The organism is Siphonobacter sp. SORGH_AS_1065 (assembly GCF_030818595.1).
GTDB lineage: Bacteria > Bacteroidota > Bacteroidia > Cytophagales > Spirosomataceae > Siphonobacter.
The window spans coordinates 3182131-3297473 of record NZ_JAUTAM010000004.1; the positions used below are offsets into that span (position 1 = coordinate 3182131).

Below are 115343 nucleotides of genomic sequence, written 5' to 3' on the forward strand. Positions count from 1 at the left end.
TACGTTTTCGTCAATATAAAGTCCTTCCACCTGATGGAAAAAGCAGTGAGCACGGGCTGAAATCGCTTCATTACGGTACACTCGACCGGGCATGATGCTTCGCAGCGGAGGTTTCTGGTTCTGCATCAGACGAATTTGTACATTAGACGTGTGCGTACGCAACAAAATATCCTTACCGTGGCCTTTCTTCTCAATGAAAAACGTATCCTGCATTTCGCGGGCCGGGTGGTTTTCGGGGAAATTCAGAGCGGTGAAGTTGTACCAGTCTTCTTCAATTTCGGGTCCATCCGAAACATTAAAGCCCAGGCGAGCAAAAATTTCGACGATACGCTGACGAATTAAACTCAGCGGATGCTGACTGCCGGTTTCGTTCGGAATCGTAGGTAAGGTTAAATCAACATCAGGAGCAACCTGCTGGCTTTGCGAATTTTCGAGCTGATCCTGAGCAGTTTGAAATTTATCCTGAGCTAGATTTTTCAATCCATTCAATTCCTGTCCCATGGCTTTACGCTCTTCCACCGGAACATTTTTCAGTAACTCGAACAGTCCGGCCACGGCACCTTTACGGCCTACATAGGCAATCCGGAATTCTTCTAGCTGTTCTTTCGTGGTAATGGTATAGTCAGCAATCTGCTGACGAACTTCATTGACTTGCTCTATCATGACACAAAAATAATGCAATTGCTCGGGCGAACGGATGTGATCTTTTGTTTTTCGCCGTGATTACGTAAAAATACGTGTTTGAACAAATTTGAAGGAGAATTGTTTGGATCGAATTGCTCATTTTTTCATATTTGTCTTAAGTAATTTTATACTTCAACCTTCAATCGATTATGTACAGTAACCCTGCATTAGGTGCAGCCCCACAAAAATGGGCTGTTCCCGACGGTACTATTCCCGTCTTTGATCGTCGTATTCAGTATGTACCTGTTGATGAAATCATCATGATTGAGGGCGACGGTAACTACACCAACTTTTCCTGCACCAACGGTCGGCGTATTATGGTTTCCAAAACCCTCCGCGACTATGAAAAACTATTAGGTGAGAATTCCCCATTTTTCCGAATACATAAATCCTATCTAATTAATAGGCGGTTTGTGCAGCGATATGATGTACGCGGAGAAGATTGCGTATGGCTCAAAACAGGACATATTCTGTCTATTGCCCGTCGCCGTAAACATGAATTCGATCAGTTCATGCGTCAGCATGCACGTAGAAATTAAGTCTTACTTTTTTATTGATTAGGTGCATTCCCATAGCGGCGAACGCCTGATTTGCCGTTATCCTACCCAAAGAAAAAGCCGTCGGATTTCCCCGACGGCTTTTTCTTTGGGTAGGCAATGACTTGGTTGACTCTAAAAGACCTTGATTCCCAGCGTTACCTGCCAGTTTTTAGATTTTTGCTTGAATGGGTCGCTACCGTTTGGCGTTTCAATGTTCACAAAGCGTACGTTTGAAATGCTGTCTTCATAACGAACATCCAGCGAGAAATTACCAATGTCAACTCCACCGCCCAGCTGATAACCCCAGGCTGCCTGTTTGAAGGTGTCGTTAATACTGCCGCTGGTGTATTTGGTAATGGCATCCTTGATGCTTTCGTTGGATCCAATCATGAATGAGGCTACCGGACCCGCATTTACCCGCAATGGTCCTAGGCGTAACCCTACCAGTAAGGGAACGTCGATGTTTTCCGTTTTTACCTTCACCTCCATTGGTGTACCCGTGGGGTTACCATTCGCATCGATTACCTGAACCATGTACGAACCACCTTTGCCCGAGTAAAGAGCTTCCGGCTGAATGTACAGGGTACGTCCAAAACGCATCCACACGCCACCTACGAACCCGGTACGGGTATTCAGGCTTTCTTTCAGATTTTCACGAAGCGTAGAACCCTGGTATCGTCCATTTGCTATAAAGTTACCCGTTTTGAGTTGGGAAAGGTTAGCTCCAGCCTTGATTCCTAGCTGAAACCAGGGCCTGTCGTTTTGAGCAAAGGTTGAAGCTGACGACAGGACTAGGAAGCAGCAGAGTAAAAAGTACTTTTTCATGGTTATAATAAGGAATAAGTTGAAGAACTTTTATAAAACGCTATTCCAGTGGTATTTTGTTATGCATGAACTCTTGAAACAAAAAGTATTTTTTGATATATACGTATTGTTGAGTAAATTACTTGGTAGCAGCCTCTGAAACGGCTGTTTGTATTGTTTTATGGCAAAAGTTAAAACTTCATATTTCTGTCAAAATTGTGGGTATCAGGCGGCTAAATGGCTGGGACGTTGCCCGGCCTGTGGCGAGTGGAATACCATGGTGGAGGAGATCGTTCAGAAAGCTGAACCCGAGAAAGGCCGCTGGCGACCCGCTTCTTCAGGACCCGTTATTGCGTCTAAACCGAAGGCAATTTCCGAAATTAATTACAGCGAACAACCCCGTTTGCTAACGCCCGATGCGGAATTAAATCGCGTACTCGGGGGTGGAATTGTGCCGGGGTCATTGGTATTGATTGGTGGAGAGCCGGGTATTGGTAAATCCACGTTGATGTTACAGATTGCCCTGAACCTGCCTGGTATCCGCGTATTGTACGTATCGGGTGAAGAGTCGGATCAGCAGATCAAGATGCGGGCCGAACGACTGGGGAATAATTCTAACGATTGCTTCATTTTAACGGAAACCTCAACGCAGAATATCTTCAAACAGATTGAAAACTTCGAGCCGGATATTCTAGTGATCGATTCCATCCAGACCCTACAATCCAATCTGGTTGAATCGGGAGCGGGGAGTGTTTCGCAAGTGCGGGAATGTACGGCTGAGTTAATGAAATTCGCCAAAGAATCGGGCACGCCGGTATTCATGATTGGTCATATTACCAAGGACGGAAATCTGGCCGGACCGAAAGTGCTGGAACACATGGTGGATACCGTCCTCCAGTTTGAAGGCGACCGCCACCTGGCCTATCGAATTTTACGAACAACGAAAAACCGTTTTGGAAGTACCTCAGAATTAGGGATCTACGAAATGCAGGGGACCGGTTTGCGAGAAGTAAGCAATCCTTCCGAAATTCTGATTTCACAGCGGGAAGATGCCTTAAGCGGTATTACCATTGGTACGATGCTGGAAGGTAATCGCACCTTACTGATTGAGATTCAGTCCCTCGTATCCATTGCTACTTACGGAACGCCGCAACGGAGCAGCACGGGTTTTGATGCCAAACGGCTTAATATGTTACTGGCTGTGCTGGAGAAAAGGGGTGGGTTCCGCCTCGGTGCCCAGGATGTGTTCCTGAACATTGCGGGTGGTCTGAAAGTAGAAGATCCGGCGATTGACCTGGCCGTATGTGCCTCGCTGGTTTCATCTTACGAAGATATATCCATTCCACCTTCGGTTTGTTTTGCGGCGGAAGTCGGCCTGGGGGGAGAAGTTAGAGCGGTTAATCGCATTGAAAACCGTATTGCAGAAGCTCAAAAGTTAGGCTTCAAAGAAATCTGGATTTCCCGATATAATGCGAAAGGATTGGATCTGGATCAATATAAAATCAAGGTTCGGACCGCTTCCAAGCTCGATGAAGTTTTCATTTCATTATTGCGTTGAGTAAAACATTACCCGTTTTCAGAATAGCACGTTTTTTGAAGCTAACCTAGTATCGTAACAAAGCGAATAGACAAAGGCTTCATCTAAATCTGCACACGTATGAAAACGATAATATGCCTGTTTCTCAATACAATAGCCTGGTCTGGTTTTGCTCAGGACCTGGTGGCTGATACGGTTAGGCAAACCCTGAAAGCCAGAGTGGTAGAAGAATACGTAAGCGTAGATAACGCGGCAACAGCAACTGTCATTGAACGGCGGGTACGCCTGGTTAATAAAACGAGTCCGAAGGTAGAAACCAGAGGAAATGTAATTAATAAAAACGAACGAATCCCTGATTCACTTCGCATCCTGAAGCCTAATCCCAAAGCCCAGTCCAGGCCTGTAGATACTTTCATGCGATACAAACAGGATTGGACGGATCAGATTTCGATGCAGGTTGACGAATTAAATCAGGAAATTCAGATGTTGCAGAATGCGGGAAGTAATCGTTCAGGAAGACTCCAGCAATTAACCCAGCTTCGAACGAAATCGCTAGAAGTGCAGGCTGTTCTGGAAAAAGCCAATACTGAATTACAGTTGCAGAAGGCTATCGAAAAAGCAAAACCCGTCATCAGCCAGGGTAGACGATTTTTATCGGCGGGCTAGGTATAATGAATGGGAGAGTTTTTCGTTCTTTACTGGCTCAAAGTACAAGGAGTCCGCTTAACTATTGTAAACTCCTTTAAACCCAAAAAGAGCGATAAATTCGCGAACGTCGTTATTTTTGAACAAGCATAACGCACGTTTAACTAATTCTTGACCATGTCTAAATTTCGCATGTTCGCTGCTGCGGCAGCCGTTGTTTTTACCATCAACGCTCAAGCTCAGAGTATTGATGAGATCGTAAACAAGCACATTGAAGCCCGGGGTGGAGCTGAAAAACTGAAAGGCATCAAGACGTTGGTCATTGAAAACTCAATGACGATGCAGGGAATGGAAATCCCAATGAAGCAGATGATCGCAACGGGTCGTGGCTTGCGGATGGAAATTTCTGTGATGGGTAACGAAATGATTACGGCCATCGACGGTACCAAAGGCTGGGCTATTCGTCCGGCTATGATGGGTGGAACGGGAGAGCCCGAAGACCTGCCAGCCGATCAGATCAAAAGCTCAACCAGCCAGCTTGATCCCGCCGGACCGCTGTTTAATTATAAAGAAAAAGGCACCAAAGTAGAACTGGTAGGTAAAGAACCCGTTGATAAGAAGGAAAATTACCACCTGAAAGTAACGACTAAAGAAGGAACGCTGGTAGATTACTTCCTTGATGCGAATACTTTCCTGTTGACCAAGCAAGTGGCCAGCCTCAATATGCAGGGTCAGGACGTACGTCAGGAAATGAATTTTTCTGATTACAAGGAAGTATCGGGAATCAAATTCCCTCATACGATGGAAACAGCTTCGCCCATGGGTGGAGATATGACAGTTACCACTAACAAGATTACTGTCAATGGCCCAATCGATGAGAAAATCTTCGTGAAGCCTACTAAATAAGAAATTTAGTATAAGGAAAACTCCCACAGCCCTGTGGGAGTTTTTTTTTGCCCATCCGTGAGCAATAGGCTGGCATTCTTTTCTAGGGATATATCAAGGATCTTTGCTTTTGCGTTACTTACGTTCAAAACCTTCCCTGTTTATGAAAAAATATTGGTGGTCAATCTTCCTGGCAGGCCTGCCGTTGGCCAGCTTTGCTCAAAATTTCAATGGCTTTGCCCACAGTACTTCTGCTGGTATTCATAATGTATACACGAATCCGGCCTTAATTGCCGGGTCTAAGTATAAGCTTCATATCAATTTGTTTGCAGGAAATGCAAACGTCTATAATAACTACGCCGAGTGGGTAGGTCCTTATAAACTTAATCGCCTCATTTTTGGAGGAATTCCTCAGCAATACCTTCGCTCGGATGGCCGTCCAGCTTTGCAACCTGAATATTTTCGGGAAAACCTGGACGGAAAACCTAAAAACGGAACGGGTACCGCCGAAATTCGCGGGCCGGGCTTATTAGTTGCTCTCGGGCCTAAACACAGCATTGCCCTCACCACTCGGGCCCGAGCTTCTGCCCAGGCGTTTGGGGTATCCGAAAACTTGCTTTCCCTCGTTCGGCAGGGTTTCGATTTTGCTACACTCTGGAATATCGCCAACGTTGATAACAAATTTTCCATCAATGGAAATATCTATGGCGAAGTAGCCTTGACTTACGGGGCAACCATGATCGAAGCGGGACCTCATACCCTGAAGGGGGGGATCACCGCCAAAAAAATTGTAGGGTTTTATTCCGCTCACGTTCGAAACCGGGATTTGAGGTACCGAGTCATAGAAGATCCCGAACGGCCCGGAAAAGGACTTTTCGTCATGGATAACTTCGACGCTGATTTTGGATATACTTTACAGGAACCGATTAATGACGGCGTAGGCTTACGGAAGTTTCTAGGTCAGAAAATGCCTGGTTCGGGCTGGGGTTTCGATCTGGGTTTTGCTTATGAGTATAATGCAGAGGAAGACGAGTCGGGCCGGTATAACTTACGACTTTCGGCGTCTGTCATGGATGTTGGAACCGTTCGCTACGAAGACCCATCCCAGATCAGGGGATATACTATTCTAAGATCTAATAAGACGATACGTCAGGAGGATTTTGATAATGTCAAAGGAAGCGATGAGCTGGTTCGGTTGATTGAGTCGAAAATGGAATTGCAACCCAGTGAAGCTAAAACCAGTTTTGTGACGGGATTACCCATGGCTCTGAATACCAATGCTGATTTGCGACTGAGCGAAGAGATTTTCGTGAATGTTTCTTATATTAAAGACCTGCGTTCGGTGAATGCATTATCCGCCCGTCAGCCTACTGTTTTTTCGGTAACGCCACGCTGGGAATCAGCTTCGGGCCTGGAAATTGCCGTACCTTTGAACTGGATGTTTAACACGTTCTCTCCGGGCATAGCCATGCGATTAGGGCCTATTTTTGCCGGAACAGATAACATGGTTTGCTTATTCAGCAATAGCCGCAGAATTGCCCCCCGGGGAATGGATGTCTACGCCGGATTAAGTGTGCCCTTATTTAAAAGAAAACCCAGATATTAAGCTATTTACTGATGAAAGTTGGAATCGTATTTTCGGGGGGAGCAGTGAGGGGATTTGCTCATTTGGGCATTATGAAAGCGTTACATGAAATGGGGATTTTCCCCGAACATATTTCTGGCGTTAGTGCTGGTTCGATTGTGGGAGCCTTTGCTGCCTGCAAAGTAGATGCCGAAGAAGCCTATGACCTGATTGAGCGAAGCAATTATAAAAGTTACCTGAAGCTGGCCTTTAGCCGCATGGGATTTCTGAAATTGGATAAAGTCGAGGATTTACTTCAGCAACATTTGCCCAAAACCTTCGAAGAGTTAGCCTTGCCTTTGACGGTGAATGCCACAGATCTGACGACAGGAGAGGAGGTTTTCTTTGGTTCAGGTCCGCTGATTCGACCGATTACGGCCTCCTGCTGCTTGCCGGGTTTATTCGAACCAGTAACGATTAATCAGCGACAGTTGATTGATGGCGGTGTGTTGAACCACATGCCCTACGAGCCCCTGGAAAGTCATTGCGATGTACTGATCGGATGCCATTGCAATCCCGTTGGGTATCTGGATACGCCGATTACTTCCATGAAATCCGTATTAATGCGGAGCTTGTATCTGGCAACGGCGAAAGCCAGCCATCTGAAAGCTCAGCGATTTGATGTCTTCATCGAGCCCCCACAATTACAGAATTTCAATGTATTCGACACCAAAAAATCCCGCGATATTTTCAGGATTGGCTATGAATACACGCTACAAATGGCCCCGCAGCTAGAGAAGCTGCGAGAGCAGATTAGCTGTTGATTCAATTATAATATACCCGTTCATGTTTAAACTATAAAGACCTTTGCAGCTATACTGAATCATCTTTAATAGTTTTTATTAAATAGAAAAAGGCCCCTAAGCTTTAAAACTTAGGGGCCTTTTCGATGAACTAAATTAATACCCTGGATTTTGAACCAATAACGTATTAGTATCTATCTCTCTCTGAGGAATGGGTAGTACAAGCCGGGCGTCATTGTAAAGGATCGAAGAACTAATGTTACGGCGAGTTCTGCGAAGGTCGTGTAAGTATTCTCCTTCAAAAATAAGCTCCAGCTTACGTTCTTTCAGGATATCACTGCGAGTAATACTGGTTAACGCTGCTAAACCTGCTCTGCTACGAATTCGGTTGATATCCTCAAGTGGAGTAGCACCTACCTGCGTATTGAGCATGAAGTTTGCCTCTGCTCTGGTCAGATACATTTCAGCTAATCTAACCTGCGTAACGTTGGCGTATTGATCCTGATATTTTGCTGTGAAAATCCGACCGATGCCATCCTGAATAAAGAAATTGCCCCGCACTTTATCACCATAAGCGGCATACTCATTCAGTAATTTAGCCTGAATACGTACATCATTACGTCCTCCGTTAGCACTGGAGCCATAATAAGTTAACAGGCTGTTAGTTCCGTCCTGAATGGTAATGAGCGTTGAAAAGATAGACTCAGAACTGGGAACTCCTCTACGATTTTTGTAATCATTGAAGACTTTCGAATAATCAGCTTCTAAAGAATACAGGCCCGAAGCAATAACACGGTTAGCTGCATCACGAGCGGCTGCATAGTTACCTTGCATCAGATAAACTCTCGAAAGAATAGCAGCGGCAGCAGCGGCATTGGCACCGTTGGCAGTAACGGGGCCATTCTTTAAATCAGCTTCTGCTTTAGTTAAGTCAGCAATGATCTGCGTATATACGGCAGAAACAGAATTCCGAGGCACAGAGTTAGCTTCTGTAATGGGGGCTTTCGTTGCCGTTAATACTAAGGGTACACCAGGGTTAACCGTATTATCGCCATCACCCCAAGCCTTAGCAAACAACCGTACAAGGTTAAAGTAAGAAAGCCCACGAATGAAGAGAACTTCTCCTTCGGCTGCGGCACGTTGAGCGTCTGTATCCAGTTTGCCCAGATTTTCCAGAACGTTGTTCGTTCGATTAATGGTGCTATAACCGTTTCTCCAGGTTAGACTGATTTGCGAGTTAGTAGCAATCATTGTCTTCCGCCAGAATTGCTGATGAGTGGCAAAGGTTCCGGCAAAACGAACGTCGCCGTCATCGGCTAACAAATCAGCGATATACTGAACGGCTCCAGAGCCAAATTCAGTACTTCCATATCCATCATAGCATCCTACCACCGCACCAATGACGTCACTGGAGGTTTGTAATGCTTTCGCTTCATCTACCGACTGAACAGGATCAACATTGAGTCGGTCACCGCATCCCCAGACCATAAATCCGGTGAGCATAGCCGCTGTTAATTGTAAAAAACTATGTCTTTTCATAAGAATGTCTTAGAATAAAAAGTTGGATGTACGGTTGTGGATCAGAACTTGATGTTAATACCGCCTAAGAAAGTTTTTGCTTGAGGAGGGGTGTAGAAGTCATAACCCTGAGCAACACTGCTAACGATATCATCGGCATTAACTTCTGGATCCCATCCGGTGTATTTGGTCCAGGTAAGTAAGTTTTGACCTGTCAGGTATACGCGAATGCCTTTTAATTTAAGACGATTGACTACCGTCTGAGGTAAGTTATAACCTAAAGTGACGGTCCGTAACCGTAAGTAAGAACCATCCTGAATGTAACGACTAGAAGGGTTATTACCATTGGAATAGAACAGACGGGCCTCAGGAACTTTGGTGTTCGTATTGGTTGAAGTCCAGGCATTCATCTGGTCGGCAGTCTGATTATCTTCATAAATACCGTTTGCGGATGAATACTGCCCTACACCATAGAAGTTGATTTTGTTACCGGCAACGCCGTTTAAGAACACGCTTAGGTCAATTCCTTTGTAGGAGAAGGTATTATTTAAACCACCCGTTAGTTTAGGAATAGCATTACCAACCACCACGCGTTGAGCCTGCGAATAAACATTTGTCGTCGAGCGATCAATAGTACCGTCAGCGTTTGTCGCATTTTTGTAATACAGGGCATCGCCATTGGTAGGATCAACTCCGGCGTATTCAACCGTAAAGAAGGTACCGATAGGCTGTCCTTCTACGGCACGGCTCATAGAAGATATACCTGCTTCTACAATCTGCTTCTGAATGTTGGTGATTTTGTTTCGGTTGGTTGCAAGATTCAGACTGGTAGACCATTGGAAGGCACCTACAAAGTTTTGCGAGTTAATAACCAGCTCAAAACCTTTATTTTCCAGACTACCTACGTTGCGAGTTTGAGTATAAAATCCCGTAGTTCCCGGAACGTTTACGTTTAATAAAAGGTCGGAAGTCTTTTTGACGTAATAGTCAATTTCACCGTTGATCCGGTTATTCAGGAAACCAAAATCCAACCCAAAATCAGCCTGCGTAGTTGTTTCCCATTTCAAATTAGGGTTAGCCAACTGAGTGGGAGCTTGCCCTCCTGTTCCTGCATAGTTTGCGGAGCTGTAAAGACCCAAAGAAGGGAAGTTTCCAATCTCGGCATTCCCCGTCAAACCGTAGCTACCACGGAGTTTCAGGAAGCTGATAGCTGTATTCGTATTGGACTTGAGGAATGATTCTTCAGAAATTACCCAACCCGCAGAGACCGCTGGGAAAAATCCATACTTCGAATTTTTACCGAAACGAGAAGAACCATCAATCCGGCCACTGGCAGAAAGTAAATAGCGATCATTGAACTTATAGTTCGCCCGTAAGAAATAAGACAAGAATCGGAAATTAGTAGTAGAAGAGCTACCGCCTGAGATCGTACCCGCATTTTCAATGGAACGGTAGGCATCACTAGGGAAGTTAATTGCAGAAACCGAATTCGCTTTTGTTGCTGAGTTTTGATACGACATACCTACTGTTGCACTAAGCGTATGCAGATCAAAAGACTTATCAAAATTGAAATAGTTGTTGGTGTTGTAATTGATAATCCCCGTGTAAAGGTTATCACCAGTACCATTCTGCTGTCCTGTCAAACGGATGGTTTTGGAATTAAAATAACGCTCTTCTTGCTGAGATAAGACGTCAATACCTAGCTCAGACCGGAATTTTAAAAATGGTAAGATATTAATCTGACCATAGACGTTCGAAAGGTTTCTGATAACCTCCTGGTTCTGGATGATGTTTCCTAAGTTGATTAAGGGGTTATAATAGTTAGGCACATCTGTATTACCCGGAGGAGTACCCGTAGGTAACCCTGTGGTGGGATCATAAGCGGGAGACAAGGGCGTAAGAGCTGCCGCCTGGATGGGGTTATTGAATTGACGGTCACCAGACAAACGCTTGTTTAAGGTATGAGCCAAACTCATGTTCATCCCGATACTAAGAATATTTGATACCTTATGATCCAGATTAATGCGACCAGTAATACGCTCAAAATTGTTTCCAATGATAATACCTGTTTGATTCAGATATTGACCAGAAATATAGAACGAAGTCTTTTCATTACCGCCACTAAAGGTCAGGTCAGCTTGCTGAGAACCAGCATTTTTCCGGAAGGCTTCATCCTGCCAGTTGGTGCCCGTGGCTAAGTCGCTTGATTGGACAAAACGAGTATAGTCTGCTCCTGAATTAAGAGCCTCATTAACCCCTTTGTTATAGCGGCCTAATGAATAGGATTCAAAGAATGATTCCATGTAGGCAGTAGAAGAACCTGGGTCCGAGGGATCTATTCCATCTAAACGATCCGCATTCCCCGCCGCCATTCGATAAAAGTCTACGTACTGCTTGGGATTCAAGAAGGGTACTTTACGCGTTGGATTACTAACGCCAAACTGATAGTTAAAAGAGATGTTGGTTTTGCCCACATTCCCTCTTTTGGTCGTGATCAGAACTACGCCGTTTGCCGCCCGCGAACCGTAAATAGCCGCCGCCGATGCATCTTTTAATACTTCTACAGATTCGACGTCGTTGAAGTTAATATCAGCTAAAGGGTTCGTTGCTCCACCAAAGCTGCTTTGGTCAGTGGAGGTAACCGGAATTCCGTCAATTACGTATAAAGGTTGACTGCTGGCACTAAGCGAAGAAGCCCCACGTACTCTTACCTGAATTCCCTGGCCTAACTTGCCACTGCCCTGGTTGATAACAACCCCAGCAGCCCGGCCCTGTAAGGCAGATTCAATACTTACAGCAGGAATGTTAGTAATATCACTGCCTTTGATTTTGGCAATATTACCCGTCACATCCCGTTTAATCTGCGAACCAAAACCCGTTACCACGACTTCAGAAAGTTGCTGATTGTCGGTACCTAACTCTACGTTAATAACGGTCTGGTTACCCACCACTACTTCTTTGCGGCTCATGCCCACAAAACTGAAGACCAGGGTAGCATTGGGGGATACTGAAATACGGTATTCACCGTCGGCATTGGAGTTTACTCCCTGACTGGAGCCTTTGACCTGAACGCTTACGCCAACTAATGCTGTACCGTCTTCGGAAGAAGTTACTTTTCCGGTCACAACATGATCCTGAGCAATTGTACTATAACCGCTCAGTAATATGCCTAAAAAGGCACATAGAAGTAACAGTTTTCTCATGTGATATAAATTGATTTTAGTAAGGGCACATAAAAGTACTAATAAAATCGGAAATGGAATAGAGTGGACTTTTGTCTAGGTAGGGAATATAAATATATAACTCATGAAGAAGTTATTTATAATATTTTAAGAAAATAAGATATTATGCTAAATAATTTGGTGGGGGTACTCTAAGAAAAAGTGTCTTTTATATTTGAAAATTAATATTTCAATAAAAACAAGAGCAGATATGGTCTAGCTTCACAGACATCCTGCCGCTCGTTGAATTATTTCAAGAAATACTGTGTTATTGAAAATGTTATATTTATCCAATAAAATGTGATTGAAAAGTAAAACTCTCCAAGTCTTTTTCTGAGCAAACTTTTTAATGATTCTACGTAAACTCCTGTACATTATATCAAACTTCTGACGGCAGATTTGTACTTTTGATATTCATTCGGGGCGGTGCGAAGGGCCGTCCGTTTCTTTCTTATGCTTTCCATCACGAATCTAAGTTTCTATTTTGGCAGTCGGGCATTATACGACGAGGCCTCTCTTCATATTAAACCCAAAGATCGGATCGGCCTGATTGGGGCGAACGGAACGGGAAAATCCACGCTTCTGCGACTAATCGTAGGAGAGTATACGCCCGACGGAGGAACTATCTCCAAGTCTGGGGATTGTACGATTGGTTTCTTAAATCAGGATTTGTTGAGTTATGAATCCAAGGAATCCATCCTGATCGTAGCCATGCAGGCGTTTGAGCGGGAAATGGTTCTGCAAAAGAAAATCGACGAGGTTCTTCACGAAATGGAAACGAACTATCGCGATGAGCTGATTGACAAACTAGCCAACTACCAGGAAGAATTCGAAGCGTTGGATGGCTACACCATTCAGTCGAAAGCCGAAGAAATTCTTGAAGGGCTGGGCTTTAAAACCGAAGACCTCAATACTCCTCTGGAACGCTTCTCCGGGGGTTGGCGAATGCGGGTGATGCTGGCGAAATTGCTCCTGCAAAAACCAAGCTTGTTGCTTTTAGATGAGCCTACCAACCACTTGGACTTACCGAGTATTGAGTGGGTAGAAAACTACGTTCGTAACTACGAAGGAGCGGTAATGATCGTTTCTCACGACCGGTTCTTTCTGGATAACTGCGTAAACGCTATCGTGGAAGTAACGGGCGGTAAATTGAATTTTTACCCCGGCAACTATTCGTTCTTCATTGAAGAAAAGGCTTTACGAAACGAAATCCAGAAGGGAGCTTACGAAAACCAGCAGGCGAAAATTCGCCAGACCGAGCGTTTTATTGAACGTTTCAAAGCCAAAGCTAGTAAGGCTCGTCAGGTGCAAAGCCGCGTGAAGTCCCTTGAGAAAATGGATTTCGTGGATGACGTGATTGACGAAACGGCTCGGGTAAACTTCAAGTTTACGCTGGCGACTCAGCCCGGGAAGAATATTTTCGAGTTACAGGATGTATCAAAAGCGTACGGCGAAAAACGGATTCTGACGGATACGAATAGTTTCATTTCGCGTGGAGATAAAATCGCTCTGATTGGAGCCAACGGAAAGGGTAAGTCCACGTTACTGCGAATCATTGCTGGAACGGAACCCATCGAGGGCAAACGGCAATTGGGGCACAACGTGGCCTTTGCGTTTTACGCTCAGCACCAGTTGGAGTCGCTGAACATTGATAATACGCTGATTGAAGAACTTCGGGAAATGGGGACGGATAAGACGGAAGCTCAGTTACGAAGCATTCTGGGTTGTTTCCTGTTTTCGAACGACGATGTGTTCAAGAAGATTAAAGTACTTTCCGGGGGCGAAAAATCGCGGGTAGCTCTGGCGAAAATGTTACTTTCGGAAGCCAACTTCCTGTTATTAGATGAGCCCACCAACCACCTGGACATGATCTCGGTGAACATTCTGATTCAGGCTCTGCAACAATATGAAGGAACGTATGTCATTGTTTCTCACGACCGTTTCTTCGTTTCGGAAGTAGCGACTAAAATCTGGTACATCGAAGATGAACAGATCAAGGAATACCCCGGTACGTATGATGAGTATGTAAACTGGCAGGAAGAACGCGAAGCAAATCGTAAGGAATCAGCTCCGGTGAAAACGGAGAAACCAGCGGAAGTGAAGCCTGCCAAGCCTCAAACCTCTGCTTCGGATGCCGAGCGAAAGCAGTGGCAGCAGAAACTGAAAAAGGTGCAACAGCAGGTAGAAGAACTGGAAAAGAAAGTAAGTACGCTGGAAGCTAAAAAGGCCGATGCGGAAGCTCAACTGGCCGATCCTAAGATTTACAGCGACACTCAACAGTTTACAAAAATTCAGCAGTCTTACGAAGACATCAAGAAGCAACTGTCTCAGGCGAACGATGCCTGGGAAGAGGCGATGATGGAAGTAGAAAGTCTGGAAAAAATGATTTAGAGTCGAATCATTAGTTATAGAATGCCTGGTTAGGTTGTAAAATATTGACTATCAATTGATCAACTACTTATCCTTGAAAACGCTGATGAAACTTTTGCCTGACATTGGTTTCGTCAGCGTTTTTTATTCACCCTATAAAGCCTGTTATGAAAGTGCTAACCCCGTTCATACTTGCCATTGGCCTTATTTTTCTGGTTAATCAGCTCATTGCTCAGGTAATCGAAACGCGTCGCCAGAGCGGTACGATTTCGTATGAAGATTTCATCTACGATGAATCCATTAAAACGCCGCTGGTGTACCCTACGGGTGGCGTAAGTAGTAATGATATTTTACAACCGCCCGTGCTGGACCTGAATCAGGGTGGAACGATGCGGCTGGAATTCGACTGGCTCGGCAAGGAGCAGCCTCAATTCCGGGCTAAAATTCTGCATTGTAATGCCGACTGGAAGCCGTCCGCTCTGAACGACGTAGAGTTTTTGCCGGATTTCAATGAATTCCCGATTTATGACGTCAAAATTGCTCAGGGAACCAAGGTGGGCTATGCTCATTACTGGCTGGAGTTACCGAGGGTGAAAGTCAGTGGTAACTTCGTAGTAGTGGTCTATAAAGGCCGTCGGGAGTCGGATGTTGTATTTACCCGTCGGTTTATGGCCTTTAACCAGCAAATCATAGCGGCTGGGAGAATCAGTTTTGCTCAGGATATTCCCCTCCGCAATAGTCATCAGCAACTCGATTTTTCCGTGAAATATGGCAATTACCCGGTCCTCAACCCCAAGCAGGATTTATACGTAGTGTTGCGGCAGAATTATCGCTGGGACCGCACCATCGCTGGTTTGAAGCCTTATATGGTGCAGGAATTTGACCGGATGCTGGAATATCGGTTTTTTAACAATGAAAATGTCTTTCCGGGAAGTAACGAGTTTCGGGTTTTTGATATTCGCAGCCGCCAGATCAAAGGCATCGGCGTATCCAAGCTGGATTTTACGCCTAATTACAATGCTGTTTATTTGTTCCCGGACGATTTGCAGGCGGGTAAAAGTTACCTGCAACAAAACGATCTGGACGGGCAATTCGCCATTTCCACCCGTGATGATTTCGGCGATCCGGATTATTTCCCGGTAACCTTTACGCTGCGTTCCGAACCCTGGGAGGGTGGGAAAACACCTTATGTGGTGGGTGGGTTTAATTTCTTTGAGTTAAGGAAAGAAAATCAGATGCACTATGAGCAGGCCGCCGCAGGGTATCAGGCCACCATCCTGTGCAAACAGGGCGTGTATAACTACATGTACGCTTTGCCCAGTGCAGATGGCAAAAAGGCGGATGAACAGCCCATTGAAGGCTCGTATTCCGTAACTCAAAATACGTACGAAATCTTTATCTATCATCGGGCTCCCGGTAGTCGGGCTGATCAACTGGTAGGCTATCAGGTGATTCATAATTAAATGGAGTGATCTCTTCAAACACTACGAAAAAGAGCGACCTGATCGGGTCGCTCTTTTTCGTTATGAACCTAACTTAGAGATGCTGCTTATACGTTGAAACGGAAGTGCATGATGTCACCATCCTGAACCACGTATTCTTTGCCTTCAACCGCCATTTTACCCGCTTCTTTGATGGCAGGCTCCGTTTTATACTGATTGTAATCGCTCAGTTTGATTACCTCAGCCCGGATGAAACCACGCTCGAAGTCCGAGTGAATAACCCCGGCAGCCTGAGGAGCTTTCCAGCCCCGTTGGATGGTCCAGGCCCGTACTTCTTTTACGCCAGCGGTGAAGTAAGTAATCAGGTTCAATAAGCTATAAGAAGCCTTGATTAACTGACTCAGACCAGACTCCTGCAAACCGTATTCTTCCAGGAACATCTGGCGTTCTTCCAGATCTTCAATTTCGGCAATTTGGGCTTCAATGGCCGCACAGATCACGATAACCTCTGCTTTTTCTTCGGCAACGGCGGCTTTTAGTTGTTCCACAAATTCGTTGGAACCTTTCGTCAGGCTCGTTTCATCGACGTTGGCAACGTAGATAACGGGCTTAATCGTTAATAAGTGCAGATCTGCAACGGCACCTTTCTCTTCTTCTGAAACTTCAACCGTACGAGCTGATTTGCCCTGCTCCAGCGTTTTCTTGAAACGGTATAATACCTCAACTTCCGCTTTGGCTTTGGCATCACCACCCGTGCGAGCGGCTTTCTCAATGCGTTGCAGCTTCCGATCTACGGCTTCCAAATCTTTTAGTTGCAGCTCATAATCGATGATTTCTTTATCAGAAATGGGGTTAACCCGGCCTTCTACGTGAACGATGTTATCATCTTCAAAGCAACGAACCACGTGAATGATGGCATCTACTTCCCGAATGTTCGCCAGGAATTTATTACCCAGACCTGCACCCTGACTAGCTCCTTTGACCAGCCCGGCAATGTCCACAAACTCAATGATCGTTGGGATTACTTTCTGGGGATTAACCAGTTTTTCCAGATCTTTCAAACGTTCGTCGGGCACTTCTACCACCCCAACGTTAGGTTCAATCGTACAGAAAGGATAATTAGCCGCTTCGGCTTTGGCACTTGATATAGCACTAAATAACGTTGACTTTCCGACGTTCGGCAAGCCCACGATTCCACATTGCAAACCCATGGTTGGCGAAAGATATTGATTTAAAAATCAGTGATAATCAGTTCGACTGACTCGATTGAAAACAAAACTAGTTTGAATAGCGTACGAATCAGAACCGCAAAGGTACAACTATAAACCAACAAAAAAGCCTTCGCCACGGCAAAGGCTTTCTCAAGATCTTCACAATCAGATAAAACTGTTAGGGGTATCAGTTAATCATAAGGGAACGATTGTGGTTAATCCCATTTCAGATCGCTACGATATTCATCATCTTCTTCACGAGCAGCGAATTGAGAGAAATCGAATTCAGGCATCAGTTCCGTCTTCACATGGTCCACGGCATTTTTGAGAGCATCAACAAACTTGTCAAAATCTTCCTTGTACAGGAACATCTTGTGTTTCTCGTAAGCAAAACCATCTCCCTGAGGGTAACGACGACTTTCAGTAATAGTAATGTAGTAATCGTTGGCACGGGTGGATTTCACGTCGAAGAAGTAAGTCCGCTTGCCAGCCTTTACACGTTTCGAGTAGAGTTCTTCTCGTTCTTTTTCAGCCACAATTTTGGAAGTTTATGGTTTGATCGCTCGTAAAAATAGAAAGAAAGCCTTTGGACGCAAAAAAAACGTAGAAAATAAGGGACTGTTTTCTAAAAACGATAGAATATGTAAGTATGAGTATTAAAATGAAAAGGACAGCTTGAGTAAAATATGTATCTAACGAATAAATTTAAAACCTTTTTCTTATTCAAAAGTTAATTTTAGTGCACAGGCATTGAACAGAAGAATTATTGGCTAAATCCTTCACGCCCAATATACTATTAAAGCAAGCAAATGTCAATCGTCAACCTCTTAGAAACGTATAACTTTTTGAACAATCTTTTGTGTAAAAATGAGAAAATTATTTCCGTTTTAAAAATAGGTGTTACCTTTGTGCATGAACTCTACTCAGTTCATGGCAATTCGCCCGAAGTGCTCCCGCCGCTGCTGAAGCATAACGTTAGTTCTTTGAACCACAAAACGAACTGCCTATGAATAGCTGGACACGTAGAGCAGTAACAGCATTGTTACTGAACCTAAGTATTTTACCCTGTATTGCTCAGGCTCATTATTCGGTATATTACACTAAATATCCCCCAGTAAAAAAACCGCTGGGAAAAGAATATAAAGGGCGAGCTACTTACTACGGCAAACAATACTTTGGTAGAGTCACTGCCAGTGGAGAACGATTAAAAAATGGTACCTGTGCTCATAAGACACTACCATACGGCTCCATGATCGAAGTGACAAATCTCAAAAATGGCCGCAAAACCATTGTCAGAGTAATTGACCGTGGGCCATTTGGAAAGAATCGCGATATTGATCTTTCCTATGATGCCGCCCGAAAATTGGGCATGACCCAAGATGGCATCGTTAAAGTAAACCTTAGGGTCGTTGGTACAAACGGAGTAGTTTTATTACGACCCAAACACTATCTTCTCGAAGATAACTCCACGATTACCGCCAGAGCGGACATGGCAGCACGAGAGTAGATTAATTACAAGGGAGGTACAGAAAGTGTACCAATTTAATGTTTCAGCGGCAGCTTTTTTTTAACCGCAATTTTCGTTAGTGAATAGAGATAAAAGGTTCAGTCTCTTGAAACTTCCCGAAAATTGCGGTTTCTTTTTTGACCTTTCCGAAAGAATTTTCCTGCCTTGGCTCAAAACTTTCCCGCGTTTTTCCGTTATTAAATATTGGAAATGCATTCGTTTTCAAATTTCGAACGACTCTAAACCCACCGCATGGCTCTGGACCTGACAAAAGCTCGCGAATACGGTAATATCGAATTTCTGGCCCGACAAATGGTTGAAGGATTTATCACTGGTTTGCATAAATCTCCTTTCCACGGTTTTTCAGTGGAGTTCGCCGAGCACCGCCTGTACAATACCGGCGAGAGCACGCGTCACGTGGACTGGAAAGTGTTTGGGAAGACGGATCGACTCTATACGAAACGCTACGAAGAAGAGACGAACCTGCGTTGTCATTTACTGATTGATACGTCGTCTTCAATGTATTACCCGGAGCCTTCGCATGGGAAAATTACCTTCAGTATTCTGGCAGCGGCGGCTTTATCTTACTTACTGCAAAAGCAACGCGACGCGGTATCACTGACGACTTTCTCAGATGCCGTAGAATTACAGTTGCCCACCCGATCTACCGCTTCGCACATTCATAAGATTTTTGTGAGTCTGCAACAGCTACTACAGCAGCCGAAACCGAACCGAAAATCGGCTGTTGCGGAAGTGATTCACCAGATTGCCGAACAGGTGCATCGTCGTTCGCTGGTTATTATTTTCAGCGATATGTTCGATGATATTGAAAACGCAGATAAAATCTTTGCGGCGTTACAACACCTCAAGCATAACCGCCACGAGGTTCTTCTCTTCCACGTAACCGATCGGAAAACGGAGGAGGAGTTTGATTTTGAGGAGCGTCCGTATGAGTTTATTGATTTGGAAAGTGGCGAGAAAGTTCGGGTGCAGCCCGGACAGGTGAAAGACTATTACCGGACGGCCATTCAGAAATTTTATTACGAACTGCGGATGAAATGTAACCAGTATAAAATCGACTTCATCGAAGCAGATATTTCGCAGGGTTTTGACCCCATTCTTTCGTCTTATTTAGTAAAGCGGTCAAAAATGCGTTAACCGCGTGTGTGATACACCGCTCCTGATTCGTAATTCGTCTGAACCATGATCAAAAAATTAGTACCCCTTTTCCTGCTGGCGTCCCTGTCGAGTTACGCTCAAAAGCCTTCTTCTCCGCAGAAACCAGGCATGGTATCGTATACCTATCGGCACAGTTTTGCAAAAGACGTTGCTGCTACGCTGGATACGATCAAGGCTTTTGGCATTACAGACATGGAATTCTCGAACCTCTTTGGTCGTAAGGCCCAGGATATCCGCCAGTTACTGGATGAACGAAAAATGCAATGCTCTTCCTTTGGGGTGAGCTACGACGATTTTCTGAACAAAACCGATGAAGTAGCCCAGAATGCGAAAGCTCTGGGAGCTAAATACGTGCGGGTAGCCTGGATTCCTCATAATGGTCCCTTTACGCTGGCAATGGCGGAAGAAACCGTTGCGAATTTTAATCGGGTAGGGAAGTTGTTGAAAGAAAACCACGGCCTGACCTTCTGTTACCACAATCACGGCTTTGAATTTGAACCTTACGAAAACGGTACACTCTTCGATTACATCGTTCAGAAAACGGACCCCAAGTACGTAAGTTTCGAGATGGATATTCTCTGGACGTTTTTTCCCGGACATGATCCCGTGGCTATTCTGGAAAAATACGGCAAACGTTTCAAGCTTATGCACCTGAAAGATTTGAAAAAGGGTGTGAAGGGTAACTTATCCGGTGGAACGCCCGTGGAAAATGATGTGGCCTTAGGAACGGGCCAATTGAATTTACCCGCCATTATGAAAGCAGCCAAGAAATCATCGGCCATTGAACATTATTACATCGAAGACGAAAGTCCGAATGTAAATAAGCAGGTACCTCAGACCATCGCTTACTTGAAGAAACTATAAGCAAAGCACGAAAATGAGAAAAGGCTGGCCGATTTTTCGGCCAGCCTTTTCTTTTCTGTCTAAAAATGACATTTAAAATAATAGCTAATCTCTGATGCAAGATTCCATCTCGTTCCTACGATAAGGCAGGTTCCACCTGCCATGATCCCCCCGCAGTCGCTCGGCTCTAGCCGAGTCACTACCTAGCTCTAGGCCTCTGGCCGGTAGGATACAAAAGCTTTTCAAGTTAGGCAAGCTCTTTGTTTCGTAGCATATTTCTTTGCTTCAGACGGCCAGAGGCCTAGAGCCAGGTAGGATACAAAAGCATTTCAAGCTAAGCGAGCTCTTTGTTTCGTAGTATATTTCTTTGCTTCAGACGGCCAGAGGCCTACTGCTAATGGGTCACTCGGCAGAGCCGAGCGACTGCGGTAGATTATAAATCTTAAACGGCCTTTATAATACAAAAGAAAAAATATAAACAACTAACAACCGCAGCCGCTAACAACCTACTTCTTACCCGGCTGACTAAGCAAAAACTCAAAGTATTTATCCAGTTCATCGACGGGGAAACGACGGGCTAATATCTTCTTGTCTTTATCCAGCACGTAAATGGTTGGCGTAGCTTGGGCATCGAACGTATTAAGATAATCCGTGTAATGAACGGTTTTGCCCTGGGCGTCTTTATGGACGTCGATTACGTTAATAAAATCCTGAGTTTTAAACTCGTGAATGAACTTCTTCCATTCATTCACATCGCGTCGTAAATCTGTAGCGTAAATTTTTACACCTTTGCTTTTATACTTCTCATAAAACTTTTTCAGATTCGGCGTTGATTCCCGGCAGTGACTACAATCGTCTGCGTAAATCACCAGAATCGTATAATTTGCTTTTACGTCATACAGATTCAGGGGCTTACCCAGGGTGTCGGTTTGATACATGTTCGGGATTTTGTTACCAGTCAGCAAAGGTTTAAGAATCTTGATTCGATTTTTAAAATTACTTACCGTGCTGGAGTCCCAAAGTACTGGTTCACCGACGTAATACTTCTCGCCCATGTGCACGAAAAGAGCTTCGGTGCCTAACACCCGTGATTGCTCGTACTTGCTGGTAATGCGATACGCCACATAACGACGCATTTCGTTCCCCTTCGCCCGTGACATTAAGAAATCGGCCTCTTTAATGAGTGAATCGGGAAGCTGATGCACGAGGTTATCAAAGTAATAATCTAGTTTTTGCTGGAGGAATGGCGTGCGTAACAAACGTTCGTCGGTTAAATCAACCCCGTCGAAGTAATGTTTTTTGTAATAACGATAGGCAAAAGTAGAGTCAGTTTTCCCGTTAGGTAACTTGGGAGCCGTAGGGACTTCAGGTTCTCCGGCGGCTTTGAATAACTGAGCAGTAAACGAACCCGCATGTTCACGGATGAATTTTTTACGATAATCCAGCAATTCTTTTTGAATAGCCTTTACCTGCTCTGCCGCCTTCGGATCGGTCTGAGCCTGGGGGCGTAACTGTTGCAGGGCTGCCATCCGGGCTTTCATCTGGTTATTCATCTCGTAGAAAAGCGTGTTTTCCATCGAGCTCGTTACCTTCATGTTCTTGGGCGGATTTCCTTCGGCCACACTTTCCTTATCGGTGAACAACTCAAATTGCTGATCGGCGTCAACAATGACATCAAACAGCCGCCATTGACTGATGGAAATCACGTAGAGGCCTTCGGGTAATTTTTTGGTTCCGGTGAACGTAATGGTTCCCTCAGCATCGGCTTTGGCCGTATCCTGAACGAAAAACTGCCCGTTCCCCAGGCCTGTGTAATAGGCCAGATAACAGGTGCTGTCCTGTAACCCTTTGATGTGTGCGGTAATCTTGTAGCCTGACTGGGCCGAGAGCGTATAACTGAAGAAAGTCAGCAGGATGAGGGAGAAAACGTAACGCATAGAGTAAAAGAAATGGATAGCCAAAGGTAAGGGTTAATCGAATAAAGTTGCGGACCTTTGCTAAGGAAGCCCTTTTTCCTACAACGAAAACCTTCATAATCTATGTTCTTTATACTCTCTAAAATTTTCTTTTACCTATTAATGCCCATCAGCTTTCTGTTCTACGGACTGGTGATGGCTGTGTCAACTCAATCACCCCGACGCAGAAAACGGGCGGTGATTGCTACCCTGATTGGCTTGTACGTGATGAGTAATGGCTTTTTTGTAAATCAGGTTTTACGTATGTGGGAGTACGCTCCAAGAACGATGGGGCCTCAGGAAAAATACGATTTGGCGGTAGTACTAACGGGAGGCATTGCCGACAAGAAAGGTGACCAGATGTTTTTTGGAAATTCCGCCGATCGGATTCTTCAGCCTCTGTTTTTATACAAAGAAGGGAAGGTCAAAAAAATCCTCATTTCTGGTGGTTCGGGCTCAGTCTCCGCTCAGGCGGATTCGGCTTCGGAAGGTAGGGCTGCCGCGTACTTACTGGAAGTGGCAGGTGTGCCGAAAGCAGATATTATGCTAGAAGGAACCTCACGTAACACGCGGGAAAACGCCGTTAATACTGCGAAGTTATTACGGGGGAAGGAGCAGAAAATCGTTTTAGTCACCTCTGCCTATCACATGCGGAGGGCCGTAGGCTGCTTCGAAAAAGTTAATCTCAAGATAAGCCCTTACCCAACGGATTTTTACGCAAGTGACAAGTTATATACGCTGGATCAATTACTGGTTCCGAAAGAGTATAACCTGTATTGCCTCTATCGGGTTGTGCACGAAATGCTGGGCTATGTCGTGTATTCGGTGTTGGGTTATGCGTAATGCAGTTCCAAGAAAGATCAAAAAGAGCTGGTAGGAAACCCTGCCAGCTCTTTTTGATCTTAAGAAAGAATGTGAACCATTCGGAGCAGATCGTCAGAGATGGGCTTATCCTTGGTAATACATTCAATGAAAGGCGTATAAACCAGACGGTTATTGACTACGCCTGTCATTACGTTTTTCTGTCCACGTAGTAAGCCTTCAATGGCTCCCAGACCTAAACGGCTGGCCAGGATACGATCCTGAGCCGAAGGAACACCACCCCGCTGAATGTGACCCAGCGTAGTTACGCGAATGTCTACTTCAACGTCGATGCTTTTCTTGATTTTTTCGGCGATTTCGGTCGCACGACCTTCCTTCTCACCTTCAGCTACCACAACGATAGAAGAAGATTTTTTCTTTACAAAACCTTGTTTCAGCGTTTTAATAACTGCAGAAACGGGTTCAGAATGATCTTCGGGAACCACTACAAACTCGGCTCCGCCGCCAATACCTGACTGAATCGCAATATAACCCGAGTCACGACCCATTACTTCGATGAAGAAAACGCGATCATGAGAATCAGCCGTATCACGAATTTTATCGATGGCATCGAGGGAGGTATTTACCGCTGTATCGTAACCAATGGTATAATCCGTTCCGTATAAATCATTATCGATGGTACCAGGAGCACCTACCGTAGGGATTTTGAATTCGTTAAAGAAAATCTCTGCTCCGGTGAAGGTTCCATTGCCACCAATGGCTACTAAACCTTCAATACCCAGTGCTTTAAGATTATTATAAGCCTCCTGACGGCCTTCTGGCGTCATAAAGCGACGAGAGCGTGCCGATTTCAGAATAGTACCGCCTCGTTGAATTATATTAGAGACATCGCGGGATGTCATAGGGTAGATATCGCCTTCGATCATGCCGCTGTACCCCCGACGAATACCAAAAACTTCTACTTTATGGTACATCGCTCCCCGGACTACCGCCCGGATACAGGCGTTCATGCCTGGAGCATCTCCTCCGGAGGTAAACACTGCAATACGCTTCATATTTGTGGTCAAGCCCGTGTTTAATTATTGGTTGTAAATGGGATTTTGGAAAATTTTCACTAGGTTCCCTCTAAACTTTCTGCAAATTTACAGCTTCTTTCAGTCTATTGGTTTAGTGAAGTTTAAAAAACCGGGAGTTCATGGTAATTTAATAAGAAACAAACTTTTTTTGCTGAATTCTAAGTACCTATAAACAAGTTTATCAGGTCTTTTCAACAAATCCACCTAAATGATCGTTCTTAAATAAATCCAATAAAATCTTTTGCCTTTTACCCGAAGCTCAAGCCAAAGTGATAGGGTCTGTGCGTATGAAACGAGTCCTTCCCATTATTTTAATACTTTTCAGTATCACCTCAGGTGAACGGGTACAAGCCCAGTTTTTACTCGGTCAGAGTAGCAGTAATTACGCCGGCGTGCATGGTGTTTACCTTAATCCGGCTACGGCTGCTGACTCTCGTTATAAGGTTCAGATTCACCTGGCGGGTTTCGAAACTTACTTCTATAATAATTATCTGGTATGGCAGGCTCCTTATTCGCCCTTTCAGATGATGACCAATACCGTACCTTCTAAATACCGGGGGCCAAATAACGGCATTATTTTCAGGGATCAGGAATATTTGAGGGAGAAGTTGAACGGAAGAGACAAGCACGTTCGGGCTGGGGCCGAAATTCGGGGCCCTGGTGTGCTATTTACGATTAACAACAAAAATGCAATCTCCATCAACTCTCGCCTGAGGGTAGGGGCTGCTGCCACGAACGTTTCCGAATCCGTAGCAAGGCTTTTGAAAAACGGAACGGTCGTCAGTGGTCGAATTGAACCTGAGGATTTTGGAGCTCATTTACATGCCAATACCAATGCTCTGGTTGAACTTTCGGGAACCTACGCCCGGGTGCTGCTGGATGAGGAGGAAGAGTTTATCAAAGTAGGCATTACGGCCAAACGTCTGATCAGTTTACAGCAATCCCACATTCATGGCCAGAATATTAACTATGAGTACATCACCGATCCCAGCGTACCTAATGGAGCCTACGTTCGGCTGAACAATCTCTCGGCTCAGTATGGAATGACGAACGAAGGAGCCTATAGTAATGCCAGTTTTAGTCCCGCCTGGTTATTAGGAAATGCCTCGGCGGGCAGTGGCTGGGGAGCAGATCTGGGTTTCGTATATGAATACCGTCCGGATGTTCGAAAGTATTCCTACCGTGAAAAAGGGCAAATGCTGAAGGATAATAGCAAAAATAAATATCTGTATCGGGTGAGTGTTTCCCTGCTGGACATTGGCCGGGTTTCGTATAAAAACCCCAACTACGTAGAAGCCTATAATTTACAAAGGTCAGGGCTGATTCTGAATGAAAGCAACTTTCGCCAGTCGCCGGGTTTACCAGGAGTTATGGATGGGTTAAATCAAACTTTGAGGTCATCGCCTGAGGATCAGGTTTCGGTTTACCGAACGCTGCTACCAACCCGTTTGCAGGCCAGCGTGGATTATCTGGTAAAGGATAAGGTTTATGTAAATGCAATGGTTATCCAGGGATTTGTTTCGAACAGGAATGTAAACTTTACGATGCCATCCCTGCTGGCGGTTACGCCTCGATATGAAGCCAAATGGTTTGAAGTAGCCGTACCGTTTTCATTAACCGACAACTACAGCCGGGTAGCAATGGGGATCGGGGCGAGAGCCGGAATTTTGTATGTGGGTTCTGATAACATCCTTCCTACGTTCAATATTGGTAACCCCAAAGGCATGGAATTTCACTTCGGCCTACAGATTCCGATTTACCGGAAACCGCCAGAATCACAATTGAAGTGTTACCCTGAGACCGAGAAGAGAGGAATTTTTGGTTTTATGAAGAAGAAAAGAAGATAAACAAAAGAGCCGACTGATTTCTCAGCCGGCTCTTTTGTTAGGTGATGCATGTAATTAACCCTTCACCATGCCAATGCCCGTTAGGAGTAAGCCTGAGCCGAGTAACATAAAAAAGGCCGGAGCCAGCCAGGTTGCCAAAGGAGCATCCACCCGAGCCTGACCCGGATTTTGAAGCGAATACCGAATGGGTAAACTGCGGCCTTTGATATTGGTGCTGGTTACCCGAAGAGCATAGCTTTTTCCATCCACTTCATAGACAATTCGGTCTTCTTCAACCAGCCCTAATACGCGGGCAGTGTTTTTCATCCAGTCCCGACGTTTATTCAAAATCGTCCAGCCAATCATGAAGGCCATGCCTCCGAGAATAATAATGATAACTCCAAAAACAACCATGGTCGGGTAAAAAAGGAGAGGGGTGCTCTCCTTTTGATTTAAAGAATATATTGACTCAAATCGCGGTTTTGCACCAGTCCGGCCAGCCGTTGATCGACCAGTTCTTTCGTAACTACTACCTGAGCATTGGGACCAATCTGGTCGGGAATGTCAAATAACACATCATTCAGCAACTGACTGACCACGGTCTGTAATCGGCGGGCACCGATGTTTTCTACTTCGGTATTAAGCTGGAAGGCGACTTCCGCCAGAGCCTGAAGTGATTCGTCATTGAAGGTCAATCCTACGCCTTCGGCCCGAAGCATGGCTTCATACTGACGGGTTAAGGCATTGCGAGGTTCCTGTAAAATCCGAACAAAATCGGCTTGCGTTAAGGGCTGTAATTCTACGCGGATCGGGAAACGACCCTGAAGCTCAGGAATAAGATCGCTGGGCTTGGAAACGTGGAAGGCACCGGCGGCAATAAACAGGATGTGATCCGTGTGAATAACCCCGTACTTCGTATTGACAGTAGAGCCTTCTACGATGGGTAATAAATCCCGTTGCACCCCTTCGCGGGAAACGTCCGGGCCGGAGCCGCCGCTTTTGGCCGCTACTTTATCAATTTCATCAATGAAAATAATTCCCAGATTTTCTGCTTTGCGAATGGCTTCGTCCTTCACTTCATCCATGTCGATGAGTTTGGCGGCTTCTTCGTCCAGCAGAATTCGCTTGGCTTCGCCAATGGTTACCTTGCGTTTCTTCCGCTGCTTGGGCATCATGCCGGAAATCATCTCCTGAATGTTCATCATGGAGTTATCGTCAATCGGGCCGCCCATGACGCCAATATTCGGCGAAGCACTTTGCTGTACGTCGATGTCGATCTTGCGTTCATCAATCTCGCCGGATCTGATTTTTTCCCGAAAACGTTCCCGCGTCCGTTCGTTCAGTTCTGCGTCTGACGCATTTTCAATGTTTTCGGAAGTAATAGAAGCCGAATGTGGATGAAAACCCGCGGGTTGTTTCACCGAAGGAATGAGGGCATCCAGAATCACTTCTTCCACAGCCTGAGCCGCCCGCTCTTTCACGGATTCTTTCTTGGCTGCCCGAACCATATGAATGGCCTGCTCTACGAGGTCGCGAACCATGCTTTCAACATCGCGGCCTACATACCCTACTTCGGTAAATTTGGACGCTTCCACTTTCGTGAAAGGAGCATCAGCCAGTTGAGCCAGACGGCGGGCAATTTCGGTCTTACCGCAACCCGTAGGTCCAATCATCAGAATATTGTTCGGCATGATCTCCCGTTGCATTTCTGCCGGAGCGTTCATGCGTCTCCAGCGATTTCGCAGGGCAATGGCTACGTTCTTTTTCGCTTCGTGTTGTCCAATAATGTATTTATCCAATTCCGCTACAATCTGGCGGGGCGTAAGAGCTTCGAGATTTTTTGACATTCCAATGCTGTTTTCTTTCCATGAGTCCAGTGCAAAGCCTGACTCTTTCACATACTCACTTTTACTTACAAATATTATTCTAGCAACCTGGATACCTCACTATTTTTGTTTAAATGGTCAAAATTTTGAGGATTTACTTGATGAAGATTTATTGGTAAACAACTGAATAATAGTTTGTTATGGTTGTTTGATGGCCTCTTTCAATAACTTTTCTAAAGTAAGTAAATTCAAACTGTAAATCGGAAAATTTGTCAGGAAAAGCCTGGAGAACCGTTACTCTCAAGTAGAAAAGCACGGGCGAGCGAAACGCGTATGAGGAATAACTCTGAAATAACGGAAGTACCTTCTTCGTTAGAGCTTAGATCGGCTTTTGGGTGTTCAAATTAAATTTTATAAAGTTTGAACTTTCCACTTGCCAAATCCTTTAAAAACTACAAATTTTGTAAAGGAAATTGACTGATTCCGAGAATTTTTCGGGGAAATATGCAAGAAGTTAAAAGAGGAATCATACAAGGGGTAGTAGTGCTGGTGGCCCTTGTATATCTGGCGAAGTTATTTTACTTACAAGTGGTGGACGAGGGGTACTCGGAAGCTGCCGTGAATAATGCAATTGAGAAGGTAGTACAGATCCCGTATCGTGGTCAAATCTATGATCGTAAGGGTAATCTGATTGTGTATAACACCCCTACCTATGATTTATACATCACACCTAAGAAAGCCCGTATACCAGATACGCTTCGGTTATGTAATCTGCTGGGTGTTACGAAAATGCAGTTTGATAGCATGTATTCGGTGGCTCGGACGTATTCCAAGTTCAAGCCGTCTTTATTCATGCGTCAATTATCGGTAGAAGACTTTGCCCGCATTCAGGATGCGATGGTAGACTACCCCGGCTTTACCTTTGAAACCAGTGCTTTCCGAACGTATAATACTTCCACTATGGCTAATGCCCTGGGATATGTAGCGGAGGTAAGTCCTAAATTACTGGAAGACCAGGAAGAAAAAGGTGAGAGTTACTACCGTCAGGGGGATTACATCGGTCAGAGTGGACTGGAGCGTTATTACGAAGAAACCCTGCGGGGGCAACGCGGCATGAAGTACATCATGAAGGATGTACACGGTGTTGTGAAAGGGCCCTGGAAGGGGGGAAGTGCGGATATTTCGCCCATCGCCGGAAAAAACCTCTATACTTCCATCGACCTGGATTTACAGCAATACGCGGATAGTTTATTTCAGAATAAATCAGGAAGTCTGGTAGCGATTGAGCCCAATACGGGAGAGATTCTGGCTATGGTTTCCTCGCCTTCGTACGACCCTAAATTGTTGTCAGGACGTAACTATTCGAAGAATTACGCCAAGTTGGCTTTGAATCCCTTTAATCCCTTATTAAACCGGGCTTTACAGGGAACGTATCGTCCGGGGTCAACTTTTAAGACCATTGAAACACTGGTCGGATTACAGGATGGGGCCATTAGCCCCAGTACGGTATTAGGTCACTCCGGCATTCGCATGAACTGCCACTGTGGAGCAAGTTCGAGTAACTTGCACCGGGCCATTCAGCTTTCCTGTAACCCCTATTTTTATCACGTATTTCGTCGGATTATCTACAACAACGACGAAAAAGACGTTTACAAAAAATCGAAAGTGGGCTTAACCCGCTGGCATGATCGGGTTGCAAAATTTGGAATCGGTCAGAAGCTGGGGGTAGATTTACCTTACGAAAAAACGGGCTTATTACCCGACGTTGATTATTACAACAAGCGAAACAAAGGGGAGAATAACTGGAAATTTTCCAATATTTATTCCGTAGGGATTGGGGAAGGTGAGTTGCTGGTTACCCCCACTAAACTGGCCAATGTAGCGGCTATTATTGCCAATCGAGGCTGGTATATTACCCCGCACCTGGTGCGGGCCGTTGGTTCTCCGAAAAACGATCCACTCCCGCAATACCGGGAAAAACATTCAGTGGACATCGACACCCGGCACTTCGAGACGCTGATTGCAGGCATGTCAGACGCGGTGCGGAACGGTACGGTGATGCGGGCGGCAGTGATTCCTGATCTTGAAATCTGTGGAAAGACGGGTACTTCTCAAAATCGCCCCGGTCAGGATGATAACTCGGTTTTTATTTGTTTTGCCCCTCGCAATAACCCCAAGATTGCTATCGCGGCCATCGTCGATTATGGTCGGTGGGGGGGAACAACTTCTGCTCCCATTGCCATGATGGTAGCCGAGAAGTATATCAAAGGCACGGTAACGCATAAAGGCCTGGAACGGGAAATGATGAACAAGTATTTGTTACGTTTACCCGAACCGTCAAAAAAGAAAAAGTTGCTGGCAAAGCCTGAAGCAGGGAAGCAAACGCTCATCGTGCAAAACGGTAAAGTAATTGCCATTCCGGCAACCCCCAAGGCACTACCGAATTTCTCAGTTAACGATTTCCTGTCCGATTTATATTGATCGCCGCAGGTACTTCACTGATTCTAATACCCTACGAAATTGGCTTCTCGCGAGAATAGCATTTTAAATCGAATTGACTGGGTTACGATAGCCCTGTACTTGGCTTGTGTGGTCATCGGCTGGCTGAATATCTATGCCGCCGTATATAACCCCGAGCAACCCATAAGTATCTTTAATTTTGAGACAAACTCAGGTAAGCAATTGGTCTTTGCGGGTTTTTCGGTATTGCTTATTATCGCCATTCTGGTGATTGACTACCGATTCTGGGAGACGTTTGCTTTTTATATCTACGGCTTTATTCTCTTATTACTCGTTGGCGTTCTGGTTCTGGGGGCTGATATTAAAGGTTCGCACTCGTGGTTTAGAATCGGGCCGGTTGGCTTTCAGCCGGCGGAGGTTGCCAAGATGGCTACTGCCCTGGCCATTGCCAAGTATCTGAGCACGCCGGGAACGAATTTAGCCAAGTTTAAGGATCAGTTTACGGTAGCGATTTTCATGTTAATTCCCATTCTACTGATTCTTTTATCGAGAGAAACGGGACAAACGCTGGTGATTGTTGGGCTGGTATTGATGCTGTATCGGGAAGGGTTACCGGGCATTTACCCCTCCATTATTATCGTTTCAGCGACCTTACTGATTCTGGCTCTTACAGTCGATACCCTGACTATCGCCATTGTTCTTGCTGTCATTGCTGGTGTGGTCTTATTCTTTATGCCCCGGTATGAGCGAACTCGGAAAACGTATGTTACTATAGGACTTATTTATGTGGGTTGTCTGGTTGTGGTCTGGGCTACCGACTTCTTCATCCATAATGTTCTCGCTCCGCACCAGCGTTCACGCATAGAAGTATTAATTGATCCCAACAGCCATAAACGGGGGGCGGGCTGGAACGTCATTCAGTCAAAAATTGCGATTGGTTCGGGGGGCGTTTTCGGTAAAGGCTTCCTGCAAGGCACACAAACGAAGTTTGATTTCGTGCCCGAACAAAGTACGGACTTTATCTTCTGTACGGTAGGCGAAGAACACGGATTTTTCGGGAGCCTCGTGGTCATTGGCTTGTTAATAGCTTTAATTCTTCGTTTAATATTTCTCGCTGAACGACAGCGAATTAAGTTCGCCCGCGTGTATGGGTATGGGGTAGTATCCATCTTCTTCTTTCACTTTCTGGTTAACATAGGCATGACGATTGGACTCATGCCTGTGATCGGTATTCCGCTGCCCTTTTTTAGTTATGGAGGTTCGGGGTTATGGTCGTTTACTATTCTACTTTTCATCTTTTTGAAACTCGACTCCCAGCGTTCACTGATTATGTCTCGGGTTTAGAGGCTTGCCGTCAGAACTTTTATGGAGCCTTTCAGCCCAAAGGAATATTCAGCTACAGGGGATCTTTGTATAATGGCATGTAGAATCCGTTATACCTATGGTAATCCTTCAAACCCAACAACTTGAATTTTATTTTCGAAAAGATCAGCCCATCGTCCGGAGTATTGATCTCCAGGTGCCGCAAGGATCCATATTTGGATTTTTAGGACCCAATGGAGCCGGTAAAACCACCTCCATCCGGCTGATATTAGGACTATTGCAGGCAAAATCTGGTACGGTTGAAATCTTCGGGCAGGAGTTGGAATCCAATCGAAGTGCCTTATTTCAGAAAATAGGTTCCCTCATCGAATCGCCTTCCCTTTACCTGCACCTGACGGGTAAACAAAATCTTGAAATCGCCCGACACTATACGCAGAAGCCTGCGTCCAGAATTACCGAAGTACTGGCAATGGTGGGGCTGGAGCACGCGGCTACTAAAAAAGCCGGGGCTTATTCGCTCGGAATGAAACAGCGGCTGGGGCTGGCCATGGCCTTGCTTCATCAGCCTGAGTTAGTGATTCTGGATGAACCTACCAATGGCCTCGACCCGGGTGGAATCATTGAAATGCGGGAGCTGATTAAACAGTTGAATCGGGATTTTGGAATTACCTTCTTCGTGTCAAGTCACCTGCTGGCGGAGGTCGAGCGGATGTGCACGCACGTAGGAATTATTCATCAGGGTAACCTGCTTTTTCAGGGTAGTATTCAGGAGCTTCAAACGGCTCAGGCACAGCAGCGAATGATTTATATTGATACCAATAATCACGAACAGGCTCAGTCAATTTTGTCGGAACTGAAACCTCAGCTAGTGGCAGGTAAGTTAACCGTTCCTTTTGAAAGTAAAGCTCAGGTCGCGGCTCTTAATCATTCGCTAGTAACGGCTGGAATCGATGTGTACGAACTAAACATTCAGGGAGCCGATCTGGAAGAAATGTTCCTGAATATTACCCGCTGATTATCAACCTTTCACCTTCACAAAACGATGTTATTAAGTTATATACCTGCTTCCTTTCGGATTGAAATTCTGAAAACGCGAAATACTTCGGCCCTATGGCTAACCTTTATTGGATCACTTTTTGCTCCAAGTATCCTCTTTATCGGGTACTTGTCCAAACCTGAAATTGGTTACGCTGGGGCGAAAATAAATGCCTGGGATTTATTCATCGGGCGTTGCTGGCAGGCTGAAATTGCGGTGTTTATCCCTTTTTACGCGGTACTCATTAACAGCTTGATTGTCAATATCGAGCATCGTTCCAACACCTGGAAGTATGTATTCACGCAACCATTCCCGAAAAGTTCCGTCTGGGTTGGGAAGATACTCCTCATCCAAAGCTTGATTCTCCTGCATTTTCTGGTTTTTAATAGCTTAACGCTGGTAGCCGGAGGGATTTTAGCTCTCATAGATCCTAACTATGGTTTTGCGAATCATATACCCAGCTTTGATATCATTTTGAAATTTATTGTTAAAACCTTTATTGCCACCCTGGGCGTTTCAGGCATTCATTACTGGCTGGCTACCCGTATCAAAAATATCATTGTGCCGATTGGTATTGCCCTGATGGGCATCGTATTATCCAGTGTCTTAATAATGCAGCAATGGAAATACGTGGACTGGTTTCCATATGCATTTCCCTTGTTATCCTCTATGAGAAAGTCCAACGATTTTCTGGTTCTTCACGAATGGGTCAGTCTGGGATATTTCGTCGTTTTAAATGTATTGGGCTACCTGGATATTTCCCGACGTAATATGGGGTAATACTCAGGTTTGATAAAGCTCGCCGTGATTAGTGATCAAACTAGTCACGGCGATTTTTATTTACTACTCAAATGGATTAGAGACGGAAGGAAGTGTATCCAGGAATCAGTATTGACCAAATAAAAAGTAGGACTTAAGAGTGAATAAAAAAGAATATCGGTTTGGATAATACTTTACAGATCATGTAATTTTAGCGGCTATTTTAACATCCCCCTTCTTAAAGTATGTCTAGTTCCAGCTCTCTGACGACGAGCACCACCCGTTCCGCATATACCATCATTCTGGTGGCGGCCCTGGGGTATTTTGTCGATGTATATGACCTGATTCTGTTTGGAGTCATCCGTAACCCCAGTTTATTAGATTTAGGAGTTCCTGAAAATCAGTTACTTGCTCAGGGCACTACGCTCTTTAACTGGCAGATGGCTGGTATGCTGCTGGGCGGAATTTTTTGGGGTGTTATTGGAGACAAGAAAGGCCGAAAGTCGGTTCTGTTTGGCTCTATTTTAATGTATTCGCTGGCCAATGCGATCAATGGATTAATCAGCGATCTTACCATTTATGCCGTCTTACGCTTTATTGCCGGGGTTGGGCTAGCCGGTGAACTGGGAGCAGGAATCACCCTGATTAATGAAACCATGCCGAAAGAAAAACGGGGGTATGGTACGCTGATTGTGGCGGGTTTTGGAGCTTCAGGAGCCGTTTTTGCCGCTTTATTACCCGAATTTATTCCCAACTGGCGAATCCTCTATTTCATTGGCGGTGGCTTGGGACTGGCTCTATTAACCCTGCGAATTGGAACCTACGAATCCGGTTTATTCGAAAAAGCGGAGCACAGTAACGTCAAGAAAGGCGATTTTCTGAGTTTGTTTACCGATCAGAAACGCTTTAAAAAGTACCTGGCCTGTATCTTCATCGGTATTCCAATCTGGTATGTTATTTCGGTATTAGTCCTTTCTGCACCAGAATTGGTAAAGGCTTTAGGTATTCAGCACATTCGTCCCAACCTGACCATTGCGTATCTCTACGCCGGACTTTCCATCGGTGATCTGGTTGTAGGGTTAATCAGTCAGCAGATTCGGAGTCGTAAAAAAGCCATTTACCTTTACCTGTCTTCGCTGACGGTGTTGGTAGTGTATTATATGTATTCGCAAGGACTTTCCTCGCAGGAGTTTTACTGGCTCTGCTTCGTGTTGGGCTTTTTTGCCGGGTACTGGGCCATGTTCGTGACGATGTCTTCGGAGCAATTTGGCACTAACCTTCGGGCAACGGTAACCACTACGATCCCCAACTTCGTTCGCGGAGCCGTTATTCCTATTAGTTTGTTATTCAAGAGCTTTATTCCTTCGTTGGGCCTGATTGGTTCGGCTTTGACGGTTGGTCTGGTTTGCCTGGGACTGGCCTTCCTTTCCAACTGGAGCGTTGAAGAGACGTTTGGCAAAGAGCTGGATTACCTGGAATAAATGAGTTGCGAAACGAATTCAACCGACCGACGATCTGCCCAACACAGGCCGTCGGTCGTTTTTTCATAAAAACCACAATGACCGCCCATCTGAGGCGTTTCCAGCCAGAGGTAATCCGATTTTCGGGCTAAGGCTTCTGGCGAACAACTTGGCGAAAGAATGGGGTCATTCTGAGCATTTAATAACAACGTTGGAACCTGAATGTGTTCGACAAAAGGCAGGGCAGAGGTGGCTTCCGCGTAATTTTTCCAGCCTAACAAAGGAGAAACGTATTCGTTCGTGAAGTCGTCGAGCGTACGGTACCGGGCAAATTCTGCGTATTGCGTTGGGGATATTAGATGTTGTCGGGTAGCCATGAATTTTCGAAGCTTCCGCATGAAATACCATTCATAAAACGTTCCGCGACACGCCGCCATGCTACCCGCCATATCGGTTGGGGTAGAAATGGCCACCATCGCCTGAATGGCCTTGGGGAGAGCAGCCCCCAGTTCGCCAGCGTATTTCAAAATCTGATTACCCCCTTTACTATAGCCCACCAGAATCAGGGAGGTGTAACCTCGCGATAAAGCATAGCTTATGATTTCCTTTAATTCATCCGTGCTGCCGTGAGTAGTTATCTTTTCCAGTCGGTTGCAGGTGCCCCCCAAGCCCCGATGATTCCAGGCCAAAGTGTCATAACCTGCCAGATTAAAGGACTTAACACCGCCCAGCACATAGTGACGGGTACTATTTCCGAGGTAACCGTGTGAAATAATTGCCAGTGGTCTTTTAGTGCTGGAAATCAGCGGATTATCAAGGTGGTCTCCAGTAGCATAACTCCAGTCTAAATCAAGAAAATCACCATCTGTTAATTCTAAACGTTCACGTACATACGTTACCCCCTGCACCCGTCTGAACGTGCTGGGATAAATCGTCGACAAATGTGGATTTCTGAACCCCTTGGGGGCTTTATAGGAAGAATGAGTAATCAAAGGCATTGAGTAAAGATACGGCAACCGAAAAGCTTACCTGTGCATTGTTTTCAAAAAAAGTAAGATAAAATTTTTCTCTTGTCGGAATGAAGTATAGGTTTAAAGTGTAGTTTAGATGAACCAAATAATAATTAAGTGTTGGCATAGTCCTTTCACCTATTCCCTATCAGAAACTTTTGTAGTAGTTTCGTTTCACTATTGAATATTTGCCTGCCAACATGACAGGTCTTTGCTATATGAATAAAAAGAAGCCCAGTTCACTCACCAACCTACAACTAGTCGAAATGTCTGAATTTGACAGCATGGAGATGATTCCTCTGTCAGCTGGCGATTTTGATGAAAATGATGATCCTGCGGATTATGCCGAACAGTTACCCATATTGCCCATTCGCAATATTGTGCTGTTTCCAGGGATGGTGATTCCGGTAACGGTCGGGCGTCAGAAGTCTATCCGTCTGGTAAAGAAGCAATACAAAGCTAAAAATAAGGTAGTGGGCGTGGTTGCTATGGCTAACCCGCAAAAGGAAGAACCTACACCGGAAGATCTTTACCGCGTAGGAACGCTCGCCCAGATTCTGAAAATGATTGTGTTGCCCGATGGGAACGTTACGATCATTGTGCAGGGGAAAAAACGCTTCCAGATTCAGGAATTCCTGAAAGAAGAGCCTCATTTTCTGGCTCAGGTAAATTACATCGACGACAATTTTCCAGCAAAACCGAATCGGGAAGCCAAAGCTCTCATTCAGTCGTTGCGGGATGCCGCTCATAAGTCGCTGAACCTCAACCCTGAAATTCCAAGAGAAGCTCAGATCGCTCTGGACAACATTGAGTCGAATAACTTCCTCATTCATTTCCTTTCTGCCAATACCAACGCCGATCAGCCTGAAAAACAGGGGCTGCTGGAAACGTTTGATTCCGTAGAGCAGGCCACAAAATTGCTGGCCGTAATGCTGAAGGATATTCAGTTACTGGAAATGAAGCGGGAAATTCAGACCAAAGCCAGCAGCGAAATTGATCAGCAACAGCGGGATTATTACATCCGTCAGCAAATCAAGGTACTTCAGGAAGAGTTGGGTATTGATTCGCCCGAGCAGGAAATTGATGCCCTCCAGGCTAAAGCGGCTCAGAAAAAATGGAGTAAAGAGGTAAATGACCAATTCCAGAAAGAAATCAGTAAGCTACGCCGGACGAACCCCATGTCGCCGGAGTATCCGATTGGGATGAACTATCTGGAATTGATGGTTGATTTACCCTGGAATGATTATACCAAAGATTTCTTTGATCTGAAAAAAGCCCAGAAAATCCTCGATCAGGATCACTTCGGGCTGGAGAAAATCAAGGAACGGATTATTGAATACCTGGCCGTACTGAAAATGAAGGGGAATATGAAAGCCCCGATTTTGTGTCTCTACGGTCCTCCGGGGGTAGGTAAAACATCCTTGGGCCGTTCCATTGCGAAAGCTCTGGGACGCAAGTATGTTCGAATGGCTCTGGGTGGCGTGCATGACGAATCGGAAATTCGGGGTCACCGGAAAACCTACATTGGTGCGATGCCCGGTAAGGTGATTCAGAACATTCGTAAATCAAAATCTTCCAATCCTGTATTTATTCTGGATGAGATAGATAAGGTATCGAGCGATTTCCGGGGTGATCCGTCTTCGGCATTGCTGGAAGTACTTGATCCTGAACAAAACGGTAGCTTTCAGGATAATTACCTGGAAGTAGAGTACGATCTATCGAAAGTACTTTTCATTGCCACGGCGAACTCGCTGGAACCCATTCAGCCCGCCCTTCGGGATCGGATGGAGATCATAGAGTTGACGGGGTACACGATGGAAGAGAAAGTACAGATTGCTAAAAAATACCTGGTTCCTAAACAGAAACAGGAGCACGGTCTGGAAGGAAAGATGCTGAATTTCACGGATGCGGCCATTCAGAAAGTAATCGAAGGCTATACGCGTGAATCGGGCGTTCGTTCGCTGGAACAGAAGATTGGTTCCATCGTTCGGAAGATTACCAAAGCCATTGCTCTGGAAGAGGAGTATCCCAAGACACTGCGTACGGAAGACGTGGTAAAGTTATTGGGAGCCGAATTTTTTGATAAAGACGAGTACGATAATAACGATACCGCCGGAGTGGTAACGGGTCTGGCCTGGACTAGCGTAGGGGGTGAAATCCTCTTCGTGGAATCTAGCCTGAACCGGGGCCGTGGTACGCTTACCCTGTCAGGACAATTGGGTGATGTAATGAAAGAGTCTGCTATCACTGCTCTGAGTTACATCAAGGCCCACGCCGACGAGTTGAATATTGACCACCGTTTATTCGAACACTACAACCTGCACGTACACGTACCTGCCGGGGCGGTGCCGAAAGATGGACCTTCTGCCGGGGTTACGATGATTACCTCGATGGTTTCAGTCTTTACGCAACGGAAAGTCAAGTCTAACCTGGCCATGACGGGAGAGGTTACACTTCGGGGTAAAGTATTGCCCGTAGGCGGTATCAAGGAGAAGATTCTGGCGGCGAAGCGAGCAGGTATTAAGGAGATTATTCTTTGCAAGAAAAATCGCAAAGACATCGAAGAGATTAACCCTTCGTACGTTCAGGATCTGGTTTTCCATTATGTAGACCGCGTAGAAGAAGTACTGGAGGCGGCCTTACTGGAAGAAAAAGTGGATCGTCCGATCAAGTTCGTTTTTCCCGATGAGAAAGAAAAACCAGCCGATACGGCCACTCCTGAAGTTGTCGTGTTGAATTAATAAAAGCTCAGTAAAACAAAAGCGATGGATTCCGGAGAGTCCATCGCTTTTGTTTTACTAAATACGTGTGGTATGGGTTATAAAACAGAAGTTCGTTTCTTCATAAAACTCTTTACCGCAGTGTCTTTGTCGCGGATGAGTAGCTTTCCAAAAGTTGCTTTCTTCGTAATCGACGAAGAAAGACTAGCCACCCCTGCCGCCTGACGGCCTCCTGTACTGGTACCGTATAAGGCTGCATTCAGTAAAGTTTCCTGCGTATTTCCTAAGGCGTACAGATTAAAAGGCTCTGAAAGGGAGGTATTAGGCGTAAAACCAGCCGTATAATCGGATGCCCCGAGACTATTATATACCTTCACGATAATGGGCTGTAATGCGAATGAATATTTACCTGTATCGTCGGTTAAAGTGGTAGAGCCTACGTTTTTCCCATAAGTGGTTTCTCCAATCAGATTAACCGTCATGTAGGGTTTTAGTCCATTGATAACCAGCTCACTGGCAGAGGCCGTCCACTCCGAAGTTAAAATCGTAACCTTACTAATCTGATTGCCAACATTATTGGATTCATTCGTAAAATAGGCGTTGAAAGCGTCGCTGCCGTATTGTTGCTGGAGGTACTGATTCATCTGGCTGTTATACTCTTCTTTATAGAAAATCTGCGTAGCTCCGCTGTACTTCACAATCAGACTCGCCAAAGTAGTAGCCGTCGCACCTGAACCGCCGGGATTATACCGCAAGTCCAGAATTAATTCCTGAACGCCCGCCGATTTAAAATCTCCGAAAATCTGACGCAGGTGATTGTCGTAGGCATTGCTGGAAGAGTTATTCGGGCTGGAAACAAACTGGTTATAGACCAAATACCCCACCTTCTTTCCATTAACCGTATAGGTCGAATCCAAAAACACCGGATCTTCCTGAAAAGTCGTGGCGGTTACGGCCAGTGTCGTGCTGGTATCCTCGATGGTGTTACTGGTACTGACGGTTCCCAGGGTAAACGAATAAGAAGTGGTTGAACCGTACAGTAACGACTCATAGTTGGTAGTGGTAAGGGTGGTGCCGTTAACTTTCGTGAAAACGTCGCCGCGTTTGAAGCCCGCCGCCGCTGCCGGAGAACCTTTCAGCACATATAATACCTGTCCAACGATATTTACCCGAGCATTATCGCGATAGAACAATCGAAACTGCATGCCCGTGGTGAGGCTTTCGCCATTCAAAGCCGCTTCCAGCGTTGCTGCGTCCGGGGAGAAATAAGAGAAGCGATCTCCATCAGGATTGGAGGTGGCGTTGTAAGTGTTTAGTAAAGAGGTGAAATACGATTCTGGCTCCAGCGTCTGGTCAGTATTAGCTTCGCTGGGGAGCTTGTCGGTCCAGAAATAGTAACTCGCCATTTGTTCATAAATCCACTGATTACCGGCTACATGCTCCTTTGAGTTAGTGTCGGGAGTGGCATCTTCGGTATTTTTTTTACAGGCAAAAAGGCCCATTCCGAGGCACAGAGCTAATAATAGGGGAGCAGTTCTTCTTTTCACGGTTTTCGTTGGAATGATTTAACAGCCCATACGCCGATTCACGCGAAGGCGTTGAGGTCGCCTACGGCTTAGGGATTGAAAGGAAACTTTTGGCGATGGGAACCCTAAAATTCGCTACGTACTCAAGCCGATGGACTGGTACGTTTCTTTCGCTGAAAGAGTGAAAGCATAAGAGGGAGCCATACCAGTACCTTATCTTTTTCTACCATTTAAAATGTAATACAATGGATTTAAAATTGACTGAAAAAGTAGCTTTGGTGACGGGCTCAACGGCGGGCATTGGGTTGGCAATTGCTCAGGGATTAGCTCGGGAAGGAGCAACCGTGTATGTAAATGGCCGAACGCAGGAGCGGGTCGAAGAAGCGATCGCAAACATCAAAGCCACTATTCCAGACGCGAAACTGAAAGGCGTTACCGCTGATTTTTCAAAAGTAGAGGAAGTGAATGCTCTGCTGGAAGAAGTCCCGGAAGTAGATATCCTGATTAATAATGTCGGCATATTCGGACAAAAACCGTTCGCAGAAATTACCGATGAAGAATGGATGAACTATTACGAAGTCAATGTGCTGAGTGGTGTTCGACTGTCCCGGTATTATTTCCCTAAAATGCTGGCTCAGAATTGGGGCCGCATTATATTTCTTTCCAGCGAATCGGCCATTCAAATACCGGAAGACATGATTCAGTACGGCATGACAAAAACAGCTATGCTGGCGATTAGCCGAGGTTTGGCGGAGTTAACCAAGGGAACGGAGGTGACCGTTAATGCCGTTTTGCCCGGACCGACCTGGTCGGAAGGCAATGAAAAGGGAGTCAAACAAACCGCGGAGAAAGAGAACATTACCGTTGAGGAAGCTCAGCAGGAATTTTTTAAAAAAGACCGTCCTACGTCATTGTTACAACGCTTCGCAACGACCGAAGAAGTGGCCAATCTAGTTACGTATGTGTCGAGTCCTTTGTCATCGGCAACCAATGGGGCGGCTTTGCGGGTAGATGGCGGAGTCGTTAAATCTGCTTTTTAAAAAGATGCTTATGGAACCAGAATTGCTGTATTTCAAAGACGACGGCGTGATTCCTAATAACAAGCTCCCCGTAGTTATTTATCGAAAAGTAACCGAAGAAACCGGGAATAGAGCCGCTCAATGGCTCGAAGATCGTTTTGCCAGTCATGATTGGACCAACTCGTGGAGGAATGGCGTGTATCCCTTTCATCATTACCATAGCACTTCGCACGAAGTTCTGGGTATTTATTCAGGCCAGGCTCAACTGCAATTGGGGGGCGAAAAAGGCCAGGTATTAAGCGTACAAGCGGGAGATGTGCTGATTCTTCCGGCGGGAACGGGCCATAAAAAGATAGAAGCCAGTACCGATTTCGGAGTGGTAGGAGCGTATCCGCAAGGGAAAGACTGGGATTTACTGAAGGGAGAAAAAGGCGAACGACCTCAAGCAGATCAAAACATAGCTGCACTTGAGTTACCCGCCAAAGACCCTGTTTACGGAGACTGGCGTATTACTTCCTGGCAAAAATGAATAAAAAGGAGCTTTTACCCTGGGTTGGATGAGTAAAAGCTCCTTATAGTCTTAATAAAATTGAAGGTTGAATAGTTTCTATTAATTAGATTTCCGCCGGTTAATCGTTAACGTGAGTTGGTAGACGGAGCCGAGTTTCAAATCTATTTTCAGAATAGGCAGAATGTATGGAAAATAGATTTGAAAAACGCAGGACTCATATGCATGCAATGATGAGTTGGCACTAGTTACTACGTATTAAGATTGAAGGTGACCAATAGACCGTATTCGGGACTTCTGTTGTGAATCGTTTTACAAATGTATAAGGGGATAATAATTGAGTGATTATGCTTAGATAAATGGTAAGTTTATTACTCTAAAAGGTTTGTATTGCTCTATGATCTGTAACAAATACTGTATAATAATATGATATTTATATACATTTAATGTTTGTACATGTATGGTATGGCTAGTTATAATACTACTACTCACAAAAAAAGGCAAGCAGAAGCTTGCCTTTTTTTGTGAGTAGCTGGAATAGGTTAGGGTTTACCTCCCACGGATGATCCGCCCGTACCTTCCATCGTATTGGTAAGGGTAGCCAACTTCGTACTTAAACTTTGAATGGCTTTGATGTGACGGGCTTCTAGCTCAGGCAAATTAGCCGTTGATTTAAGGGAAGCTTCGTAAAGCAGAGCGGGTAACATCCAGGAAGCATAGCCGCTGTACGGATCCGAAGAAGCGTATAAGGAGCGGTACCAAGGACCAAAAGCCATGCCTTTTTTATCAATGAAGGATTGTTCTAATTGCTGCATGACCTTGTTAAGTTCAGCAACTTTATCCTTACGTCCGGCTGCCAGGTAATGTTGCCGAGCTGCCTCCGCCGCTTCAGCATTTTTTTTCAATTCAGTCACGGCAGAAAGAATAGGATCAATCGTATAAGTTGGCGAATAAGCTTTAATGGCTTTTTCAGCAGCTTTCAGGTGCGTGGTTAAATCACTGGCGTATCGAACGAGGTCATAGGGTAATACATCCGAATTGGCCAGTCGTAAGGCCATGGTCCCTACTACCTGCTCCACCATTGGGCCCATTTTGTAAGTCGAGTCCACGAACTTATGATAGAAGAATAAATCATCATAAGAAGAGTGGTAAAGCGTTGGACCGCCCACGCCCGCACTCAGCGAAGGCACCCCTACGTGCATGTAAGGGCCAATGTGGTCGGAGCCACCACCCAGATTACCAATGATGGGTTCGTTGGCTGCCAATGCCGGAGCCGAAGAGGCAATGCCTACCGTGCTGCCGCCTTTGGGCGTGCCCTGAGCCATCCAGTGCTGATATACTGTTTTATTAGAGTCCGGGTAATCGACGGATTTGGCAGCTTCGATTACCAGCTTTTTAAGAGAAGGCGAAGCACTTGCTCCAAAAACCTTACCCGATACTGCTGCATCGAAGTTCATGTAAGCGACGGCTTTCTGCGTCAGTTCATCCCGGAATTGTTCCGCCCATTCCGCCGAACCTATGACTCCAAATTCTTCAGCATCCCAGTGAGCCACCTTGATGGTTCGGCGGGGTTTTTGTCCATTTTTCGCCAGCTTTCCTAAAGATTCTGTCAGGCCCAAAAGCATCGCTGTTCCGCTATTGGGATCCGTAGAACCGTAAGCCCAGGCATCGTAATGGCAACCCGCAATGATCCATTCGTCGGGATAATCGGTGCCCGTGAGCGTTCCTACCACTTCGTAAATTCGGGTAATGGCAATATCCTGTTTTACTTTCAAACGCACTTTCAAATCCGCTCCACCTTCCAGTCGATACGTAAAAGGTAAGCCGCCCTGCCAGCCGCCGGGAACGGCTTTGGCTCCCTTCATTTGCTTCATGATTTCCAGAGCCGAAGCATAAGGAATGGGAGTGACGGGTATTTTATGCAGATCAACATCTTTAGGGTCCAGGCGTTTAACCTTTACTTTCCCATCTATCGGTAAGGCTGGTTCGAAGGGAGTGAGGGGATCACCGGTGTAGTTCACCGTTAGTAACGAACCCCGTTGAATCACGCTTTCACTGGGCTGAGGGCCTTCGGGGAAGGTTAATCCTTTCATGTAGCCATTATCGGCGGGGTCCGTGTAAATGATGACTCCGGCTGCACCGTGGAGTTGGGCAAACTGAGCTTTATAGCCCCGGAAATTTCCGCCGTAACGAGCCAGAACAATCTTGCCTTTGACGGAAATGCCGAGATCTTTGAGCTTCTCAAAATCTTCTTTCCGACCATAATTGGCGTATACTACTTCCGCAGTAACATCACCCGAACCGGAGTAGGCATTCCAGCCGGGCATTAGTCGCGGATCGGCGGCGTATTTATCTTCGGGGAAAAGATATTCTCTGATATTCAGTGGCTGACGAATCGGAGTCACTACTTCTACTGCTACGTCTCCCGGACCTTTTGGTAAGTAAATATCATGCGGATAAATGTCTACCTGCCAGCCTGCTTTCCGCATGGTTTCGGCGATGTAATCCCGAACTTTTTCGTTCTCGGGTGTTCCGGCCACGTGCGGAGTGCTAGTCAGCATTTCCAGGTGTTTGCGATAGGCAGCTGAAGACTGTAGCTTTTTGAACTCCGCTTCCATTTTAAGTTCGGTGGCTTCGCGGGCGGGGGTAAATCCCGTTAAGGTCTGAGCCTGAACCAGCCCCGTAACACCAAAGGCCAGGAGAGGTAATAGTAGATTTTTCATTGGAAAGAGAGATCAGGAGATCAAGGGAATAGTAAAATAACTAATCAGTCAGATGAATAATTATCCGTATAAAATTAGGTGTATGAATTGGAATCTGAAAGAAAAGTTTGGCAATGTGCGAATGGATGGAATATAGAATGGCAACTGGTAATGAACTTTTGCCAGAGAAGCTAAGGCATTTCATTTACTGAGGAGCCAGCCAGTTGAAGGGAGCCATAGGAATATTGCGAAGAATCCAGAAAAGACAAACCAGCGTCAGTAAACCTGCAATGACCTTGGGGTTTCGGTACGCTTGGGGTAAGGTTTCAAATCCTAAACCGAGGAGGTGCGTTCGGATACTCAGTACGAATCCAAGGCTGAGGTAAGGGATCATCAGTAGCAGCAAAGCATTAAATCGGAATGCCTCCCGAAAGTTACCGTGTAGTAATTGATGCAACGCTCGCTGAGCTCCGCATCCGGGACAGTGAAGACCTGTATATTTATAGAAGAGGCAGGGCGGAAAGAATGCGTGCTCTACCGGGTTAAATTCATAATAGAGAAAAATGACGGCTACCAGAATAGCCGCCATTATCCAGTAAATAAAAAGTCGTAAAGTAGAAACCATGGATTAGTAAGTGCTGGGAACGCCACCACTCTTGAGGGTACTTGATATAAGTGCTCCGTAGAAAATCACGAAACCTAGCCATAACACCACGCCAACGGCCAGCGGAACGAGCGTCCAGAGTTTTGCCTGACGGGCATCACTGTCAGCACCTGCATAATCACCCAGATTATACTTGGTTTCAACCCGGGCTGCATAAACTACCCCTACAACGCCCAGGTAATTGCAGCAGAAAAGAGTAACCAAAATTGCCGGAACCAGCCAGTTATAGGGCTTGGGTGGTGTGTTGAAAGAGGAATCGGTTGGGAAAGGTGGTACAGTACTCATAGAAGGTTAGGAGATTTAGGTTGAGACACGGTTTATTAGTGAAAAATGAACCGCTTGATTTGGGGAATTAACTTGTGCAATATGTAATAAAGTTTTGAAAACTAAGCGGATAGGTGAATTAATTAATGGTTCGCAATAAAAAATTGAGGTATTATACAACAACCCCGAAAAGACAACCCCGAAGGGGTTGAATAGAAGTTGAGGTAAAAATCGAAACCGTTTATTTTGATGTAATTCCTATATTAATCCTCGGATTATCATCCGGGGTTACTCGTATTCAACCCCTCTGGGGTTATTGTCATACTGAGTAAAAACTGAAAACAGACCACCGAAAACAGTAAATGAAAAAAAAACCGCTCTGAAAACAGAGCGGTTCAGACATATAGAGCAGAGGTTGATTAAGCAAGAGTATCGAACGCTTCTCCAAACGCCTTCATTTCGTCGAGCGTACCCATGGAGACGCGGCACCAGTGTTGGCCGGCGAATTCCCAGTTTCGAATGGCAACCCCTTTCTGAGCCATTTTTTCAACGAACGATTTACCGTCCGATTTGAGTGGGAAAAGCACGAAGTTGGAAGACGAAGGTAGGTATTCATACCCTTTGTCTTTAAGAACTTTATACAGATATTCTTTCGATTCTTTGCACTTGGCTTTGGAGTAAGTAATAAAATCCTCATCCAGGTAGCTGGCGATGGCTCCCTTCATGGACGTAGCTGAAATGCTGCCGCCGCCCGTGCAATATTTATTAATTTCTCTCAACGTTTCGGGCTGCCCAATAAGATAACCAATGCGTAGTCCTGCAAAACCATGAACTTTTGAGAAAGTGCGGGCGATGAGGACATTATGGCCTTTGCGAACCAGTTCCATCATGCTGCTGGCTTTGGGGTCAGCGGCGTAGTCCATGTAAGCTTCGTCGATGAAGAGGGGTTTTTTCTTAGCCATATCTTCACAAAAAGCCGACATTTTAGAAGCATCTTCCAGCACACCCGTCGGGTTATTCGGATTGCAGAGATAAACCAGTGAAGTTTTACTGTCCACAGCCGCCGCCATGCCGTTGAAATCGTAAGTGAAGTCTTTGGTAACAGGGACTTTCTTGAACGTATTACCCAGATCAGAAGCGGCCCTCAGTAATTGCATATACGTTGGGTCGCCGCCGACGATATTGGTGCCCGAACCGCCTTTGATCGTGTAATAAATCCCCGAAGCCATCAGTAACTCACCCGAGCCAGCCCCAAGCATGACGTGTGCTTCCGTAACGCCGTTTTCCTTGGCAATCATTTTACGGAAGGCCATCGCCGCTTCGTGCTGGTACATCCAGCCGCTGGAAACGGCATCGGCAATAGCTTTCTGAGCTTTTTGAGAAGGACCGTAAGGGTTTTCGTTTTTATTCAGACGAGCCTTCACAGCCATGCCTGCCAGGTGAGGCAAGCCGACTTCCGCTGCTTCGGCGGGTCGCCAGAAATCAGGTACGGTGGCTCCGGCAATAGCTAAAGCCCCGGATTTAAGCCAGTTACGACGGTTCATCGATGCATAAGTTTAGACGTGTATGTTAGATTGATGTATTTTACTTGACCTGAACGGCTGACAGACGTGTAAAGGCCTGCCCTTTGTATTCGCCCTTCCAGCTAATAGCCGCCCGATTCCCCGAAGCCGGAGTCGAAATGCCCAGTTGAGCCCAGGTCATGGCAAAGGTTACAATACCTTTACTATCGGTCGTTGCTTCGCCAATCTGGGTGCCATTGCGAAGGGTTAATTTGACAGGTAAATTGGCTACCGGAATGGAATCAATGCCTTTGGTATGATCCAGAATATTCGTCTTGTCCAGCTCCAGAATTCGGGCGGTTAGCGTGGTAGCTTTTGTACCGTCCAGTGTTACCGTAGGTTCGGTGGCAAAATCCATTTGGTAAGGGGCTCCCAGTACCTGAACCAGTACGGGCGAAACTACCCGGGGAACAAAGGGATCTTCCGCTTTTTGACAAGCCGTTATGAAACCAAAACCAATCAGGAAGGCGAGGGGAGTGAAGAATTTTTTCATGAAATCTGTCGCTTAAGCTTCATTGCTGAGATTAATACCTGCTGAAAAGTTGTTTACTTTTCAGCCCACCAGAGTTTGGTTTTGAAGTCATCGGCACCGCCGTTGAGGGCAATACCTGCTTTCATGTTCACACCATTGAGAGAAGCCTCCGAGCCAGGGTACGTCAGGCGAGTGGGTAAGACACCATCATTCGCAAAAACTGAACGAGGATCTTTGGCGGGGAAAACGGGCAAGCCCGTCCGACGCCATTCTGCCCAGGCTTCTACGCCATTGGCAAAGAGACTAATCCATTTTTGCTCCATAATTTTTTCGCGAGTAACCGTTCCTACCGTCGTGAAATAGCTGGCGGGCGTAGTTAAGCCGTATTGGGCCATGGAGGCGTTCACGCCTTTCTCGAAGTAATCTTTTGCTGTCGCTGTTCCTCCATCAATGTCACCGTCGATGGCCGCTTCTGCCAGAATAAAGTTAAGTTCGGCCAGCGTCATCACTACTTCTGGAGCATCGGCTTTGGTAAACGTGGTTCCAATTTTAGCCGCTGTAGAAAGGTAAGTCGTTGCGATGGCATCGGGTAAGCCATTAGGAACGCCCTGCCAGACATTACCCTGCTGGGTACCGTAAACATCGAGCCGGGGGTCATTCAGGGAAACTAACTTATCAACCAGCGTTTTCGATAAATTCCAGTCGGTCCGGCTGCCCCAAATCATGGTTTCATTCCATTCGTTATTGGAGGGGCGAGACGTGGTGGTTTTTAAAGTCGCATTATCGTCATTACTGGTGAAAATGGGGTACGTCGTAGGGTCAGCCAGAATTTCCTTCATAATGGCCCGGGAGGCGGCAGGTTTCTTAGCCGCCTGACGATTCGCTAACCGCAACCGCAGGGAGTTGGCAAATTTCTTCCATTTCAGAATGCTGCCACTGTAAACAATATCTCCCGAAATAGCCGGGCCCGTAACCGAAAGCTTTTCATTTGCCGTTTTCAAATCCGCGAGCATTTGCGTGTAAATTTCTTCCTGCGAATCGTACTTAGGTGTTAAAATCGGGGAGTCAGTGCCGCCTTTGAGAGCTTCGGAATAAGGGATAGCTCCAAACGTATCCGTTAATAAAGAGAAAACCCAGGTTCGCATCACCAAAGCCACGCCGTAGTAATTCGTATGAGGCTGGCTGCCATTTTCGGCGGTGATCGTTAGGATTCGCTGAAAATTCAACTGCGAATCATTGAAGAACGACTGCCAGTTATTGAGCATCAGGGCCTGCGAAGCTTCGTAGTTATCGCCTTCATTGGAATAAATATTCCGGCCCAGGTGTTGAATCCATAACTCTGCCGCATCCAGATTTAGTCGTTCAAAACGGGTACTAGTGCCCCAATAGCGATCAATGGATTTCTCCAGACCGTAGGTTAACAGATACTGGGGTGAAATAGTAGTAGGACTGTTGGGGTCTTTGTTAATGTTATCAAATCGACTCGTACAAGCGGAAGAGATCAGGGCAATTCCGGCTGCTAGGGTTATATTTTTCAGTGAAAGTAGCTTCATTTTTCAGTGATTATCGGTGATTAATCATCAAGCGAGTTACGGGTGATCCGCTCGTTAGAATCCAAGACTGAGGTTAAAGCCCATACTTCTGGAAGAGGGCAGTTCACCATAACCAAAGCCCTGGGCATTGCCGCCATTGGCATCAATTTCAGGATCAGCGTGGGGGTGATTTCGGAATAACATCGCCACATTGCGACCCACCACGGAGAGGCGGGCGGACTGCAAGCGAAGCCGTTTGATAATTGCCGAAGGAATCTGATACCCGAAAGAAACCTCCCGAAGCTTGACATAGGAAGCGTCAAAAATGGCGGCTTCGTGATAGTTACGGGGGTTGTTATAGCCATAATACTGATTGGCTGCCACGATGGTTGAGTTGGGGGTAAAGGTGTAGCCGCCGTCTGCTCCGCGAACGGCACTAACACCCTGACCAATCACGCCTTCTTCCCGACCTATCGCAGTTTCCGCATACTGACCCGTCCAGCGGGCGTTGGCCGTTCCTTCATCGTACATATCGCCGCCGATTTTAGCATCAATCAGTGCGGAGAGAATAAATCCTTTGAAGGAGAACGTATTTGAGAAACCGCCCGTCCATTTAGGCTGAACATTACCAAGAATTTTCTGCGTTGTTGAGCGGACAGGTAAGCCATTATTCAGCACCAACTGCCCGGTATACTGACCGCTGGGATCATAATAAGCCGCTGAAGGGTCAGAGCTTTGTACACGTTCAAACCCATAGCCATATAGGGTGCCATAAGGCTGCCCGGCCCGTGCTTCCAGCGTTAAACCTCTTCTTTCGTTGATAACCAGGTTATTAAGGACGCCTGGCAATAACTCAATCACCATGTTACGGTTACGAGCAAGGTTCAGACTCACGTCCCAGGTAAAGCCGTTCTTGAGTTTCAGCGGCGTTCCGGTAATACTGATTTCTATACCCCGGTTTCGCATTTTACCAATGTTCTGAATGGCCTCGTTGTAACCCGTTGCTTTTGATAACTGAACGGGAATGATCTGATCTTTTGTAGTTTGAGAGTAGTACGTTACATCCAGACCCAGACGTCCCCGGAAGAAACGGGCTTCCAGACCGGCTTCCTGACCCGTTGTGATTTCAGGTTTCAGAAGGTTATTGGGCTTACGGGTGGGTTCAAAAAACTCGGGTAAGGAGCCGTTCCAGGACGTAGCTGGTGTGAAACTTGGCATCAGGCGATAGGGATCGGTGTCGTTACCTACCTGAGCCAGACTACCCCGAACTTTCAGGAACGAAAGCACGCCATTCTTCAGCGAAGGCACCATGTCGGAAACTACCGCACTTAAAGCCGCCGAAGGATAGAAGTAACTGCGGTTACTGGCGGGCAGTGTAGAAGACCAGTCATTCCGGGCGGTAAGATCCAGGAAGAGCATGTTTTGCCAGCCGAGGTTCACGGCTCCAAATACCGACTGACTTTCTTTTCGCTCAATGCGGCTGGCAACCGTGTTTTGCGTGGCGATGGAATTGGCCAGGTTATACACCCTGTCCACGACCAACTGCCCCACGTTTGTATAATTTCGTTTGTAATAATTCGTCCGTAAAAGAGCACCCGCTGTAGCGTTCAGCGAAAAAGCTTCGGTAATGTCTTTTTTGTAGGTAAAAATGACATCGGTATTGTTCTCTTGGCGGCGAATAACTTCCTCCGAGTAGGCTCCGTATACGCGTGTACCGTTTCGAACGCGTTCGAAATTACCGACGTTAATAGCGGTTTGCGTCCACAAATCCGTACCGGAACGAAGCATCACACTCAGGTCGGGAAGAATTTTGTAAGTCATCGCCATATTGCCCACTAACCGATCTTTGGTGTCGCTGCTGGGTAACATTTCCTGAATGTAATAAGGGTTCGTGAAGAAGGTATGCTGCCAGTTGGGTGGGTTACCGTCGCCCGCTTTTTGGATATGGACGCTGGTATAATCCCGCCAGTTGCGAATCTTATTCCAGTCGGTCTGGCGGTGTGACCAAATAAATTCCTGGCCACCCGAGTAACCCCGGTTGCCAGAGCCGCTTTGAATGTATTCCGCAGAAAGTGATACGTTAAGTTTTGGGGTGAAGTTATAATTGGTATTGAGTTTGTAATTATTCCGGTGATAATCATTGTAATACATAATGCCCTTCTGATCCAGCCGACCTAAGCCCAGCCGGAAGCTGCCTTTGTCATTACCGCCCGAAATCGCAATATTATTTGACCAGGTACTTCCGGTTTGCCAGAAGTCCTGATAGTTATGAGGCATGGGTACCAAAGGAGCTACGTCCGTGCCCGTCCACCACTGGCGAACCAGTCGACCGTCCATCGGAGCACCCCAACTTTCATCGGTGCCTTCCGTTCCGGTCAATGGAGCATAAGGGCCATAGGCAGCCCGGTACTGGGCAATCTCATTCGGATCGGTAATGGCACCGCTCCAGCCGTCGTGGTACCAAGTACGGTAGCCGTTGCCGCCGCCGTAGGTATTCTGGAAGTTTGGAGAAATCCAGGGACGTTCGACGGTGTAGTTCGTGTTTACTTCTATACCAATACCCTGTTGCCCTGAGCCATCTTTCGTTGTGACCAGAATAACGCCATTCGCTGCTCGTGAGCCGTATAAGGCAGAGGCCGAAGGGCCTTTCAAAACAGAAATATCCTTGATGTTCTCCGGGTTAATATCCGCAATGCCACCGCCTAGGCGTTTGCTGAAACTTTGTTCAATCGGAACGCCGTCCACGACAATCAGTGGCTGGTTGTTATTGGTAATTGAAGAAGCTCCCCGAATCTGAATCGTTGAACCCGAGCCCGGCCCGGTGCCAGATTGTATGCGTAACCCCGCCACTTTTCCCGAAAGGGCATTGGCCACGTTTGCAGGACGAACCTCGGCTACGGCTTTTCCGCTGAGGCTCTGCTGGGCGTAGCCCAGAGCTTTTTTCTCCCGTTGAATCCCTAATGCCGTTACTACTACTTCCGTTAACTGCCCCGCTTCTGGTTTCAGATACACCTCAAGTGAGGTTTGGGTGGTGATGGTTACTTCCTGTTTGATGTAACCAATGAAAGAAACGATCAGAGTGGCTCCACCGGCGGGAATCGTCAGTTTAAATTGTCCATCGCTGTCAGTGGTAGTGCCTATCGTAGTACCCTTGATGGATACGGACGTACCGGGTAGCCCCAGCTTGTCATCATCCGAATATACTTTTCCGCTAAGAATCTGACTCTGAGCCGAAACCGTAAAAGACCAGCCCATCAACAAGGCCAGAAGCCATAGTAGATTTTTCTTCATAAATAATTTGGTCAAGCGTGATAAATGGGAGATTCAACCATTTGTAGTTGAACAAAAAGAATACACGGGTGCACAGAAAAGGGCAGGTAAATCAAGGCCCACTGCCGCTGGAAAGGATGTAGCGTCAGAACCTAAAACTTGGGATAAAAGAGGTATTGCATGAGTAGATGTTCCGAGTAGTGCGTTAGTTATAGTGGAAAAAAACGATTGCGGAAACAAATTTCATACGTACGGCCACAGGTCAGGGAAAGGGCCGCAATCTTTCCGATTGACCTGTGGAACCGTAACGTAAACTGCGTGATCATGTTTCCGGAAAACATGTCACTCAGTGTCAGAGCGTAACAAGCGGCGTGTTACGTTACTTCATTAGTAAAGTATAAGTCAATTTCTATACTAGTCAGGTAACCATACTAACGCATAGGTTATACGTTAGTTGATTCACGAAGTAAATCAATCCGTCATCAACTGATTTCTTTCCTTCCTGACTAAAGCAAGCTCTCCATAGTGCGGCCAGGCAAACTTACTTCAGAAGAGAGTTCTAATTCTTGAACTATTTATAGGTACAAGGTTATATGTATTTTTTATAAAAACCAAATTATGAAGTTTGTTTTTTATGTAAAACGGGACAATATTTTGCTAAATATGATTTTTACGGAATTTAATTATAATCACAGGTAAATAATTTATGGTAATAATTATATGAATGGCAAAAAGGAGGTTTTGAATGCGAGAATGAATGATTACAAAGAAAATTGAATATTTTAAAGTTAATTATACTAAATAGGTCCAGAATCAGTTATAGTATATAGCTGAACTTAAGGCAATTACCATGCGTAATAAAGAATGCTCGGAATAATAATTTGGCAGTTCAGTCAATCCGAGCCATTTTTGTGCTGCTTACCGAAACCCCCATATTTGGCATGAAACTACCAGTATTGAAGATTTCGGCTCTGTTGAGTTGTATGACTTTTTGCAAAGCAAAAGCTCAGGGTGTGGCGGAGATAACGGGCCTGGCGTCAATTTATCACTCAAAGTTTGAAGGTAAGAAAACCGCCGCGGGCGAGCTCTTTAACCAGTCTTTCCTAACCGCCGCCCACAAAACCTTACCGTTTAATTCGCTCATTGAAGTCATTAATCCCGATAACAAAAAATCGATTATTGTTCGGATCAATGATCGAGGGCCTTACAGGCATCATCGTTTGATTGACCTATCGGAAACAGGGGCCAGATTGCTTGGGTTTCTGGGAAAAGGTGTTGGCGAGGTGACCATCCGTATTTTACGCCTGGGCGGAGCTACCACTCCTAAGGCTCTGCCTGATCTCGAACCTGAAGCTAACTATTTTGCGGCTGATTCGCTCATCAGACGCATGAGCAGCGTTCGGATTCAACGTTAGGCAAACATTCTTCAGAAAGGTTCGTTGGTATTATAGAGAGGAATATTTTTTTATTCCCATTCCCACTTTGTACCTTTAAATGACGAATAGAATTAATCATAACGAGTATGGACGAGACGCTTCATCCACTTTCCTGGCTTTCGGGCTTAGTTTGGGGCAAACCTGAAGAGGATCTGCCCGCCCAGGAAGCGACCATCTATCTGTATCGAGTAGGGGAGAAAAAAGCTTTTTTCCGTCGTTTCAAGATTTGGATTAATGGTAAGTACATCGGTAAACTGGACAACTGGGGCAGCATGGCCCTAAAACTGGAACCGGGGACGGTGCATATCGAGACAGCCCTGAGCGGCTTAACCATTGTGCCAAGATTACGTGAACAGGTAACCCTGGATGTAGAGCCCGGTTGCGAGTATTTTGTGGAAGGCAATCATCGATCCGGTATGCTCAGAGGTTCTTTAGGACTAAGTGAAGTGACTGAACCGACCTTTCGCAAGTATGCAAATTACCTCAAGAAAGTCGGTTGGCGAAAGATATAAGCAAGACGATTGTGTAGAAAGCCCTGAATTTAGTCAGGGCTTTTTTTGTGATTAAAAAATGCCCTGAATCGAGTATAAAGCCGTTTTAGGGTTCTTTCCTGATTATGAAACGTTCAGTTATGATGCTGGGAGCGGCCCTGGGCCTGACTCAGTTGGGACAGGCTCAGACGGGAAGTCCGCAGGAGCCAGTTCGTTATGTGGGTGGAGTAACCGTAGATCCCAGTCTGCACGAAGGCCGACTTCGGTATGCCATCGGCACCGAAAATCGACAAACCATGCGGGCTAACCGCACCCATCCCGAAGAATCCGATGGTTACGGCTGGACGTATAACCATGCTTCAAACCTCTGTTACTGGAACAATACCTTTTTTCAGCAATACCTCAGTAACCCCGTAGACGAGCATGTGGCTCCGGGACAAACGCTTCTGATGACCTCCAGCGATGGTCGCCACTGGAATAAGCCACAGGTAGTTTTTCCGCCCTATCAGGCTCCGAAAGGTGTAGAAATTCCTAAGGGTTACAAAGGCTACATGATGCATCAGCGGATGGGCTTTTACGTTGCCCCCGATGGGCGTTTATTAGTGTTGGCTTTTTACGGTCACACGGAAGATCCCTTCGGAAAAGGCGGCATTGGCCGGGTGGTACGGGAAGTCTATAAAGACGGTTCTTTCGGCCCGATTTACTTCATTCGTTATACGAGCCACGCTGACTGGAATGAGTCAAACACAAGTTATCCCTTCTATAAAAAATCGACGGATGCGGGTTTTGTCAAAGCCTGCGACGATCTGCTGAAAGATCAGCTAATGAATTTTCAGTGGTACGACGAGGATCACGGACTGGATGGTTTTTATGGAGGAAAGGAAGCCGGACAAGCTTTGTCCTATTACCACCGCAAAGACGGGAAAGTAGTGGCTCTCTGGAAAAAATCATTAACGGCTCTTTCTTCCGATGAAGGAAAAACCTTCTCCAAACCCGTAAAAGTACCGACTCTGCTTATGTCAGGGGGGAAACAATGGGGACAGAAAACGGACGATGGTCGTTATGCCATTAGTTATAACCCCATCGAACAGACGCAGTATCGTTTCCCACTGGTGGTGATTACGGGTGACGATGGAATCATTTTCGATGATATGTTACTGGTGCAGGGGGAGTTACCCGTCCGTCGGTTTACGGGTCGCTGGAAAGATTTTGGGCCCTGCTACATGCGGGGCATTGAGGAAGGCAATGGTAACCCGCCGGGAAATGATATGTGGCTGAGTTACAGCATGAATAAAGAAGATATCTGGATCAGCCGGATTCCAACGCCCGTTACTTACGCAGTGAAAGGGACCGTTAAAGATCACTTTGACCAGTTAGAACTGGATGGGGCGGTGCCAAACTGGAACATCTATGCTCCGAAGTGGGCTCCGGTATCAGTAGCGAAGACGCCCGGAAAATCGGGTAAAAGTCTGTTACTGGAAGACAAGGACTTGTACGATTATGCCCGGGCCATTCGGGTATTCGAAGAAGGCACGCATCTAACGACGAAACTAAAAGTATACGCAGACCCCAGTAATACCGGGGTGTTGGAAATTGATCTGACGGATCAGTACGGCAATCGTCCCGTTCGCCTTCGTTTTAACGAAAAAAATCAGATCATCGCCACCGATGGTAACACCGAGAAAGTTCTACAGGAATACCAGAAAGGGCAGTGGTACGACCTGGAAGTACAAACCCTGGCGACGTTGAAGGGCTATTTTTCGGTAAAAATCAATGGAAAAATCGTCCTTACGAAAGCTCAGCTAGCGGAGGCAGTGAAATCCATTGAACGTCTATCGCTTCGAACGGGAGCCTACCGAAATTTACCCAATCGGCAAACGCCCAATGAAACTAACGATCCGCCGTTACCCAATGCAGATATTCCCACGTCACCCACACGGTTTTATATTGATGAAGTAGTGATTGGGAAACCGTAGGATGGAAGTGCGAACTATTGGTACAGGATTCCAATCCTGTACCATTGAAAATAAAGCATTTTTACACTTGTCGAATGGAGTAAACAAAAAAGGATAATTGCAGACGATGCAATTATCCTTTTTTGTTGGTTACGATGGAGTAACTATTAATGGTTTACCAGTTTCATCGACCCTTCGCTGTATCGCTCACCCGTATTCGGGTATTGTTTGAGGAGCGTTTCGATGCGTTGTAAATCTTCAGCGGAAAGCTGTACTTCGGAAGCTGCAATGTTTTCTTCGAGATAGTTAATCCGTTTGGTGCCGGGAATAGGTATGATATCCTCGCCCTGAGCTAATACCCAGGCTAGAGCTAGCTGCGTGCCTTTCAACCCTTTCTCGGCAGCGAGTTGCTGTAAACCTTCGGCCAACTTGCGGTTATTGTCCAGGTATTCTGCCTGATAACGAGGGATGGAACGACGAAAATCGTCTGGAGCGAGCTGATCGGCTTGGGTAATGTTATCAAATAGGCCCCGAGCCAGTGGCGAGTAGGGAACCAGTGTAATGCCTAGTTCACGAATGGTTGGTAAAATTTCCGTTTCCAAATCTCTGCTTAGGAGCGAGTATTCGGATTGCAGGGCAGTGATGGGATGCACCTGATGGGCCTTGCGGATGGATGCCGCTGAAGCCTCCGAAAGACCAATGTAACGTACCTTACCCGCTTGCACCAAGTCTGCCATGGCACCTACCGTTTCCTCAATGGGTACGTTTGGGTCCACGCGGTGGGCATAGTATAAATCGATGGTATCAATCTTCAGACGTTTCAGACTCGCTTCTACGGCAGTTTTTACCCACTCAGGCGATCCATCAAAATAGGTTCCTGCTGCGGCACTGCTGCGGGCGATTCCGTCTTTAAAGCGAAAACCGAACTTGGTAGCGATGAAAATCTGATCGCGGTGCGAAGTCAACAGTTTTGATAGCAACTCTTCGTTAGCTCCGTTGCCGTACATGTCAGCCGTATCCCAGAAATTGATACCCCTTTCAAGGGCTCGCTCCAGGGTAGCGATGCTTTGCTGTTCATCGGTAGGGCCGTAGGCGAAGCTCATCCCCATACAGCCTAGTCCAATTGCGGATAGTTTTTCTCCGGTGTTTCCTAAAGCTCTGTAATCCATGACTTATGTGTTTTGTAGTGACTGCGGCAAAAGTAGAGCGGATTACAACGGGAGAAAAAGAAGATTCAAACGAAAAATTATAAAATTCAAACACAGCCCATTCGAACTTCCCGGGGTGTTTTTCCCGTAGCTTTCTTGTAAAAATTATTGAAGTAGCTGGCATATTCGAAACCCAGTGAACTGGCAATTTCGGCTACGGACCAGTCGCTGTGGGTGAGCAGTTCGTTGGCTTCCACGATGATTCGGGAGGCAATATGTTCGGTTGTGGTTTTGCCTGTTATTTCACGAACGGCCCGGTTCAGGTGATTGGTGTGAACAGAAAGCTGGCGGGCAAAATCCGTAGCCGAGCGTAACTGAAGCTGGTTTTGCATGGAGTCGATGGGAAACTGTCGTTCCAGTAATTCCAGAAAAAGGGACGTAATGCGGGAAGAAGCATTCAGCGGTGGCTCGTAGTCATTCACAGGCTGCATTTTCAGAGCCTGATGTACAATAAGGTGAAGATAACTACGCAACACATCCTGTTTAAAGGGATACGTTGACTGATTTTCAGCCATCATCTTTCGAAAAAGCTCCGAAATTTCGTTGACGACTGATTCCTCGGGGAAATATATATGCTGTCCGTCCAACTGAAACATGGGCAATTCCGTCAGAAGTTCGTCCCGCTGATGAACGAAAGCCTTATTGAAAATACAGAACCACCCTTCCTGTTCCTGCGATAAGGGTTGCCACAGATAAGGAATCAGCGGATTGGAAAACAGCAAAGCCGGACGGTCAATATTAATGGTACGGTTGGCGTATTCCAGTCGACCTTCTCCAATAATGAGTGTAACCTTATAGTAATCCCGCCGGGAGTAGGGATGCATGCCCTGGCAACTAGCCCGTTCGAATAAATTGATGTGCGAACGTTCGGCAGAAACTTGCTCCTGAGTGGTATAATTAATTCGCTCGTAGAAGCTCGATAAATCTTCTCTTTTCATGGAGGTAAAAGTATAAAATTCAAAGGAGTGTGCAAGGCAGCGTTTACTGGTGCAAGGTGTCATTTTAATAATCTCTATAAAATAAAGCAGTGTCCAATTGCCCTAGAGCCTAACTTATCAAACAGCATTATAGAGGCTGAGAAGAAGAGTTATTTTCAGGTTGACTATAGAAATGAGTAGGAAATACAAATTTCACGACTCCACTGAGCTTTACTTTATTACGTTCACGACCATTTACTGGATTGATGCCCTAACCAGAAATGAATACCGGGATATTATTATTGAAAGTTTGAGGTATTTTCAGAACAAGAAAGGGCTGGAGTTATAGGCCTTTTGCCTCATGACTAATCATGTACATGTCATCGTTGGCTCAAAAGAAAAAAGGCTGGACGGTATATTCAGGGACTTAAAACAGTTTACGGCTAAACAAATTTTAAACGCCATTGCTAAAAATCCGAAGGAAAGTCGAAAGGATTGGATGCTATGGATGTTTGAACGAGCTGGACGCAAGAATTCTTCTAATATGAAGTATCAGTTCTGGCAGAACGGGGTACATTCGATTGCATTAATTTCGCCTGAATTAACGAAGCAGAAGCGTACCTATCTGCATCAAAACCCCGTGAGGGCGGGTTCTTGTAGAACATTCGGAGGATTGGTTATACATTTCAGCTCGGAATTATTACGGAAAAGGACAGCCTATATTAGAGGTGATACTACTCATATAAATTATAAGGTGATGGGCTCGCATCTGGTACAGGATAGAATCCTGCACCAGAATGGTAGTAATCGAAAATAATGGATGGATAAAAGTGACATAATTTAGATTATAAAGTCTACTAAATCTATATACTTTATAATTTAAATTGTTAGTTTTGTGCCGGACCTTTCAAAAGCCATTCATGAAGCCACGAATTATACCTTATTGTTGAGCACACTCTGAAATCATTGCTGAGCCTTCAGCCTTTTCCTTATTTCATCCCAATCATCATCTGTCCTTACGACGTTTCATTCTCTTATGAGAGCTATTGCTACAACTATACTTCTAACCGTCAGTTTAGTATTGACGTTTTTTTCTTCCCAAGCTCAGGAACAGCCCATTATTAACGCCACCGTCTCGGGTACTGTTCTGGATGCCACTTCGGGCGAGCCCTTAGTAGGAGCTACGGTCATTATCAAAGGCACCACCAATGGAGCCAGCACCGATGGGAATGGTCAGTTTAATTTAAGAACCGGCCAAAAATTACCTTTCACACTGATCGTATCCTTCATTGGTTATACTCAGAAAGAAATAGTCGTTCGAGATCGGCAGGTGACCATTTCCCTCGAACAGGCAGCGAATAAACTCGAAGACGTGATTATTTCGTCTCGCCGTCGGCAGGAATCGGCTCAGGAAGTGCCTATCCCCATTTCGGTCATTCGTGGATCTACTGCAGAAGACGCGGGAGCTTTTAACGTAAACCGTCTGAAAGAGCTGGTGCCTACGGTACAGTTATACGTATCCAATGCTCGTAATACTACGCTAAACATCCGGGGTTTAGGTTCTACCTACGGCTTAACAAACGATGGTATTGACCCCGGCGTGGGCTTCTACGTAGATGGAGTATACTATGCTCGTCCGGCGGCTACGGCTCTGGATTTCATTGATATTGACCGTATTGAAGTATTACGCGGCCCTCAAGGAACGCTGTTTGGCAAGAATACCACGGCGGGTGCCTTTAACATTACCACTCGCGGAGCCAGCTTCACGCCCGGAGCTAATGCCGAATTAAGCTACGGTAACTACGGTTTCGTACAAGCTAAAGCCTCTTTAACGGGGCCACTGAGTAAGAAACTGGCCGCTCGTTTGTCGTTTACCGGAACGCAGCGGAATGGCTTATTTTACAACGTACATACGCAACTTCCCATCAACGACATCAATAACATTGGCGTTCGTGGCCAGTTTTTATACACGCCGACGGATAACGTAAAAATTACGCTGATTGGTGACATTTCGGATCAAAAACCCAATGGATACGGCTGGCCCGTAGCGGGTGTTGTTCCGACAAAACGGGCGGCTTATCGTCAGTTCAATAACATCATTGCTGATCTGGGTTATACCTTACCTTACAAGAGTGCCTTTGAACGTAAAGTGGACCTTGACACGCCTTCCAAAGCAGACAACCAGTTAGGGGGTGTTTCGGTCAATGCGGATATTAAAATCGGAAACGGAACGCTGACCTCTACGACGGCCTGGCGTTACTGGAAGTGGGTTCCTCTGAACGACCGCGATTACATCGGTCTGCCCGTGTTTACAATTTCTTCGGGTAACTCAGCCCATGATCAGTGGTCGCAGGAGATTCGCTATTCGGGTAAAATCTCACCGAAACTGAGTGGCGTAGTAGGTTTATTCGGCCTGTGGCAGGATCTGAAATCCGATCCCGTACAGACGGAAGAGGCAGGTTCGGCTCAGTGGCGGTTTGCCCAAAGCACCACCAGTGCCCTCTGGAAAACACCCGGTCTGTTTGATAACTTCGGTATCCGTACAACAAACCGCATTCGTAGCACCAGCTTAGCCGTATTTGCTCAGGCCGACTGGTCTATTACCGATAAGTTACACCTGCAACCCGGCGTTCGGTACAACTACGATAAAAAAGTAGTGGATTATAACCGTGTGACTTACGGTGGTCTGCAAACGACGGATGCCGCTCTGTTGGCTCTGAAACGGCTGGTATACACCGATCAGGCCTTTAACACCGATTACGATCAGGGTAATTTCTCAGGGCAGATTTCCTTGCAGTATAAAGCCAATAGTAAGTTTAATGCATATGCCACTTATTCCATTGGTTATAAGCCCATTGGCGTAAACGTAGGTGGCCTGCCAACGGCGAACGGCCAGACGTTGATTGAACTGGCCAACGTAAAGCCCGAATACGTAGATCATAAGGAATTTGGAGTAAAAACGAAGCCTTCATTAAACTCCATTCTGAACCTGACCTTCTATCGTTCGGACATCCGCGATTTCCAGACGCAAGTACAAACACCGGAACCAGGGGTAAACCGGGGGTATCTGGCGAATGCCGAGAAAGTTCGTGTGCAGGGTGCGGAATTGGACGGAAGCATCCGTTTTACGAAATTAAATCTGAATGCTGCTCTGGCGTATACGGATGGTAAATACCTGAAATTCACGAATGCTCCCGTGCCACTGGAAGAAGTGGGCGGAGCTCAAGCCTTCAAGGACATTTCGGGGGGAGTGTTACCGGGCATCTCAAAGTGGTCGGGATCAGTAGGGGGTGAGACCCATACGAATGGTACATTCCTTGGCCTGAAGGGTAACTACTTCCTGGGCATCGACGTATTCTATCGCTCGAAATTCTCGTCGAGTCCTTCACCTTCGCAATACCTGAACATTGACGGTTATTCGCTGACCAATGGCCGTTTAGGTTTCCGCGGTTCTAATGGATTGTCGTTCTTTGCCTGGGCTCGCAACGTATTCAATAAGAACTACTACGAAATGTTACTAGCCGCTCCCGGTAGCTACGGCCAATACGCTGGCATCGTAGGCGACCAACGGATGTATGGTGTAACCATTCGGTATACGTATTAAAGAATTGAGTTTAGGGTAATAAAAAAGGTAATCGTAGCTGGCTGCGATTACCTTTTTTGTTGGGGGTCTGGTTGACGCTTTGCTCAACCTTCTTACGGTTAATTAGCCAATCGGAGCAGTTACGATGTGAGATTATACGCTTAATAGATTTAAAATTTCTTTACTGAATTACAATACGTTGACTCTTTTGGATTACACCATAGCCAGCGGAAAGAATGTAGATACCCGTTTTTAATAGTTGGTCGGTTTTTAATTGAATGCTGCCATCCGAGTTGGTGAACGCTGATGTGGGAATAAGTTGTCCGCTCAAGGATGTTAATTGTAAATCTTTTAGTTCATAGCCAGTCATCCAAAGTTTTATACTTTGATTGGTGGTGGGACTTGCGACCACTAAAAAAGGAGCAGGATTTTCCAAAGAGACGGCTTTGATATGAGAATACGTGAATGTGGTGTCCTGATCCACAATTTTTAAGCGGTAATATATAACTGAGATAGTTAGTGGGATTGTAAAATCCTCGAAATGGTATAGTTGGGTCTGTTTAGTTTCCTGTGTAGACTGAGTAAAGACCTGACCAATCGTAAAAAACTCCTGACCATCGTAGCTTTTCTGAACTTCGAAGCGTGATGTATTTTTTTGCCAAACGGTCTGCCAGTTAAGCGTAACTTTGACTGGGGCTGGCAACAGATATGCATTAAATTGCGTCAAAGTTACTGGTAATGACGATTGGGATTGTAACTCAAAGGCACCCATATCAATAGCAGGCCCTATTACTCTTAAATTACCCGCTAAATCAGTACTTGAAGGGTTATTCCAAGATTGCACGGTTGATCCCGTATTTACTGCCGGAGAAGTTTGGGCTAGTTGCAAATATCCATGATCAATGTCAACAAAAGGAGAATCGTTGGAAAATACGTTGTGTTTTGGATTATTAACATCTGCTAAGGGCATTTCAAGAAAACTATAATCTATATAAATATATCCTCCATATTTACCATTTTCGTTATAAAAAGTGTTTCGTAACCCATTATTCCAAAAAATGCAATTAGTTGCAAAACCATAACTGAACATGACAGCACTTGTTGCTCCCCCCAGTCTGGCTCGATTATTAATGAATGTACAATTATAGATTGTTAAGTTAGCATAATCAGCTATAGCAATTGCACCTCCACTACCTTCACTTGTGTTATTTATAAGTAGGCAATTGTAAAAATTAAAATTACCATTGTTTCCACAATAAACAGCACCCCCAGAATTAGTACTTCTATTGTTAGTAAACCAGCACTTTTCAAAATTGGTGCTTGCAATGGATACTATACTACCACCTTCACTAAAAGATTGATTATTTGTAAACCAGCAGTTACGAATAAGGGTATTAAGTCTATCTGAGTATAGACCTGGTCCTCCATTTTCACTATAGCCATCTCGAATGATAAAACCATCTAAAAAGACTGAGTTTTCATCGTCATCAGTTTTTGGGAACACATGAAGAATGCGTCGAGAGTTATCCTTCATGTCATCAGGATTGCCAATATTTCCGCTAAGAATCGACTGTGAAGGGTGATTGTAGTTGATAGCAGGGCGTTGATCTAATGACGTTTCTGTACCTAAAAAACCACCATATACCTTTACTCCTCTATTTATCTCGAAAGAAGCCGATGTATTAGCATCTTCTGTCGGTTTGTAGGTTCCAGCAGCTACCCATATCTGTTGCCCTGACACAGCCGTTTTTAAAGCATCCTGTAAGGTGCCTAATGGGGAAGACCAATCGCATCCTAGTCCACTGCCCCCAGTTTTGACATAAATAATATCCTGTGAGGTACCGCTTGATAAGATAACTTTTGTTTCCGCGGTTACTGTACAACCATTACTCGAGCGTACACTAACCTGGTAGGTGCCGGGACTGGTAGCACTAGCGATATTTGACGCTTTAAATACGTTATTTTCATTACTGAAGGCATACTGTTGTCCCGTAGGTAACACAGTCAAAGTAGAGGTTTTACTTTGGCAGCTAATACCTGTGTTAGTAAAAGTTACAGGTGAACCAATTAAACTAAAAGGCTGAGAGCTCACCTTTGCACATGAGCCTATAACGTCTACGCTATATACGTTCGCTGGTTGGTAGTTAGCTTTGGGCAGTATAAGTACGGAACTATCCGTACCAATGAGTAAATTGTTCTTTTTCCACTGATAGTGCAGATCCGTCCCAGTGGCGACTACTGCTATTCTAGCTGAACTGTCTGATAAGCATAGGATGTTAGCTAATGGCTGGCTTATAATGGCTGGCGGAACGGGCGTGGTTGATGTGGAAGAAGGATCAAATCCTTCAAAAGCACCTATATCTATAGCCTTTGTCTGATTACGGGGGTTACCTGCAATATCCGTTTTACCAGCCGGAAGATGATTCGCTCTTGCCGGGATGCCTGCGTCCAGAGCTTTGGAACAAGTGTTTAAATATAGATTGCCGCTTCGAAGGTTTGCAAAAGGAGAAAACTCTGTTTGTATATTACCTATATTTCCATTTGTATAGCTAGACACCTCTGGTTGGACAATACAGTTTGTTAAAGTACCTATTATTTTAAAATCAAAATAATAATTATCGCATCCGCCCAATGCAGGATGAGCATAATAATAAAAGGTATTAGCTCCGCCATTATTCCAAATAATACAGTTGAGATAATCACGGTAACAAGAGCCATAATCCACCCCTCCTGAAGTAGCAGAATTGTTTACAATCGTGCAATTATTAAACTTTACCGTTTTAAACGATACAACAACCCCTCCATTTATCGCCGTATTATCTATGAAAACAGAATTGACAAATCTGCATGAGTTGTCACTAAAATGAGCTATAACACCGCCTTGTTTAGCAGAATTACTACGAAACCAACAATTATAAAAATCAGGTCCATATCCAGAATTCGAGCTAATATTAGTAGTGCAAATTGCCCCTCCATCTCGTTTGGCTACATTGTTCGTAAATCCACAATTACGTACTGTAGTATAACTACTAGCGTTATACATCCCTGCTCCATCATCCAAGGAGTAGCCATCCCGAATGATGAACCCATCAAGTACAGAGCTAGCAGACAAGTAACGATTCATAATAACGTGACGCGTATTATCTTCTCGCTTGGTAAGGTCGCCTATCTCTCCACTTAGTACAGATGTAGAAGGGTTTTCGTAAGAGATGGCCGGGCGTTGCTCCAGAGTCGACTCTGTTCCCCAAAATCCGCCATACATCTCCACTCCATTCTTCATTTGAAAAGAAAGGTCAGCATTCGTTCCTGCCGTGGGCTTATAGGTACCTGACGCAACCCATACTTGTTGACCCGCTTGTGCTTTATCGATAGCCTTCTGAAGTTGTAAGTGATCAAAAGCTGTTTGCCAAGACGTTCCATCTTTGATGGAACGTCCATCATCGGGTCTTACATATATTCTAGTTTGACCCCAAGATGTAGTCACCAAGGCTAACAGAAAGAAAATACTGGTAAGCAAGGAAGTCTGGATGAGTGCTTTGACTGAAGAGCAGGTAAAAGTAGTTCCCATACAATAGAAATCTAAAGTTTACGATAAAATAAGAAGGTTTTACTAAATAGAAGGCTCGATAAATAATGAAATAGTAAGTCAGTAAGAGCTATGTATAGCACTAAGTCCTTACTAAAAACAAGACTATAAATAACGAATTAGAATGTTATCCGTTGACTAAAAGGAGTCAATTCCCTACTAGAATAAGAGCTAGTTCAAAAGCGATAAAGAATAGGGAACGAATGATGAAAATGATACATGGCAGTGCAGAATTAATGATGGGCTAATGCCCAAATATAATATGTATGGTTTGAAAATAGGTTATGTATAAGTATATTTAATAGTAATCCTCTAAATGGGCAATTTAACTCTTGCACATTTATGGAAATAAAGGGAATGACGTTTATTCAAAGAGTTGATTATTCTGATATTACCTAGTATTTATTACTGGTCCGAGTAAGAATAGTTTTGAATTTTAGTATTTCTTATCTATCTATAGAAACACATTAGTAAAGATATAAAATAGGTAGTTATTGTATAATATTAACTTATTGTAAGTTTGGGTTTTAAGACAAGTTAAGATTATAGGTACCCGTTGTGCAGATGGTTTTCATAAGAGTCTATTAACGATCAGTCAGGTGTTATAATTTGAATATCCAGTAAGCATCTGAAACATTTCATGATTCCTGCTTATTTGTTCAAGACCCGTATAGTATTAAAAGTATTTGACTGGTTATCAGTTAATTGATAACCAGTCAAATCATCGTTCAATCTGCATAACGTATTGTGTTATCTATTGAATATTAATGAATTAACTAAAAGTAAATTCATACTCTCTGCTTATCGTTATTCATACCTACTTAGATAATTAAGCCAATCACTAAAACTGGATAATATAAATTTATTCAAGTACTCAGAATTCCAAATAAGCTAATAGATTTATATTTTAATCATTTTTAAAGTATACCTCCTTTGATTTATTATTACATTCATTAGATAATAACCAGGTCTTAGTGTTGATAAATCATTTATTGAAATTGCTGGTAATGTTATTTCATTTATTTTTTTATGATAAACCTGCCTGCCATCCTGGGTATATAGAGTGACATTATTATCGTCCAGGCTTGTGGGCGCATGAGATAGTTCAATACTAATATTATCATTAAATGGGTTAGGATAGGCTTTGATAGATATTACCTCGTTATCAATGGCTGGATTTATTGATATTATATTTGAATAAGTAAATTTACCATCCATATCCACCTGCTTTAATCTATAATAAATTACTTTTTTATTATACCATGCGGTCTTTTTATCTAAATATGAGTATTCTTGTTTCATAATACTATTACCTGATGCATTAACTATATCAACAGTTTCGAAGTCTAAGGAATCAAATGAATATTGAATGAAAAATTTTTGTGTATTCCTTTCGTAAGAAGTTGCCCATTTTAGTAAAATGCCCTCTGGATCAAGTTGTGCGTTAAAATAAATCCAACGTAGAGGAAGGGGAGTTAGATTTTCTAACGTACGTTCCACTAAGGGATTCATTGTAAGCTCTTCTTGTAATGTTTGTATATTAATGGTTTGAACTGCCTCTTTCTTAATAACAGCCATTACAGCAGCTACGCCAGCTGCCTGACCTAGCATCATAAATACAGGCTCCATACGAATAGATCCATAAGCAATGTGGCTTGCAGAGAGACAAACGGGAACTAGTAAATTCTGACATTCTTTCTGACGAGGTACAATTGATCGATACGAAATACCATAGGGTTTGTTTAGGGCAATCTGTATATCTCCTGCATTTTTCACCATTGCTTTACCTCCCTTCACATACACTATTCGCTGACAATTATGAGAATCCATTGCGTACGAACCCTGAGCAACCTCATCATCTATATTTACAGTACCCATACAGTTGGCTTCGGTCATGACATAGTCACTTACCATCCTTCGGCTCTCTCTGATATAAAGTTGAGGTGTCCAATTGCCATTGTCTGTGAACTCATCTTTCGCGTATCCCCACTGTTGCATCTGTTTTCGCAAAGTAGCAGGTACGCGTGAATCATTTCCAAAAAAATACAAAAGGCCTTTCGTATACGACTCATGGGCTGCTATTATGTCTTTTCTTTCTTCAGGAGAGCCTTCTACATAGTTGTAATTCATACCAATCATATCTGTAGAAAAACCACCCGCATTATTAAGATCCACTTTTTTATTAGGTAATGGATTCCAAATAAAGTAATCATTAAGGGAAGTTTTCTCTGGCTGAGCTGCCATCAGCCTCAGTAATAGCTCATATTTACTAGCATCGTAATCTGAGGGACGAGTGAAGGGTATGGAATTTGAAGAGTTGTTGGTTAAACATAACCTAAAATTATAGGCCTGAATTTTATTATCGGCCGTGCCAATTGTCGCGAGAGGTTTGTCGCTTACTCCCCATACCAGTCCTGAAGAGGCATTGCCTGGAATTTTATAGGGATCAACGTGGTCTGGAAATTGATGAGTGAGTGTTATCTGTACTCCATTATATTTTTCTTTATAAGTCGTAATTGCCTCTCGACCGTATGTGTAACTTACTCCTGACTTTGCCATCAAATCGCCTTCGTAGCTACAATCCATAAATATGGATGCATTGATTTGTTGGGTTTTACCTGATACTAATACGTTCTGTACTGTAATGCTTTTTATGACATTGCCTGATTTTGCTACGCTTTGCAAGCGATAATTCGTTTGAACGTGCAGGTCTTGCAAGTAATAAGAAAAGACTTTTTTCGCAACCTTAGGCTCAAACGAAAATTGTGCTACTTTTTGACCATAAATGGCCCCAACCCTATTATAAAAATCTCTGGCTAGGCCTTGTATACTTTCAGTTTTGCCTACATCAGTGTAGCCAAGTCCTCCTGTTGTTAGACCTCCTAGGTGGGTAGTAGGTTCCACTAAAATGACTGATTTGCCTAGTTTCTGGGCCGTGTAGGCAGCAATAATACCAGCAGAGGTTCCTCCATACACACATACATCTACGTTAACTACGGGTAAACTTTGTGCTAGTATGGTTCCGTTTAAAGCAAGTAAAAAGAAAAGAACATGGCGGACAACTTTTGTGAAGAAACACATGTTTGTGATTGATTTATAAAATTCAGTTTTGGGAATGGTAAAGTTATGAATAGTTAACTCTAAATTTATATTAAGTAATTATTAAAATTATAGATTATAAATAGGTTTTTTATAGGTCTAACATTTACTTAGTAGAAGTACTAAATAACTGTTTTAGTACTACACATAAATAGAATTAGGTAAATATACTTAACGTGCTTTATTAGATTCAAAAAAATATATTTTAAATCAATTTTAATATGACTATAGAGGCTAGTTTGTTACTTTACCACCAATTTTTTATGTAAAAATACTTAGTTAAAAGTAGGTCAAATAAGTCCTTAAATAATTATATTTTAGTTTCTAAAAATGGTTTGGTTGGATTGCTCTAATAGGTAGTATACTAATTATTCATCATTTGATGATAGTGTTTATTTAATGCTATGTATCAATAGGAAAAATAGATTAGGTAGATTTATTTTATTGCCTGAATAATGGGATGATTGATTAGTAGTAAGATAATAGGTATGAATCTAAAGCTAACGAAGTGATTAGCTATTCGAAGTAAGCTGCATTGTTTGGCTGTGCATGACAGGCTGGGAAAGGTGTTCCTCTACCATTACTGCCGATTAGTGAAGTACCCCCAAAAAATTAGATAAGATAGGTCTTTTCATGACCCATTAGGTATAGTATACACCTACTTGTTAGTTCGTCACTCAGCAAAACCGAGCAATTACGAAATCAAGGGAATTAAGTAGATGAGAGCACGAAAAGAAAAATAGGATTCATTGTAGCAACTCCCACTCAGCTTACCCCAGTCTCCGTCAGAAACTCGCTCACGTACCGTTTATAAACCTTTCCAATTTTCAAACTTTTTCCGCTAACGGTGATGCTATCCGCTTCCAGCATCTCCACGTGTGAAGTATTAATCAGGTGCGAGCGACTGATGCGTACGAAGGTTGGTTTGGGTAATCGCTCCTCGGCTTCCTTCATCGTCAGTCGGGTTACGTGCGTTTTTCGGGGTGTGACGACCTTTACATAATTTTCCAGACTTTCCAGATACCGGATTTCTTCGTAGGGAATCATCTGCTTTTCGCCGTCCACCGTACAGATGAACTCACCCGAATCCACCGGGGGTATTACTTTCGGCAGATTGGATTTCAGGGGAGTTGGAATGCCCAGCGTACTGCGATAAAAAGCGTAAATGCCAAAGCCCGCCAGGGTATGTACCCAGAAGCTGAGGATCGGGGGAAGCGGGTGGGTAACCTGAAATTGCAGCGTTAGAAAGCCATACATGCTTAGCGTGTTAAGACTCATAATGAGCAGCGTCCAGCGTATATATTGGCGTTTGCGTTGCTGGAGGTAAAAACGTTCGAAGAGGACTCGGTTATGAAAAACCAGCCAGCCGTATAAGCCCAGCAGAAAAAGGTAGGGTAGCAACTGATTCATGCCCATTCGTTGCTGTAAGTAATACCGGTCTGACACGTAATGCACACCCAACAAAGCCAGCAGACCCAGCAGGTTACGAACGACGACTGAACGAAAGACTTTCTCCATGCAGGCAAGTTACAGCTGGTCTGGGTGGTTTGGAAGTAAATATTGACGAAAGAACTTGGTCACTAGCTAAATCATCTGGTCACAGAAAACAGGTAATCAGGAGAAAAGGACGGCAATTTAGGGCTTTCACTTTTAAAAGCTTTTCGATGGAGACTCTTCATTCCATTAACCTAATCATTCACATCTCTTTTGGTCTGGCCGCGATGGGACTCGGCGTAGTTGCCCTAAGGGCTCCTAAAAAGCGGGGGCCGCATACCCGGTTTGGCCGTTACTTTTTGTATGCCATCAGTGTAGTCGTGGGAACGGGATTAATGGGGGCAATTCTATTTCGAGCCAGTCCGTTTCTGGTCATGCTTACGCTGCTGGCGGGTTACGTGAGTTATGCCGGATGGCGGATCGTCAGGCTTCGCGAAAAGCGTAGTTCCACGCGTGATGTGGCTTGTGCATTACTGGCCTTTACTTCTGGATTATTTTTTCTAGGTATTGCCAAAACCTCGGACGCGAGCTGGAATCCGTCCGTGATTTACTCCACCTTTGGAGCGTTATCGCTGGTGACTACTTACGATCTGGTCAAACATTACTGGTTGCATGAATCCCTGAAAGGCGGGTGGCTGTACGAACACATTTATAAAATGCTCTCGGCCTTTAGTGCCTTATTATCTGCCTTTGCGGGAAACGTGTTACCACAATGTCAGCCCTATAGCCAGCTAGGCCCTTCGGTATTGGGAGTGGTGATGATGATCTGGTATATGCGTCAGGCAACCAGGTCACAAGGGAAGCCTGCCTGAAGTACGGATTTCCGTTCGTTCGCAACCGATGTCACTAATGTCTTCTAAATCCTTACCTTCGGTCGTCTTTCATAAAAATTATCCTCCTGATGTCCATCGAATCCGTTTCTGCCGATAGCCTTAACGAATTAGTCAACCTAGTAGTAGCCCTATGGCCGGAATGCTCGTTTGAAGAGGAGCGGGAGAGTTACCAGCGTCTGCTTACGGCTACCGATGAAGTTTGTTACCTGGCGAAAGAAGGAACAAGCTATTTCGGATTCATTCATCTGACACTCCGAACGGATTACGTGGAGGGAGCTTCGCACTCACCAGTGGCTTATGTAGAAGGCTTATACGTAAAACCGGAATTTCAGCACCAGGGCATTGGTCGGTACCTGATGCAGGCAGGAGAGGGCTGGGCTCGGGAAAAACACTGCCAGGAAATGGCTTCGGATACGGAACTGGACAATGCAGAAAGTCTGGCCTTCCACCAGAAGCTTGGTTTTGAAGAAGCGAACCGAATCGTATGTTTAATCAAAACGCTGTAAAAGATAAATCCAATACCAAGAGTTGGATCAGCAAAGGGGATCATCTCCAAAGGCCGAGCATCAGCCCCAAAGCTATTTCGTGTAAGTGCGTGCGTAAGTGCTTGAGTACCCGGGTAAGGTGATACTCAACGGCTTTTTCGCTCACCTGAAGTCGCTGGGCTATTTCGGGTATGGAAAGCTGTTCGAAACGACTGAGTCGAAAGACCTCCTGTGATTTCTCAGGCAATTCCCGAAGATTTCGTTCAATGGCTTCTGACAAATCCTGGAAATCCAGTAGTTCTTCCGTATCCCGGTCTTCCGTAGCCAGAAAGGACTGATAATAGCTAACAAACTTTTCGTGAACCTGCTCGGATTCAATCAGTCGGATGATTGAGAACTTAAGGGCGGTAAACAAATAACGTTTCAGCTCCTGAATCTGAACCGTTTCTCTGCGTTGCCAAAGACTGACAAAGAGATCCTGGACCAATTCCTCGGCAGTTTCTTTGGAACGTGTTTTCTGGTAAGCCGCTCGGTAGAGAGGCTTCCAGTACCGTTCGTAAATTTCAGAAAAAGCGGCTCGATTATTTTCTTGCAGAGCTTGCGATAATTCTGCATCACTCCAGCGATTCAGGGCTGCCAACGTACTAGTTGAAAAAGTTTACATACTTGATTATGACGTTAAATGTAAACTAAATATGCAAATAGTACTATAGTTTAAGAAGTTTAAGTAAATATTTCCATGCTTTGTGATGAAAAATACAGGCTTCCGGCAACTTATAAAATCGCCATTGCATAGGCTGAGTATAGCAGGTTTGTAAGGTTCTTACAGGTTTGACGTTTTAGCATTCAAGTTCTAAACTAACCCTAAAGTAAACCGTAGCTAAAGTCTTACAGCGATACCTGCACCATGGCGATGAGTTCACCCGCTCGGGAAAAGATCTGTTTGGTTACCGGGCTGTACAGCGGACGACTATTGTATTCGACCGTAATTTTAGCCTGATGACTGTCCAGTAGAAAAGCAGTACCAATGTTATAGTAGTGGCCCGGCTGCCGAAGAGCTTGCAAATCTTTGTAACTGTGAGCAACGTAAGGTTGAACACGCACGGCTGAGGTGAATTGTGGAAGAACAAAACCTAGCTGGGTGTAAGTAAGCGTACCCGTGCCGGATAGATACCGGGCATTGCCGGGGCCTTCTGCGGCTCGTTGTTCAGTAAAATTAGGATTCACTGTACCGGGATTCATGATACCTGAAGTGCGAATGTAGTTGGGCCCAAATTCGTACCGATACAGGCCGCCGTAAATCGACACGGCCATCCGTTTGGCCGGATCGCCAATGGGTCGATCCCAAAAGACATCCATCGCTAGCGTCAGTTCATCGTGTTTCCTGAAAACATTCGCTTCGGGTTGGGAGAGGGTTGCATTTTTATTATAGTAAAAGCCGAGTCCAATGTTGAAGACATTTTTGGAACCCAGATACGTACCGGGGAAAAAGGCTGTTAGCAAACTTTCTTTATCCTTGAACTGGTAATTAACGTAGCCCCCGTAGGCCGGTTTCCCATCCTGATTGTTATCAACGGCTGCCCCACCAACGCTGGGGGTCAGCGTAGTGGTGAAAGGTTTGTTGACATGAAAACGGTACGCTATATTCTTCCACATGCCCTTGGCAAAAACGCCTAACTGACGGCTGAACTGGTCAGAGACTTCAATATTGGGCCACTGGAAAATGGGTACGTCCAGTGTGAGACTGCTGGTGATACCCGGACTGGTCAGGCGACTGACGCCATTCCAGGCGTGCAGCCCGGCTCCCATGGATAGTGAAAAGTCAGCCGGTTTTTTAGTAACCGGGTTTAGAGCGGGAACCACTACAAATTCACTGTAAGCATCCTGAAAGAAAAGCGGAGGCTTTTTACCTAGACCGTTGGCTCCGGTACCAGTGCCACCACCGCTGTTAAAAGACTGGTTGTTCATCCCAAACTGAATGACAAATAAATAACGCGGCGACATCTGTCCGATGACCCGAACCCGGGTACGGCGAAGGCTGACGTCCCAGACATGATCCTGCGGAATTCCATTTACGAGCGTTCCCGGATTGTTTTCAATGGAACGAATCCATACCTGACTCCACAGATTAAAGGCCAGGTACTTAGCTCCATCGGGGCTAAGTTTGATTTTCAGCCCTTCGTAGGGGGGAGTGACAGGGCGAATGGATGGTTTCACGCGGGCTGTATCTTTGCCCGAAACAGCCTGAATGGGTCTCGACGAGTGAAGTGTGTCCAGAGACACTACGGAATTCAAGGCCAGTTGAGCCATACCCGTATATGCACTGAAAGTCAGTAGAAGAAGAAAAATGTATTTCATAATAATTATATTAAATATTTGATAAATTATATTTTTAATTAGATAAAGCGATACGGAGACACGCTCGCCTGAGGTGCCAGCAACAAATGGCAGTAAAACGATTGGATTATCGTTAAGAAGGAATCTCGAAATAGTCTACCAGGTGGGAGGAGCCAATGTATAAGGGCGTACGCTGGTGGAATCGGTTAGGGATGATGTCTAGAATGGGCTGTTGTCCGTCAATGGCTTTACCTCCGGCTTGTTCGGCGAGAAAAGCCATGGGGTAACATTCATAAATCAATCGTAACTTTCCCTGAATATGGGTTTGCGTAGGTGGATACAGGTAAATGCCTCCTTTGATCAGATTTCGATGAAAATCAGCCACAAAAGAACCGATGTAACGACTGCTGAATCGCTGCTGGTAAAATTCCTGAATCCGTTGCACCACAAAGGGTGGAAAATCCCGCTGGTTACTTTCATTACAGGAAAAAGTCTTGCTATAAGCCGGGAAAGTCAGGTTAGGGTGCGAAAGGATGTATTCCCCCAACGTAGGTTCATAGGTAAATCCATCGACTCCGCAACCGGTTGAATACACCAGCATGGTGGAAGAGCCATAGAGAATATACCCTGCGGCTACCTGCTGCCGACCGCCTTGCAGAAAGTCCTCGACGGTGGGCGAAGTACCCAGCGGCGAAACCCGTCGATAGACCGAGAAGATTGTACCGATGGCTACGTTTGCATCAATGTTGGAGGAACCATCCAGGGGGTCCATCGCGATGACGTATTTCCCTTCCGGGTTACCCGTGTCTATAATACCAGCTTCTTCTTCCGAAATGATACCACATACTTCGCCGCCGTTGACGAGTGCCCGGATGAAACGGACGTGAGCGATCCAGTCCAGCTTTTGCTGAATTTCTCCCTGAATGTTATCAGTAGCCGTATCTCCCGTAATATCAGCCAGACCAAAACGATTGATTTCACGATTAATGATTTTACCGGCCAGGGCAATATCCCGCAGTACCTGGGATAAATCGCCGGTGGCAGACGGAAACGTTTTCTGTTTTCGGAGAATAAACCGATCCAGGGTGATGCCTACGGAAGGTACGGTTACAGCAGCTTGCATACAACTATTGTTAAGTTTTGGGTGAAAGTCAATACCGTTCTATTTGTTCAACACCACTGCCGAAGGGCGGGTGGGCGTGTCAGACGCAACCGTGGATGCCTTTTCAGGAACAAGCCCAAACGCCCGGTTCATTTGCTCACGGTCCAGAGCTTTTTCGTGATTAGCGATCCAGATGGTGGCTACGCCATTACCAATAAAGTTGGTGATACTGCGGGCTTCTGACATGAAGCGGTCCACCCCAAGTAAGAGAGCCAGTCCCTCAATGGGGATCACTTTTACCGCCGTCAGCGTAGAAGCCAGTACAACAAATCCACTTCCGGTTACCCCGGCGGCTCCTTTGGAAGTAACCATAAGAATACCGATGATCGTGAGGAGTTGAGTCATGCTTAAGTCAACGTTGAACACCTGAGCCAGGAACAGGGTCGCCATCGACAGGTAAATCGTGGTACCGTCAAGGTTGAATGAATAACCCGCAGGTACGACCAGTCCTACCACGGGTTTGGCACAGCCCATTCTTTCCAGTTTTTCCATTAATGAGGGTAAGGCAGATTCCGACGAGGAGGTCCCCAGTACGATTAGCAATTCCGCCCGGATATACCGGAGAAAATCCACGATTCGGATATCACACGAACGTAAAATCATACCCAGCACACCGAAGATAAACAAGGCCATCGTGGTATAAACCGTACCCATCAGTTTGGCTAAAGGAAAGAGGGTTTCCAGCCCGTACTTGCCAATCGTATAGGCCATTCCACCAAACGCTCCAATGGGGGCCAGTAACATGACTTTATGCAGTCCTTTAAAAACAACTTTAGACACCCGATTCATTCCAGCCACAATCACGTCCTTGGAACGTAACTGACTGAACAGAACGCCCGCCAGAATCGCTACAATCAATACTTGCAGCGTTACGTTATCCTGGAGAAAATGGAGCCAGCTAAAGTCCGCACTTTTCTGGGTGTATTTCGAAATATCCCCACCTTTGACCTGATTGGTCACCACGCCATGACCCGGCTTAATGAGATTTGCAATCACCACGCCGATCACCAGGGCCAGGGTAGTAACTACTTCAAAATACAGCAAGGCTTTGGCTCCTACTTTGCCTACTTTTTTCAGGTCACCCATACTGACGATGCCGAGGGTAATTGTCAGGAAAATAATAGGGTTAATGAAGAGTTTGACGGTACTGATAAAAAGGCCACTGAATACCTCACTAAGGGTAGTGCCAATGCTTAACTCTTGCCCCATGAATCGGCCCTTGAGCGGTTCATCGAGTACTTTTAGCAAGGCCCATTCCGGTTTGAAATGACCCAGAAGTATACCCGCCGTAATGGCCGTTAAAACCCAGAATGTCAAATTACTGAACCACTTTTTCATAGTATTAAGGATTAGAATTGAAAAGCTTGCGACCAGTCGCCGCTGCGTGCGAAGACGTAGAATTAATCAAGGATGGGCCCTGCCTGAGTAATGGCCGGAGTAGCATCCGATTGGTATTGCTGATAGTTTTCCTGGAAAGCCTGGGCTAACAGACGGGCCTGATGATCGTAGGCAATCGGGTCGGACCAGTTTTCTCGGGGATTCAAAAGTTCGGACGGAACATGGGGGCATTCGAGCGGAATGGACAGATGAAAAGGAGCGAAAGACTGAAAGGCTACCTGATCCAGCTCGCCCTGCATCGCTGCCGTAATCATGGCTCGGGTACAGCGGAGTTTAATCCGTTCGCCAACCCCGTACGAGCCACCTACCCAGCCGGTATTAATCAGCCAGACATTGACCTGATTTTGCTGTAATTTTTCCCCCAGCAACGTAGCATAACGGGAAGGATGCAGTGGGAGGAAAGCCGCCCCAAAGCAGGCCGAAAATGTAGGTTGCGGTTCTTTCACACCGACTTCGGTTCCGGCCAGTTTGGAAGTAAATCCTGAAATAAAATAATACATCGCCTGTTCGGTCGTCAGGCGTGAAATCGGTGGGAGTACCCCAAAGGCATCCGCCGTAAGAAAGAAGATGTGCTGGGGCGAGTTTCCGACGGAAGGAATGAGAGCATTGTCAATAAAAGGCAGCGGGTAAGCGGTACGGGTGTTATCCGTCACGGAATTATCCTCGTAATTGACCTCCTTCGTTCCCGGAAAAAAGCGGGTGTTTTCGAGAATAGAATTCTCCCGGATGGCTCCATAAATCTCCGGTTCTTTTTCCTGCGTCAGATCAATGACTTTGGCGTAGCAGCCGCCCTCGATATTAAATACCTTCTCCTTGGCCCAGCCATGCTCATCGTCCCCGATTAACTGACGATTGGGGTCTGCCGAAAGCGTTGTTTTTCCCGTGCCTGACAAGCCAAAAAATAGAGCCGTATCACCTTTTTCTCCCACATTGGCGGAGCAGTGCATGGATAAGATGCCTTTCTGGGGAAGGGTATAATTCAGCACGGAGAAAATGCCCTTTTTCATCTCACCCGCGTAGCCCGTACCACCGATCAGGACGATTTTTCGGCTGAAATCAATGATGGTGAAATTGCCGCTACGGGTGCCGTGAACGGCGGGATCTGCTTTGAATTCGGGAATATTCAAAATGGTCCAGTCGGGTGAAAACTGGGCAATAGCCTTTTGATCCGGGCGAATGAACAGGTGGTGGCAGAAGAGGTTATGCCAGGCTTGCGTGGTAATGATGCAAACCGATACCTGTTCTTCGGCCAGTGCACAAGCCTGAGCGTAGCGAACATACACAGTTTTCTCGTCCAGGAACGTGAGCATATCCTGGTGTAAGGTCTCAAAATGCGATTCTTCCAAAGGATGATTAACGCTGCCCCACCAGACGGTTTCGGCGGTCATTTCATCCCGAACGATGTATTTATCTTTTGGCGAGCGACCCGTAAAAACACCCGTGTCACACATGAGGGCTTTTGTATTGGCTAGTACGCCTTCCCCGTTCAGCAGGGCTTTTTCGACCAATGCTTCTGCAGGTAAATTCAAATAAACTTTCGTCGTTTCTGGTAAGCCGGCTTGTTTCAGGACAAGACGATCCCGTTCGGCTATGGGTACAGCTGAAGCAAATTTCATAGATAGGATATGTTTAGTTGTGAAAGAGCAGCTAACCGGGCCGTTACCCGTCACTACTGATGAGGCATGTAAAGTTTTATGTGTTAAAAATGACAGAAATGGAATGGGTTCAGTACCAGGGATTAAAATCTGTATACTACCTGAAGCTGGCCGGAAGCTCCGTTCGCTGAAAACTGGCTTACATTTCTTGGATAAGGGGTTTGTCCATTAGAATAGGCCGCCTGATTGCTCAAAATGCGATCTGGATACGTATTCAGTAGGTTCAGACCCATCAAACTAAACTGCCAGTGCTGGGTAGGAGTATATTCGATGGTGACATCGAACAACGTTTTTCCCCGAAAGGTCTGATATTCATAAGGTTGAGTCAGCGGTTTGATCCAGCCCGTCACCGCTCCAATGTAAGTCGCCCGCACCGACCCGCTCCAATGATGGTGTCGATACTCACCGGAAATGGTAAATTTTTCCCGAGGCTGAGCGGTTTCGATAAGCCCTCGGCCAATGGTATCAATCAGAGAAATAGCCGAAGCCGTACCTTCCTGAAAAGCAGCGGGCGTGGGTTTGATACGGGTGATCTGGGTTTGGTTATAGGAAAAAATAGCGGAGACTCGCAGGAAGGTATTTTTCTTACGGTTATTGCTATACGTTAATTGTGCATCGAGGCCTTTCGTTCGGGTGGACAACTGATTCGTAAATAACCGAACTTCCGTTAGTTCAGGAAACAACCGCTGGAGCGAGGCGATGGAAGCAACGAAAAGTCGGTCACTCAGGATGATCCGGTCACGAATAGAAATCTGATAGGCATCCAGGGCAAAAGTGAATGAGGGTTGTATTTCTCCCGCTAGGCCCAGGGTATAATTCCAGGATTTTTCGGCTTGAATAGGAGGAAAGCCCATTTCAGCCATTCGGGGGTCCTGACTCGAAATCTGACGGGTGAGAGCAATGGATCCCGCCTGAACCGTAGACGTAACCAGCCGATTGAAATTCTGCTGTAAGGAGGGAGCCCGAAATCCCCGATTGATGGAACCTCGCACGGAAAGCCGGGAATTCATCCGATAACGAATGGAAGTCTTACCTGAGAGATTGCTGCCAAAATCGCTGTAGGACTCCAGCCGTAAAGCCATACTACCCAGGATTCGTTTCTTCCATTCGCCTTCTACATCGCCATACAAACCCAGGTTGGAACGGAACGCCCGCACTTCGTCGGCCCTGGCGATTCCAGGCCGACCACTTGCTCCGGGAGCTTTATTCATGAGTGGACCTTGTTCCGAAGCTGCCGCGTCTCCCGCCCGTAACTGAAATTCACTCCGCCGAAACTGACTCCCCAAAGCCACATTCCAGTTCGTGTTTGGAGCATGAAACAGCCGGGTTGCCGTTGCATCCACGAGGGTATGAGCAAAGAAACTCCGACCTACGTAAAAATCAGTGGGGGAAGCCGCTCCCAGCGAAGGATTGCTCGTGTGATTGGCCCACAGGTCTAGTCGGTTGGAACCGTAACTGCCGCTAAAATCCCATTGCCATCCCTGGGGCATCTGGCGACTCAGACCGATGACCTGTGAAAAATCGACGGTTCTGCCCGGTAACTCCGGCGTATAGCCATCCGGGTATAAGTCGGGGTTTGAATTGGCGTTGTCAGGAATGGCATTTCTGAAGAAACCATAAGCCATAATGTATTTGTTGGAATAGCTTCCGGTCTGATAAAGAGTCCAGTGATTATGAATTGGGTAACTGATTTTGTACAAACCCTGCACCGTGGTAGAGCCGTTACTGCCGTAGACCCCCACCCGGAAAGGCGGTTGCCAAACCCCTCGGTTCTGACGAATGCGGTTATCGGTGGTAGAGTCGCTGGCGTAAATACGCCCGGTATAAGCATCAGACCGATTGGTAACGCCAACGGATTGCACCTGTAAGCTCAGGGTCAGGTTACTACCCGTTTTTCCCAGCCCGGTTCCCCAGCGGAGGCCCGTTGTAAAGAAGGTCCCGTCTCCTCGGCTGGTACTCCCTACGGAACTTCGAATTAACCCTCCCTGCGTTTCTTTTCGCAAAACCAGATTAATAATGCCCGCAATAGCGTCTGATCCGTACTGAGCTGCGGCTCCGTCCCGAAGAATCTCCACGCGTTCCAGAGCCAGGGCTGGGATGGCATTCAAGTCGGTTGTTACGGTACCCAGTCCTACCGTCTGGTTAAGATTGATGCCGGAAAAAGGGTGGCGGCGTTTGCCATCCACCAGAACCAGCACCTGATCGGGAGCAAGTCCGCGTAAGGTAATCGGGTCGGCATAATTGGCCACGCCGTTGATTCCCGTTTTCAGAGTCTGAACCGTAGGAGAAGTAAACTGTAACTGTTGAGCCAGTTCCAACTGACCCGAAGTCTGTAACTGATCTGAAGTGAGCACGTCTACGGGAACGGACCGATCCAGACGAAAGCGGGGGTTCGCGTAAGAACCCACAATTGCAATTTCAGGAAGAGCGACCGTCGTTTCCTGAAGAATGACCGTCGGCACCAGGCCGGGCTTTCCCATGACTTGCGTAGATTGATAACTTAGATGAGAAAACAGGAGGGTGGCGGGTTCAGAACCTGATAACTGGTAGGAACCGTCTGCCTGGGTGGTGGTGCCCTGCGAACTTCCCTTGATTCGTATAAAAGCATCGGAGATCGGCTCTCCTTTTGAGTTTTTGACCATTCCCCTGAAGAACGTTTCCTGTACTTGAGGAACGGAGTCCTGAGCCGTGAGAATAAGGTTCCCCCTGATGAGTTCGTAATGAATCGACAAAGGCCTGAATAAGCGATCCAGCACCAAACGCAACGGCTCCTGGTGGGCCCGTACAGAAACCTTTCGGCGTACGCCTATGGCATCAGGATTATATAGAAAACGGGCAGAGGTCAATTTTTCCATTTTCGTTAGTACGGTTTGGAGTGGCGTATCCTGCATACGCAGGCTAATCGATTCTTCTAACGGAGACTCTTGGGCATAAGCTAAGGTGCAGCTAAAGACAATAAGCATCAGGACCTGTTGAAAAACAGGCATTCTCCAGCGTGTCCAAGGGTACCAAAGCAACCTCAACGGTATCAGTATAAATTAAAGTATAAAGTCTATTTCGGGGTTTTTATGGGGAAGTAGGACAGGGTCGTCCGTCAATAACTATAGTTTTTTGCTCGATGCGATACGACCATTTAAGGGTTTTACAGAGTAACTCCAGCTTTCCGTAGAAGGTAGAGTCTGCCAGGGTGCCTGAAAACGTACAACGTTCCAGAGGCGTCTTAGCCAAAAGAACCGGAATATGATAGGCTTTTTCTAACGAATCAATCACGGCTTTCACTGGAGCATTGGAAAAACTAAAACTCGAGGGCAGGGTAGTCTGAGGTTGCTCTACCAGCCCACTGACCCAGCGTTGCGTACGAAGGTTTACGACGACCTGTTGGTTAGGGGTCAATAAAACCGAGATGGGCTGAAGCTTGGCTTGTTGAGAAACCTGCACCCTTCCCGTCCGAACCTCTACCTGAAGTTGCTCCTCCGAACTTCTTACCCAGAAACTGGTGCCAAGTACCTCCGTAATGGTTCCTGAGGCGTACACCCGAAAGGGCCGCGAGGGATCTTTCGATACCTTAAAAAAGGCCTGACCTGCCAGCGAAACCTCCCGCCGATCCGAAGGAAAGGATTTGGAATACACCAGCGTAGCACCAGGATTTACTTCAACCGTTGTTCCCTCGGAAAGTGATACGGTAACGGGCTTCGAGGACGTATTGGTATAGGTAACGGAATCATCCATGCTCCAGAAAATGCCCAGGCTAATCACGATAAAAAGCCCAGCGGCAGCAGAAACCCAGCGAGCCGTAGAGGTAAAAAGCCAGAGCGTTTTTTTTTCCTGCGTTCTTGTGTCAATGACTGCTTTCATTCGCTTCCGGGCGGCAGTTAGCTCTTCTTCGGAAAGCTCAAGGTCTGCCCCCAGTTCCTCATACCATCGGTCAAGGCGACGATCTTCCTGAGGGCTTTGCTGGCCGTTCAGGTAGTTTCGGAGCAGGGTGCGGAATTCAACCAGATTCATAAGAGAAAAGGCATGCTTGCGTGTTCATAGTGTAAGTACGCTAACCCCGCCATTTACCCTAAATTGATTAATAAATTATTTGAATGTTTATATTCTTTTAGGAGTATATTTAATAAATTCTTGAAAAAATTATATATGTATTTGGTATGAAGACAGACGTAGGGGATTATTGATTACTCCAATTATTCTCTCGAATGTAGGGGGCTTATGTAGTCCTTGCAGTCGCTCGGCTAGAACCGAGTGAGGATGTAATGCGGCCGATGTCAGAAAGGAGGTTTTGTTGGGAAAGGTGTTGTTTGATGAGATAGTGCTTCGCATCCTACCGGCCAGAGGCCTATAGCTAGGTAGTCACTCGGCAGGAGCCGAGCGACTGCGGGAGAGTATGAGTAATTTCTAAACTCTAAATAAGGTTTTGTGCTTTGCTCTGGCCAAAGTTAGCAAGCATAAGTTCGGGAAAGGGGTCTTGTTACTAGCTACTGATAGTTGTAGTTTTTATTCAGTTCCAAATAATTTTCCATTAAATGTATGAGTGCAACAAGTACAAAATGGTTTCATATCTTTTGCTTTTAGATCTGGATTTGATAATTGTAAAATATTATTATCATCAACAAACAAGCCAGAGAAATAGGACGATTCGCCAGTTCTTATGAAATCTCTTTTTTTATCTTCTATTAAGGCAACCATCCCATATATTGGTTCAACTTTATCCAGTCTAGCTTTGGCTTCACTAAAAATTTCGTCCCAGTTAGAGCCAACTTTTGATAATAAAAATCTATAAAGTGGAGTATAGTCTAAACCTCGTTCCTTTTTCCCAAACATTTTTCCTTTAGTTTGTTCTAAAGTTTCTCTTTTACTGTGTCGTGTATTTCTAAAATCTCCACCAAGATAATGATCAACATTAAATGCTTTAGTGTTTACTTTTCTAAATAATTTAGGTTTTTCTTTGTTCATTTTCCATTTTTATATTAACAATGAATACTTTATGAATTTCAATTATGGTTGTAGTTTAAAATTACCATACAATCATCCAATTAAACGCAACTCGGACATTTATACTCTCAAATATACATCTTTTCATGACATTCCCTTGCACAGCTCATACCACAAAGCACTCATGATTGAATATTTACCATATTAAAAATCTTAAATGCATTGAAAAAAAGGTGTTGTTTGATGAGATAGTGTTTCGCATCCTACCGGCCAGAGGCCTATAGATAGGTAGTCGCTCGGTGGGAGCCGAGCGACTGCGGGAGCCGTTATTTTTCTAATAGTTCTGCAAATCTTTCAACTTTGTCACCTTGGGTTACCATCATATTTTTGTCAAAGTCGAAGAACGGTTCAAGTTGCCAGTCTTCACTTCCTGCAAATCCAATTCGTGAATAGAAGTCAAGAAAATTCCACAAGTTATTGCCAAGCATTTTGCCGTGCATAGCATCGCCTTCGTGTGAAAAATATATTATCTCGGAATGGTTATCTCCAATTGCAATTACGTCTCCATTTGGAACATGCATCAAAGGCAATTTGTCTTGCCATAGTTTTTCAGTTATCTCAATCGCTCTTGTGCCGTTGTATGCTGGGTCAATGGATGCCTTTACCCATTCTTGAAAATTAGTGTATTGTTCGGCGAGTGAATTTAAATTCCAATAGATATCACCAGAAAAATTCTGTCTAAACTCTTCTGAAAGTGTTTCGTCAAATTGATAGCTAAATTCTAAATGTCTAGAAAAAAGAAATAACTTTCTTAAATCATCAGGTATGATCTTGCCTATTTGCTCTTCAACGGAATTTATTTCTGCTATTGTTGCAGGTCTGTCGATGAAAGGCTTAACCGTAATTGCCCAGTTTTTTCGCTTGGCAATGTCCAGTATCCCATTGATTTTATTTATTACTTGTTTATAGATATGTTCCTCTGTCATCATAATAGGTGGTAACGGTCCGAGGTTTAGCGATATAGCGGATGTTTGGCTCTAAAGTTTAGTAGAAATAGTACTATTGAAGCTTGCACCGAAGCTACAGCCTCAAATGATTAATAGAAGCATTATACACGTGATCTGGTTCAGCCGCCCTATTATCAAACCAATATTGACGTTTTCTTATTACTGTTTTAATTGCCCTATCTCACTGAGTACTTTAGTCAGTTCTTCTGGTTTATTTGTTCCAATAAGTAATTTTTTATGGTCTATAAATTCAAGTTGCAAACCTTTGTTACCTGAAACATTAAAGGCTATTCCTTTTCCAAAAAGTCCAAGTCTTAATCCCCATCCACCATATTCAGTCAATGGTGAATATGTTCTGACAAACGATTTTGTGATACTATCCCAAGTGTAATGTTTGAACTTTAAGTGAAATGGAAAAAGCGAACATGAATTCCGTCTTTCTTTATTATTGTGTCAAGACGAAAGCTTATAAATAAAAGTGTCAAAACGATTATTAATCCCATTGTAATTAAAAGTCCTGTGTTACTCATCGGCTTGTCACCAAATAGATGTCCCCCAATAACTTGTTTGAATACACCAAATGAAAATAGTCCATTAATTCCTAAAAGAATTAACCATAACCACCATTGATTAAATCTTTGTCTTTCCGTAAATGAAATGTCTTCGCTCATTAGCTTATTGTTTCTCGTTTCTCAATTCTCTTAATAATTAGAAACGCAATCAATAAATTGGGAATCCAGCAGAGCCAAGCAACTATTTTGTAAGCGGATATAAAGTCATTAAATAGAATGACTAGAAGCGGAAGCCAAATTCTAAGTGTTACTGCTGCAAAACACAAAGCATAACTGTATAACATCATTTTTTCGTGATTAGCAATCATTCCTTTTTTAATCTGAATAAATGCTGTCAGGGTTGTGTAAAACCATATAAAGCCTAAGCAAATAAACCCTAAAGATGTAAAAAGTCCACCTGTTGAGTATATGGCAATGTAAAGGCTTGTTAATGCACTTATTAATGCTGAGATTACATAAATTTTACCTATCTGTCTATGGAGAGTTAAGTTTCTTGCTCTTATTTTTTTACTGAATTGTGTCCAACCGATAAGTAACGCAAGCCCTCCTGAAATGATGTGAATATAAAATGATAAGCTCCAAAAAATGTTCTTGAATAGCCCATTATCCTTTGTGCTAAGTAGTCCAAATTTTTTGTCCAAGAATAAATATAGCGTTGGATACAGTCCAATAAGTATTGCCATTGTTGCAAATAATATCCAAAGGGCCTTTTTAGTCATTGTGTACGTCTGCTCGTTTAAATTACTGCTAACTATCTAATAGACGTAATACTTGCATCTATCTTTCAAATATATATCTTATGCATACCATTCATGTATATGCATAAGTATCAATTTTTTAGGTATTTAGAATATGCATTGCCTGAAAACGTGTCGAAAACAACACAAGAGACGCAATAGCTTGGTATTCCTCTAGCTGATGGTAGCAGGAATGTTTTCGTTTGGGAAAAGGTGTTGTCTGACGAGACAGTGTTTCCCATCCTATCAGCCAGAGGCCAGCTATTCACTTGACTGAAGGGAATGCGTCTAAGAGGCTTTATTAATCAAGATGGCCTACCTCAACAAAACGAGTATCTACGCTGTTCTGGATTTGCAATCCAGAACCAGTCTGTTACGGATCTGTGATCCGTATGTGGGGATTATAAATCTCCAACAGATCGCTTTCGGATTTTCAATCCGAAAGAGCAGAGTATTACTCAAAAGGCAACCCAACCGAAGGCTCGTCTCAGTTACTTCTTTACCTTCTCAAACAAAAAATCCAGCCGCTCCGCATCAGGCAAAACCTCTGCTTTTACTTCCTTACCGAGATTGATAATCTTTTTATCCTGAGTGGTGTACAAGGGCCAGTTTGGCACGTTTTTTCCGTTTGGGTTTCCCGTCGTAATAAAATTCAGCCAATAGGTAGACATGATCCGGGCCAGATCGCGGTCTGTGGATTGCCACGGACGATGGAGGAAGGCAAGGTTATCATAGGCATACGCGACTTCACCCGTATGAAAGGCTCCATACTTCGCATATTCGCCCGTTCCGGGTACTTTTCTGGTAAAGCGATATACGTACACGGGCTGGCCCTGCCGACTTTGAGCATTTGCCCAGGCGTAATTCTGTACGCCAAAAATTAAATCACGTGCCAGCTCATATTGGGATTTAGTAGCTTCTGCTTCGTTTGAGGCGGGGTAATGCCTGAGAAAGGCATTGCCCTCAGTACCGTATTGCTGATACAAGTAATGCTGGTAATCTTCTGCCTTTAGTAAGGGGCCTCGCAGGATACCTTCTTCTTCATTCCACCCGGTTAACAGCGAAACGGGGTTTTGCTGATGGGAAGCAAAAATCTGAGCGATCGGCTCGGGTAAGATGTACCCATCCAGAATGGGGCCGCGTAGGCCTGCATCCGTTTTTAGAATGGCTTCCGCTGGTTTCTTACGTAATTCATCCAGCGATGCTGCTTCGAGCGAATGCATGAACTTGATACCGGCTTCTTCCGCCTGAGCCAGACTTGGATGAGGGGAGGTGAAGTTCGCTCCACTTTCGGCGATAGCCTGCTTAAAAAGGCCCTTTGCCTGCGGACTAGCTACTAGTGCATTGACGCTCATAGAACCCGCCGATTGTCCGGCGATGGTTACCCGGTCAGGATCGCCACCGAAGTTTCGGATGTTTCTCTGAACCCATTTTAGAGCGGCAATCTGATCCATTAATCCGTAATTCCCGGAAGCATAATTACCCGATTCCTGGGTCAGTTCGGGGTGAGCAAAGAAGCCGAAGGTTCCCACCCGGTAATTAATGCTGACGAAAATAATACCCTTTTTAGCCATCGCTTCGCCATCATAGATGGGTACAGCACTGCCTCCGCCCATGAATCCACCGCCATAAATCCAGACCAAAACCGGACGCTTGTCCTGGGTCGATTGTGCTCCTGTCCAGACATTTAAATAGAGGCAATCTTCACGAATGGGTTGTTTAGGAATTAAAAACTCCTCGCTCCACATGCTGAATGGGGCCGGAGAAGCCTGCATGGGACTGGGGCCAAATTGCGTACATTTCCGAATGCCTTTCCAGGGAATTACGGCTTGCGGAGCTTTCCAGCGTAATGGGCCAACGGGAGGAGCCGCGAAAGGGATGCCTTTGTATATACGTATCTTTTCGTGCAGGCTTCCAGAAATCAAGCCGCCGTCCACTTTGACTGGAGCCGGGCCTTTGAAAGAACTTAAACCCAACAGGAGTAACAGATAAAGAAGTAAGAACTTTTTCATAGGAATAGAGGGATCAACAGCCAATCAATCACGGTTTATAAACCGAAAATAATTGAATCCAAAAGAAGCAAAAGGGAGGGTAAGGTAGGAAAGAAAAAAGAGCTAAACAACCGAAGTTATTTAGCTCTTGCCAGTAGTCCGTACGGGAATCGAACCCGTGTTTTATCCGTGAAAGGGATACGTCCTAACCCCTAGACGAACGGACCATTTTATGTTGTTAAGCGGCGATTTTGTTGTCGTTTCGTTTAACGTGGTGCAAATATAGAGGTTTTTTGAAAGCGAACGCAAGTGTTGGGCTGAAAAAAGATAATATTCTTTTAAAGTTTATTCGATTTATAGGTTTTGTCTAATAAAAATGAGTAGGGACGGCAGTTTTGAACAAAAAAAGGGAGAATCCCCCGTTAGGCAATTCTCCCGAATAAATTACTTGATTTGATAAGCCGCTACCGTGTTTCCGTTGAACGTCGGAACGTAGATCACTCGCTTACTTTTATCAAAGCCAATGTCCGCACAGTTCTTTTTATCGGGACGGGTATCCAGTAGTTGTTCCAGCTTTCCATCGGCGGCGTGCCAGTAATGTAAAACGCCTTCCCAGCGGGAAAGGAAAAAGTTTTTCCCGTCGGGTTCGATGCCATCGCCAGACGGCATTCCTTCGGCCAGTTTTTTCAACGTTTTATCGGGATTAACTTCAAAGAAATCGCCACCGCCTGCGGAAATAATGTACATTTTGTTTCCAACAAACTTGATGCCGTTCGGACGCTTTAGTTCGGGACTTTCCAGAAAAACGGAAGCAGTTTTGCCTTTTATTACATAGACCCGGTCGGAGCCCGAATCGGTTACATAAACTTCGCCGTTGGGAGCTACGTCAATGTCATTGAGGTTAACAGCTCCAGCCGGGGCAATTTTCTCTTTGATTTGGCCCGTTCGGACATCAATTACGGCTACTTCGGTAATGTCCGCTACGTATAATTTACCCTTGGAAATCCCCATACCTTTGGGGGCATTCAGTCCATCGGCCCATTTTAATGTCTGTACGGCTCCGTTGGCGGCCAGGGTCGAAATGAATCCCTTCCCGTCAGATTCCCAGGGTTTCCCGTCAATATTGCTCACATAAATGGAATTGGTTTTTGAATCAACCAGAACAGATTCTGGGGTAAGAAACTGATTGCTGTCGGTTTCCCAAAGCTTTTCGAGTCGGGTTTGTGCAGAGCTGGATAGAGCCAGTAATAAACCGCCTGCGGCCAGAAGATTTTTCATACGTAGAATGAATTAGGGTTGAAAAAGAAAGGCTGGAAAAGTTTCCTTCACCAGCCTTTCTGTGCGTATTACTAATCAGTTAAAAATTAAAGTTGAGGCTGTTCCGCAACTAGGGTTTCGTCCTGTTGGTGATCTGGTTTTTTGTTACGCATCATGAACCAAAGTACACCAAAAGCGATGATCAGAATGGCGGGGAAGATGGCCATATTGTCCAGTACTTCCTGACCAGCGGCCAGTTCCATTGCATCGCCAGTAAGGCCCCGAGCGGCAGCATTACGTTTTTCATCATCAATCCAGCCACCAATGATAGGTTGGAAAATGGAAGTAGAGAACATCCCCATACCGCCCATGATGGAAAGTCCGAAGGCTCCTGATTTGGGAATGTATTCAGCCACAAAACCAATCATGGTTGGCCAGAAATAACACACGCCAATCGCGAAAATTACGGCTGAAACGTACACCATCGTGCCAGTAGACTGGCTCATCAAGACAATACCAATCGTCGTGATTAAAGCGGAAGTCCACAGAACACCGGTTGGGTTCAGGTTATGCACCAGTGGGCCTGCGAAGTAACGTCCAACGGCCATTAAGCCCGTTACTAAAGCCAGAATCAATAGTGGGCTAGCTCCTGCTTTACCCAGAATAGGCTCTACCCACTGGGTAGTACCAAATTCTGAAATGGAAGTCAGAGCCATGCAAAGCAGCATGAAAATGTACAGCGGGCTTAGCATTGCCTTAATGTTCGTAACGTTCGATACGCCTTCTTCTGCTTTTGTTTCAGGGAAGGCCTGTCCCGCGAACAGGAGACCGTAAATCACCAAAGGAATGATAATAATTCCCATTTGTAATTGCCAGCCTAAGCTCGCTTCGGTCATGTATTTTGATACCAAACTACCAATCACAATACCACCGGGGAACCACATGTGCAGACGGTTCAGCATTTGTGTTTTCAGCTTGCCTTCATACATGTCAGCAACCAGTGGGTTACAAGCGGCTTCTACAGTACCATTACCTAAACCAACGAAGAAAGTAGAAAGCAATAAAGTCCAGAAACCGTCCGCGAAAATGGTGGAGATGATCCCAATCAGGTGAGTAACGAACGCTACCCAGATGATTTTACGGGGGCCAATGATGTTATATAAAGGACCACCAAAAATCATAGCGATGGGAAAAACCCAGGAATGCCATCTGATTGACATAGCCCAGCTCTTTGGAGGTAAGATTAAATTCAGTACCTAACTGGGTAAGGACACCCGCCCGAATGGCGAAAATCATGGCGGTGGTAATAATCCCAAAACAGCTTGCAACTAATAAGCGGCTCCGGTTAATGGATTGGGTCATAGCTATTGAGGTTTAGAAATAGGGTTTATGGTGTTTGTAATGACGTAGTTAGCGTAATAAACGCTGGGAGGGTTATTAAATTTTTCGGCTAAAAAACGAAAATATATACATTTTAGCTAGAATTTATGGGGTTTATTCTTGAGCTAAAAAGGGGGGATGCGGCTGGAATGTATACTACTTTCTCCGGCTTATGTCGATTCTTCATTTGAAATCTGCAATTTCTTGTCAAACTTTGGCAGCCTTAATTTAGGCGGGGGACGGAATGTATTTTGCTTAAATACGTGGTTTTCTTAGCATTTACGGATAAATCAGGTCTTGAAGAAAAAGGGTGTAGGCAATGCACAACCGACCCTATTCCGTCTTTCCACTAACTATTCATTACGTCTTAAAAACACCTCTAACCATGGCCAGAAAACTCAGAATGGGAATGATCGGTGGAAGCCTGGACGCTTTCATTGGCTCCGTTCACCGTCGGGGAGCCGCTTTAGATGGCGAAATTGAGCTGGTATGCGGAGCGTTCAGTTCAAATCCTGAAAAGTCAAAAGCAACGGGTGAAGCCCTTTATTTACCCGAAGATCGCGTATACGGAAGTTTTGAAGAAATGATTCTTCGCGAAAAAGAACTTCCTGAAGGCGAACGAATGGACTTCGTGTCGATTGTTACTCCCAACCACGCCCATTTCCCCCCCGCCAAAATGGCTCTTGAGAACGGGTTTCACGTTGTTTTGGAGAAGCCCATTACCCTAAACCGGGCCGAAGCCGAAGAGTTGAAAGCCATTTGGGAAAAAACGAATTTGGTCTTCTGCCTGACGCATAATTACACGTCTTATCCGATGGTGAAAGAAGCCCGCCATTTAGTTAAATCGGGAGCTATTGGTAAGATTCGTAAGGTAATTGTGGAATATCCGCAGGGCTGGCTGTACAAAATGGTTGAAAGCTCAGGTACGAATAAACAGGCCGATTGGCGGACTGATCCCGCTAGAAGTGGAGCGGCTGGTGGCGTAGGTGACATCGGAACGCACGCTGAAAATATGGCGGAGTATATTACGGGGTCAAAAATTACGGAGTTACTCGCTGACCTGACCACCTTTGTTGAAGGCCGTCGGCTGGACGACGATGCCAATATGTTACTTCATTTCGAGAACGGAGCGAAGGGAATTCTGCATAACAGTCAGATTTGCAATGGCGAGGAAAATGATCTGAACATCCGGATATACGGAGAACTTGGCGGACTGAAATGGCGACAAATGGAGCCAAACACGCTGGTGTGGACGAATCAGGAAAAAGGATCAAGAATCATCCGTACGGGCGTAAATGCCGAATCGAGAGCGGCTCAGGTGCACACGCGTCAGCCAGCGGGTCACCCCGAGGGGTATGTAGAAACGTTCGCCAGCCTCTATCGGAACTTTGCTTTCGCCGTTCGGGCCAAAGAAGCTGGTCAGGAACCCGATCCTGATTATGATTTCCCGGGTATTGAAGAAGGTATTCGGGGCATGGCCTTCATTAACACTGCTTTAAAATCCAGCTCTAACGGAGCCGTCTGGACTAAATTTGAGTAGTTTGATAGTTTGGACATAGTTAGATAAAGTTTGATTAATGTTAGAAAAGGTTTGAAGAAGTTGGTAAACGTCTTCAAACCTTACTAATCTTGTAGATTAACTAATCTCAGATGCCGACAGCCCATCGTTTTGAAGAATTATTAGTTTGGAAAATAGCTCGCGAATTGTGACAGGATACTTATTCATACACGAACCGGGCAGATTTCAACCATGATTATACTTTAAAAAATCAGATTCGTGCGTCATCTGGTTCTGGAATGGACAATATTGCAGAAGGCTTTGAACGTGGTAGTCGAAAAGAGTTTATTCAGTTTTTAACTATTGCAAAAGGTTCTATTGGCGAAACTCGCTCACAGCTTTATCGGGCTTTTGATGCAAAGTATTTAACTACTGAAGCGTTTGAATCAGCCCAAAGCCAATGCTTGAATTTGGCTAAAATGCTTTATTCCTTCATCGAACATTTAAAGAAGTCGGAAATGAATGGAATTAGGTATAAAGTTCAGGAGGATAGGACTTCTTATGGAAATAATCAGACTTTGAATATTGAAAATCAGTTTTTTACTGAAGTATAAACGGATTCAAACCTTTTCAAATAATCAAACATTTTAACTCTTAATTAAACATTTTTAAACCTTCTCAATAGCTCATTTCACTGATGACAAAAATTAAAGTAGGCGTTGTTGGAACAGGATTTATTGGCCCCGCTCACATCGAAGCCTTACGCCGATTGCCTAACGTAGAAGTAGCTGCTCTCTGCGAAGTAACGTCTGAATTAGCCGCCGCCAAAGCTGCTCAGCTAGGTATTGCCCGTTCGTATACGTTTGATGAATTATTACAGCAGGAAGACATCCAGGTAGTACACATCTGTACCCCCAACTTTTTGCATTACTCGCAGTCTAAAGCTGCTTTGTTAGCGGGTAAGCACGTGGTTTGCGAGAAACCTCTGGCAAAAGATTTGCACGAAGCCGAAGAATTGGTAGAGTTAGCTGCTCAGACAGGTCTGGTAAATGCGGTGCACTTCAACCTGCGTTACTACCCTCTGGCTCGTCAGATGAAAGCCATGCAGGAAAAAGGTGAACTGGGTGAAGTCTATTCCATCATGGGTTCTTACCTGCAAGACTGGCTGTTCTACGAAACAGATTATAGCTGGCGTCTGGAGCCCGATAAGTCAGGAAACAGCCGGGCTATTGCGGACATCGGGTCTCACCTGATGGACATCATCGAGTACATCACCGGACTGAAAACGGTGGAAGTATTGGCTGACTTTAACATCATCCACAAAACGCGTAAGAAGCCTTTGAAGCCCGTTGAGACCTATTCAGGTAAAATGCTTCAGCCCGAAGATTACGCAGATATCGACATTACTACGGAAGATCACGCGAACGTTCTGTTGCGTTTCAATAACGGAAATCGTGGCGTAATTACGGTATCGCAAGTATCAGCTGGTCGTAAAAATCAGTTGAAACTGGAAATTGCTGGTTCGAAACAAACCTTTGCCTGGAATTCTGAAGCTCCTAACGAGTTATGGATTGGTAAGCGGGATGGCAATAACCAAGTATTGATGCGTGATCCTTCATTGGTTCACCCCGAAGTTCGTTCCATCATTACCTTCCCAGGTGGTCATAACGAAGGTTTTGCCGATACTTCCAAGCAAATGTTCAAAGAGGTATATGCAGCAGTAGAAGCCGGTAAAATGCCCGAAAATCCAACGTTCCCGACCTTCGCGGACGGCTACCGTGAGTTACTGATTTGCGAGAAAATCCTCGAATCAAATCAGAAACAAGCTTGGGTTCAGATTTAGTTTTGAATGATTGAAGGAGCGAATGATAGAATAGAATGGAGCCATTAACCCAGAAGGAAGCATTTGTTGAAGAATTCAAAAACCGGACCCAGCAATTCGTCATTCGTAGCATTCGATTATTTCAGGCATTACCTAAAACTGATGAGGCACGAATCATAGGAAAACAATTTCTTCGTTCGGCTTCATCAGTTGGAGCTAATTACCGGGCTGCCTGCCGGGCTAGAAGCAGGGCAGAATTTTACGCTAAAATTAGTATTACGATTGAAGAAGCAGACGAATCTTTATTTTGGTTAGAAATTATCAGAGAAACAGATTTGATGTCTGCTAAGCGATTAGAAGAGTTGATGAAAGAGGCTCTTGAAATCGTTAAAGTACTTGCAAAAGCTAGAAAAAACAGCAAGACGATGAATGAGTAAGCCTTACAAGTATTCACTCATTCTATCATTTACTCATTCAAAACTGAACCTATGAAAAGCTTAAAAGGTCCCGGAATATTTCTGGCTCAATTTATTGGTGATGCGGAGCCGTTTAACTCAATCGATAGTATTGCCAAATACATGGCAAATCTGGGCTACAAAGGAATTCAGGTTCCTTCAGGCGATCCCCGGATGATTGATTTGAAAACTGCCGCTGAGTCCAAAACGTATTGCGACGAGTATAAAGGCAAGCTGGCTGACATTGGTCTGGAAGTAACAGAACTCTCTACGCACTTACAGGGTCAGTTAGTAGCCGTTCACCCGGCTTATTCAACGATGTTCTCCGGCTTTGGGCCGAAAGAAGTAGCGAATGATCCGGCTGCCCAGCAGGCATGGGCTACAGAACAGTTAATCTGGTCGGCTAAAGCCAGTCAGAATCTGGGCCTTACTTCACACGTAACTTTCTCTGGAGCCTTATTATGGCCCTTTGTCTATCCTTGGCCTCAGCGTCCGGCTGGACTAGTGGACATGGCATTCACGGAATTGGCTAAACGCTGGACTCCAATTCTGAATGCGTTTGATGAAGCAGGCGTGAACGTAGGCTTTGAATTACACCCCGGTGAGGATTTACACGACGGAATTACTTTCGAAATGTTCCTCGAAAAAGTAAATAATCACCCACGGGCCGGTATTAACTATGACCCCAGCCACTTCCTGTTGCAACAACTGGATTACCTGCAATTCATCGACTTCTATCACGATCGCATTTATGCATTCCACGTAAAAGACGCTGAATTCAATCCTTCTGGCAAGCAAGGCGTATACGGTGGCTATCAGGGTTGGGTAGAGCGGGCAGGCCGCTTCCGTTCTTTAGGGGATGGTCAGGTAGATTTCAGTTCCATCTTCAGCAAAATGGCTCAGTATGACTATGATGGCTGGGCTGTTCTGGAGTGGGAGTGTGCCATCAAACACCCCGAGCAAGGTGCTGCTGAAGGAGCTCAGTTTATTACCGATCATATGATTCGTGTAACCGAACGGGCCTTCGACGATTTCGCTGGAACGGGGGCTGATGAAGCTTTCAATAAGAAGGTATTAGGTTTATAGTTCCACTACCAGTTTTGCGGCTAGTAGCGAAAATAAAAGAGCCTTTCTGATGCTGTCAGAAAGGCTCTTTTTATAGTTAATTGTAGCGTATCAGGCGTGTACTTTATTCTGCTCTACCCAGGCATTAATCCTGCCTAAAATATCTTCTGGTTTAATCGTATCCATATCTGCGTTTACACAAGTAAGAGATTCTGCTTTTTTACCAACCGGTCCCCAGCGACCAGCATCTTTGGTATGGATATCCGTGTATAAACCCAGCGTATAAATGCCCGAAGCGGCGGCGATGTGAACGGGGCCCGTACTACAGGCAATTAACCCATCAGCCTGACTGATAAACGTAATAAACTGGCTCAGCGGCATTTTACCACTAATGTCAGTTACCTCTTCCGCGTGCTGAGCAAGCCAGGGCTCCAGTTCTTCATGCTCCTTGGCTGACCCGCTGATAAAGATTTTGAATTTTGATTGATCAATTTGCCGGATGAGTTGGGAGTAGTTTTCCAAACTCCATTCCTTACTGTTTTTATGCGACTTGGGGTGAATAATCAGATTAAAGCGATCGTCTGATAATAAAGCTTTAAACTCTGGATTTAGAGGTTGGAAGCGAGTCAGTCCATAATAGTCCGTAACTTCATTCCAGGAAAGCTGCCGATAAATATCTAATCCTCTTAATAACTTCACATTTAACTGAGCTTCGTGCAGACCAGAGTTTTTGCGACTCAAGGGGATCAGTTTGTTGCAGGTATACCAGAAAAAAAAACGGTTCATGGTACCGATTCTTCGCTCAATACCCGCTTTTTTCAATTGCTTCGCCACCACATCCGAATCTTTCAAATGAACTGCTACATCAATCTTTTCCTTGGCTAGTAACTGGTTGATCTCTTCTGACGTTTTTCCCGTCCAGTCATCAAAATTCACGAAACCGTCAATATGCTCACTGGCCAGAGCAATGTCACGCGTATACGTTCTTCCTAAAACAGAAACTTTCGAATCGGGATATTTTTCCTTAATCAGACCGCAGACGGGCATAGCTAACACCATATCTCCTACGGCGTCAGTTCGGCAAACTAATATATGTTTATGGTTAAAAGTCTGGGATGATGGCATAAACGAAATAAATATGTATGGGTAATGAAAGAACGGTGCCTGATGCTCTTTCCGTTAACGAGTTTCCGTGGCGAAAATTTACAATGAGAAACGAAGAAGAAGGGCTGTAAAGATAGACTTCTTCGATTAAAGCTCATGGCGTAAGCCAGATAGTTTTTAAAACCAGTTCAAAAAAGTGAGTTGGAAGTACCAGATTGCTACTATTGATTAATAAATAGATTTGCAAAACGACCAATTCCATTTTTGCCACTAGATTTGTTGACTATCATTTGCTTAGGGTAAGGCAATTTCGTGAAAACAAGTTTCCCTAAGTAAATAATTTTCAGTAAAACCGTACATTTCAACAAGTTAACCTCAGATTCATGAAAAAGACACTCATCGGTATTCTGTCGCTGGTTACAGTTACCTGTCTTGCACAATCCCCCAATTCTCTTTCCAAAGCGGAAAAAAAAGCAGGTTTCAAATTACTTTTTGATGGCAAAACCACTAACGGCTGGCATAAATACAACGGTGAAGGCATCGGTACGGCCTGGAAAATAGAAGAAGGTGCCCTAAAACTGGATGCTGAAGCCCGCAAAGGTGGAGCGACGGCTGGCGATATCGTTACCGACGGTGAATACAAGGATTTTGAACTGAAATACGATTCCAAAATAGCTGAAAACGGTAACAGCGGCGTGATGTTTCACGTTGTTGAAAGTGATAAATACAAATACCCCTGGTTGACGGGTCCTGAAATTCAGGTGATTGACAACGAACGTCACTCGGATAGCAAATTGGAAAGCCACCGGGCGGGTAGTTTATACGACCTGATTCCGGCTAATCCTCAAAACGCGAAACCAGCCGGACAATGGAACTCCATGCGGGTAGTGCTGGATCAGGGTAAATTCGTGATCTATCAAAACGACGTGAAAGTGGTAGAAACGGACATGAGCACGCCTCAGTTTACCGAGATGGTTGCAAAGTCTAAATTCAAAACCATGCCTGATTTTGCCAAGTTTGCAACGGGTCATTTTTGCCTTCAGGATCACGGAGATACGGTATGGTTCCGTAACATCAAAATCCGCGAAATTAAGCACTAAGATTTCAACCTTAGTAACAAAAAAGCCTTTTCAGCGAAAGTTGGAAAGGCTTTTTTATGCGACAGCAATACTTTAAGATTCTAAACGCAAAAATCAAAACCTAAACTCCTACGAAAGCTTGGTTATTTATTATACATAAAACGATTTTATTATATAAGTACACCTAATAAAGAATACATTTGCCCGTACCCCATTGGTCATGGAAAGTATATGTTGAATCATGTAGTACCCATTCAATCACAAGTACGCGTATGTATGAAGACCGAATATTACGAGCAGATCTGCGTGACAAAATTATAAGCGTAGATGAGGCCGCCTCGTTTATCAAAGATCAAATGGTGGTGGGAACCAGCGGCTTTACCAAGGCTGGAGACAGCAAAGCCGTATTACTGGCCTTAGCCCAGCGAGCGAAAACAGAACCTCTGAAAATCACTCTGATTACCGGGGCCTCACTGGGGCAGGATACCGACGCCGCCCTGGCGAACTCTCACGCATTGAATCGCCGGATGCCTTTTCAGGTAGATCCGGTATTACGAAAGAGTATTAACTCAGGGGAGGTTATGTTCATGGATCACCACTTGTGTGAGACCGTTGAGCTATTGCAAAACCAGCATTTACCTTCATTAGATATAGCCGTTATTGAGGCCGCCCGCATTGAAGAAGATGGCAGCATCGTGCCGACTACTTCGGTGGGAAACTCCGCTCACTTTGCGGCTCTGGCCGATAAAGTTATTGTAGAGGTTAACCTGTCAATGCCACTTTCGCTTTGCGGACTACACGATGTGTTTATGGCAGGCGTATATCCAGACCGTTCTATTATTCCCATTACCTCGCCGTCTTCCCGCGTGGGACGCACTTCCATTCCGGTTGATCCAGAGAAAATCGTGGGAATCGTTATAACCAGCGTCAAAGATAGCTCGGCCCAAATCGTACCACCCGATGAAAAGACGACGGCTATTGCTTCGCACTTACTGGAATTTTTCAATCGGGAAGTTAGGCAGGGGAGGCTTAAAAAATCATTACTACCCTTGCAGGCCGGCATTGGCAAAGTAGCAAATGCCGTGTTATCGGGCTTTATCAATAGTGATTTCGAGAATCTCACGATGTACTCAGAGGTGTTACAGGATAGTACGTTTGAGTTAATGGATGCCGGAAAAATGATTTATGCGTCGGCTTCGTCAATTACCGTTTCTGATGAATGGTATACGAAACTGATGAAGGATATTGATAAGTATCGTGATAAGATTGTGCTGCGTCCCCAGAATATCAGTAATGCTCCCGAGGTAATCCGTCGGATGGGCGTAATTGGTATTAACACGGCCATCGAGTTTGACATTTACGGAAACGTGAATTCTACGCACATCAGCGGTACCAAAATGATGAATGGCATCGGTGGTTCGGGAGACTTTGCCCGCAACGCCTTTCTGAGCATTTTCGTGACGCAGGCGGCTTCGAAGAATAATTCTATATCTCACGTATTACCAATGGTTTCGCACGTGGATCATACCGAACACGATGTAGATATACTGGTGACGGATCAGGGTTTGGCAGACTTACGGGGATTGGCTCCCAGAGAACGGGCGAAGGCCATTATTGCCAATTGCGTGCACCCTGACTATCGGGAAGAGCTACAATCGTACTTTGACCGAGCCTGCGAACGCGGGGGGCACACGCCGCACGTACTGGAAGAAGCTTTTAGCTGGCATACCCGCTTAGCAACAACCGGTACGATGAAGAAGGCTGGGGTTTCAACATGAGGACCTTCAAATGGAGAGACGCGACTTCATGGTGTCTGGCCTGGAGATGGAAATCAATGAAAGGTAACAAAGCCACATGAATCCCTTTATTCCTCCAGCCAGATACAGAGAAGTGGAGAGCATTATTTTAGGACTAGGATAGGTTAGTAACAGAGGGTTACTAACCTATCCCAACGTTCGTCCCATTTTTACTGAAAATCTCGAACGTAGTGAGAAATGATAGATGAGACGATTAGGTAACTAACGTCTTCTCTGCGAATAACTCATTCCTAAAAACAGCAAATAAGCCACGGCTACAATACCCAAACCGCAGGCTTCGCGGGCTAATTCCTGATTAGGCGTTTTCATCGTTAAGCCTTCATTTTCGCTGAAGAAACCTTCCCAGGCGGTCATTTGTGTCCAGGAGCTAATAGCCCAGGCCGCTGACCAAATCAGTAGCACTAGTAAGAGCTCTTGATTAAACTTACCCTGAAAAGCCCGTAAGGCTGTGTAGGAAGCGATTAGGTAAATGGTACCCCAGAGCAAAGGATCGGGATCGTTGTATTGCCAGCCTGCAAACAGAATGAAAATGGGAACGAGTAGTAATGCGAAGTACTTCATACGAAATTATTTACAGAAAGTGTCAACCGCGTCGGCGGCTTCGGCATAGCCTAGTTTTTTAGATTGCTGAAAGCTCAGACAAGCGGCCTCCCGGTTTCCTACCAGATTTTGAGCCAGTCCCATGTTAAAAAAGGCCTGTGGAAATTCAGAACGCAGACCAACCGCCTGCTCATAATCGCGGATAGCGGAAGGGTAGTTCTTTTGTTCCAGATAGAGATTTCCTCGAACGAAATACGTCTCGGCGTTCTTAGGAGCCAACTGAACGGCTTTATCAAAATCGACCGTGGCTTTTTGGGGTAACTTCAATTCAGCATAAATAAAGCCACGGTTCAGATAAATCTCAGCCGAGTCGGGAGCAAGGGTAGTTGCTTTCGTTAAATCATGAATAGCCGCCTCAAAATCGCTTTGAGCCATGCGAAGTTTGGCACGATTGAAAAAAGGCAGGTACAAGGACGAATCCGCCTGAATAGCCTGATCGTAATCCATCATCGCGTTACTGAAATCTTTAAGCTGATAATGGGCGACGCCACGGGCATTGAGAGCCTCGGCATTCTTCGGATTAGCCTCTACGGCCTGGTTTAATTCCAGAATGGCTTCGTTTAATTTATTTTCCCGCAGTAATTTTCGCCCTTCTTCCAAATGTTTATTAGAAGAGTTACAGCCTGATATGCAAAGAGATAGACCTAAAATAAGGGCAGGTAGATGGAGCAGACGAAATTTTTTCATGCTGCAATTTACGCTTTGACTTGACATCGTGTCAAAATAAAACGATCTTTGCAGCGGCAAATCAGGCCAGCTCCTGTTGAATCCCCCAGGTCTTGACCGAAGCAAGGGTAGACGGTTGTAGCGGTTCGTGGTTTGCCATTTTTTATTTTATAGCCTTTCCAGTTTTATTCTCCTTCATTTTTGTGTCTTGAAATGCTCCTTTTTCGCGAAGGTGAATATTCTTATTCTACGAGACTTTCTAAAATTTGCAATTATTTTTGATCTTCATTCGAATGATCGAGGTACGAATGAATTTTTATACCTGTTATCTTGGACGAAGTGAGAGAACAGGGTGTAGAAAGGAATACATTTTAAGTACACCTAATGACCAGATGAGTTCGCAAAAACAAGAAAGTCCCTTCACTCTGGATGACAGGCTTGCAAGATAACGACACTTCGGATGGCCCGCTCCAACGAAGGGCAAGCCTATACATTTCTTCCTAGTTTTATTCAAAATACCATCTTAGATAGTAAGTTCTTGTAGCTGATGATACATTGTTTAGTGGTAGAACGCTAAAGAGCATCGATCACCTACCGACCCATAAACTATCAACTACTTACAAAGAAAAAAGCTTCGACCTGATGTCAGATCGAAGCTTTTTGTATGAAGTGATGGAGCGAGCGACTAGTTCCGGTATAAAACGGACTTCACCGCTGATACTACACGCTTAGGATTGGGTAATACCTCTTCAATCAGCGTAGGAGCGTAAGGCAGAGGTACATCGCGGCTGGTTACACGAGCGACGGGAGCGTCAAGGTAATCAAACGCGTACCGTTGCAGGTGATAGGCCACCTCCGAAGAAATAGAGGCCAGAGGAGCTGCTTCCTCAACGATCACACAACGATTCGTTTTCTTGAGGGATTTAACTACCGTACCGTAATCGATTGGACGAACAGAGCGTAAGTCGATTAACTCAACCGAAATACCTTCTTTCTCCAGTTCTTCAATCGCAGGCATTACGATGCGAGGAATTACTTTACCAAAGCTTACGATGGTAACGTCTTTTCCTTCTTTTTTTACATCAGCCACACCGATGGGGATGAGGTATTCTCCGTCGGGTACCTGACCTTTGTCACCGTACATTTGCTCCGATTCCATGAAAATCACGGGATCGTTATCGCGAATGGCTGATTTCAATAAACCTTTGGCATCGGCGGGGTTTGAGGGAATCACCACTTTCAAACCGGGTGTATTTGCGTACCAGCTTTCGAAGTTAGACGAGTGCTGAGCCGCTAACTGACCCGCGTTACCAGTGGGGCCACGAAATACGATAGGAGCGTTATATTGTCCGCCTGACATTTCGTAAATCTTAGCCGCTGAGTTGATCACCTGATCAATCGCTACTAATGAGAAGTTGAACGTCATGAACTCGATAATAGGACGCAGACCATTGGCGGCTGCACCCACACCGATTCCTGCAAAACCTAATTCGGCAATGGGAGTATCGATTACGCGTTCTGGTCCGAATTCATCCAGCATCCCTTGAGATACTTTGTACGCACCGTTGTATTCAGCAACTTCTTCGCCCATTAAAAAAACGCGGGGATCACGTCGCATTTCCTCGCTCATAGCTTCGCGAAGAGCCTCCCGAAATTGTAATTCTCTCATGTTCAGAGTTTCTGTCGTATGTCCAGCTTGAAAGTCTTCGTAAAGACCTTCAAAATTAGGCATGGATCAGCAATTGGCAAGCCTCAACTGCAATCATTTCCGATTTATGCCAATGTTTTTATGGGGAATAATTCATTATCAGCTTATTAAAAATACAGTGTCTTAGATAATTTATAAATCTAAGCTTAAAAAAGGATTATAAGCTCATTAAAAATGTAATTATTGTGCGATAAAATGATAAAAAACTTTTATTACGATTGTTTTTGTATTACTTTTAGAACGCTGCTAGGTAGGTAGTGGCGGATTACTATTGATTACGCGTAGCGAAGTTCCTGAAATCGGCTGCCTGATTTATAAAACTAGCTCCAGTACTCTCCCTCATTAAAACTAAAACATCTAAATCATCGGTATCCAACGAAATTTAGAGAAAGCACGTATTAACTATTAGTCGAGTTCATTAGTTAACCAGCGTTTGTATTCCTTAATGCCGAAAAGCGGGGAATTACTCTTGATGGCTTTGAAGGCATTCTATCAGGCATGATAAGGTCGCATCATACCCGGAATGACCAGCAAAAGCCTCATTGGCAGAGTTCAGTTTTAGTAGTCAAATCAGTTTAATCCGGAAAGATTATGACTTTGGAAGAATTTCTTCAGAGCGATGGGTGCGTTCTTATGCTGGTCTTTCAGCAATACAACCCCCAAGTGAGCCAATCAGAACGTGTGTTGGAAAGCTTTGTTAGTCAGCACCCCAGAGAAGCCCGTTTATTGCGAGTGGCTTGTGGAAGAGAAGATGAATTATTTAAACGCTATAAGATTCAGTCGAACCCGACGGTACTGGGGCTCCGAAAAGGTCGCGAAATCTGGCGGCACGAAGGCCTCACCGACGCGGCGACCCTGGATCAGCTAGCTTCGCAACTGACAGGGAATTGTGCCTAGCCGCTCGAACTAGCTAAAGTTTGTCGTACTTTTGCAGTCTGAGAAATCATTAATGCATGGTACCCATTCGGTCAGTATTAGCAAAGCCCGTCGCGGCCTGGGTTATATCAAAGCGTCGTCAGTGGGAGTTAAAACCCGCTGAAACGCAGAATGTATGGTTTAAAAACTTACTGGATTCCGCCCGGAACACCGAGTTTGGGCGGAATCACTATTTTAAAGATATTCGAACCCCCGCCGATTTTCGTCAGGCTGTTCCCATTCGGGATTATGAAGGGCTAAAGCCTTACGTTGAGAAAGTTACCCACGGGGAAGAGGATATTCTATGGCCCGGAAAGCCCTTATACTTCGCCAAAACTTCGGGTACTACTTCAGGGGTTAAATACATTCCCATCTCCAAAGAATCCATTGGATACCACATCTCCGGTGCCCGTGATGCTCTGCTGAGTTACATTCACGAAACAGGACGAGCCGAGTTTCTGGACAAAAAGCTGATTTTTCTTTCAGGAAGTCCGGAAATGACGATGAAAAATGGCGTTCACGTAGGACGGCTTTCGGGAATTTCCAATCACCACGTTCCGTCTTACCTTCGCACCAATCAGTTGCCTAGCTGGGAAACCAACTGCATTGAAGATTGGGAAACCAAACTGGATCGTATTATTGACGAAACCATTCATCAACCCATGTCGCTGATTTCCGGCATTCCGCCCTGGGTGCAGATGTATTTTGACCGGATTCAAACTCGTACGGGGAAAAAAATCAAGGATGTTTTTCCTGATTTTCAGGTCTTCGTATATGGTGGCGTAAATTTCGAGCCCTATCGGGCGAAGTTATTCGATTCTATCGGGAAGAAGGTAGACTCCATCGAGACCTATCCTGCTTCAGAAGGTTTTATCGCCTACCAGGATTCTCAGACGAATCTCGGCTTACTGATGCTTCTTAATCAGGGCATTTTCTACGAATTTGTTCCGGTAGAGGAATTCTACAATGAAAACCCCCGCCGGTTAACAATTGGCGAGGTAGAGTTGGGCAAGAATTACGTAGTCATTATGAATACCAATGCCGGACTTTGGGGGTACAACATTGGCGATACTGTGAAATTTGTTTCCAAAGATCCGTATCGCATTCTGGTAACGGGCCGAATCAAGCACTTCATTTCGGCCTTTGGCGAACACGTGATTGGAGAAGAAGTAGAGAAAGCCATGGCTTATGCCGTGAGTCGCCAGCCCGAAACGCAGGTGGTGGAATTTACAGTAGCTCCGCAGGTAACACCCACCGAAGGGGGATTGCCTTATCACGAATGGCTGATTGAGTTTGCTAATCCTCCTCAAAACCCTGAACAGTTTCGGCAGGATTTGGATACGCAGTTAACCAAGCTCAACGTCTATTATGACGATTTGATTACGGGAAACATTTTACAGCCTTTGAAGATTAATAGTCTGCGTCAGGGAGCGTTCATTGACTTCATGAAGAGTCAGGGAAAACTTGGCGGACAAAATAAAGTACCTCGTTTGGCAAACGACCGTAAGATCGCCGACGAATTAGGCAGGTTTCACTAGTTGTCAGTTGTCAGTTGTCAGTTGTCAGTTGTCAGTTGTCAGTTGTCAGTTGTCAGTTGTCAGTTGTCAGTTGTCAGTTGTCAGTTGTCAGTTGTCAGTTGTCAGTTGTCAGTTGGAAAGTGAAAACTTGTAAAGGTAGGCAAGACGTTTAGAAATGAAAGATTTAACCCTGGAGGGGTTAAATACGAATAGCCCCGGGTGCAACCCGGGGTAAGGTACAAGTTAAATTACCCCGGTCTGGATGGATCTGGATGATAAAATACAATCAACCCAACGTTTCCCCCAGAGTAACTTTCCTGCCTTGGCTGGTGTCCTAACCAGCCAATTGTAAAAGGAAGTGATTAGTGAAGACACCAACCACGGTGGGTTTAGGTGCGTAAGAACAAAAAACGCCAACAGAAAATACCAATAATTCCCCCATGCAGAAACGAAGTATTGCTATACTGGGCTCGACGGGCTCGATTGGAACACAGGCACTGGACGTGGTTCGGGCTAATCCCGAAGCCTTTCAGGTTGAAGTGTTATCCGCTCAGAATAATGCAACCTTATTAATAGAACAAGCGGTCGAATTTCGTCCGAATGTGGTGGTAATCGGTAATGAAGATGTATACGACAAGGTAAAATCGGCCCTTGATTCACTGGATATCAAAGTTTACTGCGGCATTGAAGCTCTGGCTAATGTGGTACAGATGGACACGATTGATCTGGTGCTAACATCAATGGTGGGATATGCTGGTTTGTTACCCACGCTGAAAGCGATTGAAGCGGGCAAATCCATCGCTCTGGCGAATAAAGAAACGCTGGTGGTGGCAGGAGAGCTGGTTACTGAAGCCGCTCGCCGAAAAGGCATCAATATCTACCCCGTCGACTCTGAGCATTCGGCTATTTTTCAATGTTTGGTAGGGGAGTTTCATAACCCAATCGAAAAAATTATCCTGACGGCTTCGGGCGGTCCTTTTCGTGGAAAAGACCGGGAGTTTTTGAAAACCGTTACCAAAGCTCAGGCTCTCAAACATCCGAACTGGGTAATGGGGGCGAAGATTACCATCGATTCCGCCAGTCTGATGAACAAAGGACTGGAAGTAATCGAAGCCAAATGGCTGTTTGGACTGGATACGCCGCAGATTGATGTAGTGGTACATCCGCAGAGTATCATTCATTCGCTTGTACAGTTTCAGGACGGTTCCATCAAAGCTCAGTTAGGCTTACCTGACATGCGATTACCGATTCAGTTTGCGATGGGTTATCCCAATCGAATGCCTTCTGATTTTCCCCGATTTAGTTTCCTTGACTACCCGACGCTAAGTTTCGAACAGCCTGATGCCGAGACGTTTCGAAATCTGGCTCTGGCTTACCAGGCCCTTGAACGCGGAGGGAATGCCTGCTGCATTCTGAACGCAGCCAATGAAATTGCCGTAGCTGAGTTTTTAAACGATCGGATTGGATTTCTGGAAATGTCGGACCTGATTGAAGACTGTATGAATCGAGTTTCCTTCGTGAAAAGTCCGACGTATGAAGACTATGTACAAACCGACACGGAAACCCGCCGACTGGCTCAGGAGCTCATTAAATCACATTCCATTCATTAAGATATGTCCCGTTACGCTTTAGCTCTAGACCTCGTTGATGATCCACAATTGATCGCTGAATACGAAAAGTACCATGAAACCATCTGGCCGGAAATACACGAAAGCATTACCAGTCAGGGCATTACGAACATGGAAATTTATCGGGCGGGGAATCGTCTGTTTATGATCATGGAAGTGGATGAAACGTTTAGTTTCGAGAAAAAATCGGCTGCCGATTCGGCGAATCCGAAAGTGCAGGAGTGGGAACAGCTCATGTGGAAGTATCAGCAGGCGATTCCCGCTGCCAAGCCCGGTGAGAAGTGGGTAATTATGGATAAAATTTTTCAGTTGTAGATCAAGTTGGGAGATACCTATAAAACAATAGAGCAGCCCGCTGAAGGGTTATTTAAGGATAAAGGAAGTAAGTTTCTTGCCTACGCCTATCCTTTCACGGACGAAGAAGAGCTAAAAACCCGCATTGCCGAGTTAAAAGATTTACATCCCAAAGCCCGGCATCATTGCTGGGCTTATCGTTTAACGCCCGACCGCAGCATTTTTCGGGCCAATGACGATGGGGAACCGTCAGGATCAGCGGGTAAGCCAATCCTCAATACCTTATTGTCGAATGATGTTACGAATATTCTGGTCGTAGTCGTTCGTTACTTTGGCGGCACTCTGTTGGGGGTACCCGGACTTATTAATGCCTATAAAGCAGCTACCCAGGAAGCTTTAAATGCAGCGGAAGTGGTTGAAAAACAGGTTAAGCAAAAGTACGCTCTTCGATTTGATTATTTACAGATGAATGATGTGATGCGGGTGATGAAGGAAGAACCCGTAACCATTCTAAAGCAGGAGTTCGATAATCAGTGCCTGATTGAGTTTACCATTCGGCTGTCTTTGTCCGAATCCGTGGCAGGCCGTTTGCAGAAAATAGAGGATATAGAGCTGGAATCTATAGGAGTTATTTAATATAACAATAAAAGGAAATATTTTACTTATTGTGGGAAAAAGCTTAGGCGATTCTGTAGACGGTTTCCTACAATTAATTTGCTAAGTACTAACTTTTACATTGATAATCAGTATTTTATAGAATTTGTAAGTTGGTTTTTGGCTTGGCACGTCATTTTTCTAGTATAGAATCGTAAACCAGATGTTTTAAAACGAAAAAGAAACACTTATTTATTCTGAGAAAATCCCTGAGGAATTTCAAAAGAGGTTAAATAAGGATTTTCGTCAAGCCATAGAAAGGTAATAACGTTTACAAGATGGTTTGAAAACTGGAGCCCCTGTATTGTTCACGAGTTACACAGGATTATATGTTCAACATAAGAAACTGTTAATTCGACTCCTGAGAGTAAAACAATGCAGAATGTATTTCCGGAAAATCAAGTTTCGAGCGTAATTGGAAAAGATGAGTAACTAATAGGAGTACTCTTATTACTTTTCCAGACATTAGGTTTTTTCGAGAAGTGGCCAGTGTTAACTGACCACTTTTCCTTTTTATATATCAGTTTTGAATGAGAGAAGGAGTGAATGATAGAATAAATGAATAGTCTTTCCTATTCAAATTATAAAGAAAATAACAAAGACAACCCTAACACATAGACGCGATTAGTCGCTTCTGGCTTAGAAATGGAGATAGATAAGGGCTAGCCTTGCTTTTGTTGGATTAATAGTCCAAAACTCATCTGCAAAGAATTAGTATATCATGGCCTAGGGTAGTGCTGCCAGCTTTTCGCTGGCAGCGGCCACGTTGGAAAGTCTTGGTGCTTCAGATCTATAGCATTCATTTACAGCTAACTGGAAAATAAAAAGCCAGATCGTGTTGTAACGATCTGGCTTTTTTATAAGGGTTGCTCAACCCCAAACAAATAAATTATGACAGGGACTGGAATGTAATCCAGGCAGCTACGTAGGCAATGGCCGTCATATACGTAAATTGTACGGCGGGATAAAACCACGACTTAGTTTCGCGGTAAGTGGCTGCCAGCGTACTCATGCACATCATGGCGAAAACGTAGAAGATCAATAACGAGAAAGCCACCGCAGGCGTAAAGCGTGGACCGCCCGTTTCGGGATTAATCTCCGTCCTCATTTTATTTTTTACTGTATCCGTATCATCGTCGCCGCCGAGACTGTAAATCGTGGACATCGTTCCGACAAATACTTCACGAGCAGCGAAAGAGGTTAATAAAGCAATCCCAATTTTCCAGTCATACCCCAGTGGACGAATGGCTGGTTCGATAAAGTGACCAAAGCGACCCGCGTACGAAGTTTCTAACTGAGCAGAGGCAATCGCATTACCTAACTCTTCCTGACTTAAAGTCGGATTTTCTTTAATGATCTGCTGTTCAGCCTGTTCCATTGAATCGCCGGGGCCGTAGCTGGCTAATACCCAGAGAATAATCGAAATGGCGACAATCACTTTGCCAGCTTCCAGTACAAAGGCTTTTACGGCATTCCAAACGGCCATCACAACGTGATCAACTCGAGGTAACTGAAACACAGGCATTTCCATGATGAAAAAACTGCGTTCTTTCACTTTCATTAAATTCTTCATTACCCAGGCGGATAACAAAGCTGAAACGAAACCGAGCAGGTAAAGCAGCATCAAGGCAAGTCCTTGTAAATTGAAAATTCCTAAAATGGTTCGTTCAGGAATCACCAGGCCGATCATAATCGTAAAAATGGGCAGACGGGCAGAGCAACTCATCAATGGAGTAACCATGATGGTAATCAGCCGATCTTTCCAGCTCTGAATAGTTCGGCTACCCATAATAGCTGGTACGGCACAGGCTACGCTTGAGATTAAGGGCACAACGCTTCGGCCATTCAACCCGACTTTCCGCATGAGTTTATCCATCAAAACCATGACCCGAGCCATGTAGCCTGATTCTTCCAGTAAGGAAATGAAGGTAAAGAGGAAGGCGATTTGAGGAATGAACACCACCACGCCGCCAATGCCGGCCACAAGCCCATCGGTTAATAAGCTGGTTAATAAGCCTTCGGGTAAGTTTGATTTCAGCCACTCATTTAGCGAAGCCATGCCAGAATCAATCCAGTCCATCGGATATTCCGCTAATGAAAAAATGGACTGAAAGATCAGGAATAGAATGGCGAAAAAGCTGGCATAGCCCCAGATGGGGTGTAATAAAATTTTATCCAGTTTCTGGGTGAACGTTTCCTGAGGCTTGTCGTCTTTCTTGCGAATGGATTCATCCGCAATGGCTCCCAGAATTTTGTATCGATTAACCGTTTCTTTCGTCTGAAAATCAACTTGCTGAAAGCTATGCCGACGGTTAATGTCTACTAATAAGGTACGATTTTCGGAAGTCAGGAAGCGTAACTTTTCAATCTGGCCTGCCATGAGCATGGCCAGGTAATCGTTCGCAACTTTAAACTGGGATTTGATTTCCTGAATAAATTCTTTCGATACCGTATCCAATCGAAGCACAGGTTTGGGTAACTCCGAATGCTCGATCAACTCACCTTTAATGGCAAATTTTAGGTTCTCCAATCCTTCTTCTGACTTGGCATTAATCAGCACAACGGGAACGCCCAGTCGTTCTGAAAGTAGATCAGCATTAATGGTTAAACCGTGAGCTTCCGCCACATCAACCATGTTCAGAGCCAAGATGGTATGAAAACCCAGATCAGATACCTGACTGAATAATAATAAGTTACGCTTCAGGTTAGAAGCATCGGCAACCATGACTACTACTTCCGGGTAATCCTTGCTGGCGGGGTTCGCCAGAATATCAAGCACCACCTGCTCATCCAGCGATTTAGGATATAAGCTATACGTACCGGGTAAATCGATAACGTCAACTTCGGTAGTTTTGTCCAGACGCGTAACACCAATTTTACGATCGACGGTTACACCGGGAAAGTTTCCGGTTTTTTGTCGAAGGCCCGTTAGTGCATTAAAAAGCGAGGTCTTGCCGCAATTGGGGTTACCTACCAGAGCAATTTTGGGATTCTTATTCATTTACAATGGGTAATTCGAATGAAATCCGAAGGGTTTCGGAAGAACTAAACTATTGTAACTCAACAACAGACGCCTCATCCAATCGTAGTGAAAGCGTATAATCGCCCACTTGCAGACAAATGGGGTCGCCGAGTGGAGCAATGGCCGTCAGACGAATTTCTGTGCCCGGGAGGCAACCCATTTCGAGTAACTTAAGAGCGAGATTAGGATCATGGAAACCGGCGATTACCCCTTTTTCTCCAAGCTTCAATTGCGATAAGTTCCGAGCAGCCATAGCACTTCGTTAATGAAAAACGTCTACTTGTTATTTATATTCATTCTAAAAGAATCTCAAAAGTAGGAAATAGTTCCTAACGTGAACCAGTTTTTTTGATAATTACGCATATAACGAAGCCTGATAAATAGATAACTATTTCTGATGCCAGCTATGAGTTTTCTAAAAAATAAAAACAACCAGCCGAATTGTGCTGTACCTTTGCGGGAAAGTACAGGAAGGTAAAAAGCCACCGGAAAAAGGAACCGGAGCGTACCAGTAATTAGTAAAGTATGCGGGAAGTTAATGCCCTGATAGCGAAAGAAGTACGTCTCGAATGGAGGCAGCGTCATGCCCTGAATGGGATGTTGTTATATCTGGTGAGTACGATTTTCGTGTGCTACCTGAGTTTTCGTTTGAAGGTGAATAAACTCGAACCCATTACCTGGAATACGCTCTTCTGGATTATTCAGCTTTTCACGGCGGTAAGTGCTATCGCCAAGAGTTTTACGCAGGAAAGAGCTGGTCGATTGTTATATTATTATACCCTGGCTAGTCCGGTAGGAGTGATCCTCTCCAAGATGATTTATAACACGGCTTTGATGCTGGGTTTGTCGCTGGTAGGATTTGGCGTATACGCTTTTGTGATGGGAAATCCCGTCGGCGATCTGGGAATGTATCTGGTGTCGATTGTGCTCGGTGCGATGGGTTTTGCCGGAACGCTGACCATGGTAGCAGGAATTGCCAGCAAAGCCGAAAACTCGCCTACACTGATGTCCGTGTTAAGCTTTCCCATTATCCTTCCCATGTTACTGATGTTGCTGAAACTTTCCAAAAATGCCCTGGATGGTCTGGACTGGAATTCCAGCAGCGACGAAATATTAACCCTACTGGCTCTGAATGGAATTGTCTGGATACTATCCCTGATTTTATTCCCGTTTATTTGGAAAAGCTGATTTTCAAGGAAATTTCTCTGCGAATAATCATTAGTTACGTTACTGAAACCAGTGTAGCTTTATCATCATCCCGAATGTTGGGAAACATTCAACAAACTGAATTTTTAATTAATTGCTTATCTAGATTGCTATGGCTTGGTGGAAATATGTATGTATGTTTTTGCTGTTTTACGTCTACACGGGAGGTTTGCTGTTACCCATACCGCACCAACCGATCCTCTACGAAACAGCCCGGAATTTATACTTCCACGTTCCTTTATGGTTTGCGATGATTCTGTTGCTGGTGTTATCGGTCTGGTACGCCATCAAATACCTTCGTAAGGGTAATATGGATGATGATCTTCAGTCGGTTGAGTTAGCGAACACAGGTTTGGTTTTTGGAATTTTAGGATTTATTACCGGAGCCATCTGGGGAAATTACACCTGGGGGAGTCCGTTACCGCAAGATCCCAAGTTATTATCGACCGAAATTGCCATGCTGATTTACCTGGCGTACTGGGTTTTACGAGGTTCTTTCCGCGACGATCAGCAGCGGGCTCGTATTTCGGCGGTGTATAACATCTTCGCCTTTGCCGCTTTCATTCCTCTGACTATCATTTTACCCCGTTTATCGACAAACTCGTTGCATCCTGGAAACGGTGGCAACCCCGGTTTTAAGATTTACGATTCTGATCATACCATGAAGTTCGTTTTTTATCCAGCGATCATCGGGATGATCCTATTAGGTTACTGGATTTCAACGCTTCGGATTCGTTACCGTCGTCTGAACGCCATTGTAGAAGAGAACTAAGCAAAATCATTGGTGAAGCCGGATTTGTGTTGTCTCTTTGTTTTTTACATCCACTCAGCTAAGCTGACCATTTTAAAAAGTTAAGGTTAGGAGACTTGATTTCCAGCCACTGAATACATGAAAAAAGCAGGATTATTTTTACTGTTAACTCTTCTCTCAGGCAACCTTTTTGCTCAACAGGACGTTGAAATGGCCGATACCATGCATTCAAACGGCAAAATTTACGTCGTTGTAGCCGTAATTGCCGTTGTTTTGATCGGTTTGATCATTTACCTCCTGAATCTGGATCGGAAGCTGACCCGACTAGAAAAAGAAATTAAAAAGTAGTACCCCTGATTTACCAATAATTTCGAGCATCACGATGAAAAAAATACACCTCTTAGGTATCGCCGTTATTGCTGCGGCTATTTTCATTCTTCTTTCTACGGCGGGTGACGCCAGTACGTATGTTGATTTCGCAAAGGCTGAGGAGATGGCAAAAGGTGGTGACGACAGTAAAGTACACGTAGTAGGTAACCTTAAAAAGGACATGGCCGGAAAAATTCTGGACATGGAGTACAATCCTGCAGTGAATGCCAATCTATTAACGTTTTCGCTGGTAGATGATCTGGGAGTGGAGCGTAAAGTGATTTACCACGAGCCTAAACCACAGGACATCGAGAAATCGGAGAAAGTGGTTGTCGTAGGCCGTATGGAAAACGGAATCTTCGTTTGCGATCAGGTATTACTCAAATGCCCTTCGAAGTACAACGATGCCAAAGCCCCAACGGCAATGAAATAAATTGATGATTGAATAAGTGGGTTATCCCCTCATTCAATCATTCACGCATTCAATCATTGAATTATGCATTACTGGATTGGAAATACGGGTCACCTGGCTATCCTGACATCGTTCGTGACAGCACTGGTGGCGACGTTTGCCTACACGAAGGCATCACAAAATACGCTGGAGGCCAGCTCCTGGCAGCGATTTGCCCGGTATTCCTTCTACGCTCACGCCGCAGCCGTAGTTACCGTGGTAGCCAGTCTGTACTGGATTATCTACAATCATTATTACGAATATCACTATGCTTGGGATAATTCATCACGTTCATTGCCAGCATATTATGTAATTTCCAGTTTCTGGCAGGATCAGGAGGGAAGCTTCCTGCTCTGGATATTCTGGCTGGCGGTCATTGGAATTTCGCTGATTACTTATTTTAAAAGTAATAAACTCGAACAGAAGGTAAGATTTGAAGCTCCGACCATGGCTATTTTCGGTCTGGTACAGGCATTCCTTTGTTCGATGATTCTGGGTGTGGTGATTCCGGGCCTGGAAATGAAAATTGGTTCTTCGCCCTTTCTGTTGTTACGCGAAGCTCACCCGGAGTGGCCGGTTTGGGCCTTAAAGCCCGAATTTATTCCTGAAGATGGGAATGGGCTGAACCCACTGCTCCAGAATCCCTGGATGGTTATTCACCCACCGACCTTGTTCTTGGGTTATGCCCTAACGCTGGTGCCTTTTGCGTTCTGTATTGCCGGTTTGTGGAGAAAAGAATACAAAAGCTGGATCAAGCCTGCCTTGCCCTGGACGGCTCTGGGAGCGTTGATTTTGGGGGTGGGTATCATGATGGGTGCCATCTGGGCGTATGAAACGCTAAACTTCGGCGGTTACTGGAACTGGGACCCCGTTGAAAACGGCATTTATGTGCCCTGGTTAGTACTGGTAGCGGCTTTACACACGCTCATTATTTACCAAAACAATAAGAGTACCCTTAAGATTTCCAGCATTCTGGTGATTGCTCAGTTCATTCTTGTCTTATACGCGACATTTATGACGCGAAGCGGAATTCTGGGGAATGCCTCCGTGCACTCTTTTACGGATTTAGGACTTTCGGGTCAGTTGTTGATTTACCTGTTGACGTTTACGGTATTATCCATTGGGTTATTATCGTGGCGTTGGAAAGACATGCCGAGTTCAGATAAAGAAATCTCGACCTATAGCCGTGAGTTCTGGATTTTCTGCGGAGCAACGGTTATCTGTCTGGCAGCATTCCAGGTGATTACCACGACGTCTATTCCGGTTTACAATGCATTATTAGCCAACTTTGGTATTAAGTCAAACATCGCTTTACCCGCCGATCAGGTGAAGCACTATACGGACTTCCAGCTTTGGTTCTTCGTAGTCATCGTAATTCTGAATGCCATCGGACAATACTTCTGGTGGGGTAAAGTAAGGGTTGAAAAGACGGAACCTAAAGTCGAAGGGAACGTATTGGTTACTCGCGGAATGAGTTTCAACCTGGGTGCCTGGGAAGTATTCTCAACACCTCTGATGATCACGTTTGTCTTAACGGCAATTCTGATTGTAGCGATGCAGGTAGGTGCCTGGAACTGGATCTATCTGGTCTTATTACTAGCGGCTATTTTCTCGCTAGTAGTTAACTTTTCTACGATTCTAACGGTACTGAAAGGTAAATGGCAACTCTCAGGTGGAGCCGTTTCGCACATAGGCATTGCCTTAATGCTGATTGGCGTTCTGTTCTCTTCGGGGTATTCAAAGGTCGTTTCTCAGAATAGATCAGGACTGATTATTTTTAACGATAAAAAGGTTGATACCAAAGAAAACGTTGATAATCAGTTGCTATGGATGAATCAGCCACAACAGTTGGACAAATACCTGGTAACCTATAAAGGTCAGTTCCTGGAAGCACGGGAAGTGCCGGGTTATTTACCTAAATCTTGGGTAGAGTTGATAGAAAACGACTTCCATGCCGTAGCAAAACAGGACATCGTAAAAGATGGTAAAACCTATTACAAGAAAGGCGATACGCTGGCGGTTTTCCCTGAAAACACGTATTACGAAGTAGAATACCGTCAGCAGGATGGAAAGATTTTCAGTTTGTTCCCTCGCGTTCAGGTGAATCCAAGGATGGGAAATGCGGTTTCGCCTTCCATTCGTCATGAGTTAACCCGCGATGTCTACACGCACATTACGGATGCTCCGATGCCCAATCAGGAGAAACAATGGAGTGCCACGGAGACGCAAACCGTATCAGTAGGGGACACCCTGATTCTCAATGATTACGTAGCCATGTTCCGTGGTGTAGAACCCGTTCGTGAAGTGGATGGGGTAACGCTCGGTCCTCAGGACGCAGCCGTACAGGCGGACGTTGAAGTGTTTGATAAGAGCGGACGCAGTGTGGCAGTGAAGCCTATTTACTTCATTAAAGACCGCACCGTAGGATTGAAAGCGGCTACCAGTGATGAACTAGGGTTACGCTTACAGCTAGCTCAGATTGATCCTAAAACGGGTCAGTTTACCTTCAATATTAATACCTCTCAACGGGATTACATTGTCATGAAAGCTCTGGAAAAACCACATATTAACCTACTGTGGATTGGTACAGGATTGCTAGTAGTGGGGATGTTCCTTTCGACGGCTCGCCGTTTTAAGGAAAGCAAATAAGGAATACGCAT

Annotated in this window: 93 protein-coding genes and 1 tRNA gene (2 of these 94 only partly in view); 47 read left to right on the plus strand and 47 right to left on the minus strand. The window is 45.0% G+C overall.

Going from position 1 to position 115343, the window contains the following annotated elements; genetic code table 11:
• Window positions 1–663, minus strand: the 5' portion of a protein-coding gene (gene pheS / locus QE390_RS13780; protein WP_106635502.1) for a phenylalanine--tRNA ligase subunit alpha. The gene continues 369 nt to the left of window position 1, outside the view; 663 of the gene's 1032 nt are visible here — the first part of the coding sequence; its start codon is at window positions 661–663; its stop codon lies off the left edge, out of view.
• 170 nt (window positions 664–833) lie between these two features.
• On the opposite strand from pheS, the gene QE390_RS13785 reads away from it, so the two are divergent.
• Window positions 834–1223, plus strand: coding sequence for a LytTR family DNA-binding domain-containing protein (locus QE390_RS13785; RefSeq protein ID WP_307142561.1), 390 nt, complete (start codon window positions 834–836; stop codon window positions 1221–1223).
• Between the two features lie 132 nt (window positions 1224–1355).
• On the opposite strand, the gene QE390_RS13790 is transcribed toward QE390_RS13785, so the two are convergent.
• Window positions 1356–2048, minus strand: a complete 693-nt coding sequence (locus tag QE390_RS13790; RefSeq protein ID WP_307142562.1) for a porin family protein — start codon at window positions 2046–2048, stop codon at window positions 1356–1358.
• Window positions 2049–2208: 160 nt separating this feature from the next.
• On the opposite strand from QE390_RS13790, the gene radA reads away from it, so the two are divergent.
• The 5 genes from radA to QE390_RS13815 all read left to right on the plus strand — a co-directional run bounded on the left by radA (window position 2209) and on the right by QE390_RS13815 (window position 7482).
• Complete coding sequence (radA, locus tag QE390_RS13795) at window positions 2209–3585, plus strand: DNA repair protein RadA (RefSeq protein WP_106635505.1); 1377 nt, start codon at window positions 2209–2211, stop codon at window positions 3583–3585.
• A 99-nt stretch (window positions 3586–3684) separates the two neighbouring features.
• A complete protein-coding gene (locus QE390_RS13800; RefSeq protein ID WP_307142563.1) occupies window positions 3685–4230 on the plus strand; it encodes a hypothetical protein in 546 nt (181 codons plus the stop codon).
• Window positions 4231–4386: 156 nt separating this feature from the next.
• On the plus strand, window positions 4387–5115 hold the full coding sequence (locus QE390_RS13805) for an outer membrane lipoprotein-sorting protein (protein ID WP_106635507.1): 729 nt from the start codon (window positions 4387–4389) through the stop codon (window positions 5113–5115).
• A gap of 142 nt (window positions 5116–5257) precedes the next feature.
• A complete protein-coding gene (locus QE390_RS13810) occupies window positions 5258–6700 on the plus strand; it encodes a DUF5723 family protein (RefSeq protein WP_307142564.1) in 1443 nt (480 codons plus the stop codon).
• A gap of 11 nt (window positions 6701–6711) precedes the next feature.
• Window positions 6712–7482, plus strand: a complete 771-nt coding sequence (locus QE390_RS13815; protein WP_106635510.1) for a patatin-like phospholipase family protein — start codon at window positions 6712–6714, stop codon at window positions 7480–7482.
• A gap of 135 nt (window positions 7483–7617) precedes the next feature.
• On the opposite strand, the gene QE390_RS13820 is transcribed toward QE390_RS13815, so the two are convergent.
• Window positions 7618–9000 (minus strand): RagB/SusD family nutrient uptake outer membrane protein, encoded by a 1383-nt coding sequence (locus tag QE390_RS13820; protein WP_307142565.1) that lies wholly within the window; start codon window positions 8998–9000, stop codon window positions 7618–7620.
• 41 nt (window positions 9001–9041) lie between these two features.
• Window positions 9042–12182: a TonB-dependent receptor gene (locus QE390_RS13825; protein ID WP_307142566.1), complete on the minus strand. Its 3141-nt coding sequence runs from the start codon at window positions 12180–12182 to the stop codon at window positions 9042–9044.
• 471 nt (window positions 12183–12653) lie between these two features.
• On the opposite strand from QE390_RS13825, the gene QE390_RS13830 reads away from it, so the two are divergent.
• Complete coding sequence (locus QE390_RS13830; RefSeq protein WP_106635513.1) at window positions 12654–14591, plus strand: ABC-F family ATP-binding cassette domain-containing protein; 1938 nt, start codon at window positions 12654–12656, stop codon at window positions 14589–14591.
• Window positions 14592–14737: 146 nt separating this feature from the next.
• Window positions 14738–16033, plus strand: a complete 1296-nt coding sequence (locus tag QE390_RS13835) for a DUF5103 domain-containing protein (RefSeq protein WP_307142567.1) — start codon at window positions 14738–14740, stop codon at window positions 16031–16033.
• A gap of 86 nt (window positions 16034–16119) precedes the next feature.
• Here QE390_RS13835 and ychF read toward each other — a convergent pair whose 3' ends face one another.
• Together ychF and QE390_RS13845 are read right to left on the minus strand one after the other, a co-directional pair.
• On the minus strand, window positions 16120–17223 hold the full coding sequence (ychF, locus tag QE390_RS13840; protein ID WP_307142568.1) for a redox-regulated ATPase YchF: 1104 nt from the start codon (window positions 17221–17223) through the stop codon (window positions 16120–16122).
• A 215-nt stretch (window positions 17224–17438) separates the two neighbouring features.
• Window positions 17439–17759, minus strand: coding sequence for a DUF3276 family protein (locus tag QE390_RS13845; RefSeq protein WP_106635516.1), 321 nt, complete (start codon window positions 17757–17759; stop codon window positions 17439–17441).
• A gap of 470 nt (window positions 17760–18229) precedes the next feature.
• Here QE390_RS13845 and QE390_RS13850 point away from each other — a divergent pair, with 470 nt between their 5' ends.
• The 3 genes from QE390_RS13850 to QE390_RS13860 all read left to right on the plus strand — a co-directional run bounded on the left by QE390_RS13850 (window position 18230) and on the right by QE390_RS13860 (window position 20773).
• Window positions 18230–18730, plus strand: coding sequence for a septal ring lytic transglycosylase RlpA family protein (locus QE390_RS13850; protein WP_106635517.1), 501 nt, complete (start codon window positions 18230–18232; stop codon window positions 18728–18730).
• 252 nt (window positions 18731–18982) lie between these two features.
• Window positions 18983–19888 carry a DUF58 domain-containing protein gene (locus QE390_RS13855; RefSeq protein WP_106635518.1) on the plus strand — a complete coding sequence of 302 codons (906 nt, stop codon included), beginning with the start codon at window positions 18983–18985 and terminating at the stop codon, window positions 19886–19888.
• Window positions 19889–19933: 45 nt separating this feature from the next.
• On the plus strand, window positions 19934–20773 hold the full coding sequence (locus QE390_RS13860) for a sugar phosphate isomerase/epimerase (RefSeq protein ID WP_106635519.1): 840 nt from the start codon (window positions 19934–19936) through the stop codon (window positions 20771–20773).
• A gap of 485 nt (window positions 20774–21258) precedes the next feature.
• Here QE390_RS13860 and QE390_RS13865 read toward each other — a convergent pair whose 3' ends face one another.
• Window positions 21259–22689: a TlpA family protein disulfide reductase gene (locus QE390_RS13865; RefSeq protein WP_307142569.1), complete on the minus strand. Its 1431-nt coding sequence runs from the start codon at window positions 22687–22689 to the stop codon at window positions 21259–21261.
• A 102-nt stretch (window positions 22690–22791) separates the two neighbouring features.
• On the opposite strand from QE390_RS13865, the gene QE390_RS13870 reads away from it, so the two are divergent.
• The gene (locus QE390_RS13870) at window positions 22792–23550 is read left to right on the plus strand and encodes a YdcF family protein (RefSeq protein WP_307142570.1); all 759 of its coding nucleotides are present in this window, start codon (window positions 22792–22794) and stop codon (window positions 23548–23550) included.
• Window positions 23551–23609: 59 nt separating this feature from the next.
• On the opposite strand, the gene pfkA is transcribed toward QE390_RS13870, so the two are convergent.
• Window positions 23610–24584: a 6-phosphofructokinase gene (gene pfkA / locus QE390_RS13875; RefSeq protein ID WP_106635522.1), complete on the minus strand. Its 975-nt coding sequence runs from the start codon at window positions 24582–24584 to the stop codon at window positions 23610–23612.
• A 308-nt stretch (window positions 24585–24892) separates the two neighbouring features.
• On the opposite strand from pfkA, the gene QE390_RS13880 reads away from it, so the two are divergent.
• Entirely contained in the window at window positions 24893–26452 is a 1560-nt protein-coding gene (locus QE390_RS13880) for a DUF5723 family protein (RefSeq protein WP_307142571.1), read from the plus strand.
• A 54-nt stretch (window positions 26453–26506) separates the two neighbouring features.
• Here QE390_RS13880 and QE390_RS13885 read toward each other — a convergent pair whose 3' ends face one another.
• Window positions 26507–26845, minus strand: a complete 339-nt coding sequence (locus QE390_RS13885; RefSeq protein ID WP_106635524.1) for a DUF3592 domain-containing protein — start codon at window positions 26843–26845, stop codon at window positions 26507–26509.
• Window positions 26846–26883: 38 nt separating this feature from the next.
• Entirely contained in the window at window positions 26884–28278 is a 1395-nt protein-coding gene (gene hslU, locus QE390_RS13890; protein ID WP_106635662.1) for an ATP-dependent protease ATPase subunit HslU, read from the minus strand.
• Window positions 28279–28761: 483 nt separating this feature from the next.
• On the opposite strand from hslU, the gene mrdA reads away from it, so the two are divergent.
• The 5 genes from mrdA to QE390_RS13915 all read left to right on the plus strand — a co-directional run bounded on the left by mrdA (window position 28762) and on the right by QE390_RS13915 (window position 35316).
• On the plus strand, window positions 28762–30738 hold the full coding sequence (gene mrdA / locus QE390_RS13895) for a penicillin-binding protein 2 (protein WP_106635525.1): 1977 nt from the start codon (window positions 28762–28764) through the stop codon (window positions 30736–30738).
• 39 nt (window positions 30739–30777) lie between these two features.
• Window positions 30778–32061, plus strand: a complete 1284-nt coding sequence (gene rodA, locus QE390_RS13900; RefSeq protein WP_307142572.1) for a rod shape-determining protein RodA — start codon at window positions 30778–30780, stop codon at window positions 32059–32061.
• Window positions 32062–32158: 97 nt separating this feature from the next.
• Window positions 32159–33055, plus strand: a complete 897-nt coding sequence (locus tag QE390_RS13905) for an ABC transporter ATP-binding protein (protein ID WP_307142573.1) — start codon at window positions 32159–32161, stop codon at window positions 33053–33055.
• Between the two features lie 27 nt (window positions 33056–33082).
• Window positions 33083–33856, plus strand: coding sequence for an ABC transporter permease (locus QE390_RS13910; protein WP_307142574.1), 774 nt, complete (start codon window positions 33083–33085; stop codon window positions 33854–33856).
• Between the two features lie 224 nt (window positions 33857–34080).
• Complete coding sequence (locus QE390_RS13915; protein ID WP_106635528.1) at window positions 34081–35316, plus strand: MFS transporter; 1236 nt, start codon at window positions 34081–34083, stop codon at window positions 35314–35316.
• On the opposite strand, the gene QE390_RS13920 is transcribed toward QE390_RS13915, so the two are convergent.
• Window positions 35304–36293, minus strand: a complete 990-nt coding sequence (locus QE390_RS13920) for a YheT family hydrolase (protein ID WP_307142575.1) — start codon at window positions 36291–36293, stop codon at window positions 35304–35306. The genes QE390_RS13915 and QE390_RS13920 overlap by 13 nt on opposite strands.
• 278 nt (window positions 36294–36571) lie before the next feature.
• On the opposite strand from QE390_RS13920, the gene lon reads away from it, so the two are divergent.
• Entirely contained in the window at window positions 36572–39046 is a 2475-nt protein-coding gene (lon, locus tag QE390_RS13925) for an endopeptidase La (RefSeq protein WP_369804068.1), read from the plus strand.
• Window positions 39047–39123: 77 nt separating this feature from the next.
• On the opposite strand, the gene QE390_RS13930 is transcribed toward lon, so the two are convergent.
• Window positions 39124–40572 carry a S41 family peptidase gene (locus QE390_RS13930; RefSeq protein ID WP_307142576.1) on the minus strand — a complete coding sequence of 483 codons (1449 nt, stop codon included), beginning with the start codon at window positions 40570–40572 and terminating at the stop codon, window positions 39124–39126.
• Between the two features lie 224 nt (window positions 40573–40796).
• On the opposite strand from QE390_RS13930, the gene QE390_RS13935 reads away from it, so the two are divergent.
• Together QE390_RS13935 and QE390_RS13940 are read left to right on the plus strand one after the other, a co-directional pair.
• Window positions 40797–41591, plus strand: coding sequence for an SDR family NAD(P)-dependent oxidoreductase (locus QE390_RS13935; protein ID WP_307142577.1), 795 nt, complete (start codon window positions 40797–40799; stop codon window positions 41589–41591).
• Window positions 41592–41595: 4 nt separating this feature from the next.
• Window positions 41596–42099 carry a cupin domain-containing protein gene (locus QE390_RS13940; protein ID WP_307142578.1) on the plus strand — a complete coding sequence of 168 codons (504 nt, stop codon included), beginning with the start codon at window positions 41596–41598 and terminating at the stop codon, window positions 42097–42099.
• Window positions 42100–42620: 521 nt separating this feature from the next.
• Here QE390_RS13940 and QE390_RS13945 read toward each other — a convergent pair.
• From QE390_RS13945 to QE390_RS13975, 7 genes are all read right to left on the minus strand, one after another.
• On the minus strand, window positions 42621–44801 hold the full coding sequence (locus QE390_RS13945) for a M28 family peptidase (protein WP_307142579.1): 2181 nt from the start codon (window positions 44799–44801) through the stop codon (window positions 42621–42623).
• A gap of 184 nt (window positions 44802–44985) precedes the next feature.
• Window positions 44986–45405 carry a DUF2752 domain-containing protein gene (locus QE390_RS13950; RefSeq protein ID WP_106635535.1) on the minus strand — a complete coding sequence of 140 codons (420 nt, stop codon included), beginning with the start codon at window positions 45403–45405 and terminating at the stop codon, window positions 44986–44988.
• 3 nt (window positions 45406–45408) lie between these two features.
• Window positions 45409–45729, minus strand: a complete 321-nt coding sequence (locus QE390_RS13955) for a CD225/dispanin family protein (RefSeq protein WP_106635536.1) — start codon at window positions 45727–45729, stop codon at window positions 45409–45411.
• Window positions 45730–46127: 398 nt separating this feature from the next.
• Window positions 46128–47252, minus strand: coding sequence for a histidinol-phosphate transaminase (locus QE390_RS13960; protein ID WP_106635537.1), 1125 nt, complete (start codon window positions 47250–47252; stop codon window positions 46128–46130).
• 40 nt (window positions 47253–47292) lie between these two features.
• Window positions 47293–47763 (minus strand): hypothetical protein, encoded by a 471-nt coding sequence (locus tag QE390_RS13965; protein ID WP_307142580.1) that lies wholly within the window; start codon window positions 47761–47763, stop codon window positions 47293–47295.
• Between the two features lie 53 nt (window positions 47764–47816).
• Complete coding sequence (locus QE390_RS13970; protein WP_307142581.1) at window positions 47817–49295, minus strand: SusD/RagB family nutrient-binding outer membrane lipoprotein; 1479 nt, start codon at window positions 49293–49295, stop codon at window positions 47817–47819.
• Between the two features lie 54 nt (window positions 49296–49349).
• Window positions 49350–52565 carry a SusC/RagA family TonB-linked outer membrane protein gene (locus QE390_RS13975; RefSeq protein ID WP_307142582.1) on the minus strand — a complete coding sequence of 1072 codons (3216 nt, stop codon included), beginning with the start codon at window positions 52563–52565 and terminating at the stop codon, window positions 49350–49352.
• A gap of 920 nt (window positions 52566–53485) precedes the next feature.
• On the opposite strand from QE390_RS13975, the gene QE390_RS13980 reads away from it, so the two are divergent.
• From QE390_RS13980 to QE390_RS13990, 3 genes are all read left to right on the plus strand, one after another.
• On the plus strand, window positions 53486–53959 hold the full coding sequence (locus QE390_RS13980) for a septal ring lytic transglycosylase RlpA family protein (protein WP_106635663.1): 474 nt from the start codon (window positions 53486–53488) through the stop codon (window positions 53957–53959).
• 107 nt (window positions 53960–54066) lie between these two features.
• On the plus strand, window positions 54067–54492 hold the full coding sequence (locus tag QE390_RS13985; RefSeq protein ID WP_106635541.1) for a DUF2846 domain-containing protein: 426 nt from the start codon (window positions 54067–54069) through the stop codon (window positions 54490–54492).
• A 104-nt stretch (window positions 54493–54596) separates the two neighbouring features.
• A complete protein-coding gene (locus tag QE390_RS13990; protein WP_307142583.1) occupies window positions 54597–56447 on the plus strand; it encodes a hypothetical protein in 1851 nt (616 codons plus the stop codon).
• 146 nt (window positions 56448–56593) lie between these two features.
• Here the strand turns inward: QE390_RS13990 and QE390_RS13995 are convergent, their stop codons facing one another.
• Together QE390_RS13995 and QE390_RS14000 are read right to left on the minus strand one after the other, a co-directional pair.
• On the minus strand, window positions 56594–57595 hold the full coding sequence (locus tag QE390_RS13995; protein ID WP_307142584.1) for an aldo/keto reductase: 1002 nt from the start codon (window positions 57593–57595) through the stop codon (window positions 56594–56596).
• 86 nt (window positions 57596–57681) lie between these two features.
• On the minus strand, window positions 57682–58572 hold the full coding sequence (locus QE390_RS14000) for an AraC family transcriptional regulator (protein WP_106635544.1): 891 nt from the start codon (window positions 58570–58572) through the stop codon (window positions 57682–57684).
• Window positions 58573–58744: 172 nt separating this feature from the next.
• Here QE390_RS14000 and QE390_RS14005 point away from each other — a divergent pair, with 172 nt between their 5' ends.
• From QE390_RS14005 to QE390_RS14015, 3 genes are all read left to right on the plus strand, one after another.
• Window positions 58745–58900, plus strand: a complete 156-nt coding sequence (locus tag QE390_RS14005; protein ID WP_307142585.1) for a hypothetical protein — start codon at window positions 58745–58747, stop codon at window positions 58898–58900.
• Window positions 58901–58912: 12 nt separating this feature from the next.
• Entirely contained in the window at window positions 58913–59368 is a 456-nt protein-coding gene (locus QE390_RS14010; protein ID WP_307142586.1) for a hypothetical protein, read from the plus strand.
• Window positions 59369–59587: 219 nt separating this feature from the next.
• Entirely contained in the window at window positions 59588–62155 is a 2568-nt protein-coding gene (locus QE390_RS14015; protein WP_307142587.1) for a TonB-dependent receptor, read from the plus strand.
• Window positions 62156–62315: 160 nt separating this feature from the next.
• Here the strand turns inward: QE390_RS14015 and QE390_RS14020 are convergent, their stop codons facing one another.
• From QE390_RS14020 to QE390_RS14030, 3 genes are all read right to left on the minus strand, one after another.
• Window positions 62316–65702, minus strand: a complete 3387-nt coding sequence (locus QE390_RS14020; RefSeq protein WP_307142588.1) for a T9SS type A sorting domain-containing protein — start codon at window positions 65700–65702, stop codon at window positions 62316–62318.
• A gap of 918 nt (window positions 65703–66620) precedes the next feature.
• Entirely contained in the window at window positions 66621–68801 is a 2181-nt protein-coding gene (locus tag QE390_RS14025; protein WP_307142589.1) for an FAD-dependent oxidoreductase, read from the minus strand.
• Window positions 68802–69584: 783 nt separating this feature from the next.
• On the minus strand, window positions 69585–70337 hold the full coding sequence (locus QE390_RS14030) for a LytTR family DNA-binding domain-containing protein (RefSeq protein WP_307142590.1): 753 nt from the start codon (window positions 70335–70337) through the stop codon (window positions 69585–69587).
• A 146-nt stretch (window positions 70338–70483) separates the two neighbouring features.
• Here QE390_RS14030 and QE390_RS14035 point away from each other — a divergent pair, with 146 nt between their 5' ends.
• Entirely contained in the window at window positions 70484–71125 is a 642-nt protein-coding gene (locus QE390_RS14035; RefSeq protein ID WP_307142591.1) for a hypothetical protein, read from the plus strand.
• An 89-nt stretch (window positions 71126–71214) separates the two neighbouring features.
• A complete protein-coding gene (gene aac(6') / locus QE390_RS14040; RefSeq protein WP_307142592.1) occupies window positions 71215–71652 on the plus strand; it encodes an aminoglycoside 6'-N-acetyltransferase in 438 nt (145 codons plus the stop codon).
• A 40-nt stretch (window positions 71653–71692) separates the two neighbouring features.
• On the opposite strand, the gene QE390_RS14045 is transcribed toward aac(6'), so the two are convergent.
• The 17 genes from QE390_RS14045 to QE390_RS14125 all read right to left on the minus strand — a co-directional run bounded on the left by QE390_RS14045 (window position 71693) and on the right by QE390_RS14125 (window position 90044).
• A complete protein-coding gene (locus QE390_RS14045) occupies window positions 71693–72271 on the minus strand; it encodes an RNA polymerase sigma-70 factor (protein ID WP_106635552.1) in 579 nt (192 codons plus the stop codon).
• 248 nt (window positions 72272–72519) lie between these two features.
• Window positions 72520–73989: a porin gene (locus tag QE390_RS14050; protein WP_307142593.1), complete on the minus strand. Its 1470-nt coding sequence runs from the start codon at window positions 73987–73989 to the stop codon at window positions 72520–72522.
• Between the two features lie 112 nt (window positions 73990–74101).
• The gene (gene fbp, locus QE390_RS14055; protein ID WP_307142594.1) at window positions 74102–75091 is read right to left on the minus strand and encodes a class 1 fructose-bisphosphatase; all 990 of its coding nucleotides are present in this window, start codon (window positions 75089–75091) and stop codon (window positions 74102–74104) included.
• 39 nt (window positions 75092–75130) lie between these two features.
• Window positions 75131–76468 carry a cation:dicarboxylate symporter family transporter gene (locus QE390_RS14060; protein ID WP_307142595.1) on the minus strand — a complete coding sequence of 446 codons (1338 nt, stop codon included), beginning with the start codon at window positions 76466–76468 and terminating at the stop codon, window positions 75131–75133.
• A gap of 62 nt (window positions 76469–76530) precedes the next feature.
• Window positions 76531–78144, minus strand: a complete 1614-nt coding sequence (gene pckA, locus QE390_RS14065) for a phosphoenolpyruvate carboxykinase (ATP) (RefSeq protein WP_307142596.1) — start codon at window positions 78142–78144, stop codon at window positions 76531–76533.
• A 122-nt stretch (window positions 78145–78266) separates the two neighbouring features.
• A complete protein-coding gene (locus QE390_RS14070; RefSeq protein ID WP_307142597.1) occupies window positions 78267–81170 on the minus strand; it encodes a TonB-dependent receptor domain-containing protein in 2904 nt (967 codons plus the stop codon).
• Window positions 81171–81249: 79 nt separating this feature from the next.
• Window positions 81250–82188: a FecR family protein gene (locus QE390_RS14075; RefSeq protein ID WP_307142598.1), complete on the minus strand. Its 939-nt coding sequence runs from the start codon at window positions 82186–82188 to the stop codon at window positions 81250–81252.
• Window positions 82189–82680: 492 nt separating this feature from the next.
• Complete coding sequence (locus tag QE390_RS14080) at window positions 82681–83139, minus strand: hypothetical protein (RefSeq protein ID WP_307142599.1); 459 nt, start codon at window positions 83137–83139, stop codon at window positions 82681–82683.
• Window positions 83140–83444: 305 nt separating this feature from the next.
• Window positions 83445–84107, minus strand: a complete 663-nt coding sequence (locus tag QE390_RS14085; RefSeq protein ID WP_307142600.1) for an SMI1/KNR4 family protein — start codon at window positions 84105–84107, stop codon at window positions 83445–83447.
• 177 nt (window positions 84108–84284) lie between these two features.
• A complete protein-coding gene (locus tag QE390_RS14090) occupies window positions 84285–84467 on the minus strand; it encodes a hypothetical protein (RefSeq protein WP_307142601.1) in 183 nt (60 codons plus the stop codon).
• 59 nt (window positions 84468–84526) lie between these two features.
• Window positions 84527–84796: a hypothetical protein gene (locus tag QE390_RS14095; RefSeq protein WP_307142602.1), complete on the minus strand. Its 270-nt coding sequence runs from the start codon at window positions 84794–84796 to the stop codon at window positions 84527–84529.
• Complete coding sequence (locus tag QE390_RS14100; RefSeq protein WP_307142603.1) at window positions 84796–85416, minus strand: DUF2306 domain-containing protein; 621 nt, start codon at window positions 85414–85416, stop codon at window positions 84796–84798. The genes QE390_RS14095 and QE390_RS14100 overlap by 1 nt, the downstream gene beginning before the upstream one ends.
• Before the next feature lie 509 nt (window positions 85417–85925).
• Window positions 85926–87446, minus strand: coding sequence for a carboxylesterase/lipase family protein (locus QE390_RS14105; protein WP_307142604.1), 1521 nt, complete (start codon window positions 87444–87446; stop codon window positions 85926–85928).
• 134 nt (window positions 87447–87580) lie between these two features.
• A tRNA-Glu gene (locus tag QE390_RS14110) sits at window positions 87581–87652 on the minus strand.
• Between the two features lie 217 nt (window positions 87653–87869).
• Window positions 87870–88703, minus strand: coding sequence for an SMP-30/gluconolactonase/LRE family protein (locus tag QE390_RS14115; RefSeq protein ID WP_307142605.1), 834 nt, complete (start codon window positions 88701–88703; stop codon window positions 87870–87872).
• Window positions 88704–88789: 86 nt separating this feature from the next.
• Window positions 88790–89902, minus strand: a complete 1113-nt coding sequence (locus tag QE390_RS14120) for a sugar MFS transporter (RefSeq protein WP_307142606.1) — start codon at window positions 89900–89902, stop codon at window positions 88790–88792.
• Window positions 89838–90044: a hypothetical protein gene (locus tag QE390_RS14125; protein WP_307142607.1), complete on the minus strand. Its 207-nt coding sequence runs from the start codon at window positions 90042–90044 to the stop codon at window positions 89838–89840. The genes QE390_RS14120 and QE390_RS14125 overlap by 65 nt, the downstream gene beginning before the upstream one ends.
• Window positions 90045–90447: 403 nt before the next feature.
• Here QE390_RS14125 and QE390_RS14130 point away from each other — a divergent pair, with 403 nt between their 5' ends.
• The 5 genes from QE390_RS14130 (at window position 90448) to QE390_RS14150 (ending at window position 94923) form a co-directional block, all read left to right on the plus strand.
• Window positions 90448–91602 (plus strand): Gfo/Idh/MocA family protein, encoded by a 1155-nt coding sequence (locus QE390_RS14130; RefSeq protein WP_307142608.1) that lies wholly within the window; start codon window positions 90448–90450, stop codon window positions 91600–91602.
• Between the two features lie 233 nt (window positions 91603–91835).
• Window positions 91836–92174: a four helix bundle protein gene (locus QE390_RS14135; RefSeq protein WP_373424561.1), complete on the plus strand. Its 339-nt coding sequence runs from the start codon at window positions 91836–91838 to the stop codon at window positions 92172–92174.
• A gap of 83 nt (window positions 92175–92257) precedes the next feature.
• Complete coding sequence (locus QE390_RS14140) at window positions 92258–93403, plus strand: Gfo/Idh/MocA family protein (protein WP_106635565.1); 1146 nt, start codon at window positions 92258–92260, stop codon at window positions 93401–93403.
• Between the two features lie 35 nt (window positions 93404–93438).
• Entirely contained in the window at window positions 93439–93819 is a 381-nt protein-coding gene (locus QE390_RS14145) for a four helix bundle protein (RefSeq protein ID WP_307142609.1), read from the plus strand.
• Between the two features lie 51 nt (window positions 93820–93870).
• On the plus strand, window positions 93871–94923 hold the full coding sequence (locus QE390_RS14150; RefSeq protein WP_106635567.1) for a sugar phosphate isomerase/epimerase: 1053 nt from the start codon (window positions 93871–93873) through the stop codon (window positions 94921–94923).
• Between the two features lie 90 nt (window positions 94924–95013).
• Here QE390_RS14150 and QE390_RS14155 read toward each other — a convergent pair whose 3' ends face one another.
• Entirely contained in the window at window positions 95014–96027 is a 1014-nt protein-coding gene (locus QE390_RS14155) for a glycosyltransferase family 9 protein (protein WP_106635568.1), read from the minus strand.
• Window positions 96028–96389: 362 nt separating this feature from the next.
• Between QE390_RS14155 and QE390_RS14160 the strand changes: the two genes are divergently transcribed.
• Complete coding sequence (locus QE390_RS14160; protein WP_307142610.1) at window positions 96390–97106, plus strand: DUF1080 domain-containing protein; 717 nt, start codon at window positions 96390–96392, stop codon at window positions 97104–97106.
• A gap of 251 nt (window positions 97107–97357) precedes the next feature.
• Complete coding sequence (locus tag QE390_RS14165; RefSeq protein ID WP_307142611.1) at window positions 97358–98863, plus strand: succinate CoA transferase; 1506 nt, start codon at window positions 97358–97360, stop codon at window positions 98861–98863.
• 240 nt (window positions 98864–99103) lie between these two features.
• Here the strand turns inward: QE390_RS14165 and QE390_RS14170 are convergent, their stop codons facing one another.
• The 3 genes from QE390_RS14170 to QE390_RS14180 all read right to left on the minus strand — a co-directional run bounded on the left by QE390_RS14170 (window position 99104) and on the right by QE390_RS14180 (window position 101900).
• Window positions 99104–99463 carry a transmembrane 220 family protein gene (locus tag QE390_RS14170; protein WP_307142612.1) on the minus strand — a complete coding sequence of 120 codons (360 nt, stop codon included), beginning with the start codon at window positions 99461–99463 and terminating at the stop codon, window positions 99104–99106.
• Between the two features lie 6 nt (window positions 99464–99469).
• Window positions 99470–100189, minus strand: coding sequence for a tetratricopeptide repeat protein (locus QE390_RS14175; RefSeq protein WP_307142613.1), 720 nt, complete (start codon window positions 100187–100189; stop codon window positions 99470–99472).
• 664 nt (window positions 100190–100853) lie between these two features.
• Window positions 100854–101900, minus strand: a complete 1047-nt coding sequence (locus QE390_RS14180) for a pyruvate dehydrogenase complex E1 component subunit beta (protein WP_106635573.1) — start codon at window positions 101898–101900, stop codon at window positions 100854–100856.
• 567 nt (window positions 101901–102467) lie between these two features.
• Between QE390_RS14180 and QE390_RS14185 the strand changes: the two genes are divergently transcribed.
• The 5 genes from QE390_RS14185 (at window position 102468) to QE390_RS14205 (ending at window position 106866) form a co-directional block, all read left to right on the plus strand.
• Window positions 102468–102773, plus strand: coding sequence for a co-chaperone YbbN (locus QE390_RS14185; protein WP_106635574.1), 306 nt, complete (start codon window positions 102468–102470; stop codon window positions 102771–102773).
• A gap of 56 nt (window positions 102774–102829) precedes the next feature.
• Entirely contained in the window at window positions 102830–104329 is a 1500-nt protein-coding gene (locus QE390_RS14190) for a GH3 auxin-responsive promoter family protein (protein ID WP_307142614.1), read from the plus strand.
• 419 nt (window positions 104330–104748) lie between these two features.
• The gene (locus QE390_RS14195; protein ID WP_307142615.1) at window positions 104749–105918 is read left to right on the plus strand and encodes a 1-deoxy-D-xylulose-5-phosphate reductoisomerase; all 1170 of its coding nucleotides are present in this window, start codon (window positions 104749–104751) and stop codon (window positions 105916–105918) included.
• A gap of 3 nt (window positions 105919–105921) precedes the next feature.
• On the plus strand, window positions 105922–106251 hold the full coding sequence (locus QE390_RS14200; RefSeq protein ID WP_307142616.1) for an L-rhamnose mutarotase: 330 nt from the start codon (window positions 105922–105924) through the stop codon (window positions 106249–106251).
• A gap of 6 nt (window positions 106252–106257) precedes the next feature.
• The gene (locus QE390_RS14205; protein ID WP_307142617.1) at window positions 106258–106866 is read left to right on the plus strand and encodes a YigZ family protein; all 609 of its coding nucleotides are present in this window, start codon (window positions 106258–106260) and stop codon (window positions 106864–106866) included.
• Between the two features lie 907 nt (window positions 106867–107773).
• On the opposite strand, the gene feoB is transcribed toward QE390_RS14205, so the two are convergent.
• Together feoB and QE390_RS14215 are read right to left on the minus strand one after the other, a co-directional pair.
• On the minus strand, window positions 107774–109885 hold the full coding sequence (gene feoB, locus QE390_RS14210) for a ferrous iron transport protein B (protein ID WP_307142618.1): 2112 nt from the start codon (window positions 109883–109885) through the stop codon (window positions 107774–107776).
• A 49-nt stretch (window positions 109886–109934) separates the two neighbouring features.
• Window positions 109935–110159: a FeoA family protein gene (locus QE390_RS14215; RefSeq protein ID WP_106635579.1), complete on the minus strand. Its 225-nt coding sequence runs from the start codon at window positions 110157–110159 to the stop codon at window positions 109935–109937.
• A 272-nt stretch (window positions 110160–110431) separates the two neighbouring features.
• Between QE390_RS14215 and QE390_RS14220 the strand changes: the two genes are divergently transcribed.
• The 6 genes from QE390_RS14220 to QE390_RS14245 all read left to right on the plus strand — a co-directional run.
• Window positions 110432–111094 (plus strand): heme exporter protein CcmB, encoded by a 663-nt coding sequence (locus QE390_RS14220; RefSeq protein WP_106635580.1) that lies wholly within the window; start codon window positions 110432–110434, stop codon window positions 111092–111094.
• Window positions 111095–111224: 130 nt separating this feature from the next.
• The gene (gene ccsA / locus QE390_RS14225) at window positions 111225–111884 is read left to right on the plus strand and encodes a cytochrome c biogenesis protein CcsA (RefSeq protein ID WP_307142619.1); all 660 of its coding nucleotides are present in this window, start codon (window positions 111225–111227) and stop codon (window positions 111882–111884) included.
• Between the two features lie 117 nt (window positions 111885–112001).
• Window positions 112002–112211: a CcmD family protein gene (locus QE390_RS14230; RefSeq protein ID WP_307142620.1), complete on the plus strand. Its 210-nt coding sequence runs from the start codon at window positions 112002–112004 to the stop codon at window positions 112209–112211.
• A gap of 34 nt (window positions 112212–112245) precedes the next feature.
• Window positions 112246–112665 carry a cytochrome c maturation protein CcmE gene (locus QE390_RS14235; protein ID WP_106635583.1) on the plus strand — a complete coding sequence of 140 codons (420 nt, stop codon included), beginning with the start codon at window positions 112246–112248 and terminating at the stop codon, window positions 112663–112665.
• Between the two features lie 63 nt (window positions 112666–112728).
• On the plus strand, window positions 112729–115332 hold the full coding sequence (ccsA, locus tag QE390_RS14240) for a cytochrome c biogenesis protein CcsA (protein WP_307142621.1): 2604 nt from the start codon (window positions 112729–112731) through the stop codon (window positions 115330–115332).
• A gap of 9 nt (window positions 115333–115341) precedes the next feature.
• On the plus strand, window positions 115342–115343 hold a 2-nt sliver of the coding sequence (locus QE390_RS14245) for a hypothetical protein (protein ID WP_307142622.1). Its footprint extends 232 nt past the window's final position; just 2 of its 234 coding nucleotides fall inside the window; only part of the start codon is in view: it crosses the right edge, with 2 bases visible at window positions 115342–115343; the stop codon falls past the right edge of the window.

Coding starts and splice junctions, on each gene's coding strand:
- QE390_RS13785 (WP_307142561.1), top strand. CDS start 834: ATGTACAGTAACCCTGCATTAGGTGCAGCCCCACAAAAATGGGCTGTT.
- QE390_RS13790 (WP_307142562.1), bottom strand. CDS start 2,048: ATGAAAAAGTACTTTTTACTCTGCTGCTTCCTAGTCCTGTCGTCAGCT.
- radA (WP_106635505.1), top strand. CDS start 2,209: ATGGCAAAAGTTAAAACTTCATATTTCTGTCAAAATTGTGGGTATCAG.
- QE390_RS13800 (WP_307142563.1), top strand. CDS start 3,685: ATGAAAACGATAATATGCCTGTTTCTCAATACAATAGCCTGGTCTGGT.
- QE390_RS13805 (WP_106635507.1), top strand. CDS start 4,387: ATGTCTAAATTTCGCATGTTCGCTGCTGCGGCAGCCGTTGTTTTTACC.
- QE390_RS13810 (WP_307142564.1), top strand. CDS start 5,258: ATGAAAAAATATTGGTGGTCAATCTTCCTGGCAGGCCTGCCGTTGGCC.
- QE390_RS13815 (WP_106635510.1), top strand. CDS start 6,712: ATGAAAGTTGGAATCGTATTTTCGGGGGGAGCAGTGAGGGGATTTGCT.
- QE390_RS13820 (WP_307142565.1), bottom strand. CDS start 9,000: ATGAAAAGACATAGTTTTTTACAATTAACAGCGGCTATGCTCACCGGA.
- QE390_RS13825 (WP_307142566.1), bottom strand. CDS start 12,182: ATGAGAAAACTGTTACTTCTATGTGCCTTTTTAGGCATATTACTGAGC.
- QE390_RS13830 (WP_106635513.1), top strand. CDS start 12,654: ATGCTTTCCATCACGAATCTAAGTTTCTATTTTGGCAGTCGGGCATTA.
- QE390_RS13835 (WP_307142567.1), top strand. CDS start 14,738: ATGAAAGTGCTAACCCCGTTCATACTTGCCATTGGCCTTATTTTTCTG.
- ychF (WP_307142568.1), bottom strand. CDS start 17,223: ATGGGTTTGCAATGTGGAATCGTGGGCTTGCCGAACGTCGGAAAGTCA.
- QE390_RS13850 (WP_106635517.1), top strand. CDS start 18,230: ATGAATAGCTGGACACGTAGAGCAGTAACAGCATTGTTACTGAACCTA.
- QE390_RS13855 (WP_106635518.1), top strand. CDS start 18,983: ATGGCTCTGGACCTGACAAAAGCTCGCGAATACGGTAATATCGAATTT.
- QE390_RS13860 (WP_106635519.1), top strand. CDS start 19,934: ATGATCAAAAAATTAGTACCCCTTTTCCTGCTGGCGTCCCTGTCGAGT.
- QE390_RS13865 (WP_307142569.1), bottom strand. CDS start 22,689: ATGCGTTACGTTTTCTCCCTCATCCTGCTGACTTTCTTCAGTTATACG.
- QE390_RS13870 (WP_307142570.1), top strand. CDS start 22,792: ATGTTCTTTATACTCTCTAAAATTTTCTTTTACCTATTAATGCCCATC.
- pfkA (WP_106635522.1), bottom strand. CDS start 24,584: ATGAAGCGTATTGCAGTGTTTACCTCCGGAGGAGATGCTCCAGGCATG.
- QE390_RS13880 (WP_307142571.1), top strand. CDS start 24,893: ATGAAACGAGTCCTTCCCATTATTTTAATACTTTTCAGTATCACCTCA.
- QE390_RS13885 (WP_106635524.1), bottom strand. CDS start 26,845: ATGGTTGTTTTTGGAGTTATCATTATTATTCTCGGAGGCATGGCCTTC.
- hslU (WP_106635662.1), bottom strand. CDS start 28,278: ATGTCAAAAAATCTCGAAGCTCTTACGCCCCGCCAGATTGTAGCGGAA.
- mrdA (WP_106635525.1), top strand. CDS start 28,762: ATGCAAGAAGTTAAAAGAGGAATCATACAAGGGGTAGTAGTGCTGGTG.
- QE390_RS13905 (WP_307142573.1), top strand. CDS start 32,159: ATGGTAATCCTTCAAACCCAACAACTTGAATTTTATTTTCGAAAAGAT.
- QE390_RS13910 (WP_307142574.1), top strand. CDS start 33,083: ATGTTATTAAGTTATATACCTGCTTCCTTTCGGATTGAAATTCTGAAA.
- QE390_RS13915 (WP_106635528.1), top strand. CDS start 34,081: ATGTCTAGTTCCAGCTCTCTGACGACGAGCACCACCCGTTCCGCATAT.
- QE390_RS13920 (WP_307142575.1), bottom strand. CDS start 36,293: ATGCCTTTGATTACTCATTCTTCCTATAAAGCCCCCAAGGGGTTCAGA.
- lon (WP_369804068.1), top strand. CDS start 36,572: ATGTCTGAATTTGACAGCATGGAGATGATTCCTCTGTCAGCTGGCGAT.
- QE390_RS13935 (WP_307142577.1), top strand. CDS start 40,797: ATGGATTTAAAATTGACTGAAAAAGTAGCTTTGGTGACGGGCTCAACG.
- QE390_RS13940 (WP_307142578.1), top strand. CDS start 41,596: ATGCTTATGGAACCAGAATTGCTGTATTTCAAAGACGACGGCGTGATT.
- QE390_RS13945 (WP_307142579.1), bottom strand. CDS start 44,801: ATGAAAAATCTACTATTACCTCTCCTGGCCTTTGGTGTTACGGGGCTG.
- QE390_RS13950 (WP_106635535.1), bottom strand. CDS start 45,405: ATGGTTTCTACTTTACGACTTTTTATTTACTGGATAATGGCGGCTATT.
- QE390_RS13955 (WP_106635536.1), bottom strand. CDS start 45,729: ATGAGTACTGTACCACCTTTCCCAACCGATTCCTCTTTCAACACACCA.
- QE390_RS13960 (WP_106635537.1), bottom strand. CDS start 47,252: ATGAACCGTCGTAACTGGCTTAAATCCGGGGCTTTAGCTATTGCCGGA.
- QE390_RS13965 (WP_307142580.1), bottom strand. CDS start 47,763: ATGAAAAAATTCTTCACTCCCCTCGCCTTCCTGATTGGTTTTGGTTTC.
- QE390_RS13970 (WP_307142581.1), bottom strand. CDS start 49,295: ATGAAGCTACTTTCACTGAAAAATATAACCCTAGCAGCCGGAATTGCC.
- QE390_RS13975 (WP_307142582.1), bottom strand. CDS start 52,565: ATGAAGAAAAATCTACTATGGCTTCTGGCCTTGTTGATGGGCTGGTCT.
- QE390_RS13980 (WP_106635663.1), top strand. CDS start 53,486: ATGAAACTACCAGTATTGAAGATTTCGGCTCTGTTGAGTTGTATGACT.
- QE390_RS13985 (WP_106635541.1), top strand. CDS start 54,067: ATGGACGAGACGCTTCATCCACTTTCCTGGCTTTCGGGCTTAGTTTGG.
- QE390_RS13990 (WP_307142583.1), top strand. CDS start 54,597: ATGAAACGTTCAGTTATGATGCTGGGAGCGGCCCTGGGCCTGACTCAG.
- QE390_RS13995 (WP_307142584.1), bottom strand. CDS start 57,595: ATGGATTACAGAGCTTTAGGAAACACCGGAGAAAAACTATCCGCAATT.
- QE390_RS14000 (WP_106635544.1), bottom strand. CDS start 58,572: ATGAAAAGAGAAGATTTATCGAGCTTCTACGAGCGAATTAATTATACC.
- QE390_RS14005 (WP_307142585.1), top strand. CDS start 58,745: ATGAGTAGGAAATACAAATTTCACGACTCCACTGAGCTTTACTTTATT.
- QE390_RS14010 (WP_307142586.1), top strand. CDS start 58,913: ATGACTAATCATGTACATGTCATCGTTGGCTCAAAAGAAAAAAGGCTG.
- QE390_RS14015 (WP_307142587.1), top strand. CDS start 59,588: ATGAGAGCTATTGCTACAACTATACTTCTAACCGTCAGTTTAGTATTG.
- QE390_RS14020 (WP_307142588.1), bottom strand. CDS start 65,702: ATGGGAACTACTTTTACCTGCTCTTCAGTCAAAGCACTCATCCAGACT.
- QE390_RS14025 (WP_307142589.1), bottom strand. CDS start 68,801: ATGTGTTTCTTCACAAAAGTTGTCCGCCATGTTCTTTTCTTTTTACTT.
- QE390_RS14030 (WP_307142590.1), bottom strand. CDS start 70,337: ATGGAGAAAGTCTTTCGTTCAGTCGTCGTTCGTAACCTGCTGGGTCTG.
- QE390_RS14035 (WP_307142591.1), top strand. CDS start 70,484: ATGGAGACTCTTCATTCCATTAACCTAATCATTCACATCTCTTTTGGT.
- QE390_RS14050 (WP_307142593.1), bottom strand. CDS start 73,989: ATGAAATACATTTTTCTTCTTCTACTGACTTTCAGTGCATATACGGGT.
- fbp (WP_307142594.1), bottom strand. CDS start 75,091: ATGCAAGCTGCTGTAACCGTACCTTCCGTAGGCATCACCCTGGATCGG.
- QE390_RS14060 (WP_307142595.1), bottom strand. CDS start 76,468: ATGAAAAAGTGGTTCAGTAATTTGACATTCTGGGTTTTAACGGCCATT.
- pckA (WP_307142596.1), bottom strand. CDS start 78,144: ATGAAATTTGCTTCAGCTGTACCCATAGCCGAACGGGATCGTCTTGTC.
- QE390_RS14070 (WP_307142597.1), bottom strand. CDS start 81,170: ATGCCTGTTTTTCAACAGGTCCTGATGCTTATTGTCTTTAGCTGCACC.
- QE390_RS14075 (WP_307142598.1), bottom strand. CDS start 82,188: ATGAATCTGGTTGAATTCCGCACCCTGCTCCGAAACTACCTGAACGGC.
- QE390_RS14080 (WP_307142599.1), bottom strand. CDS start 83,139: ATGAACAAAGAAAAACCTAAATTATTTAGAAAAGTAAACACTAAAGCA.
- QE390_RS14085 (WP_307142600.1), bottom strand. CDS start 84,107: ATGATGACAGAGGAACATATCTATAAACAAGTAATAAATAAAATCAAT.
- QE390_RS14095 (WP_307142602.1), bottom strand. CDS start 84,796: ATGAGCGAAGACATTTCATTTACGGAAAGACAAAGATTTAATCAATGG.
- QE390_RS14100 (WP_307142603.1), bottom strand. CDS start 85,416: ATGACTAAAAAGGCCCTTTGGATATTATTTGCAACAATGGCAATACTT.
- QE390_RS14105 (WP_307142604.1), bottom strand. CDS start 87,446: ATGAAAAAGTTCTTACTTCTTTATCTGTTACTCCTGTTGGGTTTAAGT.
- QE390_RS14115 (WP_307142605.1), bottom strand. CDS start 88,703: ATGAAAAATCTTCTGGCCGCAGGCGGTTTATTACTGGCTCTATCCAGC.
- QE390_RS14120 (WP_307142606.1), bottom strand. CDS start 89,902: ATGTCAATCAGATGGCATTCCTGGGTTTTTCCCATCGCTATGATTTTT.
- QE390_RS14125 (WP_307142607.1), bottom strand. CDS start 90,044: ATGACCCAATCCATTAACCGGAGCCGCTTATTAGTTGCAAGCTGTTTT.
- QE390_RS14130 (WP_307142608.1), top strand. CDS start 90,448: ATGGCCAGAAAACTCAGAATGGGAATGATCGGTGGAAGCCTGGACGCT.
- QE390_RS14140 (WP_106635565.1), top strand. CDS start 92,258: ATGACAAAAATTAAAGTAGGCGTTGTTGGAACAGGATTTATTGGCCCC.
- QE390_RS14145 (WP_307142609.1), top strand. CDS start 93,439: ATGGAGCCATTAACCCAGAAGGAAGCATTTGTTGAAGAATTCAAAAAC.
- QE390_RS14150 (WP_106635567.1), top strand. CDS start 93,871: ATGAAAAGCTTAAAAGGTCCCGGAATATTTCTGGCTCAATTTATTGGT.
- QE390_RS14155 (WP_106635568.1), bottom strand. CDS start 96,027: ATGCCATCATCCCAGACTTTTAACCATAAACATATATTAGTTTGCCGA.
- QE390_RS14160 (WP_307142610.1), top strand. CDS start 96,390: ATGAAAAAGACACTCATCGGTATTCTGTCGCTGGTTACAGTTACCTGT.
- QE390_RS14165 (WP_307142611.1), top strand. CDS start 97,358: ATGTATGAAGACCGAATATTACGAGCAGATCTGCGTGACAAAATTATA.
- QE390_RS14170 (WP_307142612.1), bottom strand. CDS start 99,463: ATGAAGTACTTCGCATTACTACTCGTTCCCATTTTCATTCTGTTTGCA.
- QE390_RS14175 (WP_307142613.1), bottom strand. CDS start 100,189: ATGAAAAAATTTCGTCTGCTCCATCTACCTGCCCTTATTTTAGGTCTA.
- QE390_RS14180 (WP_106635573.1), bottom strand. CDS start 101,900: ATGCCTAATTTTGAAGGTCTTTACGAAGACTTTCAAGCTGGACATACG.
- QE390_RS14185 (WP_106635574.1), top strand. CDS start 102,468: ATGACTTTGGAAGAATTTCTTCAGAGCGATGGGTGCGTTCTTATGCTG.
- QE390_RS14190 (WP_307142614.1), top strand. CDS start 102,830: ATGGTACCCATTCGGTCAGTATTAGCAAAGCCCGTCGCGGCCTGGGTT.
- QE390_RS14195 (WP_307142615.1), top strand. CDS start 104,749: ATGCAGAAACGAAGTATTGCTATACTGGGCTCGACGGGCTCGATTGGA.
- QE390_RS14200 (WP_307142616.1), top strand. CDS start 105,922: ATGTCCCGTTACGCTTTAGCTCTAGACCTCGTTGATGATCCACAATTG.
- feoB (WP_307142618.1), bottom strand. CDS start 109,885: ATGAATAAGAATCCCAAAATTGCTCTGGTAGGTAACCCCAATTGCGGC.
- QE390_RS14215 (WP_106635579.1), bottom strand. CDS start 110,159: ATGGCTGCTCGGAACTTATCGCAATTGAAGCTTGGAGAAAAAGGGGTA.
- QE390_RS14220 (WP_106635580.1), top strand. CDS start 110,432: ATGCGGGAAGTTAATGCCCTGATAGCGAAAGAAGTACGTCTCGAATGG.
- ccsA (WP_307142619.1), top strand. CDS start 111,225: ATGGCTTGGTGGAAATATGTATGTATGTTTTTGCTGTTTTACGTCTAC.
- QE390_RS14230 (WP_307142620.1), top strand. CDS start 112,002: ATGAAAAAAGCAGGATTATTTTTACTGTTAACTCTTCTCTCAGGCAAC.
- QE390_RS14235 (WP_106635583.1), top strand. CDS start 112,246: ATGAAAAAAATACACCTCTTAGGTATCGCCGTTATTGCTGCGGCTATT.
- ccsA (WP_307142621.1), top strand. CDS start 112,729: ATGCATTACTGGATTGGAAATACGGGTCACCTGGCTATCCTGACATCG.